The organism is Nocardioides sp. CF8 (genome assembly GCF_000389985.1).
In the GTDB taxonomy this organism is placed as follows: domain Bacteria; phylum Actinomycetota; class Actinomycetes; order Propionibacteriales; family Nocardioidaceae; genus Nocardioides; species Nocardioides allogilvus.
Window position 1 is genome coordinate 372,516 of the sequence record NZ_CM001852.1, and the last position, 113,517, is coordinate 486,032.

Sequence of the window (113,517 nt, forward strand, 5' to 3'; positions counted from 1 at the left end):
CTGCCTAACCTCCGTGGACAGAACACCTAGTAGGCTCCCCGCCGTGACTGCTCAGGCGCGTGCGATCGACGAGATGAACCCCGACGGTGTCCCGCGGAAGGTGCTCTTCGTCGCGGGTGCAGGCCGCAGTGGCACCTCCACGATGGCGGGGATCGCCAGCAAGCTCGGCATGCACGTGCCGCTGCCCGAGGTGCCGGCCGATGCGTCCAACCCGCGTGGCTTCTCCGAGCCGCAGTGGGCCGTCGACCTGCACGACCGCCTGCTCAAGGAGGCCGGCGTCCAGGTGAGCGACTCGCGCCCGAGCGCGTGGTTCGAGACGGGTCGCATCTCCACCCGCGAGCCCGCCAGGATCCGGGTCGCGGACTGGCTGGAGCCACACTTCGCCGTACACCCCGAGCTGGTGGTGAAGGACCCGCGGCTGAGCTGGTTCCTCGGCCTGTGGCGGGTGGCCGCCATCCGCACCGGCGCCACGCCGGTCTTCGTGACGATGCTGCGTCCGCCGGCCGAGGTCGTCGGCAGCAAGCAGAAGTACTACGCCAACAAGCTCGGCTCCGCCCACCTCGCGGCGAGCTGGCTCAACATGCTGCTCCACACCGAGCGGGCGACCCGCGAGGAGGCCGGCTCGGCGCGGGTGTTCGTGCGCTACGAGGACCTGCTGACCGACTGGGTGAAGACGACGATGCACGTCGGTCAGACCCTGGACCTGCAATCGATCGTGCACACCCGCAGCGACCTGATCCGCGAGGTGCACCGCTTCATCGACCCGACGCTGCGTCGCGTGACCGCGTCCCTCGACGACCTCGCACTGCCGCCCCGCCTGCACGAGCTGACCGGGCAGACGTGGGAGGAGCTGAACAAGCTCGCCAACCCCGACGGTGACGTCGCGTCGGTGCACGCCACGCTCGACGAGCTGCGTGACGCCTACACCGACCTCTACGAGGAGGCCGAGGCGATCAGCAAGTCATCGGTCGTCGCCGCCCGCATCGCCGGGGCCCGCACGGCCGCCGAGGTCGAGGCGCCCGAGCCGAGCGGCCTGGCCGACAAGATCCCCCACGACGTCCGCGCGAAGATCCCGCCGTCCGTACGCCGCGGGGTGCGCAAGGCACTGGGCCGCGAGCGGGCCTCGGAGCCGGCGGCGGGAGACGCGTGAGCGTCCCGGTCGGCGCCGGGCACGGCCTGAGCAACGTCGAGGGCCACACCGACTTCGACATCGTGTGGCCCTGGAACCAGGGCGCGCTGAAGCGTGGGGCGACCGCCGTGCTCCGGGTGAAGAACGAGGCGGAGTCGATGAGGTTCGTGCTGCCGCCGCTGCTGCGGGCCTGCGACCACGTGCTGCTCGTCGACAACAACTCGACCGACGGCACCGGTGAGGCCGCCCTCGCGGTCGCCGCGGAACACGGGGTGAGCGAGAAGTTCACGCTGAAGCACTACCCCTTCGACGTGGCCCGCGCCGGCGCCGAGCACCTCGCCGTGCCCGAGCGCAGCGTCCACTCGCTGGCCTACTTCTACAACTGGTGCTTCTCCCACGTCCGCACCCGCTACTCGTGGAAGTGGGACGGCGACATGGTCCTCACCACCGAGGGCGAGGTGTCGATGGCCGACCTCTCCTGGCAGGTCGGGACCGCCGAGGCCGTGATCCGCTTCCCGCGCCACGGGCTCTACATCGAGTCCGACCGGCGCGCCTTCCTCGACCTCGGGCTGCGCAACATCGAGGAGTGGGGCTTCCCGATGACGCCCGACTTCGTCTACTCCAAGGCGCCGGAGTGGGAGATCCGCACGACCCCGCCCGAGACACGGCAGTTCGCGCTGCCGCAGGGGCTGGTCGTCGAGCTGAAGTATCTCGACGGCGACGAGTTCGCCCACTGGACCAACCCGGAGTCGTTCGCGACCAGCGTCCGCAACCGCCGCAAGCGGCGCGAGTGGCTCGTCTTCAACGCCCTCAACAACGGTGAGGTCCCCGAGGGCGTCACCGAGATCAACGCGCCCGAGGGCGAGCACGTCGTCGACTACGTCACCCACACCTGGCTGCCGCGCGCGCCGCGCCCCTTCGTCGTCGACGACCCGGACCACGCGAAGCTGCACCTGCGCGCCTGAGCGGCGTACGGCGATGTAGGCCAGGTCACGTTCACTTCCTGTTCACAGGGCGGAATGAGGCGGCGTACGCTCCTTGTTCAACAGATCGAGCACCAAGTCTGGTACCCACACCGGCCCCACCAGGGGTGGTCGGCGGGACTGGAACGAAAGGGTTCGTGCAATGACTCAGTTCCGTGTGGGTGTCGTGGGCGCAGGCCGCGTCGGCGCCGTCCTCGCCGCCGCGCTCCGCACCGCGGGCCACGAGATCGTGGCCGCCGCCGGTGAGTCCGACGCATCGCGTGGCCGCATCGAGTCCCTCCTCCCCGGCACCCCGGTCATGAAGCCGAGCGACGCCGCTCGTGCCGCCGACCTGCTGCTCCTCACCGTCCCCGACGACATGCTGCCCAACGTCGTCGCGATGCTGAGTGCGAGCGGCGCGATCCGCGAGGGCCAGCTCGTCGTCCACACCAGCGGTGCCCACGGGCTCGCCGTGCTGGCCGACGCCGCCGCCGTCGGCGCGCGCACCATCGCGCTGCACCCGGCGATGACGTTCACCGGCACCGAGGTCGACCTGCCCCGACTGCGCGACGCGGTCTTCGGCGTCACCGCCGGCGAGGGCGAGCGGGCCGTCACCGAGCAGCTCGTCGCCGACCTCGGCGGGCGCCCGATGTGGGTCGCCGAGGACAAGCGCACGCTCTACCACGCAGGGCTCGCCCACGGCGCCAACCACCTCGTCACCCTGGTCACCCAGGCGATGGAGATGCTCGCCGCGGCCGGTGGGGACAGCCCCGCCGACACGCTGCGCCCGCTCCTCAACGCCGCGCTCGACAACGCGCTCGCGCACGGCGACGCCGCGCTCACGGGCCCGATCGTCCGTGGCGACGTCGAGACGGTCCGCGCCCACCTGGTCGAGATCACCGCCAACGCGCCCGAGACCGTCCCCTCCTACCTCTCGCTCGCCCGCGCCACGCTCGACCGCGTCGTCACCGACGGTCGCCTGCTGCCGATCCGTGCGGCCAAGCTGCGCCAGGTCCTCGCCGCGGCCGAGCAGAAGGTGCCCGCGCGCCGATGACCACGAAACCGTCCCTCGCGAACACCCGCGAGGAGCTCACCGACCTGCTCGCCGACGCGCGCAAGTCGGGCAAGCGCATCGGCTTCGTGCCCACGATGGGCGCTCTGCACGAGGGTCACGCGAGCCTGATGCGCGAGGCGGCCGAGCACGCCGACGTCGTCGTGGTCAGCATCTTCGTCAACCCGATGCAGTTCGCGCCGACCGAGGACCTCGACCGCTACCCGCGCACCCTGCCCGAGGACCTCGGGCTCTGCGCGGCCAACGATGTCGCCGTGGTGTTCGCCCCGGCCGTCGAGGAGATGTATCCCGGCGGCTTCAACCACGACAGCGTCCGTGACGGCGTCACGGTCCATCCCGGCACGCTCGCCACGATCCTCGACGGGGAGTCCCGGCCCGGCCACTTCGACGGTGTCCTCACGGTCGTCGCCAAGCTCTTCGGCCTCGTCCAGCCCGACGTCGCGGTCTTCGGCCAGAAGGACTACCAGCAGCTCGCCCTCATCCGGGCGATGGTGCGCGACCTGTGCCTGCCCGTCGAGATCGTCGGTGCGGAGACGATGCGCGAGGCCGACGGCCTCGCGATGTCCAGCCGCAACCGCTACCTCGACCCCGCGCAGCGCGCCGCGGCGACCGTCCTCAACCGTGCGCTGCGCGCGGCGCAGGAGCGGGCGGCGTACGGCGTCGCGCCGGCGCGGTGGGCGGCGATGAGCGTCCTCAAGTCCGAGCCCTTGGTGGAGCTCGACTACCTCGCGCTCACCGGCGTCGACCTCGGCGAGGCGCCGGACAACGGCGAGGGGCGCATCCTGGTCGCCGCGAAGGTCGGCAGCACGCGCCTGATCGACAACATGAGCATCCACGTCACGACACCGGCGGGCACCGCAGTCGCGGGCTCGACCACTGATGAAAGGAGCAGCTGATGCTGCGCACGATGATGAAGTCCAAGATCCACCGGGCCACCGTGACCCAGGCGGACCTCCACTACGTCGGTTCGGTGACCGTGGACGAGGACCTCCTCGACGCCGCCGACCTGCTCTCCGGCGAGCTCGTCCACATCGTCGACGTCACCAACGGCGCTCGGCTCGAGACCTACACGATCGCCGGCGAGCGCGGCTCGGGCGTCATCGGCATCAACGGTGCCGCCGCCCGCCTCGTGCACCCCGGTGACACGGTCATCCTGATCGCCTACGGCCAGATGGAGACCGCGGAGGCGAAGGACTACAAGCCCGCCGTCGTCTTCGTCGACGCCGACAACAAGGTGATGGCGACCGGCTTCGCCCCCGCCGAGACGTTCGGCGACCCGTCGCTGACTCGCGGCGACTTCCTCGCCCGCTAGCCTGCGCGGATGACTGCATCCTCGGCCGGGGTCCCGCAACGACTGACGGCTCCCGAGCCCGGGTGGACCACCCGCGCAGACGTCGTGGTGATCGGTTCCGGCATCGCCGGGCTGACGGCCGCGCTGCGGATCCACGCGGCCGACCGCAGCCTCAAGCTGCTGGTGGTCACCAAGGACGTCCTCAACGCCGGCTCCACCCAGTGGGCGCAGGGCGGGATCGCCGCGGCGCTCGGCCCGGGCGACACCCCCGAGGAGCACCTCCACGACACCCTCGTCGCCGGCGCCGGGGCGTGTGACGTCGAGGCCGTCCGCGCCCTCGTGACCGAGGGGCCCGACGCCGTGCACGAGCTGATCGCGCTCGGCACCGAGTTCGACCACCACGACGGAGAGCTGTCGCTGACCCGGGAGGGCGGTCACCACCGCGACCGGATCGCGCACGCCGGTGGCGACGCGACGGGCGCCGAGATCCAGCGCGCCCTCATCGCCGCGATCGAGCGGGCCCCCGAGATCGAGGTCATCCAGCACGCGCTGGCCGTCGACCTCCTGCTCGCCGATGACGGTGGTGTGGCCGGGGTGACCCTGCACGTCCTCGGCGAGGGCCAGCGTGACGGTGTCGGCGCGGCTCACTGCCGCGCGATCGTGCTGGCAAGCGGCGGGCTGGGCCAGGTGTTCTCGCAGTCCACCAACCCGAGCGTCTCCACCGGCGACGGCATGGCCATCGCGCTGCGTGCGGGCGCGACCCTGCGCGACCTCGAGTTCGTGCAGTTCCACCCGACGGTGATGTATCTCGGGCCCGACTCCCAGGGCCAGCAGCCGCTGATCTCCGAGGCGGTGCGTGGTGAGGGTGCCTTCCTCGTCGACTTCGAGGGCGATCGCTTCATGCAGGGCCAGCACGAGCTCGCCGACCTGGCGCCTCGTGACGTCGTCGCCAAGGCGATCACCCGCCGGATGCTGGAGACCGACAAGCCCCACATGTGGCTCGATGCGCGCCACCTCGGTCGCGAGTTCTGGGAGAAGCGCTTCCCGACGATCCTCGCGGTCTGCCGCGAGCACGGCGTCGACCCGATCACCGAGCTGATCCCCGTGGCTCCCGCCCAGCACTACGCGTCCGGCGGGGTGGCCACCGACCTCGACGGGCGCTCCAGCGTGCCCGGGCTCTACGCCACCGGCGAGGTCGCGTGCAGCGGCGTACACGGTGCCAACCGGCTTGCCTCCAACTCGCTCTTGGAAGGCCTCGTGTTCTCGCGCCGCATCGCCCAGGTGCTGCCCGGCGAGCTGCGCGAGTGGTCGACCCCGGCCGAGGACAAGCGTGCCGACGGCCTGGTCGACTGGACGCTGCGTCCCGACCTCCAGGCCATGATGACGACCCGTGTCGGCGTCCTGCGCACCGCCGACGGGATCACCGAGGCGATCGACTGGCTAGACGGCCGCGATGCCGGCAGCCAGGCCGTCCCCGGCGTCGACGGCTGGGAGACCACCAACCTCCACGCCATCAGCAGCGCCCTGGCCCAGGCCGCGCTCCGGCGCGAGGAGACCCGCGGCTCCCACTGGCGTGAGGACTTCCCCGACCGCGACGACGTGGCCCAGGCCGGTCACATCGACACCCGCCTCGTCGACGGGCAGCTGGAGCAGGAGTTCCTGCCGGCCCGCTCGACCGACCCTTCCACTGGAGCAGTCGCATGAGTTCAACGTCGTACGCCGCCCTGCCGGCCGAGCTCATCGCCGAGATCGCCGAGGCGGGACTCGACCCGGAGGCGATCTACGCCGACATCGTCCGCGCGCTCGCGGAGGACCTGCCGGACGGCTCGGACGACACCACCAGCGCGGCCACCATCTCCGACGACGCCCGCGGCAGCGCCGACTGGGAGGCCCGCGAGCCCGGCGTCGTGGCCGGGCTGGCGATCGCCGCGATGGTCTTCCACCACGTCATGGGCGACGACGTCCAGATCGACGGCCGGGTCGCCGACGGCACGCGCGTCGCCGAGGGCGACGTCGTCATGCGGGTGGCCGGCCCGACGCGGGGGCTGCTCACCGCCGAGCGGACCGCCCTCAACTTCGCCTGCCACCTCTCCGGTGTCGCGACCGCCACCGCCCACTGGGTCGACGCGCTGGAGGGCACCACCGCCCAGGTGCTCGACACGCGCAAGACCCTGCCCGGGTGGCGCGCGCTGCAGAAGTACGCCGTCCGCTGCGGCGGCGGCGTCAACCACCGCTTCTCCCTCGCCGACATGGCGATGGTCAAGGACAACCACGTCATCGCCGCCGGGGGAGTCGTGCCCGCCCTCGAGGCCGTCCGGGCTGCCTACCCGGGCCTCCCGATCGAGGTCGAGGTGACCGACCTCGACCAGCTGCGCGAGCTCCTCGCTGCCGGCTGCGAGCGCATCCTGCTCGACAACATGTCGACCGCGATGATGGCCGAGGCGGTCGAGATCACCGCCGGGCGTGCGGTCCTGGAGGCCTCCGGGGGTCTGACGATCGAGCGGGCCCGCGAGGTCGGTGAGACCGGCGTCGACTTCATCTCCGTCGGAGCACTGACCCACTCGGTGAAGGTCTTCGACATCGGCATGGACCTCGTGGACGCATGACGCTGCTCGCCGCCGACATCGGCAACGCCGACACCGTCCTGGGACTCCTCGACGGCGCGGACGTCGTCGCGCACTGGCGGGTCTCGACCGACGAGCGACGAACGTCCGACGAGTGGGCCGTGCTCGTGCGCGGGCTGCTGGCCGACACGGGCCGCAGCATCGACGCGATCGCCGTGTGCGCGACGGTGCCCGCGGTCCTGCACGAATGGCGCGACATGCTCGCTCGCCATTTCGAGGGCATCCGCAGTGTCGTCGTGGAGCCCGGTGTGCGCACCGGTGTGCCGGTGTTGATGGACAACCCGCGTGAAGTCGGCGCTGATCGCATCATCAATGCACTGGCCGCAGCAAGTGAATTCGGCGGCCCCGCGATCGTGGTTGATTTCGGTGGTACGGCGACGACTTTCGACGTCGTGAGTGAGTCCGGACAATATGTCGGTGGTGCGATTGCGCCCGGAATCGAGATCTCCCTCGAGGCCCTGGGCCGACGAGGCGCCCAGCTGCGCAAGGTCGAGCTCCAGCGACCTCGTTCGGTGATCGCCAAGAACACCGTCGAGGCGCTGCAGAGCGGGATGCTGTTCGGCGTCGCGGCCCAGGTCGACGGCATGGTGGCGCGGATGATCGCCGAGCTCGGGGTCGACGTGGCCGACGTCAATGTCATTTCAACCGGTCATCTCGCCCCGCTCGTGCGCGAGGAATGCTCGTGTTTCACCGCGCATTCACCCTGGCTGACCCTGCAGGGGCTCCGACTGGTCTTCGAGCGCAATTCCTGATATCCAATTCGGCGCGTATTGCCTCGACAATTCAGGTATGAGTAGTGTGGATCCCGCTTTCTCCTGCCCCTGTATTGAAATGAGGAATCGTGGCGCAAAAGGTCAACATCATTCTTGTCGATGACCTCGACGGCACCGAGGCCGACGAGACCGTGACGTTCGGTCTCGACGGCACGACCTACGAGATCGACCTCACGGACAGCAACGCCGCCGCCCTGCGCGAGGCACTGAGCGGTTATGTCGGCCACGCCCGCAAGGTGAGCGGTGGCGCTCGTCGCGGCCGCAAGGCTGCCGGCTCGTCGTCCAACACCAAGGACGTCCGCGAGTGGGCCCGTGGCCAGGGCATGGAGGTCTCGGAGCGCGGTCGCATCTCCGCCGACATCCAGCAGGCCTACGACGCCGCACACTGATCCACCCTTGTTCGCTCGCCGCGTCCCCCTCCGGGGGCGCGGCGAGCAACATTTCACGCGGAACCCACGTGTTGAACACACGCTCACCGCGCACGCCTGACGGCGGTCTCGTTGTCGCTGGTGGTCGTGCAGTTCCGGTGTGAGGATCGAGCACACGGCCCCGACCAGCGGTGGCGGGAGCGTGTGGTTCCTCGATCCTCGGACGGCGACGGTCGCGACCGCGACGTACGCCGACTGACCGCTCTGTTCGCTGTCAGCGGACGGCTCCGATCCGCCGGCGGGAACACGTAGGGTGGAGTCGGGCGTTGAGCCCACTGTCCGCAGCAATTTCGCGGACCACAGACATTGAGGAGCGCACATGTTCGAGCGGTTCACCGACCGAGCCCGGCGAGTTGTCGTGCTGGCCCAGGAAGAGGCCCGCATGCTCTCCCACAACTACATCGGGACCGAGCACATCCTGCTCGGTCTCATCCACGAGGGCGAGGGCGTCGCAGCCAAGGCCCTCGAGTCCCTCGACATCTCCCTGGAGGCCGTGCGCGCCCAGGTCGAGGAGATCATCGGCCAGGGCCAGCAGGCCCCGTCGGGCCACATCCCGTTCACGCCGCGCGCCAAGAAGGTGCTCGAGCTGTCGCTGCGCGAGGCGCTGCAGCTCGGCCACTCCTACATCGGCACCGAGCACATCCTCCTCGGGCTGATCCGCGAGGGCGAGGGCGTCGCCGCCCAGGTGCTGCAGAAGCTGGGCGCAGACCTCAACCGGGTGCGCCAGCAGGTCATCCAGCTGCTCTCCGGCTTCCAGGGCAAGGAGTCGGCTGCGTCCGGCGCCTCCCAGACCGGCTCCGGCGCCGAGGCACCGTCGAGCTCGCTGGTGCTCGACCAGTTCGGCCGCAACCTGACCCAGGCCGCCCGTGAGGGCAAGCTCGACCCGGTCATCGGGCGCGAGCAGGAGATCGAGCGGGTCATGCAGATCCTCTCGCGGCGCACCAAGAACAACCCGGTGCTGATCGGCGAGCCCGGCGTCGGCAAGACGACCATCGTCGAGGGCCTGGCCCAGGACATCGTCAAGGGCAACGTGCCCGAGACGCTCAAGGACAAGCACATCTACACCCTCGACCTCGGCGCGCTCGTCGCCGGCTCGCGCTACCGCGGTGACTTCGAGGAGCGCCTGAAGAAGGTCCTCAAGGAGATCCGCACCCGCGGCGACATCGTGCTGTTCATCGACGAGATCCACACCCTCGTCGGTGCCGGTGCGGCCGAGGGCGCGATCGACGCGGCCTCGATCCTCAAGCCGATGCTGGCGCGAGGCGAGCTGCAGACGATCGGTGCGACGACCCTCGACGAATACCGCAAGTACCTCGAGAAGGACGCCGCGCTCGAGCGCCGCTTCCAGCCGATCCAGGTCGCCGAGCCGTCGATCGCCCACACGATCGAGATGCTCAAGGGCCTGCGTGACCGCTACGAAGCGCACCACCGCGTGACCATCACCGACGAGGCGCTGGTCTCCGCTGCCACCCTCGCCGACCGCTACATCTCCGACCGGTTCCTGCCGGACAAGGCGATCGACCTCATCGACGAGGCCGGCTCGCGCCTGCGCATCCGCCGGATGACCGCGCCTGCCGACCTGCGTGAGTACGACGACAAGATCGCCGACGTGCGCAAGCGCAAGGAGGCCGCGATCGACGGCCAGGACTTCGAGGCCGCCGCCCGCCTGCGCGACGAGGAGAAGCAGCTCATCGCCCGCAAGGCCGAGCGCGAGACCCAGTGGCGCTCCGGTGACATGGACGAGGTCGCCGAGGTCGACGAGGAGCTGATCGCCGAGGTGCTCGCCGTCGCGACCGGCATCCCGATCGTCAAGCTCTCCGAGGAGGAGTCCTCGCGACTGCTCAACATGGAAGAAGAGCTGCACAAGCGCGTCATCGGCCAGGAGGAGGCCGTCAAGGCTCTCTCACGCGCCATCCGCCGTACTCGTGCCGGCCTCAAGGACCCGAAGCGTCCCGGCGGCTCGTTCATCTTCGCCGGCCCGTCCGGTGTCGGAAAGACGTGGCTGTCCAAGACGCTCGCCGACTTCCTGTTCGGTGACGAGGACTCGCTGATCCAGCTCGACATGAGCGAGTTCAGCGAGAAGCACACCGTCTCGCGGCTCTTCGGCTCGCCTCCCGGCTACGTCGGCTACGAAGAGGGCGGCCAGCTCACCGAGAAGGTGCGCCGCAAGCCGTTCTCCGTCGTGCTCTTCGACGAGGTCGAGAAGGCCCACCCCGACATCTTCAACAGCCTGTTGCAGATCCTCGAGGAAGGTCGCCTGACCGACTCGCAGGGCCGGGTGGTCGACTTCAAGAACACCGTCATCATCATGACCACCAACCTCGGCACGCGCGACATCTCCAAGGGCCAGAACCTCGGCTTCCAGCAGTCGGGCGACGGCAGCACCTACGACCGGATGAAGACCAAGGTGGCCGAGGAGCTCAAGCAGCACTTCAAGCCCGAGTTCCTCAACCGCGTCGACGAGATCATCGTGTTCCCGCCGCTGTCGCAGGACCAGATCGTCTCGATGGTCGACAACATGATCGCGGGCGTCGAGCTCCGGCTCAAGGACCGCGACATGCAGCTCGAGCTGACCCAGCCGGCCAAGAACCTCCTGGCCGAGCGGGGCTTCGACCCGGTGCTGGGTGCGCGTCCGCTGCGTCGGACCATCCAGCGCGAGATCGAGGACGTGATGGCGGAGAAGATGCTCTTCGGCGAGATCGGCCCCGGCCAGATCGTGCTCGTCGACATCGAGGGCGAAGGCCCGAGTGCCACCTTCACGTTCAAGGGTCAGAAGGTCTCGGCGATGCCGGACATGCCGCCCTTCGAGACCGCCGACGTCGTGGGCGACCCCGAGTCCCCGCTCGAGGGTCCCGACGACTCCGCCGGCCCGGTCGACGTGGAGAAGTCCTCCGACTGAGTCATCCCGCACCACCCGGAGCCCCTGGCCGACCTGGCCGGGGGCTCCGGCGCATTTCGGGTCAGCGGCGTGCGCGGTGCCCTGCGTAGTCAAGTGAGAGATTGCACTGTCCGCGCCGAATCACCGCAATCTCTCACTGAACTACCGCGGGATCCGGTCAGGACGGCAGGGCGTACGCCGACGGGCCGACGGCCTCGACCAGCCGGTCGGCGACGAGGCCGGCCAGGCAGCGTTCGCGCTGGGTGTCGTCCGGCCACACGGCGTGGATGCGGGACGTGGGGACGGACCCCTCCGCGTCGCGCAGCAGCGCCATGATCCGACCCCGGCACTGCCGGTCGGTGCCGTCCCAGGCCTGGCCGCGCCGCGGCGGGCCGGCGTGGGCCGGGCGCCCGGCGGCCTGCCAGGCGCACCGGTCCGCGATCGGACAGGTGTCGCAGCGCGGGTCGCGGGCGGTGCAGACGAGCGCGCCCAGCTCCATCACCGCGACGGCCCAGGTGGCGGCCGTCGCGGCGTCCGGCGGCAGCAGGTCGGTGGCGAGGTCGCGTTCCGCGCGGGTCACCGACGCCGGCGGGAACTCCGTGCCGCTGACCGCTCGCGCGAACACCCGACGCACGTTGGTGTCGAGCACGACGTGCCGCTGTCCGAAGGCGAAGCTCGCGATCGCCGCAGCGGTGTAGTCCCCGATCCCGGGCAGGGCCAGCAGGTCGCCGTACGCCGCGGGCACCCCGCCGCCGTGATCGGCGACGATCGCCGTGGCGGCCGCGTGTAGCCGCAGCGCTCGTCGGGGGTAGCCGAGCCGGCCCCACATCCGTACCGCCTCGCCGGTGGACTCGGCGGCGAGCGCCGCGGGGGTGGGCCAGCGGTCCAGCCAGGCGGCGTGCACCGGGAGGACCCGGGCGACCGGGGTCTGCTGGAGCATGAACTCCGAGACCATCACCGACCACGCCGACGCCGACGGGGAGCGCCACGGGAGCTCGCGTGCGTGCTCGTCGTACCACCCGAGCACGGGGTCGTGGAGGTCGCTCATCACCGCAGATCCTAAGCCTGGTGGGGGTCCTCGCGGAGTGGCAGCCGCGTTGAGGCGCGCTCGCTGTCTACCGTGTCGCCATGGCTTCCCCGCCCCTGCAACCCCGTGGTCCGTTGCCCGCGCGCGTCTACTGGACGCGCCGGCTGCTCCTGCTCGGCCTCGCGCTGGTGCTCGTGATCGGGTTCGCGCGGATCCTGGGTGGGTCCAGCGACGGCTCTGACGACGGTGCCAAGGCGACGACGGTCGGCGTGACGACGAGTGAGCCGACCGAGACGCCGACGACCGAGCCGGTGAAGCGCAAACGCAAGAAGAAGCAGCAGACCCCCACCGAGCCGCCGCTCGCCGAGCCCACCGGCCCGTGCGAGAACAGCGACATCGTCGCCACCCCCGTCGTGACGGAAGCCCAGGGCGGGGTCGACGTGCCGATCACCCTCAACCTGCGCACGCTCGAGTCGCCGGCCTGCACCTGGACGGTCTCACCCAACACGCTGACCGTGTCCATCACCTCGGGCAACGACGCGATCTGGGCGAGCCGCGAGTGCCCGGCCAGCATCGTCCCCCAGGAGGTCGTCGTCCGGCAGGCCGTCGACGCACCCATCAGCGTCGTCTGGGAGGACGCTCGCCGCTCGGACGAGGGCTGCACCGCGCAGCGCGGATGGGCCTTTCCCGGGTTCTACCACGTGGAGGCCGCCGCCCTCGGCGGTGAGCCGACCGACGTCCAGTTCGAGCTGGTCCGCCCCGCGAGCGCCGTGATCACCAAGACGATCACCCCCAAGCCCGAACCCACGACCAAGGGCAACGGCAAGAACCAGGGCAAGAAGAACGAGCCGGGCGACACCGACACCGCCCACACGCCCGGCGAGCAGGGCAACGGCAACTCCGAGGGCTGAGGCCAGTCCAGTCCCGGGCGGTGCCTCAGCAACCGTCCGTGGCCATCGAAACAGTTGCTGGCCCACCGCTCGTACGGCGAGTCGCCGGTGACGCACCCGCGGGAGGTGAGTCACCCACATTCGAGCGCGCGGAAATGTGGCTCACTCACCGCTCGGCCCGAAGGCCAGCGCCGCTGCGGCGCCCGGTCAGATGTAGCGCTCGGTGATGCTCGACTCGGCGAGCCGCGAGAGCCCTTCGCGCACGCTGCGAGCACGGAGCTCGCCGACACCCTCGACGGCCTGGAGGTCGTCGATGCCGGCGGACAGGAGCTGCTGGAGGCCGCCGAAGTGCTCGACGAGCCGGTCGACGACCTGCGCGGGCAGGCGCGGCACCTTGGCGAGCAGGCGGTAGCCGCGGGGGGCGACGGCACCGTCGAGGTGCTCGCCGGTGCCGAGCCCGAGGACGCCGGCGACCGAGCCCGGGTCGACCAGGTCGGTGGGGGACAGGGCCGCCAGGTCGGTCAGCATCGTCTCGGGGCTGGTCTTGCGGCGCTTGCCGGTCGGGAGGTAGTCGCGGACCACGAGCTCGCGCTCGGCGTCGACGCCGGTGATGAGCTCCTCGAGCTGCAGGGAGAGCAGACGGCCGTCGGTGCCGAGCTCGAGAACGTAGTCGTCGATCTCGCTCGCGATGCGGGTGACCATCTCGAGGCGCTGGGCCACGACCGCGACGTCGCGGACGGTCACCAGGTCCTCGATCTCCAGCGCCGAGAGGGTCGAGGAGACCTCGTCGAGGCGCATCTTGTAGCGCTCCAGGGTGGCGAGGGCCTGGTTGGCGCGGGAGAGGATCTTGCCGGAGTCCTCGAGCACGTGGCGGATGTCGCCGACGTAGGCCGCGATGATCTGCATCGACTGCGACACCGAGATCACCGGGAAGCCGGTCTGGCGCGCCACCCGGTCGGCGGTGCGGTGCCGGGTGCCGGTCTCCTCGGAGGGAATCGTGTGGTCGGGCATGAGGTGCACGGCCGCACGGTGGATGCGCGAGACGTCCTTGTCGACGATGATCGCGCCGTCCATCTTGGCCAGCTCGCGCAGGCCGGTGGCGGTGAAGGGGACGTCGAGGGTGAAGCCGCCCGTGGCGATCGACTCGACGGTCTTGTCGATGCCGAGCACGATCAGGGCACCGGTGCGACCGCGCAGGATCCGCTCGAGACCGTCACGCAGCGCGGTGCCCGGGGCGATCTCGGCCAGCGTGGCGCGCAGACGCAGCGTGTCGTCGGTTCGCTCTGCCGCCACGGTGTAGTCCTCCCCAGAACTGCGCGCCGGTCGGCGCGGCCGTCAGTCTAGGGGACCACGCCCACGCTCATGGCCGTTCGTGACACGCACGGCAGTCAGTGCGGAGGCCACCGTGCTGACGTCGAGGACCTGCATGCCGTCGACCTGCCGACGTGAGTTGTCAGCAGCGCCGGGCTCGCACGGCACGATGGCCATCCGGAAGCCCTGGCGCGCGGCCTCGGCCAGCCGCTGCGGCAGGTCGCGGACCCGGCGCAGCTCGCCGGCGAGCCCGATCTCGCCCATCGCGACGATGCCCTTGGGCGGCGCCAGCCCGGTCATCGAGCTGGCGATGGCGATCGCGATCGCGAGGTCGGCCGCGGGCTCCGTGATCCGCGCGCCGCCCACCGTCGAGGCGAACACGTCGTGCTGGTGCAGCCGGATCCCGGCGTGCTGCTGGAGCACCGCGAGGATCATCGCGACCCGGGAGCCGTCGATGCCCGAGGTCGTGCGGCGGGGGCGCTCGAGGGGCGACGGCGTCACGAGCGCCTGCACCTCGGCCAGCATCGGGCGGCGACCCTCCATCGAGACGGCCACGCAGGTGCCGGGCACCTGCGAGGAGTGGTGCTCGACGAACAGCCCGGTCGGGTCGGTGACCGCGCGGATGCCCTCGGAGGACAGATCGAAGCACCCGACCTCGTCGATGGGTCCGAACCGGTTCTTCATCGCCCGCACCATGCGGAAGCGGGAGTTGCGATCGCCCTCGAAGTGCAGCACCACGTCGACGAGGTGCTCGAGCACGCGCGGCCCGGCGATCGAGCCGTCCTTGGTGACGTGGCCGACCAGGACGGTGGTGATGTTGCGGGTCTTGGCGACCCGGATCAGCGCGGCCGCCACCTCCTTCACCTGGGTGACGCCACCGGGGACGCCCTCGATGCCGCTCGCGCCGATGGTCTGCACGGAGTCGATGACGAGCAGTGTCGGGCGCACCTGCTCGATGTGGGTGAGCACGGCGCCCAGATCGGTCTCAGCGGCGAGGAAGAGCTCGTCGTGCACCCCGCCGGTGCGGTCGGCACGGAGCCGGACCTGGGAAGCCGACTCCTCACCGGTGACGTAGAGGGTGCGGGTGCGGACCCGCGCGGTCTGGGCGGCGACCTCGAGCAGCAGCGTCGACTTGCCGACGCCGGGCTCGCCGGCGAGCAGGATCGCGGCTCCGGGGACCAGCCCGCCACCGAGCACCCGGTCGAGCTCGGGCACCCCGCTGGTGCGGAACTGCGAGTCCTCGACCGACACCTGACCGATCGGCACGGCAGGGGTCGTGACCGGCGACGCGGTCGCGCGCATGGTCGGCGCGGCTGTCTCGGCGACCGATCCCCACGCCTGGCACTCCCCACAGCGACCGACCCACTTGGTCGTCTCCCAGCCGCACTCCGTGCAGCGATAGGCAGGCCTGACCTTCGCGGATTTGCTCATGCGGTGAACCGTAGGTGACGGCACCGACACTCACCTCGCCAGCAGGCGCGCGATCTCCTCGAAGCCGCGACGGCGCGCGTGCTCCAGCGCCGTCACCCCGTCGCGGTCGGCGAGCTGCGGGTCCGCGCCGGCCGCGAGCAGGGTCCGCACGATGCGCTGCCACGGTGTGGTTCCCTCGCCGAGGAGCACCGCCTCCAGCAACGCCGTCCAGCCGAGGTCGTTGACGTGGTCGACGTCGATGTCGGTCGCTCGCACGGCCCAGCGGACGTAGGCCGCGTGGCCGCGCTCGGCCGCCGGGATGATCGACACCCCGCCGTAGCGGTTGCGCAGCGTCACGTCGGGATCGGCGGTGAGCAGCAGCCGGCCCATCGGGACCGAGCCGGTCACACCGGTCACCAGCCACGGGGTGTCGGACTGCGCGTCGACCGCGTCGGGGTCTGCACCCAGGGCGACGAGCACGCGCGCGACCTGGCCGACGTCGCCGATCACGGCGTGCAGGAGTGGCGTACGGCGATCGCCGTCACGTGCGTCCACCTGTGCTCCGGCCCGCAGGGCGAGCGAGGCGTTGTCGGCGTCGCCCGCCCGGGCCGCTGCGAGCAGCGCCGCCTCAGGCCGGCGCACCGGCCGGTCGGCTCGTGCGAGCAGGCTCGCGATGTCGCCGTACCCACGTTGCTCCGCGTGCTCGCGCGCGGTGAACCCGTCCTCGACCGCCGGGACGGTCGCGTCGACGCCGGCTGCGAGCAGCACGCGCACGGTGTCGAGGTAGCGCTGGGACCCGTCGCCGAGGATCACCGCCTCGTGCAGCGCGGTCCAGCCCAGATTGTTGACATGGTCGAGGTCGATGCCGGCCCGGACGAGTCGCCCGGCGATGTCCCAGTGCCCGCGATCGGCCGCGCGGATCAGCCCGGTGCCGTTGAAGCGGTCCTTGGCGTCGACCCGCGCCCCGGCTGCCAGGGTGAGGTCGAGCAGGTCGCGGTGGCCCTCGCTGGTCGCGATCAGGTAGGCGCTCTGCGTCGTCTCGTCGGTGTGGTTGACGTCGGCGCCGCGCGCGATGAGGCGCCGCGCGGCCGGCAGGTCGTTGGCCCAGGCCGCGTCGATCAGCGCCGCGTTCAGTCGCGCCAGCTCGGCCCCGCTGGGGGACGGGTCGGGGGACGTCGGCCGCACCGAGGTGGCGCTCGAGGAGGGACGCACCCGGGTGGGCTCCGCGGCGGGCTCGGTCGGTGGGGTGCCGGGACGGTTCTCGCCGGCGCTGCACGCGGCGAACACCGCAAGAGTGAGGAGGAGGGAGAGCTTGCGCATGACCTCATCCTCCCCACGCCGTTCCAGCGATTATGCTGCCAAGGGATTGGAACGATCAAGGAGCCAGCGATGTCGAGCACGGAGCCGCGCGGACCCGGGTTCATCCCGGTGTCTCCGCCGACGCTCGCCGACGTCGCGGAGCGCGCCGGTGTCTCGCGCCAGACGGTCTCCAACGCGGTCAACAACCCCGACCTCCTGCGTCCCGACACCCTCGAGCGCGTGCGTGAGGCGATCGACGAGATGGGCTACTCGCCCAACCGTGCGGCCCGCAACCTGCGCACCCGCAGCTCGCAGCTGATCGGCCTGCGCGTCCAGCCCGCCCAGGAGGGCACGGCCAACGCGATGATGGACCGCTTCCTGCACACGCTCGTCGACACGTCGGCCGAGGCCGGCTACCACGTCCTGCTCTTCGCCGGCGACAACGACGACCCGGTCGGCGGCTACGACCACCTGCTCCGCGCCACCGCTGTCGACGCGTTCGTCGTCACCGACACCTACCTCGGCAACCCGCAGGCCGCGTGGCTGAGCGAGCAGCGGGCGCCGTTCGTCGCGTTCGGGCGTCCCTGGGACCAGCCGCACGCCACCCACCCGTGGGTCGACGTCGACGGCGCCGCCGGCACCCGCCTGGCCACCGACCACCTCATCGAGAAGGGGCACAGCCGGATCGCGTGGATCGGCTGGCGCAAGGACTCACCCATCGGGGAGGACAGGCGCGCGGGCTGGCTCGCCGCGATGCACGAGGCGGGCCACCCGACCACCGGTCTCGCGTCCCGGGTGGAGGACACCGTCCAGAGCGGCGCAGAGGCCGCCGCCGTACTCCTCGACGAGTCGGCTCCGACCGCGTTCGTCTGCGCCTCCGACACGCTCGCCATGGGCGTGCTGCACACGTTGTGGATCCGCCAGCTCGCGCCCGGTCGCGACATCGCGGTCGTCGGCTTCGACGACTCCCAGGTGGCGCAGGTGTTCCCCGTCGGGCTGACGTCGGTGCGCCAGCCGCTGGAGGACGTCGCGGTCCAGATCGTGCGCGCCCTCGAGTCGCTGCTCGGCCACCTCCCGCCGCCCGCGCAGGGCGTGCTGCTCACCCCGACCCTGGCCGTCCGCGGATCCAGCTGACTCCGGCGTCAACCCAGCGCGGCTGCACGTCGTCCCTAGTCACAGAGATCCACGAACCGAGGAGACCCTGTGGCCAGACGCGATGACGACTTCGTCGCCTTCGTCGATGCGCGTTCCGCTGCCCTGCTGCGGACCCCGCGACTGCTGTCGGCGGGAGATCGGCATGCCGCCGAGGACCTCGTGCAGACCGCCCTGGAGAGGGCGTACGTCGCCTGGCCCCGCATCAAGCGACGCGAGGCCCAGGAGTCCTACGTCCGTTCGATCATGACCCGCGCGGCGATCGACCGCACCCGTCGCCGCCAGCGTCGCGGCGAGGTGCTCACCGGTGAGGTGCCCGAGACGGTCACCGTCCCCGCCGGACCCGAGGACCGCGACGCGGTCTGGGGCCTGCTCGCCGCCCTGTCGCCGCGCCAGCGCGCGGTGCTGGTGCTGCGCTACTACGAGGACCAGTCCGAGGTGCAGATCGCCGAGACCCTCGGCTGCAGCACCGGCACGGTCAAGGCCCATGCCTCACGCGGCGTCGCCCTGATGCGCGAGCTCTGCGCCGACCCCGCCACCTTCCACGCGACAGGACTGAACCGATGAGCATCGACTCCCAGATCCGTGACCGCCTCCACTCGGCCGTCGACGACACGACCGCCCCGCCCGCCTTCGCCCGGACCGTGATGAGGCGAGGACGTGCGCGGCGCCGTCGTCGGAACGCCGCGGGCGTGCTTGCTGCTGCCGGGGTCATCGCCGTCGGGAGCACGTTCGTGATCCCCGACTCGCCCACGGCTCGCGAGGGTCAGGTGGCCAATGGTGGACAGCGCTTCGACGCCGCGATGGCGTGGGCACAGAGGTTGCCGAAGGGCGCCAACGCCAAGCTCCCCTACTACGGCGAGGGTGGCCTTCGCGACGGCGACACCGTGGTGCCGCTGCCCGAGGGAATCGCCACGGTCGTCGCGCCGCAGCGAGCCCGCGGCGGCTGGGTTGTCGCCCTCGCCCCGATGGAGAACGCTCTCGCGCCCGCGGTGCTGGCATCCGACGGATCGATTCGGACGCTCCCGGCCGCGCCGTTCGGCGACGGCTCGGCCGACGCCACCATTGCCGTCTCGCCTGACGGATCCCAGGTCGCCTACGGCGATCGCGTGGTGGACCTCGCAACGCTGGACACGACGGAGATCCCGCACAACCCGGCCTACGAGCCGATCGCAGATCCCGGCCACGACCAGTCGATCCGGCTCAACGGTTTCACCGACCAAGGTCTCGTCTACCGGGGCTCGCCCACGACGAAGGGCTGGGGCACCACCTGGCTACTCAAGGGCGACGGCACCACGGTCGAAATCGAACCGCCCACCGACAGCCACATCCCCCAAGGTGGCCCCGCCGACTTTGCGATCTCCTACGACTACACCGAGAAGGCCAACACCTGCACCACGTCCTTCTGGCTCATTGGCGCTGCCTGGCAGGAGCAGGGCACCGGGTGCATGGGCAGTTACCTGTCCGAAGCCGTGGACGTGTCTCCCGATCGCCGATGGTTGCTCACCGATCACCTGCCGCGGGTCTGGAACCTGAGCAACGATGGCTTCACCGAGGTCGACATCCCACGCGACCTGGTGTCCAACGGCGAGGGATGGATGGGCAACGCTGGGTGGGAGAGCAACGACAGCTTCCTGCTGGCTCTGGTCGATCAGCGGATGGGTGCCTACACGGTGAGTGAGCCGGTCAAGCAGCAGCTCCAGATCGTGCGCTGCACGATGTCGACCGGCACCTGCGAACGAGCTGGCGACCTGCAGCACCTCATGGTGAGCGGCGAGGTGTGGGGAACGTCAGAGGTGACCTTCACCGGTCAGTAGTCACGCCACCACACGTTGACGGCGTAGTCGACGTCGGTGCCCTCGTGCGACGCGATGATCTCCTCGGCCAGCTCCGGCGTGAACTCGATCCGCACCACGGCCTCGAGGTCTGCTCGCGACGAGAACGACCACCCCATGTCGACCGGGATGCGCGTCCACCCACGCAGAGACCAGAAGGTCTCGACAGCGGAAGGGTCGACCATCGGATAGCCCCGGCGGAACCACGACCCGAAGGTCGAGCGCGAGCCGTCGTTGTCGATGACGAACGCCGTCCCGCCGCGCGCCATCACCCGGTCGAGCTCGACCAGCCCCGGCTCGCACCCGGGGCCGAAGAAGTAGGCCCAGCGCGCGTGCGCGACGTCGACCGACGCGTCCGGGACCGGGAGGGCCTGCGCCGTACCGACCGAGACAGTGACGTTGCCCAGCCGGCGGGTACGGCGCTGCGCCAGCCGCGCGAGGTCAGGGTGCGGTTCCACGCCGATGACGGAGGTGGCGCTCGCAGCCCAGCGGGGGAGGTGGAAACCCGAGCCGCAGCCGATGTCGGCGAAGCGCAGCCCGTCCCAGGGCGCCACCGAGGCCATCGCGGCCTCGATCCGTCCGTGCGGATCGGCCGCGCGGTTCTCGAGCTCGTAGGTCGCCGGGTGGTGCCAGATGTTCGGCGACGGGGTCGCGCCCTCGATCCGCGGAGGGCGCGTCATGCCGGGGGGAGCGTCAGATCCGGACCAGACCCGACGGGGTCTGGAACTGCGCGGCCAGGATGCCGGGGGTGCCGTTGGGGGCGACCCACTCGACCTTGACGTCCTCGAGCGGTGCCTCGACGGTCTCGCCGAGCCACTCGCTGACCCGCTGCGGGTCGCCGGCGATCTCGAGCGTCGCGAGCGCGAAGTCGGTGTCGGCGCCCGTGCTCGGGTGCATCGCGTCGGGCGACTCCCACTGGATGAAGAACGGGAGCTGCGGGTCGGCCATCAGGTCGTTGACGCCGATCTGCTTCCAGAGCAGCTCCTCGCCGGTCGGCAGGTGGCGGTTGCCCTTGACGGCGTCGCGACCGAGGCGCTGCTCGACCGCGGTGATGTCGTTGATCGCCACGACCCAGCCGAGCCAGCCGCCGCCGGCAGCCGAGCGCGCACGCACGGCCTGCCCGAAGGGAGCCTTGTCGCTGGCCGGGTGGTCCAGGACCTCGACGATCTCGAGGTAGGTGCCTCCGTCCAGGGGCAGGATCATGTTGCGGGTGCCGAAGCGTGGGTGCACTCCACCGTCGATGAAGTCCTTGCCGAGCAGGCCCCCGATGCGCTGGGCGGTGCTGGCGAGGCCATCAGGTCCGGCTGCGAAAGAAAGATGGTCCAGGCGCATGCAGGCATTCTGACCCCGCTGGCCGCGAGGGCCGGACAGGGGGGTCGGGTTGTCTTGACGTCGAGAAAACTCGGTCAGCGTGGATCGGCGGGATGCAGCGCCAGCGCGGAGCGCGAACGCACGTGTGCCTCGCAGTGGCGCACGAGCTCGACGTATCCGTCCTTGCCCATCAGCTCGGTGAGCTCCGCCTCGTGGGTGACGAACACGGGCTCGAGCGCGACGTGCGCCTCGGTGTTGCCGGAGCAGTACCAGTCGAGGTCGTGGCCGCCCGGACCCCAGCCGCGGCGGTCGTACTCACCGATCGCGACCTCGGTGTAGGAGGTCCCGTCCTGGCGCTCGACGGTGCGGAACGTGCGCCTGATCGGCAGCTGCCAGCAGACGTCGGGCTTCGTCTCGAGCGGGTTGCGACCCTGCTCCAGCGCCAGGCCGTGCAGCGCACAACCCGCCCCGGTGCTGAAGTCTGCGCGGTTGTGGAAGATGCACGCCGACTGCCCGTCGTGCTCACGGGTGAGGGTCTTGCGCTCCCCGTCGTCATCCTTCTCCACCCAGTCCGCCTTCGTGGCGGTGCGCCCGGGGTGGAACTGCCACTGCTCCGGGGTCAGCTGGGCGACGAAGCCCGCAACCCGCGACTCGTCGTCCTTGTCGGCGAAGTGGGCACCGAGCGTGCAGCACCCGGTGTCGGGGGCGTCGGCATAGATCCCTTGGCAGCCCTGGCCGAAGATGCACATGAAGCTCGACGTCAGCCACGTCAGGTCGCAGCGGAAGACCTGCTCGTCGTCCGCCGGGTCGGCGAACTCGACGTACGCACGGGGAAAGACGAGATCGACTTCGGGCACTGGACGATCCTACGGGCGGGCACCTTGCCTAGTAGTTTGGTCCCATGCGCCTGGGCGTCCTCGACATCGGCTCCAACACCGGTCACCTCCTCGTGGTCGATGCGCACGGTGGCGCCGCGCCGCTCCCGGCCTTCTCGCACAAGGAGCCGCTCCGGCTGGCCGAGCACCTCGACGAGCGCGGCGCCGTCACCCAGCAGGGCATCGACGCGCTGACGGACTTCTGCGCCTCGGCCGTGCGGGTCGCCGAGGACAAGGGCTGCGCCGACATGCTCGGCTTCGCCACCTCCGCGGTCCGCGACTCCGTCAACGCCGACGACGTGCTCGAGCACGTCCGGCGCGTCGCCGGGGTCGACCTCGCGGTGCTCTCCGGAGAGGACGAGGCCCGGCTGACGTTCCTCGCCGTACGCCGCTGGTTCGGCTGGTCTGCCGGCCGGCTGGCCGTCTTCGACATCGGCGGTGGTTCGCTGGAGATCGCCGGCGGCTCCGACGAGGCCCCCGACGTCGCCTGGTCGCTGCCGCTCGGCGCTGCGCGCCTGGCCCGCACCTGGTTCGGCGGCGACCGGCCCGACGAGGAAGCAGTGCGTCGGCTGCGCCGCCAGATCCGCGCCGACATCGCCGACAATGCCGGTCACCTGCTCCGTCCCGGCACCCCCGACCGGGCGGCGGCCACCTCGAAGACGTTCCGCTCGCTGGCGCGGATCTGCGGTGCGGCGCCCAGCGGCGAGGGTGCGCTGGTGCCGCGCGTGCTGGAGCGCGCCACGCTCGCGGAGTGGATCCCCAAGCTCATCGCCCTGACCGGCGACGAGCTCGCGCACCTGCCCGGTGTCTCGCCCAGCCGCACCCACCAGATCGTCCCCGGCGCGCTCGTTGCCGAGGCCTGCATGGACATCTTCGACCTGCCCGCGCTGGAGATCTGCCCGTGGGCGCTGCGTGAGGGCGTCATCCTGGAGCGGATCGACCAGATCTCAGTCTTGAGCCCGACGTGACCTTGATCGGCCTCTCCACCGCCTCGGTCTATCCCGAGTCGACCGCCCACGCCTTCGGCTATGCCGCGCAGCTCGGCTACGACGCCGTCGAGGTGATGGTCGGCATCGACTCGCTGTCCCAGCAGACGTCGGCGATCAAGCAGCTCATCGACCACCACGAGATGCCGGTGTGCGCGATCCACGCTCCCTGCCTGCTGTGGACGCAGCGCGTGTGGGGCACCGAGCCGTGGGGCAAGCTCGAGCGCTCCGCCGACCTCGCCCTCGAGGTCGGTGCCGACGTGGTCGTGGTGCACCCGCCCTTCCGCTGGCAGCGGGAGTACGCCGCCGGCTTCGTCGACGGCATCGCCGCGCTCGAGAGCTCGACCGGCATCGCCTTCGCCGTCGAGAACATGTATCCGTGGCGGGCGTCCTCGCGCCGCGGGATGGAGATGTACCTCCCGAGCTGGGACCCCAGCCAGCACAACTACGCCAACACCACCATCGACCTCTCCCACGCGGCGATCGCCGGCTCCGACGTGATCGAGATGGCCGACCGGCTCGGCGACCGGCTGCGCCACGTCCACCTCACCGACGGCAGTGGCTCGGCCAAGGACGAGCACCTCGTGCCCGGCCGCGGGGTGATGCGTGCCGGCGAGTTCCTCGGCCACCTCGCCGAGCGCGACTTCGCCGGTCACATCATCCTGGAGATCAACACCCGACGCTGCAGCACCCGCGACGAGCGGATCGCCGACCTGGCGGCCTCCCTGGCCTTCGCGCGCGAGCACTTCGCCGTACGAACGAACTGATGCGCTGATGGCTCGCGGTCGCCGCCCCGGCGCCTCCGACACCCGCGCGGCCGTCCTGGCCGCTGCCCGGACGTCCTTCGCGGAGCACGGCTTTCGCGGTACGACGATCCGCGCCGTCGCAGCGGCCGCCGGTGTCGACCCCGCGCTGGTGCACCACTTCTTCGGCACCAAGGACGACCTCTTCCTCGCCGCGATGGCGCTGCCCGTCGACCCGCGCGAGGTCATCGCACGCGTGGTCGAGGGCCCCGTCGAGGACGCGGCCGACCGCTTCCTGGCCGCCTTCCTGGGCGTGTGGGAGGACCCAGCGCTGCAGCCGGCCCTGCGGGCCGTGGCGCGCCGGATGCTCGAGCCCGGCGGTGACCGGCTGCTGGCGGAGGGCTTCTTGCCGGTGGTGGTCCAGCCGGTGGGGGCGAGGCTCGGCCTCGACCGCCCCGAGCACCGCATGACGCTGGTCGCGAGCCAGATGATCGGCCTGATCCTGCTGCGCTACGTCCTCCGGGTGGAGCCGCTCGCGTCGTTGCCGGCGGACGTCGTCCGGGCGACCTGTGCGCCCACCCTCCAGCGCTATCTCACCGGCGAGCTGCCCGACGCTTGACGGGCGCTCGTCCCGCGAGCACAATTCAACACATGATGAATAACATCGTCATCACCGACCTGAGGGTCGTGCGTGGGGGACGCGAGGTGCTGCCCGGCATCTCGCTCGAGGTCGGCGCGGGCGTCACCGGTCTGCTGGGGCCCAGCGGCTGCGGGAAGTCGACGCTGATGCGTGCGGTCGTCGGCGTCCAGCAGGTCCGCTCCGGCAGCGTCGAGGTCCTCGGCCGGCCCGCCGGCTCCAAGCCGCTGCGCGACCGCGTCGGCTACGTCACCCAGGCCGCGAGCGTGTACGACGACCTCTCGGTCGCGGAGAACCTGCGCTTCTTCGCCCGGGTGCTCGGGGTCGCGGCGATCGACGAGGCCATCGACCGGGCCGTCGCGGCCGTCGACCTCGACAGCCACCGCGACCAGGTCGTCGGCAGCCTCAGCGGCGGCCAGCGGGCGCGAGCCAGCCTGGCCGTCGCGCTCCTCGGCGACCCCGACGTGCTCGTCCTCGACGAGCCCACGGTCGGGCTCGATCCCGTGCTCCGCCGCGACCTGTGGGCGCTCTTCCACCGCCTCGCCGACGCCGGCAGGGTCGTGCTCGTCTCCAGCCACGTCATGGACGAGGCCGAGCGCTGCGACCGGCTGTTGCTCATGCGGGAGGGCCGGATCATCGCCAACGGCACCCCGAGCGAGATCCGCGGCGACGCCCGCGACATCGAGGACGCCTTCCTGCGCATCGTCGAGGGCGAGGCCGTCTCATGAGGACCCTCGCCGTCGCCGGTCGCGTGCTCACCCAGATCCGCCGCGACCACCGCACGCTCGCCATGCTGCTCGTGCTGCCGTGCCTGCTCATCACCCTGCTCTGGTGGATGTTCGCCGACCTGCCCGGCGCGGCCTTCGACCGCTTCGGCCCGGGCCTGCTCGCGCTCTTCCCGTTCATCGTGATGTTCCTGGTCACCAGCGTCACCACCCTGCGCGAGCGCAGCAGCGGCACCCTCGAGCGCCTGCTGTCGATGCCGCTGGGCAAGCTCGACTTCCTGCTCGGCTATGCCGTCGCCTTCGGCGCCATCGCGGCGGTGCAGTCCGCCCTCGCGGTCGCGGTCAGCGTCGGCCTGCTCGGGCTCGACGTCAACGGGCCGGTCTGGTTGCTGGGCGTGGTCGCGATCGTCGATGCCGTGCTCGGTACGGCGCTGGGCCTGTTCGTCAGTGCGTTCGCGGCCACCGAGTTCCAGGCCGTCCAGTTCATGCCGCTCGTCGTGGTCCCGCAGATCCTGCTGTGCGGGCTGTTCGTGGCCCGCGACAGCCTGCCGCGGGTGCTCGAGGTGATCAGCGGGGTCCTGCCGCTGTCCTATGCCGTGGACGCCATGCAGGAGCTGGTCGGGACGGCCGACGAAGCGGTCGTCTGGGGCGATGTCGGGGTGGTCCTGGGGTTCGCCCTCGCGGGGCTGGCGCTCGGTGCCGCGACCCTGCGGCGCCGTACGGAATGAAGCAGGCTGGCTCGGCCCGGCGAGGTCGGTCGGCGTAGCCTGTGCGCCATGTCACTGCTCCGCCAACCGATCCTCCTTCTTGCCAAGAGCGACAAGGTGAAGAAGCTCGTCAGCACCATGCCGGTCTCTTCAGGAATCGTCACCAGCTATGTCCCCGGGGAGTCCACGGAGGCGGCCGTCGACGCCACCTCCGGCCTCATCGACGACGGCCTTCGCGTCACCCTCGACTTCCTCGGCGAGGACACGTTGGACCTCGCGCAGGCCGAGGCCACCGTGGCCGCTTACAAGGAGCTGCTCGCCGAGCTCGCCAACCGCGGGCTGGCCAGCAAGGCCGAGGTGAGCGTCAAGCTCTCCGCCGTCGGCCAGGCGCTCCCCGACAACGGCGAGAAGATCGCGCTGGAGAACGCGCGCGAGATCTGCCGCGCCGCGCGCAACGCCGGCACCACGGTCACCCTCGACATGGAGGACCACACCACCACCGACTCGACGCTGGCGATCCTGCACGAGCTGCGCAAGGACTTCCCCGAGACGGGTGCCGTCCTGCAGGCGATGCTCCACCGCACCGAGGCCGACTGCCGCGCGCTGGCCCACGAGGGCTCGCGGGTGCGTCTGTGCAAGGGCGCCTACATGGAGCCCGAGTCCGTCGCGTTCCAGGAGCGCATCGACATCGACAAGTCCTACGTCCGCTGTCTCAAGGTGCTGCTGGCTGGTCAGGGCTACCCGATGATCGCCAGCCACGACCCGCGGATGATCCAGATAGCGTCGTCGCTCGCGAGCCGCTACGGCCGCCGGGTCGGCACCTACGAGTTCCAGATGCTCTACGGCATCCGTCCCGAGGAGCAGAAGCGCCTGGCCGCCGCCGGCGAGACGGTGCGCGTCTACATCCCCTACGGCCAGGAGTGGTACGGCTACCTCATGCGCCGGATGGCCGAGCGCCCGCAGAACCTCACCTTCTTCCTCCGCTCCCTCGTCTCCAAGAGTTAGGCAGTCATGACTACAGCGATCATCGGTGCCGGCGTGATGGGCGAGATGCTGCTCTCCGGACTCGTCCGGGCGGGCCGCCGTGTCGACGACCTCATGGTCGGTGAGAAGCGCGCCGAGCGGGCCCACGAGCTCGAGGAGCGCTACGGCGTCGCGGTGGTCTCCAACATCGAGGCGGCCAGCAAGGCCGACACGGTCGCGCTGGTCGTCAAGCCGCAGGACATGGCCGCGGTGCTCGAGGAGATCGCGCCGGTGCTGCGTCCTGGCCAGCTGATCGTGAGCCTGGCCGCCGGCATCACCACCGCCTTCATCGAGTCGCGGGTGCCCGAGGGCATCGCGGTCGTGCGGGTCATGCCCAACACCCCCGCGCTGGTCGACGAGGGCATGGCCGCCATCTCGCCCGGCTCGCACTGCGACGACGCCCACCTGGCCGAGGCCGAGTCGCTGCTCGCCTCGACCGGCCGCGTCGTGCGGGTGCCGGAGAGGCAGCAGGACGCGGTCACCGCGATCAGCGGCTCGGGTCCCGCCTACATCTTCTTCGTCGTCGAGTCGATGATCGAGGCCGGTGTCCACCTCGGGCTGCCGCGCGCGACGTCGTCCGAGCTGGTCATCCAGACGCTCTACGGCTCGGCCAAGATGCTCCGCGAGACCGGCACCCACCCCGCGATCCTGCGCGAGCAGGTCACCTCGCCGGGCGGCACGACGGCTTCCGCCCTGCGCGAGCTCGAGATCCACAAGGTCCGTGCTGCCTTCCTGGCTGCCATGGAGGCCGCCCGCAACCGCTCGCGCGAGCTCGCCGAGGGCAGCTGAGCGTTGTGCCGGGGGGCCCAGCCTCGCCCTGAACTTCCACTCGAGCGAGTGGAAGTTCATCGAGGTCCACGCTCAGCCTCGTGCCCGACGGTGTGAAGTTCCGCCCGTGCGAGTGGAAGTTCATCGGAGCGCGACAGCGATGGGCGCCGGGGCTCTGGCCAGCGCGCCGGGCCGCCCCGATCGCAACGTCCGACGATCCGGCTGCCCCGGCGACCGGGGTGTCGGACGTCCCGGGTGACGTCCGACGACCAGGTCGTACGGCGATCAGAACCGCAGCTCCTCCAGCGAGCGGATCCGCGGCGAGTGCGAGGGGTGCTCGTCCCGCCGATCCAGCAGCAGGGCCTGCAGGCCGGCACCGACGGCGCCCTGGACGTCCGCCACCAGCGAGTCGCCGACCATCAGCGCCTCGGCCGGGTCGACGCCCAGTCGCGCGCAGGTGCCGATGAAGGGCGCTGGGTCCGGCTTGCCGAACGGGAACTCGTCGGAGGTGAACACCTGGTCGACCTCGTCGATGAGCCCGACCCGCGCGAGCTTGAGTCGCTGGTGGGCGTGGTCGCCGTTGGTCAGGACCGCGGCGAGAAGCCCCGCTCCGCGCACCCGGCGCAGGGCGGGGACGGCGTCCGCGAAGCAGGCCCAGCTGGCGTGGTAGGCCTCGGCGTAGCCCTGGAAGGCCTCGTCCGCGGCCTCGTCGATCGCGAGGTCCAGGTGGGGGAGAAACTCCCGCACCCTCGCCCGGCGCTGCTCGGCGAAGGTGATCTCCCGCTGCTGGTAGCGCTCGTAATGAGGAGTCGCGATCGCCGCCCACCGCACCGCGAGCTCGTCGTCCGTGCCGGCCAGGCCTTGCCCGCGGGCCCACTGGACGCATGCCGTCCGGGCCGCGGAGGTGTGGTCGACCAGGGTGTCGTCGAGGTCGAAGATCACCGCGCGCATCGGCTCAGGCCCGCAGCGAGTCGAGCAGTGCGACGAGGTCGTTGACGACCCCCCGCACGACGGGGACGCGGGAGAGCCGGCCGAGCTTGTCGACCAGTGGGACGAGGCCGGCGATCAGCGCGAGCGTGCGCTGCTGGCCGGCGCTGCGGTCGTGCACCCAGAACAGCACGACGCCCATGTGCAGCAGCCACAGCAGCTCGGGCAGGCGAGGCTTGAGCGAGGATGCGACCTTGAGGTCCGAGCCCGCGAGCAGCTCGGCGAAGATCGCGATGCTGGCCTCCCGGGCCTCGGCAGACTCGGGGGAGAACGGCGACAACGGGCTGGTCGGCTCGGCGGCGTTCTTGAAGAAGGTGCCGGCAAATTCGTGGTACGGCGCCGCGACCCGCACCCACGCGGTGAGCACCCCGCGCAGGCGCGCCGCGAAGTCGGTCTCGGTGTCGAGCACGGTGCGCGTGGCCTCGAGGTGCTCGACCTGCATCTGGGCGTAGAATGCCTGGATCAGGTGCTCCTTGCCAGCGAAGTAGTAGTAGGCGCTGCCCAGCGAGACGCCCGCGGCATCGGCGATGCCGCGCATCGTCGTGCCCTCGAAGCCCGAGGTCTGGAACAGGTCCATCGCCGACGCGACGATCTTCGCGCGGGTCTGCTCGGCCTTGGCGGATCGGGTCACGCCGCCACCCTAGAGACACTCTTGAACATGTTCACCTCTGGTCGTCTGTCGAGCCGTCCCGGCGACGATCTCCTGCGGGGGATAGGTTCGGCTGCATGGTGGAGTGCTCCGGACCGGCGTCGGTCGTCTTCGACTCGTCGCTGACGGAATACAACTTCGGGCCCTCGCACCCGATGTCACCGATCCGCGTCGACCTCACGATGCGCCTGGCCGAGGAGCTCGGTGTCCTGGCCGGGCTGACGGTGGTGCCCCCGCCGATGGCCGACAACGACCTGATCGCCACGGTCCACACGCGCGAGCTGATCGCCGCCGTCACCCGCATGGGCATCGACGGTGGCGAGGACCCGTTGCACGGGCTCGGCAGCGACGACAACCCGGTCTTCGAGGGCATGCACACCGCCGCGGCGCACGTCGTCGGCGCCACGGTCGAGGCCTGCCGCCAGGTGCTCAGCGGTGAGTCGCTGCACAGCGCCAGCATCGTCGGCGGCCTGCACCACGCGATGGTCGACCGCTCGAGCGGCTTCTGCATCTACAACGACATCGCGGTCGGGATCCAGCACCTCCTCGACAGCGGCGTCGAGCGCGTCGCCTATGTCGACGTCGACGTGCACCACGGCGACGGCGTGGAGAAGATCTTCTACGACGACCCGCGCGTGCTCACCATCTCCTTGCACGAGACCGGCCAGATGCTCTTCCCGGGCACCGGGTTCCCGCAGGACTCTGGCGGCGAGGGCGCCGAGGGCACCGCGGTCAACGTCGCGCTCCCGCCCGGCACGGCCGACGGCGGCTGGCTGCGCGCCTTCCACGCGATCGTCCCGCCGGTGCTGCGCGAGTTCGCGCCGCAGGTCCTCGTGACCCAGCACGGCTGTGACTCCCACATGGAGGACCCGCTCGCCCACCTGATGCTCAGCGTCGACGGCCAGCGCGCCGCCTACCTCGCGCTGCACGAGCTCGCGCACGAGATCTGCGACGGCAAGTGGGTCGTCACCGGTGGGGGCGGCTACGCCCTCGTCGAGGTCGTGCCGCGTGCCTGGACCCACCTGTTGGCGATCGTCGCCGGAGCGCCGCTCGACCCGGCGACCGAGACCCCGCAGGCCTGGCGTGACCACGTCCTCGACGTCCTGGGTCGTACGGCGCCGCACCGCCTCACCGACGGTCGCAACCCGGCCTACCGGGACTGGTCGGGGGGCTACGACCCCGAGACGTGGCTCGACCGGGCGATCATGGCGACCCGCAGCGAGGTGTTCCCGCTGCACGGGCTCGACCCCTATCCGTGAGCCGGTCGGCGTACTCGAGATGCCCCGGATCAACCCGACACGCCGAGCGCCCCACAAGTTTCTCTAGTCACACCCTTCCCCACAGGTCACATTGGCCCTATCTTTGCGAAAAGAGCGCCACGAACTTGTGACACCGGTGGGGAAGCCGGTGCCGTTGCGCAGAAGGAATGGTGCACAGATGGCTCCCAACAAGCCTGGAGACATGTCCGACGTCGTCTTCTTGACGATTGCTGAGGTCGCATCCAAGATGCGCGTCTCGAAGATGACGGTCTACCGACTCGTCCACAACGCAGAGCTGCCGGCCGTTCGCGTCGGCCGCTCGTTCCGCGTGACCGAGGACGACGTCAACGAGTACCTCCGCAAGAGCTTCTACAACGCCGGATAGTTCCGGCGCGCAGGCTGGGCGGACACCGATTCTTGCCCTCCCAGCCTGCCCAGTAGGCTGTGCGGGTCGTGCGGGCACCTGCCTGTGCGCCGCGCGCGCATCCGTTTGCGTGTGCGCAGGTTCGTGAAAGGTCTTTCCGTGGGTTCTGTCATCAAGAAGCGGCGCAAGCGCATGGCCAAGAAGAAGCACCGCAAGCTGCTCAAGAAGACGCGCGTGCAGCGTCGCAAGCTCGGCAAGTAACACCTGTCGTCATGGGACGGGTCGTGCTGGTCACCGGGATATCCCGTGACATCGGCCGTCGCTTCGCGCGCGCTGCCGCCAGCGACCCGTCCATCGACCGCGTCATCGGCGTCGACGTGGTGCCGCCACGCGGCGACATCGGCGACGTCTCCTTCGTGCGCGCCGACATCCGCAGCCCCGTCATCGCGAAGGTGCTCGCGAAGGACGACATCGACACCGTCGTCCACATGAGCGTCATCGCGACCCCCGGCTCGGCCGGCGGTCGCAACACGATGAAGGAGCTCAACGTCATGGGCACGATGCAGCTGCTCGCTGCGTGCCAGAAGTCGCCGACGATCAAGAGCCTGGTCGTGAAGTCGACGACCACGATGTACGGCGCCAGCTCGCGTGATCCCGCGATGTTCACCGAGGACATGGGACCCAAGCGGGTGCCCAGCACGGGCTATGCCAAGGACACCTACGAGGTCGAGGGCTATGTCCGCGGCTTTGCGCGCCGGCGTCCGGACGTCAACGTCACGACCATCCGCGCGGCCAACGTCATCGGCCCTCACGTCGTCAGCCCGATGACGAGCTACTTCCGCCTGCCGGTCATACCGCGGGTGCTCGGCTTCGATCCGCGGCTGCAGTTCCTGCACGAGGACGACCTGCTCGACGTGCTGCGGCACGCTGCGGTCTCCGACATCTCCGGCACCTTCAACGTCGCCGGTGACGGCATGCTCATGCTCACCCAGGCGATCCGCCGGCTGAACAAGCCGACTGTGTCGATGCCGACGTTCGCCCTCGGTCGCGTCGGGTCTGCGCTGCGACAGGCCCGCGTCGTCGACTTCTCGCCGGAGCAGCTCACCTTCTTGACCTACGGCCGCGGCGTCGACACGACGCGCATGCGCGAGGAGCTCGGTTTCGAGCCGCGCTACTCCACCGCAGCCGCGTTCGCCGACTTCGCCGTCTCCATGGGGGTCCCGCTGCGCGGCGACCTGCTCGCTCCGCCTCCGAAGGGGGAAGTCCGTGTCTGATCGCGACCCGTCCGACGCCGACATCATCCCGATCGGCACCAGCGGCCGTCCCGGTCGCGGGACCGGACGTGCACGACCCTCCGCGGCGGCGCGCAGCCTGGCCGGCCCGGCGCCGAAGCCCGCCGCCAAGAAGGCTGCCTCGAAGCCTGTGCCCCAGGTTGGGTCGAAGGTGGAGCCCACGCCGGCAGCGACGACGCCCGCCGCGACCGAGCCCGTGACTCCGCGACCGACCCGGGAGTCCGGGCCGTCGAGGACCGCGTCGCGCCCCGCCGTCACCACCGAGGAGCGCCACCCGCTCGCGGGCGTCCCGATCGGGGACTGGCTCTCGGCCTTCCAGGGCGCCGCCGTCGAGCTCTTCGGCGACCAGTGGGAGCGCCGGCTGGCCGAGATGATGGCGTTCCTGCGCCGTCGACTCTCGGGCGAGTACGTCGTGGACGAGTACGGCTTCGACACCGAGATCACCGAGCGCTTCTTCATGGCCGCGCTGCGCCCGATCGCGCAGAAGTGGTTCCGCGTCGAGGTCCGTGGTGTCGACAACATCCCGACCACCGGTGGCGCGCTCGTCGTGTCCAACCACTCCGGCACCGTGCCCATCGACGGCCTGATGACCATGTTGTCGATCCACGACGAGACGGGTCGTTTCCTGCGACCCCTCGGCGCCGACCTGGTCTTCAAGCTGCCCGTCGTCAGCGCCTTGGCCCGCAAGGGCGGGGCGACGCTCGCGTGCAGCGAGGACGCCGAGCGGATGCTGTCCGGTGGCGAGCTGGTGGGCGTGTGGCCCGAGGGCTTCAAGGGCATCGGAAAGCCATTCAGCGAGCGCTACAAGCTGCAGCGCTTCGGCCGTGGCGGCTTCGTGTCCGCGGCGCTGCGCACCGGCGTGCCGATCATCCCGCTGTCGGTGGTGGGCGCCGAGGAGATCTATCCCCTCGTCGGCAACATCCCGTCGCTGGCCCGCCTGCTGGGCGTCCCCTACATCCCGATCACGCCGTTCTTCCCGCTGCTCGGACCGCTCGGGCTGGTGCCGCTGCCGTCCAAGTGGCTGCTCGAGTTCGGCGAGCCGATCCGCACCGACTCCTACGACGCGGTCGAGGCCGACGACCCGATGCTGGTCTTCAACGTCACCGACCAGGTGCGCGAGACCATCCAGCAGACCCTTTACACCCTGTTGCGCGAACGCCAGAGCGTCTTTCGCTGAGCTGCGACGCTGACGGGCGTCGCGTCAGGGGAGCAGCGGGTCGGTCGCGCTGTCGACGGTGCCCTGCAACCCGTCGACCGTGCCGTCGAGGGTCGTGCCGACACCGGTGAGCGCCTCGTCGGCGACCGGCAGGCCGTCCGTCGCGGTCGACAGGTCGCCGGTCAACAGCTTGGTGACGTCGTTGACCTGCTTCTTCACGTCGACCTTGGGCGTGCTGGGCTTCGGGGTGGGGTTCGACGTCGGGGCCGGGTCCGGCACCTCGAGGTCGGGCACCTCGACGCCGGCGACGTCCGTGCCCGACAGCGGGTCGGGAGCTGCGGGGGACGTGGGCCTGGGGGGCGCCGCCGCCGTGACCGGCGTGAGCAGGTCGGGATCCTGGCTCGCGGTGACGATCACCGTCGAGACGCCGGAGGGCGGAGCGCTGGCCGTGAGCAGGTTGGGCGGGATCGACGCGACGCCGCCATCGCAGGTCGGGCAGGCGCGGCTGGCGCGCTGGTCGATCTCGGCCAGGCGCTGGCTGGCAGCGACGAGGCTGTCGTCGGCCGAGTCGGGCAGGTCGGACTCGAGCGCGGACAGGCGCTGCATGCTCGCGCCGGTGAAGGTGCGCAGCTCGGTGATCGATGCCTCGTCACCCGTCGTGGCGTAGGCCGACAGCAGCACGTCGGAGGCCTCGCTGGCCTGCTCGGTGAAGGTGTCGAGGGTGGGCTCGAGAGCGCTGATGCTGCGCGGGCTGCCGTCGGCGGCGAGGTCGCGGACCTCGTCGAGCCGCCCACGGGCACTGGCGAGGAGCGCCTCACCCCGGGCGGTGTCGTCACGGGCGAAGTCGGTCTGGGCGTTCTCGAGGGCGCGCTTGACGGGATAGAGCGACTCGCCGGGCAGGGCGCTCTGGGCGGCGACGGCCATGGAGGTGGTCGCCCCGAGCATGGCGGCGAATCCCAGGACGGTGGCGAGTCGACGGTCGCGGCGGTAGGACCGGACGGGCAGGACGAGGCGCTGCTCCTCGGCCGTGAGCGGACGGGAGGCCTGCGGGAGCAGGGCGGTGTCGGCCTCTGCCATCAGGCGCAGGCGCAGGTCGGAGACGAAGTCGGCCCGCGGGGCCGGCTCCGGAATGGCTCGCAGGTCGCGGACGACTGAGAGCAGGTCGGCGAAGGCCGTGGCGTCCTGCTCAGTGAAGGGACGCGAGAGTGCCGCGTCGAACTCCTCTGCACGCCTTCGTGCCGAGAAAGGCCCAGTCATCGCATTCTTCCTTGGGTTCGCAGGCTGTACGTGGCAGCCGATCGGTGCCCCTCCACCGGGCCAAACGACCCGGTGAGGACGGAAGTTACGCGCGCGGGCGCAGCACTTGAGAGACGTCGGTTACGTTTGTTCATCGGTCGTGCGACCCTTCGGGCATCAGCTTGGCCAGATTGCGCACCCCGCGCAGCTGCAGCTGCTTGACCGCTCCGTCGGAGCGGCCCAGCGCCGCGGCCGTCTCGGCGATGCTCAGGCCCTGCAGGAAGCGCATGATCAGGCACTCGCGCTGCTCCGGCGGGAGCTGGGTCAGTGCCTTGAGCAGCACCTCGTTGGTCAGCCCCGCGAGCACCGCTGCCTCCGGGCCCTCGGTCACGTCGTCGTGCAGGCCCATGTCCTCGGTCGTCATCTCGAGGCGGGTGCGACCGGCCTTGAAGTGATCGGTCGTGAGGTTGCGCGCGATCGTCATCAGCCAGGCGCCGAAGTCGCGGCCCTGCCAGCGGAAGTTGTTCATGCTGCGCAGCGCACGGAAGAAGGTGTCGGCCGTCAGGTCCTCGGCCAGGGTCGCCGAACGCGTGCGGTAGTAGAGGAAGCGGTAGACCGACGGCTGGTAGTGGTCGTAGAGAATGCCGAACGCTTCCTTGTCGCCGCCGCGCGCGAGCTCGACGAGCGCGATCAGCCGCGTGCGGTCGGCCTCGCTCTCCTCCGAGGAGGTGGCCTGGTCGGCGTCGCCGTAGTCGCCGTTGGGTGCGCCCGCGGGACCGGTCGCGGGTCGCGGCGACATGGCCGCCTCGGACAGGGCCACGTCGAGGTGGACGCCCATCGCCGTACACAGGGACGGCGACAGGGCCAGCGCCAGGACGCGCCTCAGCGCATCCAGTCCAGCCGACAGTTCGATGTCGCGCGACATACGTAGAACACCCTCCCAGGTGTGACCAGTGTCTCGGTCACTCGGCAAGGGTATGCGGGCGAGCCCACATATGGAACCGAACTCACATGGTGATCAAGACGGGCGAGCGGCGGCAGCGTCAGTGACGCCGGCCGCGCACGGCCGCTCCGGCCGCCACGGCACCGCTCAGGCCGCCCGCCGCGGCGGCCAGCACGAGTCCGGCGCGGGCCGCCTTGCGCCCGGTGCGGTAGTCACGCACACGCCACTTGTGCTCCTTCGCGTGGGCGCGCAGCTTGGCGTCGGGGTTGATCGCGATCGGCTCGCCCACCAGGGAGAGCATGGGCAGGTCGTTGTAGGAGTCGGAGTAGGCCGAGCAACGGCTCAGGTCCAGCCCCTCGCGGATGGCCAGCGCCTTGATCGCCTCGGCCTTCGCAGGGCCGTGCAGCATGTCGCCGACGAGCCGGCCGGTGTAGACGCCGTCCTCGTGCTCGGCGACGGTGCCCATGGCGCCGGTGAGGCCGAGCCGGCGCGCGATGATGGAGGCGATCTCGATCGGCGCCGCGGTCACCAGCCACACCCGTTGTCCCTGGTCGAGGTGCATCTGCGCGAGGGCGCGGGTGCCGGGCCAGATGCGGTGCTGCATCCCCTCGTCGAAGACCTCCTCGCCGATCTCCCGGAGCTCCTCGACGGTGTGCCCGGCAATGAAGCCCAGCGCCGAGTTGCGGGCGTCTGCGACGTGCTCGGGATCCTCGACGCCGACGACCCGGAAGTAGGTCTGCTTCCAGGCGGCACCCAGGATGTCGCGGGTCGAGAAGAACTTGCGGCGGTGCAGCCCGCGGGCGAGGTGGAAGATGCTCGCGCCCTGCATGACGGTGTTGTCCACGTCGAAGAAGGCCGCCGCCGTGAGGTCGGTGGGCATGTTGAGCGCGGTCTCGACCTCGGTCGCTGCCGCGGCCGCCTCACCAGCCAGCGTCGAGCGTTGCTGGAGGTTCAGTCGGCGCGGTCTTTCGGGCGGCGTCACGTCGGTCAGCGTAGACCTGCAAGGCCGCCGCGAGGGGCAGCGCGTGTGGAAGTATCGGCCCATGCTGCAGACGGATCTCGCCGACCTCTTGCTCTTGGCGTCGGAAGAGGCACCGGATCGCCTGGCTGTGGTCGAGTCGGACGGTCGCGGCCGCACCTGGCTCGAGCTCGAGGGTGAGGTTGCGTCGTTCGCGACCGGCCTGGGCGACCTCGGCATCCTGGCCGGCGCCCGGGTCATGCTCGTGGTCGGCAACCGCCTCGAGTTCGTCACGGGCTATCTCGCGATCCTGCGCGCGCAGGTCGTCGCCGTACCAGTCAACCCGCGCTCGACCGCCGACGAGCTCGCGCGGATGATCGCCGACTCCGGCACCCGCCTGGTCATCGCCGACCCCGACTCCCTGGCCGTCGTCCGGGACGCCTGCGCCCAGGTCGTCGCGGCCCTCGACGGCGAGCCGACCGACCTCGAGGCCGACCTCGTCAGCCGCGCCCAGCGTCCTCGTGTCGTCACCATCGACACCGCTCCGCAGGACGGGGAGGTGTCGTACGCCGATGTGCTGGCCACCGAGGCGCGGGCCCTGCCGCCGCTGCCCGACCCGGAGAAGCTCGCGGCCCTGCTCTACACCAGCGGCACCTCCGGGCGACCGCGCGCGGCGATGCTCACCCACCGTGCGCTGCTGGCCAACCTCGAGCAGGTCGGCGACGTCGAGCCACCGATGATCCACGGCGACGACGTCGTGCTCGGTGTGCTGCCGCTCTTCCACGTCTACGGGCTCAACGCCGTCCTCGGGGGCGTCCTGCAGCACCGCGCCAAGCTCTTGCTCGTCGAGCACTGGGACCCCTTCGCCGTGCTCGACCTGATCGAGGACGAAGCGGTCAGCGTGCTTCCGATCGCCCCGCCGGTCTTCGCCCACTGGCGCGGGATCGAGGACCTCGCCGACCGGCTCGGCCCCGTACGCCTCGTGCTCTCCGGCTCCGCACCCCTGCCGCCGGAGGTGATCGAGGAGTTCACCGCGATCACCACCATCCCCGTCCACCAGGGCTACGGCCTCACCGAGGCGTCCCCGGTCGTGACCAGCACGCTGTGCAGCGACGTGCTGCAGACCGGCTCGGTCGGTGCCGCGCTGCCCGGCATCGAGCTGCGCCTGGTCGACGAGACCGACACGCCGGTCACGGGCGAGGACCCGGGCGAGATCCAGGTCAAGGGGGCCAACCTCTTCAGCGGCTACTGGCCCGACGGTGCGAGCGGCCCCTCCGACGAGGGCTGGTGGTCGACCGGCGACGTGGGCTTCCTCGACTCGACGGGCGACCTGTTCCTCGTCGACCGGGTCAAGGAGCTGGTCATCGTCAGCGGCTTCAACGTCTATCCCTCCGAGGTCGAGGAGGTGATCCGCGAGGTGCCCGGCGTCCGCGACGCCGCCGTCATCGGGGTCGCGGACGACGACACCGGTGAGGCCGTGGTGGCCTATGTCGTCGCCGAGGCCGACGCCCCGGAGGACGGCGAGGCGCTGGAAGACGCGGTGCGTGGCCACGCGTCCTCCCGCCTCGCCCGCTTCAAGCAGCCGACCCGCGTCGAGGTGGTCGCCGAGCTCCCGCTCACCGTCACCGGCAAGGTCCAGAAGGGCCGCCTGCGCGGGATGGAGCGCCGGCGCCAGCTGGGGCTGCTCGAATGAGCGCGAGCCCGAACCCGGCACGCGTCACCCTCTACGGCCGCGTGGGCTGCCATCTCTGCGACGAGGCGCGTGCCGTCATCGAGGCCGTGTGCGCCGAGCTGGGGGAGTCGTACGTCGAGGTCGACATCGACACCGACCCGGCTCTGCGCGAGCGTTTCACCGACGAGGTGCCGGTGACCTTCGTCGATGGTCGCCAGCACGACTTCTGGCGGGTCGACCCCGTCCGGCTGCGCACAGCCCTGCGTCGCTGAGGCCCCCAGTGCGGGTGGGTCATCTCACATGTGCTAGCCGGCATCGTCGCTCAGTTTGTTCTCCCGTTCACAAACTCCTACAGTGATCGCGCCGACTCGTTCTCACACGGGTTTTCCCACACCCGGGACCGCGTTGGCTGGAAAGAAGACGCAGTGACTGCACGGACGTCCAACGACCACGCCCGGGACATTCCCGAGGCCACTGTCGCTCGGCTACCCGTCTATCTACGTGCCCTCATCACGCTTGCTGAGCAGGACATCGAGACCTGCTCGTCCGAGGAGCTCGCGACCGCCGCCGGCGTCAACTCCGCCAAGCTCCGCAAGGACCTCTCCTACCTCGGCAGCTACGGCACCCGCGGTGTCGGCTACGACGTGGAATACCTGCGCTACCAGATCGCCCGCGAGATCGGTGTGACCCAGGACTGGCCCGTCGTCATCGTCGGCATCGGAAACCTCGGTCACGCCCTCGCCAACTACTCCGGATTCCGCAGCCGTGGGTTCCGCGTGGTGGCCCTGCTCGACGCCGATCCCGACCGGCACGACGAGGTCGTCGCGGGCGTCGACGTACGCCCCTTCGACGAGCTCGAGGCGATCGTCCTCGAGCACGGCGTCGCGATCGGCGTCATCGCCACGCCCGCCCTGGCCGCCCAGGACGTCGCCGACCGGATGGTCGACGCGGGCATCACCAGCATCTTGAACTTCGCACCGACAGTGCTGTCGGTGCCCGAGGGAGTCGACGTCCGCAAGGTCGACCTCTCGATCGAGCTCCAGATCCTCGCCTATCACGTCCAGCGCAAGGCAGCAGCCGGCATGGTCGAGGCAGAAGCAGTCACGGAGGACTCAGCATGAGTGTTCTCGTCGTGGGGGTCTCCCACAAGTCGGCCCCGGTCGCGCTGCTCGAGCGGCTCGCCCTGGATGCCAACGGCGTCACCAAGCTCGTCGACGACCTGATGGGCAGCGAGCACGTCGGTGAGGCGACCGTCATCGCGACGTGCAACCGCCTCGAGGTCTATGCCGACGTCGACCGCTTCCACGGCAGCGTCGAGGAGGTCTCGCGGCTGCTCGTCGAGCGCGCCGGTGAGTCCACCGAGGCGCTCGTGCCGCACCTCTACGTCCACTACGACGACGGTGCCGTCTCCCACCTCTTCAACGTCGCCTCCGGCCTCGACTCGATGGTGGTCGGCGAGGGCCAGATCCTCGGCCAGACCCGCGAGGCGCTGCGCCTGGGCCAGGAGGTCGGCTCCGTCGGTCCCGCGCTCAACGTGCTCTTCCAGCAGGCGCTGCGCGTCGGCAAGCGCTCGCACGCCGAGACCGACATCGACCGCGCCGCCCCGTCGCTGGTCACCGCCGCCCTCGAGCGGATCCCCGGGACCGTCGCCGGACGCCGTGTCGTCGTCGTCGGGGCCGGTGCGATGGCCTCCCTGGCCATCTCGACCGTCTACCGCCTCGGCGCCAGCGACATCGCCGTCGTCAACCGCACCAGCGACAACGCCGCCCGGCTCGCTCGCGAGTACGACGCCCGCTCGCTGCCGCTGGCCGAGCTCGCGACCGCTCTGGGCGACGCGGACGTGGTCGTCTCCTGCACCGGCGCCGCCGGTGTCCTCGTCACCCGCGCCGGGCTCGCCGAGGCCCGCGGCGACCTCGAGACCCCGCTCGCGATCATCGACCTCGCGCTGCCCCACGACGTGGAGCCCGAGGTCGCGACCCTGCCCGGCGTCACCCTCATCGGCCTCGCGTCCCTGGCCGAGGACCTGCGTGACTCCGACGCCGCCCGCGAGGTCGAGGGCGTGCGCGCGATCGTCGCCCAGGAGATCGCCGCCTTCCTCGCCGCGCGCCACCAGGCCAGCGTCACGCCGACAGTGGTCGCGCTCCGGTCCATGGCGACCTCGGTCGTCGACGCCGAGATGGAGCGGCTCTCGACCCGGCTGCCCGACCTCGACGAAGTCACGCGCGCCGAGGTGCTGCACACCGTGCGTCGCGTCGCCGACAAGCTCCTGCACGAGCCGACCGTCCGGGTGAAGGAGCTCGTCAACGAGACCGGCGCCGTGTCCTACGCCGCCGCGCTGGCCGAGCTGTTCGCGCTCGACCCCGAGGCCGTCGACGCGGTCACCCGCGCCGGTGTGCCCGAGGAGGGACGCCCATGAGCGCCCCCCTGAGCAGCATCCGGCTCGGCACCCGCCGCTCGCTCCTGGCCACCACCCAGTCCGGTCATGTCGCCGACTTGATTCGCCAGCGCCTGGGGCGTGAAGTGGAGCTCGTGGAGATCACCACCGAGGGCGACACCAACACCGCCCCGCTCGCCACGATGGGCGGCACGGGCGTCTTCGTCAGCGCCCTGCGCGACGCGCTGCTGCGCGGCGAGGTCGACGTCGCCGTCCACTCGCTCAAGGACCTCCCGACCTGGCCCGCCGAGGGCATCACCTTGGCCGCCGTACCCACGCGCGAGGACCCGCGCGACGTCGTGGTCGCCCGGGACGGCCTGACCCTCGGCGAGCTGCCCGCGGGCAGCCGCGTCGGCACCGGCTCGCCGCGTCGCGCAGCCCAGCTCGCAGCCCTCGGGCTCGGCGTCGAGATCGTGGAGATCCGCGGCAACGTCGACACCCGCATCGCCAAGGTCGCCAGCGGCGACTACGACGCGGTCGTGCTCGCGCGTGCCGGACTGGCCCGCCTCGGACGCGTCGACGAGGCCACCGAGGTGCTCGACCCGCTCCAGATGCTGCCGGCCCCCGGACAGGGTGCGCTGGCGATCGAGTGCCGCAGCGACGACACCGACCTCCTGGCCGACCTCGCCCGGCTGGACGACCACCCCACCCGGGTGGCCGTCACCGCCGAGCGCAGCCTGCTCGCCGCCCTCGAAGCCGGTTGCTCGGCGCCCCTGGGCGCCCTGGCCGAGGTCGTCGAGGGTGACGACGGCGACGAGCTGTGGATCCGGGCGATCGCGCTGTCACTCGATGGCGGCCTGTCGATCCGCACAAGCACGACCGGCAGCGTCGACGACGCCGCTGCCACGGGGAACCGCCTCGCGAGCGAGATGCTCGCCGAGGGCGCCGCAAGCCTGATGGACAGCACAGGGATGGAAGCACCAGTGAGGAAGCAGTCATGACGCGAGCACAGAGCGCCCAGTCCAACGCCGCCACCACGGCGCCCGCCACCACCACGAGGGGCTGGGTGTCGTTCGTCGGCAGTGGCCCCGGCGACCCCGGCCTGATGACGGTGCGGGCGGTGGAGCTGTTGCGCGACGCCGAGGTGATCATCACCGAGGCGCCCGAGCACGCCGATCTGGTGCACGCCCTGCTCACGGTCACCGAGGACGGCCCGCAGGTCGTCGACGGTGGCTTCGGTGAGGACGGCCAGCCGCTGACCCACGCCGCGCGCGCCAAGGTCGTGGTCAAGCACGGCAAGAAGTCGCGCGTGGTTCGCCTGATGACCGGCGACCCGTTCCTCTACGCCTCCGGTCCCGAGGAGGCGCAGGCGTGCGTCAAGGCCGGCGTCGGCTTCGACATCGTGCCCGGCGTCTCGTCGGTCTCCGCGGTCCCGGCCTACGCCGGCATCCCGCTGACCACCAAGGACCACCGCGAGATGGCCGTCGTCACCTGCGGCCCGAAGGTCGACTGGAGCCAGTACTCCGACGACCGCACCCTCGTGCTGCTCTCGGCCGTCGGCACCATCGGTGAGATCGCCGCCGCGCTGATCGCCGCCGGTCGCTCGGCCGAGACGCCCGTCGCCATGACCCGCGTCGGCACCACCACCGAGCAGGCGACGGTCACCTCGACGCTCGCCGACATCGCCGCCGACGCCCGCGCGGCGCGCATCTCGCCGCCGGCCATCACGGTCATCGGCAAGGTCGTCAACCTGCGCGAGACGCTGTCGTGGTTCGAGACCAAGCCGCTCTTCGGCTGGCGCGTCCTGGTGCCGCGCACCAAGGAGCAGGCCGGCTCGCTGTCGCGTCGCGTGCGCGAGTACGGCGCTGTGCCGGAGGAGGTCCCGACCATCTCGGTCGAGCCGCCGCGCAACCCGCTGCAGATGGACAAGGCCGTCCGCGGCCTCGTCGAGGGCCGCTACGAGTGGATCGCCTTCACGTCGGTCAACGCGGTCAAGGCCGTGCGCGAGAAGTTCGAGGAGTACGGCCTGGACGCCCGCGCGTTCTCCGGCCTCAAGATCGCCGCTGTCGGTGACAAGACCGCCGAGGCCATCGCTGCCTGGGGCCTGCGCGCCGACCTCGTGCCGACGGGCGAGCAGTCCGCTGCCGGCCTGCTGGCCGACTGGCCGCCGTACGACGACGTGCTCGACCCGATCAACCGGGTCTTCCTGCCGCGCGCCGACATCGCCACGGAGAACCTCGTCGCCGGCCTGATCGACCTGGGCTGGGAGTGCGACGACGTCACCGCCTACCGCACCGTGCGCGCCACGCCGCCGCCGGCGGAGACCCGCGACGCGATCAAGACCGGCAAGTTCGACGCCGTCGTGTTCACCTCGTCCTCGACCGTGCGCAACCTCGTCGGCATCGCCGGCAAGCCGCACCCCTCGACGATCATCGCGGTCATCGGCCCGGCCACGGCGAAGACCGCCGAGGAGCACGGCCTGCGCGTCGACGTACTCGCCTCGAAGCCCGACGTGGAGGTCCTCGTGGACGCCCTCGCCGACTTCGGTGCCAGCCGTCGCCTCGACCTGCTGGAGGCCGGCGAGCCGGTCACCAAGCCGAGCGAGCGCAAGCCCACCGCCCGCCGCAAGGCCCGCGCGAAGTGAGCTGAGCCGGACACGGCACGAAGGGCGGCGACGGAGGAGACTCCGTCGCCGCCCTTCGTCGTCCGTGGCGCAGCGGAGGGTCGCGGCTCGGCGACCCGTAGGCTTCAGGCGTGATCGCGAACGAGGAGCAACCCGACATCACCGGGCCGGTCATCCGGCCGCGCCGCCTGCGGCGCACCCCTGCGCTGCGCCGACTGGTCGGCGAGACGTCGGTGCAGGCGAGCCAGCTGATCCTTCCGGTGTTCGTCCGCGAGGACATCTCCGAGCCAGTGCCGATCTCCTCGATGCCCGGGGTCGTCCAGCACACCCGTGACTCGCTGAAGGCCGCCGCAGCCGAGGCCGCCGAGCTGGGGCTGGGCGGGGTGATGCTCTTCGGCATCCCGTCGACCAAGGACGCCGTCGGCAGCGGTGCCATCGACCCGAGCGGCATCCTCAACCTCGCGATCAACGACGTCGTCGCGGAGGTGGGCGACACGCTCACCGTGATGAGCGACCTGTGCCTCGACGAGTTCACCGACCACGGCCACTGTGGCCTGCTCACCCCCGATGGCGAGATCGACAACGACAAGACGCTGGCGGCGTACGCCGAGATGGCCATCGCGCAGGCCGAGGCCGGCGTCGACATGGTCGGCCCCAGCGGGATGATGGACGGCCAGGTCGCGGTCGTCCGGCGCGCGCTCGACGCCGCCGAGCACTCCGGGGTGTCGATCCTGGCCTACTCCGCGAAGTACGCCTCCGCCTTCTTCGGGCCGTTCCGCGAGGCGGTCAACTCCTCCCTCGAGGGCGACCGGCGCACCTACCAGCAGGACCCGGGCAACGTCCGCGAAGGCGTGCGCGAGGCGCTGCTCGACGTGGCCGAGGGTGCCGACATCGTCATGGTGAAGCCGGCGCTGCCCTATCTCGACGTCGTGCGCCGGGTCCGCGACGCCGTGGACGTGCCCGTGGCGGCGTACAACGTCTCGGGCGAGTTCGCCATGGTCGAGGCCGCCGCCGCGAACGGCTGGCTCGACCGCGACGCCGCGGTGCTCGAGACCCTCACCTCCATCCGCCGCGCGGGTGCCGACGTGATCCTGACCTACTGGGCGGCCGACGCCGCCCGCCTGCTCGGTCGCTGACCCCCGCCCGGTGGGGGTGTGTTGACGCCGACTCGGCAAATCACGAAGGCCCGCCGGGGAACCGGCGGGCCTTCGTCGTGGAGCGAGTGGCTACGGCGTCATCAGGTCCTCGACACACGCGTTCAGCGCGGCCAGGTCGAGGGCCGAGATGCCGCTGGTCAGGCACTGGGCCTGGGCCTGGGCGACGGTGAGCGTCTGGTCGAGCGGGGTGACGCTGGTCGTCGGCAGGCTGGGCAGCTTCGTCGGGATCGGCAGCTTGACCGGGTCCTTGGTCGGCGACGGAGTCGGGTTGGGGGTCGGGGTCGCTGTCGACGTGGTCGGCTTCGTCGGCGTCGGCTTGACCGTCGGGGCCGCGGTGCTCGTGCTGCCCCGCACCACGGCCTCGTCGCGACCCTTGGCGGCCTTGGTCTTGGCGCTGCGCACCGGCGAGGTGGTCGGCCCGGTGGTGTTGGGCAGGAAGACCCCGGCGGAAGTGGTGCCGTTGGGCACCGACGTGAAGTCGCCGTCCATGTAGGCCTGCATGATCGAGATCACCAGGTCGACGTAGTCGTTGGAGTGGTTGTAGCGGTAGACGCTGGCGCGCTGGCCCTTGTCGGTGGACAGGTCGTCGTCACCGGAGCAGAGGTAGACGGCCGTCGCGAGCGCGGCGTCGTCGATGTCCTGGGGGTTGCGCTTGCCGTCGTTGTCGCCGTCGACACCGACGACCGACCAGGTCGACGGGATGAACTGCATGGGGCCGACGGCGCGGTCGAACTTGGTGTCGGAGTCGTACTGGCCGGCATCGGTGTCGGTGATGTTCTGGGTGTTGTTCTTGCCGTTGAGCGCGATGCCGTAGATGCCGGGCTCGGCGACGCCCTCCTCGCTGAGGGTGTTGCCACCGAAGCGACCGTGGTCGGACTCGACGCGACCGATGGCCGCGATCAGCTGCCACGAGACCTCGCACGCCTTGTCGGCGGAGTTGATGACAGCCTCGGCGCGCTGGTAGGCGGCGAGCGCGGCCGACGGGATGCCGCTGGTGGAGGCGGTCGCGATGATGTCGCCGGTGTCGCCGCTCGCGGCGGCGGGAGCAACGGAGGTGGGGGAGGAGACGCTCGCCGGGGCCTCGATCGCCTGCGTCGGCACGGCGCTGCCGTCGGGCAGCGTCGTGGTCACGTCGCCGGCCAGGGCGGCGCTCGCGCCGATCCCGGTCAGGCTGGCGGTCCACGCGACGGAGAGCACGGCGAGCGGCACGACGGCCGTCGCCTTCTGCAACCGGTTGAAAGTGGGCATTGCTTGTCTCCCCTGAGGGTGCTGCGGTCAGAGCACGGCACTCCCTCAAGTGCGTGCAAGGCTCTCAACGAATGGTGTCACAGTGAGTTACGTCGCAACACCCTGGTGTGATGCCCAACACGTCGCGAGGTCCGAATCGTCCCTTGCTTGGGGACTACGCGACAATAACCCGGTGACTGCCCGTCCCGCCCCCGTTTCCAGCACGCTCTTCGAGCGGGCCCAGGCAGTGACGCCGGGCGGGGTGAACTCCCCGGTCCGGGCGTTCAACGCCGTCGGCGGCACGCCCAGGTTCATCCGCAGCGCCAAGGGTGCCTGGCTGACCGACGTCGACGGCAACGACTACGTCGACCTCATCTGCTCCTGGGGGCCCATGCTGCTCGGCCACGCCCACCCGGAGGTGCAGGCGGCGATCGCGCAGGCCGTCACCCGCGGCACCTCCTACGGCACGCCCACCGAGCCCGAGGTCGAGCTGGCCGAGGAGATCGTCTCGCGCACCCCGGTCGAGAAGGTCCGCTTCGTCTCCAGCGGCACCGAGGCCACGATGTCGGCGCTGCGCCTGGCCCGCGGCTTCACCGGTCGCGACATCGTCATCAAGTTCGCCGGCTGCTACCACGGCCACGTCGACGCGCTCCTGGCCAGCGCCGGGTCCGGCCTCGCCACCCTCGCGGTCCCCGGCACGCCGGGCGTCCCCGCCAGCGCTGCCGGCGAGACGATCGTCCTGCCCTACAACGACCGCGCCGCCGTCAGCGCGGCGTTCGCCGAGCACGGTGACCGGATCGCCTGCCTGATCACCGAGGCGACGCCGGGCAACATGGGCGTCGTACCCCCCGCTCCCGGCTTCAACGGCTTCCTCGCCCAGACCTGCCGCGACCACGGCGCACTGTTCATCAGCGACGAGGTGATGACCGGCTTCCGCGCCACCCGCGAGGGCGGCTGGGGCCTCGACGGTGCCGTCGAGGGCTGGACCCCCGACCTGATGACCTTCGGCAAGGTCATGGGCGGCGGCTTCCCGGCCGCGGCCTTCGGTGGTCGCGCCGACGTGATGAGCCGCCTGGCGCCCGAGGGCCCCGTCTACCAAGCAGGCACGCTGTCCGGCAACCCGATCGCCACCACCGCCGGCCTTGCCACGCTCCGCCTGGCGACGCCCGAGGTGTACGCCGACCTGTCGGCCACCGCCGACACCATCAAGTCCGCCGTGGTCGACGCGCTCACGGCCGCCGGTGTGCCCCACGGCGTACAGAGCGCCGGCACGATGTTCTCGGTGTTCTTCCGCGACGGCGAGGTCACCGACTTCGCGGGTGCCTCGACGCAGGACACCCAGGCCTTCGCCGCCTTCTTCCACGCGATGCTCGACGCCGGGGTCTATCTCCCGCCGTCGGCGTTCGAGTCGTGGTTCGTCTCCTCGGCCCACGACGAGCGGGCCGTCTCCACCGTCCTCGCGGCGCTCCCCGGCGCCGCCCGTGCCGCTGCTGCGATTGGATCCGCATGAGTGACAAGACGATCGTCCACCTGCTCCGCCACGGCGAGGTGCACAACCCCGAGGGCGTCCTCTACGGGCGCCGCGACGGGTTCCACCTCTCGGAGCTCGGTCGCACGATGGCCGAGCGCATCGGACAGGCCCTCGGCGAGCGCGACATCGTGCACATGCGTACGTCGCCGCTGGAGCGCGCGCAGGAGACGGCCGCGCCGCTCGCCGCCGCTCGCGGGCTGACGCCGGTCCTCGAGCCGCGCGTGATCGAGTCGGCCAACCGGTTCGAGGGGGTCAACTTCGGCGGGGGCGCGAAGACGTTCCTGAAGAACCCCGCACTGCTGCGCCACCTCTACAACCCGCTCAAGCCGTCGTGGGGCGAGCCCTACGACGAGATCGCGGCCCGGATGATGGCGGCCGTCGACGACGCCCGCGACGCGGCCCGTGGCCACGAGGCGGTCATCGTGTCGCACCAGCTGCCGATCTGGACGACGCGGCTGTTCGTGGAGAAGCGCTCCTACCTCCACCACCCCAAGACGCGTCAGTGCACGCTGTGCTCGGTGACCTCGCTGCACTTCGACGGCGACGCGCTGCACCAGGTCGTCTACTCCGAGCCGGCCGGCGACCTCATCCCCGTCGGCGACCGCTCGGCGCCGTTCTCCGCCGGTGGCGCCAAGGCGGAAGACCGACCGTGAGGAACCTCGTCGCGCTGCTCGCCCTGCTCACCGTCGTCACGACCGGCTGCTCGTCCCTCGACGGCACCGGCGACAAGGGCTTCATCTCCCAGGACGGTGCCGTCACCCAGATCCCCGCGGCTGATCGCGGCGAGGCGATCGACGTGACGGGCGAGGACCTCGACGGCAAGCAGATCTCCTTCGCCGACCTCCGCGGCGGTGTCGTGGTCGTCAACGTCTGGGGTGCGTGGTGCACGCCGTGCCGGGTCGAGCAGCCCGACCTCAACGAGGCTGCGGAGCAGACCGCCGGCGCCGCCGAGTTCGTCGGCCTCAACATCCGCGACGCGTCGGTCGACAACGCGCGGGCCTTCGTCCGTACCAACGAGGTGCCCTACCCGTCCATCTACGACCCGGACAGCAAGGCACTGCTCGACTTCTCGGCCGTCCACCCGGTCCGCTCGCCTCCGACCACGTTCGTGCTCGACCGCGAGGGCCGCGTCGCGGCGGTCGTCTCGGGCCGACTGCCGTCGGTGGGCACGCTCGTCACGCTGGTCGAGGACGTCGACAACGAGAGCCGGGGCACCACAGGTGGGTGACTGGTTCCGCGAGACCGCGGGCTCCGGCTCGCTGGTCCTGGCCCTCCCGGTGGCCCTGATCGCCGGCCTGGTCTCGTTCTTCTCGCCGTGCGTGATCCCGATGCTGCCGGGCTACCTCTCCTACGCCACCGGCATCTCCGGCTCCGACCTCGCCGAGGGTCGCCACGGCCGCGGCCGGCTGCTGGCCGGCTCGAGCCTGTTCGTGCTGGGCTTCGCCGTCGTCTTCGTCGCGCTGGGCGCCATCACCGGTCAGTTCGGGCTCTGGCTGGCCGCCCACGTGCAGCAGCTCAACGTCGTCCTCGGCGTCTTCGTGATCGTGATGGGGCTCGCGTTCATCGGCCTGGTCCCGCTGCTCCAGCGGGAGATGCGCTTCCACAAGGTGCCCGCCGTCGGCTTGGTGGCGGCGCCGTTCCTCGGGTTCCTCTTCGGGCTCGGCTGGACCCCGTGCGTCGGCCCGACCCTCGGCGTCATCTTCACCCTGTCGGCCAACGAGGCGACCGCCGCTCGCGGCGCGCTCCTCTCGGCCGTCTACGCCCTCGGCCTCGGGCTGCCGTTCATCTTCGCCGCGCTCGCCTACCGCCGCGCGCTCTCGGCCTTCGCCGTCGTCCGCCGCCACCAGCAGTGGGTGACCCGGATCGGCGGGCTGATGCTGATCCTGGTCGGCGTCCTGCTCGTCACCGGTGCCTGGGACTGGGCCGTGCAGTGGCTGCAGGTGCGGCTGGTCAGCAACTTCGAGGTCGCGGTGTGAGCGACGTGAGCGACACGGTCGAGAAGGACACCGGGGGCCGCGATCGGCAGGCCACCCCGATGCCCACCGACATGACGGCGCGCGAGCTCGGTCGCTGGGCCTGGCGCCAGGTCACGTCGATGCGTACGGCGCTGGTGCTGCTGCTGCTCCTGGCGCTGGCCGCCATCCCCGGCTCGATCGTGCCGCAGGAGGACGTCGACTCCCTCGCCGCCTCGCGCTGGCGCGAGGCCCACCCGAAGCTCACCCCGGTCTACGAGAAGCTCGACCTGTTCTCGGTCTACGACTCCCCGTGGTTCTCGGCGATCTACATCCTGCTGATGATCTCCCTCGTCGGTTGCATCGTGCCCCGCACGGCCGTCTACTGGCGCGCGCTGCGGGCCCAGCCGCCCAGGGCGCCGAGGAACCTGTCGAGGCTGCCCGAGCACGCGGCGTACACGACGGACGATGCGCCGGACGACGTGCTAGAGCGGGCCGCGGCAGCGCTGAGGAAGCGCCGCTACCGGGTGGTCTCGACAGGCTCGACCGCCGAGGGCTCCGGCTCGGTGTCGGCCGAGAAGGGCTACCTGCGCGAGGCGGGCAACCTGGTCTTCCACCTCTCGGTGCTGGTGGTGCTGGTCGGCTTCGCGCTGGGCGGGCTGTTCGGCTACAAGGGCGGCGTGATCGTCGGCGTCGGTCAGGGCTTCTCCAACGACCTCACGCAGTACGACGACTTCGTGCCCGGCTCCCTGTTCGACGGCGACGACCTCGAGCAGTTCACCTTCACGATCAAGGACTTCGAGGCCGAGTGGCTGACCGAGGGACCGCGCGCGGGCATGGCGCGCAAGTTCGTCAGCGAGCTGGAATACCGCGAGACGCCCGACGCGGAGCCCGAGAGCTATGACCTCAAGGTCAACCACCCGTTGACGATCGGCAAGACCGAGGTGTTCCTGATCGGCCACGGCTATGCGCCGGTCATCACGATCCGCGACGGCAACGGCGACATCGCCGCCACCGGCCCGACGGTCTTCCTGCCCACCGACCAGACCTTCGCGTCCTTCGGGGTCGTCAAGGCCGCCGACGCCCGCCCCGGCCAGATCGGGCTGGAGGGCGACTTCTACCCGACCTTCGCGCTCGGCGACGGGATGCCGCGCTCCAGCTTCGGCGACCTGCTCAACCCGCTGCTGTCGATGTTCGTCTACACCGGCGACCTGGGCCTCGACGCGGGCACCGGCGACTCCGTCTACGTCCTCGACAAGGCCGACGCCGAGCAGGTGATGAAGGCCGACGGGCAGCCGTTGCGCCTCGACCTGCGCCCGGGCGACACGGTGAAGCTGCCCGACGGGCTCGGCTCGGTCACCTTCGAGGGCATCGAGCGCTGGAACAAGGTGCAGATCAGTCGCACCCCCGGCAAGCTCGTCGCCCTCACCGGCGTCGTGATGGCGCTGATCGGGCTGCTCGGCTCGCTGTTCATCCGGCCCCGCCGGGTCTGGGTGCGCACCCGGCGCTCCGAGGACGGACAGACCGTCGTCGACCTGGGTGCCCTCGATCGAAGCAACGGCGGCGACCCCGAGCGCGGCGAGCTCGAGCTCGCGGCGATCATGGACTCACTCCAAGAACCGAAAGAGGACAAGTCGTGACCGACGCATCGTGGGAAGCGCTCAGCAACCAGGCGGTCGCGGCCAGTGGCGTCGTCTACTTCCTGGCGCTGCTCGCCCACCTCGTCCAGTGGGCTGCGCTGCGCAAGCTCCCCGCCGACGTCGTCGTGACCACGGGTCGTACGGCGATGGCCGGGCGCCTCGCCGTACTCCTCACCGTCCTCGGGGTCGGCGTGCACTTCGTCGCGCTCCTCGCGCGCGGGATGGCCGCGGACCCCAACCGGGTGCCGTGGGGCAACATGTACGAGTTCACGCTGTCGGGCACGTTCTTCGTCGGCCTGCTCTACCTCCTCTTCCTGCGCCGCTTCGCGCTGGAGTGGATGGGACCGCTCGTGGTCGCGTTCGTGCTGTCGATGATGATGCTCGGCGTCATCTGGCTCTACGACCCGGTCGCGCCGCTGACCGAGGCGCTCTACTCGCCGTGGCTGGTGATCCACGTCGTCTCCGCCGTGATCGCGACGGGCGCCTTCACCCTGGGCGGCATCGCGTCGGTGCTCTACCTCCTCAAGGAGCGTTCCAGGGCAGAGCGCGGCTATGTCGCGCGCCTGCCGGCCCTGGCGTCCCTCGACCGGATCTCCTACCGGATGCACGCCTTCGGCTTCCCGGTGTGGACCTTCGCGGTGCTCATCACCGGGCCGATCTGGGCCCACCAGGCCTGGTCGTCCTACTGGAACTGGGACCCCAAGGAGGTGTGGGCGTTCATCACCTGGGTCGTCTACGCCGCCTACCTCCACGCCCGCGCCACCGCCGGCTGGAAGGGTCGCAACGCTGCGATCGTCGCTCTCGTCGGCCTGGCGACCCTGTGGTTCAACTTCATCGGCATCAACTTCTTCAGCTCGGCCAGCCAGCATTCCTACGCGGCTGACACCACCACCATCACGTCCCAGGAGACCTCCCTGTGAAGGAATTCGTCGTCTACACCGGCCTGCGCATCGCGCTCTTCGTGGCCTGCCTGATCACCGTCCTGCTCGTCTGGTCCCTGTTCACCGATGGCAAGGTCCCCGCCCTGTGGCCGGTCGTGATCGCCTTCATCGCCTCCGGCGTGCTGTCCTACTTCCTGCTCAACCGCCAGCGCGACGCCTTCGCCCGCCGGGTCGAGGAGCGCGCCTCGCGTGCCGCCTCGAAGTTCGAGGAGCGCAAGGCGCGCGAGGACAACGACTGACGGGTCGGGCTAGAAGCTCGTCAGGCTGTACGGCGCCGCGCCGCCGTCCATCAACGCCGCGAGCCGTGACACCGCGTCGGCCGAGCCGGTGATCCGCCCGGCGCGCGCCATGGTGCGCACGGAGACGCCGCCGAGGTAGAGCGATGCGAGGGTCTCGGCCGTCAGCAGCACGTCGGCGGAGTCGCTGGTCGACGAGACCTTCGCCCGACCATCCCGGACGGTGATCGTGAACGCGCCCTGGGCGTGCCCCAGCGGGTCGTCGACGCCGAGCACGAGGGAGTCGTCGGCGAACCACGGCCGTGCCTCGAGGGCGACCGGCACGTCGAGGACGCGCAGCCAGATGTGGTCGATCACCGACTTCACGTGCACCACGTCGGAGTTGGTCACGCTCCAGTCGAGGGTGTCGTCGGGCCGGCTCCCGTTGTCGGTGACGCGGTCGGTCAGGTCGATCCCGGCCAGGAACTGCCACAGCCCGAGGTGCGCCTCGTTGGTGAGGGTCAGGAGGTTGGCGTTGACCGGCTTGGGCTTGGCGTTCTCGCCCTCGCCGACCTTCCACTGGGCGTAACCGTCCGGGTTGCCGTCGGCGTCGAGGTGGACCGCGCCGCGGAGCTTGGTGTCGGCGCTGCCGGTGGCGAAGTCGATCTCCCCGGTCAGCATCGGTCGGTAGAACGTCGGGCGCTCGAGCGAGCCCCGCGTGCTGGCGTGGAAGCGGTCGAAGAGGTCGCTGATGACCGGCCACATGTCGGCGGGCTCCATCAGCTCGCAGCGGCCCGGGTCGGCGTACGCACGCAAGGAGAACCGGGCGTCGGTGTCGACCTCGATGCGCCGGCGGAAGGTGGCGGCGCCGAAGCCGAAGCGGCCGTAGATCGAGCCCTCGGAGACGGTCAGGGCCGCGACGGGGAGGTCGGTGGCCGCGAGGTCCTCGACCATCATCCGGCTGAGCAGGCCGCGGCGCCGGTGGGCGGGGCTGACGGTGATGTCGGTGATCATGTGCACCGGGATGACGTCGAGGCCGGCGTTGAGCGTCTTGTCGAAGCTCGAGAACGTGCCGACCGGGCGCGGCCCTGCGCCGAACTCGCCCTCGGGCAGCCAGGCGCCGACCACGCGCTGCTCGTCGGTGCGCATGGTCTCGAGCCAGAGCCGAGTGTTGAGCTCGCCCGGCGTCCCGTCGTGGAAGCCCTGGCTGACTGCTTGCAGCCACGCGGTCAGCGCGGCCGTGGTCGCCTCGGACTCGTCTCGGGGATCGAGCGTTCGGAAGTCGTAGTCCACGCTCACCACGCTAGTGAACGGGGCAACCGGGTTTCGGGACAGGCCTTCGCCTTCCTCAACCACCGACACCGAGGACGATGAGAGGCGCGGTGACGAGGACGGCCCAGACGAGCTGCCCGACCCCGGTCTGCTGGAGCACGGGGACCAGGCCAGGTCCGGTGGCCCCGCCCAGCACCGTGCGCAGCGGGGGGAGCATCCGGACGAGGAAGACCAGCCCGAGCAGGCTCCACCAGGTCGACGCGGCAGCGACCGCGACGACGGCGACCGCGGCGAGACCGACGAGGAAGGCGTAGAGGTAGCGGGTGCGCTCGTCGCCGAGCACCACGGCCAGGGTGCGCTTGCCGGCCACCGTGTCGGTGGGGATGTCGCGCAGGTTGTTGACCACGAGGATGGCGCAGGCGAGGGCGCCGATGCCGACGGCGGCGGGGAGCGCCAGCAGCTCGAAGGTGTCGGTCTGGACGTAGGTCGTGCCGATCACCGCGACCAGGCCGAAGAAGACGAACACCATCACCTCACCGAGGCCGAGGTAGCCGTAGGGCTTCGAGCCGCCGGTGTAGAACCATGCGGCCAGCACGCACACGGCGCCGACGGCGACCAGCCACCAGGCCGTCGTCGCGGCGAGCACGAGGCCGGCGACGCCCGCGACGGCGAAGGCGAGGAAGGCGGCCGTCTTGACCGCCTTCGGTGACGCGGCACCCGAGCCGACGAGGCGCATCGGGCCGACCCGGTCCTCGTCGGTGCCGCGGATGCCGTCGGAGTAGTCGTTGGCGTAGTTGACCGCGACCTGCAGCGCGAGGCTGACCACGAGCGCGAGGGCGGCCTTCCACCACACCGGCTCGTCGACGTACGCCGCGACGCCGGTGCCCGTCAGGACGGGAGCGACGGCAGCGGGCAGGGTGCGGGGGCGGGCTCCGGCGAGCCAGTCAGTCGGGGTTGCCACCGACGGATTGTGTCAGGGCGCTGACGCCACCGGGCTCGCCGGGCTGCTCCACGGTGGGCGGCCCGAGCGGCGCGACGTCCTCGGGGTCCTCGGAGGCCGACGCATCGGCCAGCACGTGGGCCGGGACGTGCTCCTCCAGGAAGCGCCTGGCCATCTTCACCGACGGGTGCAGGCCGGCGGCGGCGACGGTGATGATCGCGGCGATCAGCAGCCAGCCGGCCGAGCCCCAGTTCATCGCCAGGAAGGTGTAGAGCGCGGGCGCCCAGACGCGTCCGAGCGTGCTGCTCAGCTCGGCGGCGCCCTGGTACTCGCCCCGTCGCCTCGGGTCCATCAGCTCGGCCTCGAAGGTCCAGCTCGCGGCCGAGAGATAGAGCTCGGCGCCGGTGAGCGTGACGTGGCCGAGGAAGAACAGCAGCACGGTCCACAGGCCCACGGAGTGGTGGGTGGACAGCGTGACGACGCAGGAGACGATGAAGAACACCGTGGAGACCCGGATCGCGCGCAGGGCGGTGCTGTTGTCCTTGATCCCGCGGGCCGCGGCGAGGGGCAGGAAGATGCACATCACCGTGTTGGTGCCGAAGAGGAACGCGAGCACGACCCAGGGGGCGTCGGTCTTCTCGACCAGCCACAGCGGGATGACGAGGTTGAGGATGACCTGGTTGGACCACAGCGTGCCGGAGAAGAACATCGACAGCATCCAGCCGAGGTTCTTCAGCGGGCCCGGGCCGGCGACCTTGACCTTGCGCTCCTCGGTGGTGCGCATGTCGTGGGGCGCGTCGGGCAGCCGGGTGACGTTGAACGCGTTGGTCATGAAGACGGCGGCGGTGAAGTAGGGGACCAGGGACAGCAGCGTGAGCGACTCGAAGGCCAGCGCGATGCCGCCGACCAGCGAGCCGAGCGTGAAGCCGACGTTGAGCGCGGAGTACATGTAGGCGCGCGAGGTCACGCGTTCCTTGGGCGGCAGGACGTCGATCGTGTAGGCGCCGTGGGCGGTGCCGCCCAGGGCGCCGATCACCTCCATGACCACGGCCATCGCGATGTAGCCCTGGAAGCTGTCGATGAACGGCCACACGGCGAACATCGCGGCCTGCCCGGCGCTGCTGATCGACCAGCAGCGCTTGGCGCCGATGCGGTCGACGATGCGGCCCATGGGATAGGCGGCGACGAACCCGAAGAGGCCGGCGATGGTCAGACCGACCCCGACCTGCACGACGCTCAGCCCGACGATCTGGGTGAAGAAGACGGCGGAGCCGGCCATGAAGGTGCCCTCACCGAGGGCGAACAGGAGCGACTGGGTCGCCAACCGACCCGCGAGGGGGGACGGCGGCTTGGCCTTGTCGATCCATCGCGAGCGTGGGGCGGTGTCGGTGGTGGTCATCGCGGCTCATTGTTGCCTGTCGCACCGACATCCGTCGCGGGAGTTTTGCAGATACCGGGAATTGCCGAAGATCCTCCTGTGGCAACACTGCTGGACGCCTCTAGGGTGGTGATCATGGCGGCGGTCAAGCAGTTCCAGGTCACCTTCGACTGTGCCGAGCCCGAGCGCGTGGCTCGCTTCTGGTGCGACGTGCTGGGCTACGTCGTGCCCCCGCCCCCGGAGGGCTTCGCCGGCTGGGACGAGTTCGACCGCTCCCTGCCGGCCGAGGACCAGGGGTCGGCCTTCGCTTGCGTCGACCCGACCGGTGTCGGCCCGCGCCTGTTCTTCCAGCGCGTGCCCGAGGGCAAGACCGTCAAGAACCGGCTGCACCTCGACGTCCGCGTCGGCACCGGGCTCGTGGGCGCCGAGCGCCTGGCTGCCCTCGAGGCGGAGTGCGCGCGGCTGCTCCCGCTCGGCGCGCGCCGGGTGCGGCTGCTGGAGGCCGACGAGGTCAACGAGTCCTGCCTGGTGATGCAGGACGTCGAGGGCAACGAGTTCTGCCTCGACTGACGGGGCTCCGGCCGTCGACGGGTCGGGGGATAGCGTTCCCACGTGAGCACCCTGCGCCCCTCCGACGACGCAACCGAGGCGATCGCGCAGCTCCGGGCATGGCTCGAGGTGGATGATCCCGATCAGCTCCTGATCGAGACCTCCGGCTCGACCGGCCGGCCCAAGCGGGTGCTGCTCTCCAGGACCGCGGTCATCGCGTCGGTCGAGGCGAGCGCCCGCCGCCTCGGCGCCCGCGGGCAGTGGCTGCTCGCGCTGCCGTCGTCCTACGTCGCCGGCGTCCAGGTCGTCTGCCGCTCACTGCTCGCCGGCCACGAGCCGGTCGTGGTGGCCGGTCTCGATCTCACGATCGCCCAGGACGGGCAGTTCACCTCCCTCGTCCCCACCCAGCTGCACCGCCTCCTCCAGGACGAGGCGCAGGTCGACGCGCTGCGCCGGCTGCACACGATCCTGCTCGGCGGCGGTCCGATCGACCCGGCACTCCGGAGCCGCGCCGAGGACCTCGGGCTACGGCTCGTGTCGACGTACGGCGCCAGCGAGACCGCCGGAGGCTGCGTCTACGACGGCCTGCCGCTCGACGGTGTCGCGCTCGCCGTCGGCACCGACGGGCGGCTGCGGATCGGGGGACCGACCGTCTTCGACGGCTATGAGGGGGACCCCGAGCTGACCGACGAGACGCTGGTCGACGGCTGGTTCCTCACCTCCGACGCGGGGACGCTCGACGAGGACGGCCGGCTGCGGGTGCTCGGGCGGATCGACGACGTCGTGGTCAGCGGTGGCGTCAACGTCCCGCTCCCGGCCGTGGCGAAGCGGATCCGCGAGCACCCCGACGTCGACGCCGTCGAGGTGCTGGGCGTCCCGGACGAGGAGTGGGGGACGCGGGTCGTGGCCTTCCTGACCTTGGTGTCGACACGCTCCTCGCAGGGCTCGTCGTTGCTCAACCAGCGGAGTGTGCGCGACTGGGTCGCCGCGGTGCACCCGCGCGCCTGGGCGCCGCGCCAGGTCGTCGTCCTGGACGCGCTGCCGCTGCTGATCAACGGCAAGGTCGACCGCCAGGCCCTCCGGGGGCAGGCGTGATCCACGTCTTCTCGATCCCGCTGCGCACCACCTTCCGCGGCATCACCGTGCGCGAGGGCGTGCTGATCCGCGGCGAGGGCGGCTGGGGCGAGTGGTCGCCCTTCCTGGAGTACGGCGACGACGTGGCCCGGCCCTGGCTGCGGTGCGCGGAGGAGGCGGCCGCAGGGGACTGGCCGCAACCCCTGCGCGACCTCGTCCCGGTCAACGTCACCGTCCCCGCGTGCAGCCCCGAGCGCGCCCACCAGATCGTCAGCGCCGGCGGCTGCACGACCGCGAAGGTGAAGGTCGCCGAACGCGGGCAGACGCTGGCCGACGACGTCGCGCGCCTCGAAGCAGTCCGCGACGCGCTCGGCCCCGGCGGGCTGGTCCGCGTCGACGCCAACGGCGGCTGGGACCTGGACGAGGCGGTGCGGGCGATCGGACTCCTCGAGCGGGCGGCCGGCGGCCTGGAGTACGTCGAGCAGCCCTGCGCCACGGTCGAGGAGCTCGCCGCCGTGCGCCGACGCGTCGACGTGCCGATCGCCGCGGACGAGTCGATCCGGCGGGCCGAGGACCCCTATCGCGTGCGCGACCTGGAGGCCGCCGACATCGCGGTGCTCAAGGTGCAGCCGCTCGGCGGGGTGCGCGCCTGCCTGCGGATCGCCGAGGACATCGGGCTGCCGGTCGTCGTGTCCAGCGCCGTCGAGTCGAGCGTCGGCATCGCTGCCGGGGTCGCGCTCGCGGCCGCGCTGCCGAGCCTGGAGCACGCCTGCGGGCTGGCCACGGTCCAGCTGCTCACCGACGACGTCGCGGTCTCACCGCTCCTCCCGGTCGACGGCTTCTTGCCGGTGACGACTCCCGAGCTCGACGATGCCGCACTCGCCCGGCTCGCCGCCCCGGCGGACCGGGTGGCCCACTGGGAGCGCCGGCTCAGCGCCGTACGGCAGGATCAGCGTCCATGACCGACGCCACCGAGCTCGCACGCGGAGTCGTCTCGCTCCTGCTGCGCCACGGCGTGACCGAGATCGTGCTCGCGCCGGGCTCGCGCAACGCGCCGCTGGCCTTCGCTGCCTTCGACGCGGCCGAGGCCGGCGTGCTCCGGCTGCACACGCGCATCGACGAGCGGTCGGCCGGCTTCCTGGCCCTCGGTCTGACCAAGGTCGGGCGCACCGCCGCGGTCGTCTGCACCTCCGGCACCGCGGTCGCCAACCTCCACCCGGCGGCCCTCGAGGCGAGCCACTCCGGGCTGCCGGTCGTCTTCGTGACCGCCGACCGGCCGGTGCCGCTGCGCGACACCAGCGCCAGCCAGACGACCGACCAGGTCGGACTCCTGCCCCGCCTGCCGTTCGCCGACCTCGCTGAGATCGACGACCTCGACCTGTCGATGGACCCCGGGCGGCCCTGGCACCTCAACGTCCAGCTCGACGACCCGCTCGTGCCGGACGGTCGCTGGGACGTCCCGGCGGTCCCGGTCGACGAGCGGCCGCGCGTGCGGCCCGACGAGGTCGAGATCCCGCACGGCCCCCGCACCGTCGTGATCGCCGGTGACGATGCCGGGCCGCCCGCGCGCGTGCTCGCGCAGCGCGGACAGTGGCCGCTCCTCGCCGAGCCGACGAGCGGTTCGCGCACCGGCACGCACGCGCTGCGCACCTACCGCCTGCTTCTCGACTCCGAGCTCGGGCAGCCGATCGAGCGGGTCGTCGTCGCCGGGCACCCGACGCTCTCGCGACCGGTCAACCGCCTGCTCACGCGCGACGACGTCGAGGTCTGGGACGTCGAGGACGCGGGGCTCTGGCGTCGGCGTCCCTTCAAGGTCGACCACGCAGTCGCCCGGGCGACGACCGCGGAGTCGAGCGACACTGCGTGGTTCGACGCGTGGGCGGCCGCTGACCGCTCGGTCGGCCGGCAGCTCGACGGGCTGTTGCGTGCGGAGGCCGACCTCACGCCGTACGAAGTGGCCGGTGCCGTCAGCCGGGCGCTGCCCGACGGCGGGCTGCTGTTCGTCGGCGCCTCCAGCCCGATCCGCGACCTCGACCTGATGGTGCCGCGCTACGGCGTCGGCGGCCGGCGCAAGGTCATCGCCAACCGCGGCCTGGCCGGGATCGACGGCACCGTGTCCAGCGCCGTCGGCGCCACGCTCGGCCGGCCGCGGTCCACGCGCGCGCTCGCGCTGATGGGCGACGTCACCTTCCTGCACGATGCGACCGGTCTCGTCCTCGGCCCGGCCGAGCCGCGGCCCGACCTGACGATCGTGGTCGTCAACGACGACGGCGGGTCGATCTTCTCCATGCTCGAGCAGGGCGCGCCGGAGTTCGCCGACCGCTACGACGCGCTGTTCGGCACCCCGCACGGCGTTGACATCGCCAGCCTCTGCGCGGCCACCCGCACCCCCCACCTGCGCGTCGACTCGCTCGGGGCGCTCGAGCAGGCGCTCGCCTCACCCAACGGCGGGATCGAGGTCCTCGAGGTCGTCGTCCGACGCGACAACCGCCGCGAGCTCGACGAGCGGATCAGGGCGCTGCGACCTCACTGAAGGTCGCACCCAGCACCGTCGGCTTCCCCTTCGACGGCAGGTGGATCACTCCCACGGCGAGGTCCGCGAAGGAGAGGACGCCGTCCTTGCTCTGGCGATACCTCCCGTACGGCGGCGCCCACCGCACCATCAGGTCGGACCGTCCGTCGAGGCGGGTCGTCACGCGCAGCGCCACGATCGCGAGCGCTCCGTCCGCGACCTCGACCACCCGGGACAGCCCCTCGGGCCGAGCCGTGACGGTGTAGCCGGTGAACATCGCGCGACTGCCGAGATCGGCGACGTTGTCGCGCCACTTCCGCGAAGCCCGGTCGACCTCCAGGCGGTCGTCCTCGGTGCCCGACCGGACGTAGTCGCGCCAAGCAGCGGTGGCGGCCGCCGCGTCCTTGACGCCCGGCAGCCTGGCTGGACGACCGGCCTCCGGCAGGTCACCGGTGATCGTGCTGCCCGCCTGGCGGAACCACGGGGCCTCCACGGAGGCCTTGGTGAACAGGTCGACCCGGGTCTCGCGGTCGACCTCCGAGGCGACCAGCGACCACATCGGGTAGGAGTCGAAGCGCCCGGAGTAGGCCTCGATGCCGTCGTGGACCGGCACCGAACGCCGACCCAGGCCGGTCAGCCGGCCGACGCGGGTCCCGAAGAGGTCGCTCTCCAGGGCGGGCCCGCGATCTGCGAGGCGCCACTTGTCCTCGCGGTAGCGCGGCGGCCGGGCGGCCTCGACCGCGGTGCGCAACCGGTCGCCGTACGACTCGAGGAGGGCGGGGACCTGGGACCGGGTGAGCGCGACCTTGGTCGTCGCGGTCTCGGGCGACTGCCGCTTCGCGGGCAGCAGGTCCTCGATGGTGCAGCCGGCCAGCGACAGCGTGAGCACGACGACGAGCGCGGACCGCCTGGCCTTGCGCCGCCCGCCCGGCCTGCTGGCGGCGACCCGCTCGGAGGAGGGGACGTAGGCGGCCACGCGCTCGGCAGCCGACGGCAACCGCGGTCCCCGGCGGCGCCGGGTGCGGGTGCGCAGCAACAGCTCGACGCAGGCCAGCAGCACGAGTGCACCGGTGGCGAACGCCACGAGCGCCCAGGTGAAGACTCCCGGCACGGTGATCGCGAACGACACCGTCGTCGGTCCGACCCCGGTCAGCGGCGCGATCACCCACTGGGCCGCGGACGTGTCGCGATCGAGGGTCAGCTCCTCGACCCCGGAGCCGCTCATCGAGTGGGTCCAGAAGCCGGCCTCCGCGGGCTGCACGCGCTTCCCGGAGCCGACGTCCTCGGCGACGACGCCGGTGCGGGTCACGCTGGTCAACCGGATCCGCGGGGAGTCGCCGACGAAGTCGGCCACGTCGACCGGGTGGGCGGTGCCGATGAAGACACCGTCCGGTGCCGAGGCGCGCAACGTGACGGTGACGCCCTCGTAGGCGAGCAGGTCGGGGGCGGTGAGGAGCGGGCGACCGTCGTCGCCGAGCGCGGTCGGCCGGTTGACGATCGTGTCGTCGGAGCCGACGACCCCGGCCACGACGGCACCCGCCGTCATCACCAGGAGTGCCAGCAGCGCAACGATCGCCACGGCGATCCTGCCCACCCTCCCGAGTCCCCGCACGCGGGGGATTATCCATGGCGCGGTCGGGGAGGCGGGCATCCATGCGACTGAGGGCGCCACCGACCGCATGAGTCGCATCGGGTGCTCACCGCCTGACAGACTCAGCGGGTGGAGATCGCCCTGTTCCTCGTCGCCCTGGTCGTTGTGGTCCTGGCCGGGGCCGCGCTGGCCGGCCGCCTCGAGGTGCCTGCCCCGCTGCTGCTGATCGCCGTCGGGGTCGGGGGCACCTACCTGCCGTTCGTGCCCGAGATCCACCTCGAACCCGAGATCGTGCTGCTGGGGCTGCTGCCCCCGCTGCTCTACGCCGCCGCGATCCAGACCTCGCTCGTCGACTTCAACGCCAACCGGCGCGCGATCCTGCTGCTGTCGATCGGCCTGGTCGTCTTCACGACGTTCGGTGTCGGCGCCGTCGTCCACCTCATCGTGCCGAGCATCTCGTGGCCGGTCGCGATCGCCGTCGGGGCCGTCGTGGCCCCGCCCGATGCCGTCGCGGCCACCGCGATCGCCCGCCGCATCGGGTTGCCGCGCCGGGTGGTCACGATCCTCGAGGGGGAGTCGCTGCTCAACGACGCGACCGCCCTCGTCTCGTTGCGTACGGCGATCGCCGCCGCGTCACTCGGCGTCAACGCCCTCGACGTCGGCGTGGACTTCCTGCGCGCCTCGGTCGGCGGGGCCGCGCTGGGCTTCCTCGTCTTCGTCGTCGTGGCCAAGCTGCGCAAGCTCGTCACCGACCCGCTCATGGACACCGCCATCTCGCTGGTGACGCCGTTCGCTGCCTACCTCCTGGCAGAGGAGCTCCACTCCTCGGGCGTCATCTCGGTGGTCGTCGCCGGCCTGCTGCTCGGGCACAAGGCGCCGATCATCCAGACCGCCCAGTCGCGGATCGCCGAGCGGATCAACTGGCGCACCATCGCCTTCCTGCTGGAGAACACGGTCTTCCTGCTGATCGGCCTGCAGGCTCGCTGGATCCTCGAGGGCGTCGCCGACAGCGCGATCGCACCCGCGCGCATCGCCGCGGTGTGCGCCGCCGCGCTGCTGGCCACCATCGTGCTGCGGCTCGTGTGGGTGTTCGCCGCGCGCTATGCGCTGGTCCGGCCCGGCCTGGATCCCGCCACGGGACACGCCCCGCCGTGGCAGTACACCTTCGTCCTCGGCTGGGCGGGCATGCGCGGGGTCGTGACCCTGGCGGCCGCGTTCGTCATCCCCGAGACCACCGAGCACCGCGAGGTGTTGCTGCTCATCGCGTTCACCGTCGTCGCCGGCACGCTGTTCATCCAGGGCCTCTCGCTGCCCTGGGTGGCGCGGAGGCTGCGGGTGCCATCGCCCGACCCCCTGGACGACGCGCTGGCGCGTGCAGCACTGCTGCAGCAGGCGTCCAAGGCCGGGTTCGCCGCCCTCGAGGAGCTGGACCACGACGACCCGCACGGCGTGGCCGACCTGATCCGCCAGCGCGTCGACCAGCGCAACTTCGCCGCGTGGGAGCAGCTGTCGACCACCCCGGGCCAGGAGTCGCCGAGCGATCTCTACGCCCGGGCCCGGCTGGCGATGATCGAGGCCGAGCGCGCGAAGGTGCTGGAGATCCGCAGCACCGGCACCGTCGCCAGCGAAGTGGTGCGCGACGTGCTCAGCATCCTCGACGTGGAGGAGTCGATGCTCGACATCGCCGCCACCGCCGACGACGAGGAGGCGCCGCGCGCCCGTCGCGTGCCGACCGGCAGCTCCTGCGAGCACCTCGACGCCGCCGGTCACGCCCCCGTCGCCCCCGTCGCCTCCGTGGACGACGGGCTCGTGTGCCAGCAGTGCGTGGAGCTCGGCTCCCACTGGGTCTCGCTGCGTCGCTGCCTGGCCTGCGGCAACGTCGCGTGCTGCGACTCCTCACCGCACCAGCACGCCACCGAGCACTTCCACGACACCACCCACCCGGTGATGCAGTCGGCCCAGCCCGGCGAGGCCTGGCGCTGGTGCTTCGTGCACCACCTCACCGGCTGACCCGCCCGGCGAAATGCGAGACGCGCCGCCCCACCGAAGTGGAGCGGCGCGTCGCCGTACGAGGTGAAGCGGGTCAGACCTGGAAGATCAGGCCTGCCACAGGCGGACCCAGTCGACGCTCATCGTCTGCGGGAGCTTGCGGTCGCCGCCCGGCATCTGCGCGATCTCGTAGTCAGAGGCGAGAACGCTCAGGATCGGGAACTGCTCCTGGCCGGAGACGCCGACCTTGGTGCGCCACGACTCCTTGCCGTCGATCCGGAAGATGTAGGACTTCGGGGTCCACTCGACCGAGAAGACGTGGTAGCTCTTCGACCAGCCGTCGCGCTTGTTCTTGAGGAACGAGGTGGGGCTCTTGATCCAGGAACCGGTCTTGACGTCCTTGCCGGAGCTGTTCTTGGAGTAGATGAACGACGTCAGGCCGCCCTGGGGGTGCTTGTCACCGAAGTACTCGATGACGTCGATCTCGGCGCCGGTCTCCTTCGGGCTGTTCGAGCCCGCGGCCCCCTGCGTCGCCGGCTGCATCCAGAAGCCGCCGTGCTGGCCGCGGAGCTTGTGCATCTTGATGCGCGCGGCCGCGAAGCCGTACTTCAGCGAGACGGCGCCCTGGGTGCCGATGTGGCCGTTGAGGCGGTAGGCGAACGCGCCGGTGGACTTGCCGTCCTTCTTCGCAACGCACTTCTCGCCGGCGCGGGCCGGGTCCTTCATCACGCTGATGCGGGCGGTGCCGCCGCGGACGGCGACGGCGCTCGGGGAACCCTTCGAGCACTCGCGCAGGCTGGAGGGCTCGTAGTTCGGGCCACGGTGGTTCCAGCTGGGCGACAGGGCCGAGCCGGAGAACTCGTCGGTGAACGAGGCGGTCAGCCAGCGCTCGGTGCTCGTGGGCTTGCTGGTGACGGCCGACGCACCCTTGAAGGCGGGAGCGGTGACGCGGTACTTCAGCGCCTTGCCACGCTTGGAGATCGGCGCACCGAACTCAGCGGTGCCCTTGCGCGTGGTCTTGGTCTTGGAGACCGTCTTCCAACCGCCGCCCTTCTTCACCTGCAGCGCGACCGGGCGGTTGACCTTGCGCGGCTTGATGTTGGCAGTCAGCGCAGCCTTGGCCTTCTTGGCAGCGGCAGGCTTCTTGCCCTGCTGGACGATCTGCGGCAGAGCGACCAGCTTGGCCTTGCTCTTCGCCTTGCGGGCGGAAGTGTTGGTGAGCGGGGCTTCAGCCGCGTCAGCCGAGGTGGTCGCGGAGACCATCAACAGCGAAGCAGGCATGAGCAGGGCGACGAGGCTTCCCGCCAGTGCGCGTCCAGACATGAATTCTCTCTTTGTTCGGGTGCATGTGGTTCCCCCTGGCATCCGTCGAGGGCGTCCACACCATAACTGCCGCACAAAGCGGCGTGGCACAGAACCGACGAACGGCCGGCGAACGCGTCATCTCCTACAGTGGACAGATGCGCGTCACCAAGTTCGGGCATGCCTGCGTGCGGATCTCGTACGCCGATGCGGTGGTCGTCCTCGATCCGGGAGTCTTCACCGAGGCCGCCGCAGTGGACGGCGCGACGGCGATCCTCATCACCCACGAGCACCCCGACCACTACGACCCGGACCACCTCCGGGCCAGCGATGCGCGCATCTTCACGATCGAGTCCGTCGCCGCCCAGATCCGCCGACAGGCGCCCGACCTGGTCGAACGGGTGAGCGTCGTGGAGCCCGGTTCGTCCTTCGACGTGGGGGTGACGGTCGACGTGGTGGGCTTCCAGCACGCCGTCATCCATCGCGACCTGCCGCGCATCGACAACAGCGGCTACCTCCTGACCGCCGGCGACCGACGCGTCTACCACCCGGGCGACTCGCTCACGCTGCCCGAGGCCGACGTCGACCTGCTGCTCGCGCCCATCAGCGCCCCGTGGCTCAAGGTCAGCGAGGCGATCGACTTCGTGCGGGCCGTCGGGGCGCCGCGCACCCTCGGCATTCACGACAAGATCTACACCGACGCCGCGCTCGGGATCGTCGACACCCACATGGGCAACCTGCTGCCGGACGGACAGGAGTTCCTGCGCCTGCGCGACGGCGAGGACGTCCCGGGCACGTCCTAGCCGGAGAGGGCGTCGCGCACCGGCACGAACTTCGCCTGCGACTCGGCCAGCTCGGCCTCGGGGTCGGAGCTGCCGACGATGCCGCAGCCCGCGAAGAGGCGCACGGTGTTGCCCTGGACGAGGGCGGAGCGCAGGGCGATCCCCCACTCGCCGTCGCCGTTGGCGTCCATCCAGCCGACGGGGCCGGCGTAGCGGTCGCGCGCCATGCCCTCGATCTCGGCGATCAGCGCGACGGCCGAGGTGGTGGGGGTGCCACCGACGGCCGCGGAGGGGTGCAGCGCCTCGGCCAGCTGCAGCGACGAGACGGTGGCAGCGTCGTGGACCACCCCGGCGACGTCGGTCGCGAGGTGCATGACGTTGGGCAGGTGCAGGACGAACGGCACCTCCGGCACGTTCATCGACGAGCAGTGCGGTTCGAGTGCGTCGGCGACCGACCGGACGGCGTACTCGTGCTCCTCGAGGTCCTTCGACGAGCGCGCGAGGGTGCCCGCCAGCGCGGCGTCGCGCTCGACGTCGCCCGTACGGCGGATGGTGCCCGCCAGCACCCGCGACGTGACGAGGCCGCGCTCGCGGCGCACGAGCATCTCCGGCGTCGCGCCGAAGATGCCGTCGACGTGGAACGTCCAGCACATGGAGTAGTCGCTGACCAGCTTGCGCAGGGCCCAGCGCACGTCGAGCGGCTCGTCGCAGGTGGCGACGAGGTCGCGGGCCAGCACGACCTTCTCGAGGTCGCCGGCGTTGATCCGGCCCACGGCGTCGGCGACGACCGACATCCAGGCCTCACCGTTGAGGGAGCCGTCGGCGAAGCTGAGCCCGGCGGGTGGGGCGGGGAGCGGAGCAGGCGCCAGGTCGGGGACCGGCACGCCGACCGTCGTCACCCAGGCCCGGTCCCCGCGCCGACCGACGACGACCTGCGGCACGACCAGCACCGACTCACCCGGGTCGTCGGCGAACCCGAAGGAGCCGAAGGCGACCAGGCCGGTGCCCGGCTCGTTGACGGAGTCGTGGACCTCGGCGTGGGAGGTGAGCTCGGACCACCACTTGTCGGCGTCGCTGAAGCGAGCGGTCCCGCGGGTGCGGATGACAGCGGCCACGCCCCAGCCGACCAGGCCCTCGTCGCGGCGCAGCCAGCTGACCGGGCTGTCGGCCGGCACGAGGTCGAGCAGCTCGCCGACCTCGTCGAGCCCGACGGCAGCCGTGTGCACGACCAACGGGTCGCTGGCAGCGGCGGTCGAGTGCGGCGTCACGAAAGCGGAGCCTACGCCGCGGCTACGGAGGGCCTCACGACCGGTAGACGATGACCTTGTCGCCGAGTCGGACCTGGTCGAAGAGCCAGCGGATGCCGTTGTAGTCACGGACGTTGACGCAGCCGTGCGAGGCGCCGTTGTAGCCGGTCGCGGCGAAGTCGGGGGAGTAGTGCACGGCCTGGCCGCCGGAGAAGAACATCGCGAACGGCATCGAGGTGTCGTAGAGCGACGAGACGTGGTCGCGCGACTTCTTGAAGACCGCGAAGGCGCCCTCGCGGGTCGGCAGCTCGTCGGAGCCGAAGCGGACGTCGTAGCGCGACTGCACGACACCGTTGACCACCCAGCGCAGCGAGCGGGAGGTCTTGTCCACGCACATGGCCCGGCCGGTCATGCACCTCGAGTCGAGCTTCGGCCCGGTGGGCACGATGTTGAACAGCTCGGCCTTGGTGGGCTTGCGGGTCATCTGCGCGAGGCGGTCGAGGGTGCGCCGGTCGACCTCGCCGGTGACGGGGATCCTGCGCTTGGCCTGGAAGCCGGAGACCGCATCGACCGTCCGCTGGTCGAAGGCGCCGGTGACGTCGCCGCTCCACCAGTTGATCTGCTCGAGGCGGGCCTGCAGCCGACGCACCGGCAGGCCCTGGTCGCCCGCCTTCAGGATCGCCGGGCCGGGCGTGTAGATGTTGTGCAGCGCCTCGTGGGTCGGCTCGCTCGTCTTCGCGCGCAGCTTGGCCCACAGGACCGCGTCGACGACGCCGGTCGTCGCGCGCTTGCGACGGGCCTGGAAGGTGCGCACGCCGTCGCGGGTCTGGGCATCGAAGCGCCGGGTGATGACCTCGGAGTGCAGGCCGAGCTGGTGCAGCCGGCTCTGCAGCTCGCGCACCCGCCAGCCCGTGTCGCCGAACTTCAGCCGGGTGAACGAGCTGCGTTCGGCGGCCGACCCCTCCGACTGGGCCGGTCCTGCCACCGAGACCATGCCCAGCGCCAGCACCAGTGCGATCAGCAGCGAGAAGAAGCGAGTCGTTCGCATATGAGTCTCCGAGGTAGGCAGTGGCGTCAATCGTAAGGACGCCCACCGACATCGCGAAGTTGCGTCCCGACTACCCTCGCCTGCGTGGCCCGCGCGGAACTCGACAAGCAACCGACCGACGTCCGACGCATGTTCGACGCGGTCGCCAAGCGCTATGACGTCACCAACGACGTGCTGTCCCTCGGTCAGGACCGTCGTTGGCGCCGCGACGTGATCGATGCGGTCGACCCGTCGTACGGCGACAAGGTGCTCGACCTCGCTGCCGGCACCGGCACCTCGAGCCAGCCGTTCGCGGACCGTGGCGCGATGGTCGTCCCGTGCGACTTCTCGCTCGGCATGCTGCAGGTGGGCAAGAAGGCGCGCCCGGCGCTGCCGTTCACCGCCGGCGACGGCACGAAGCTGCCCTTCGCCGACGACACCTTCGACGCCGTGACGATCTCCTTCGGCCTGCGCAACATCGTCGACCCCGAGCAGGGGCTGCGCGAGATGCGCCGCGTGACCCGTCCCGGTGGCCGCCTCGTCGTGTGCGAGTTCAGCCACCCGACGTGGGCGCCGTTCCGCACCGTCTACATGGAATACCTGATGAAGGCGCTGCCCGCGATCTCGCGCACCGTCTCGTCGTCCCCGGACGCCTACGTCTACCTGGCCGAGTCGATCCGCGCCTGGCCCGACCAGCGTGGCCTCGCCGACCTGATCGTGACCGCCGGGTGGACCGCTCCCCAGTGGCGCAACCTCTCGGGCGGCGTCGTCGCGCTGCACCGCGCCACTGCCTGAGCGGCCCTCGCCGTACGACCGGATCGTCGGACCTCCTGCGGGACGTCCGACGTCGTGGCTGCCCCGGCGACCGGGTCGTCGGACGTCCCGATCGACGTCCGACGGGGCCGTTGTCGTACGGCGAATTAGCCAAGCCGACAGTGCCCAAAATCGGCCTCCGCGGGACCGTCCGGAGCACTCCCACCCCCGACGTGACGCACGCCATGTCGGCCCCTAGACTGTGGTGCGCGCCACTAGTGAAGTAGTTCACAAGGTCACACGTGGGGTGCCGAGTCGTCGGCGACGAGAGGGAAGGAACTCAGGATGGAGCTCTACACGCCAGTGCTGGCGCTGGCCCTCCTGGCGGCCGGATTCGCGGTGATGTCCGTGGTCATGAGCACCGCCGTGGGACCCAAGCGCTACAACCGGGCCAAGCTCGATTCCTACGAGTGCGGCATCGAGCCGACCCCGCAGCCGATCGGCGGCGGCCGCGTGCCGGTGAAGTACTACATCACCGCGATGATGTTCATCATCTTCGACATCGAGATCATCTTCCTCTATCCGTGGGCCGTGCACTTCGACGCGATGAAGTTCTTCGGCCTCGTCGAGATGGTCATTTTCATCGCCACTGTCTTCGTCGCCTACGCCTATGTGTGGCGTCGCGGCGGACTGGACTGGGACTGAGGATCACGATGCACGCACCCTGCCCGCGTTGTCGTCGGTCGACGACCGCTCCGCTGCGCTCCGCTGAAGGTCGCCTTCCCTCCTCCGCCTTGGCATGGCACGCGCCTCGCGACCCTCAGAGAGGTAACTGAGTAATGGGTATCGAAGAAAAGCTTCCGTCCGGGGTCCTGCTGACCACCGTTGAGGGCGTCGCCGGCTACATGCGCAAGGCCTCCTTCTGGCCGGCCACGTTCGGCCTGGCCTGCTGCGCGATCGAGATGATGACGACGGGCGGTCCGAAGTACGACCTCGCCCGCTTCGGCATGGAGGTCTTCCGCGCCAGCCCGCGCCAGGCCGACCTGATGATCGTCGCCGGCCGCGTGAGCAACAAGATGGCTCCGGTCCTGCGCCAGATCTACGACCAGATGGCCGAGCCGAAGTACGTCCTCGCGATGGGCGTCTGCGCGAGCAGCGGCGGCATGTTCAACAACTACGCCATCGTCCAGGGCGTCGACCACATTGTCCCCGTCGACATGTACCTCCCCGGCTGCCCGCCCCGCCCCGAGATGCTGATCGACGCGATCCTCAAGCTGCACGACCAGGTCCAGGCGACCAAGCTCGGCGTCAACCGGCTGGCCGAGATCGAGCTGCAGGAGTCCAACGCCCTCAAGGCGCTGCCGACCTCCCAGATGCGGGGGCTGCTGCGATGACGGACAACACTCCGACCCACAACACCCAGGACCCGTCGACCGACCTGGTCGCTGGCGACCAGGAGGTCAAGCGCGCGGTCGGTTCACGCCGCGGCATGTTCGGTGTCCAGGGCACCGGCGACACGTCCGGCTACGGCGGACTGGTCACCCCGACGGTCTACCCCGGTGACAGCCAGCGCCCCTTCGGTGGCTGGTTCGACGAGGTCGTCGACGCCCTCGAGGCGCGGCTGCGGTCCACCGAGCTCGACACCGCGGTCGAGCGCATCGTCGTGCACCGCGGTGAGATCACCTTCCACGTGCGCCGTGAGGACCTTCCCTTCGTCGCCCAGATGCTGCGCGACGACGAGGCGCTCCGCTTCGAGTTCTGCTCGGGCGTCAGCGGCGTTCACTACCCCGACGACACCGGGCGCGAGCTGCACGCCGTCTACCACCTGCTCTCCATGACCCACAACCGACGGATCCGGCTCGAGGTCACCTGCCCCGACGCCGACCCGCACATCCCCAGCCTGGTCAGCATCTACCCGACCAGCGACTGGCACGAGCGCGAGACCTGGGACATGTTCGGCATCCAGTTCGACGGCCACCCGGCCATGGCCCGGATCCTGATGCCCGACGACTGGCCCGGTCACCCGCAGCGCAAGGACTACCCCTTGGGCGGCATTCCCGTGGAGTACAAGGGCGGCTCGATCCCGCCCCCCGACCAGCGGAGGTCGTACAACTAATGACTCAGGACATGTACGCCGACCCCAGCGAGACCAGCCAGGGCAAGGTCTTCACGGTCACCGGCCAGGACTGGGACTCCATCAGCCAAGGCCTCGGCGACGCCGCCGACGAGCGGGTCGTGGTCAACATGGGTCCCCAGCACCCCTCGACCCACGGGGTGCTGCGCCTCATCCTCGAGCTGGAGGGGGAGACGGTCACCGAGGCCCGCTGCGGCATCGGCTATCTCCACACCGGCATCGAGAAGAACATGGAATACCGCACCTGGGTCCAGGGCGTCACGTTCTGCACCCGGATGGACTACCTCTCGCCCTTCTTCAACGAGGCGACCTACTCCCTCGGCGTGGAGCGCCTCCTCGACATCGAGGACGACATCCCGGAGAAGGCGCAGGTCATGCGCGTCCTCCTCATGGAGCTCAACCGCATCTCCTCCCACCTCGTCGCGATCGCGACCGGCGGCATGGAGATCGGCGCGTTGACCGTGATGACGATCGGCTTCCGCGAGCGCGAGCTGGTGCTCGACCTGTTCGAGCTGATCACCGGCCTGCGGATGAACCACGCCTTCATCCGTCCCGGCGGCGTCGCTCAGGACCTGCCGCCCGGCGCCCTCGACGAGATCCGCGACTTCATCGCGCTGATGCGCAAGCGGCTGCCCGAGTACGCCGCCCTGTGCAACGCCAACCCGATCTTCAAGGCCCGCCTCGAGGACGTCGGCCACCTCGACCTCGCCGGCTGCCTGGCGCTGGGCCTGTCCGGTCCCCCGCTGCGCGCGACCGGCTACGCCTGGGACCTGCGCAAGACCGAGCCCTACTGCGGCTACGAGGACTACGACTTCGAGGTCCAGACCTGGGACACGGCCGACGCCTACGGCCGCTTCCGTGTCCGGCTCAACGAGATGAGCGAGTCGCTCAAGATCGTCGAGCAGGCCGCCGACCGCCTCGCCGCCCTCGAGGGCGCACCGGTCATGGTCGCGGACAAGAAGATCGCCTGGCCCAGCCAGCTGTCGATCGGCAGCGACGGCATGGGCAACAGCGCCGACCACATCAAGCACATCATGGGCGAGTCCATGGAAGCGCTGATCCACCACTTCAAGCTCGTCACCGAGGGCTTCCGCGTGCCGCCCGGCCAGGCCTACGTCCCGGTCGAGTCGCCCCGCGGCGAGCTCGGCGCGCACGTCGTCTCCGACGGCGGGACCCGCCCCTTCCGGGCACACTTCCGTGACCCGTCCTTCACCAACCTCCAGGCCACCAGCGTGATGAGCGAGGGCGGCATGATCGCCGACGTCATCGTCGCCATCGCCTCGATCGACCCCGTGATGGGAGGTGTCGACCGATGACCCAGCCTTCCGAGGTCCCCGCTGTCGACCCCGGCATGACCGTCAGCACCGCCGCCTACTCCGCGCCGGCGCCTGACCGGTTCGACGACGACCGGACACCGCTGACGCCGGAGACGTACGCCGAGCTGCGAGCCATCGCCGCCCGCTACCCCGAGGCACGCTCGGGCCTGCTCCCGATGCTGCACCTCGTCCAGTCGGTCGAGGGCCGGGTGACCCCCGAGGGCATCGAGGCCTGCGCCGAGGTGCTCGGCATCTCGGCCGCCGAGGTCAGCGGTGTCGCGACGTTCTACACGATGTACAAGCGCAAGCCCGTCGGTGACTACCTCGTCGGTGTCTGCACCAACACGCTGTGCGCGGTCATGGGCGGCGACCTGATCTTCGAGCGGCTCAAGGACCACCTCGACGTCGGCAACGACGAGACGAGCGAGGACGGCAAGATCACCCTCGAGCACATCGAGTGCAACGCCGCCTGCGACTACGCCCCCGTGATGATGGTCAACTGGGAGTTCATGGACAACCAGACGCCCGACTCGGCCGTCCAGGTCGTCGACGACCTCCGCGCCGGCAAGGACGTCCAGTCCACGCGCGGCCCCCGGCTCTGCACCTGGAAGCAGGCCGAGCGGGTGCTCGCCGGCTTCCCCGACGACCTCGCCGACGAGGGCCCGGCCGCTGGCCCGGCCTCCCTGGTCGGGCTCGCGATCGCCCGGGACCGGGGCTGGACCGCACCGTCGGCCGATGCCGCGGGCACGACCGCCGCCACCGGCACCAAGACCGACGCCGTCGAGCAGGCCGACACCTCGCGCGCGGAGTCCGAGACGAAGGCCGAGGAAGGCAAGTGAGCACCGACATGTTGACCCCGGTCCTCACGGACAACTGGGACCAGGAGCGGGCCTGGACGCTGGCCTCCTACGAGGCCCGTGGCGGTTACGCCGCCATGCAGAAGGCGCTCACCATGCCGCCCGACGACATCATCACCGCGGTCAAGGACTCCGGTCTGCGCGGTCGCGGTGGCGCCGGATTCCCCACCGGCATGAAGTGGGGCTTCATCCCGCAGGACCCTGGGACACCAGCCGGCAGCAAGCCGAAGTACCTCGTCGTCAACGCCGACGAGTCGGAGCCGGGCACCTGCAAGGACATCCCGCTGATGATGGCCAGCCCGCACACCCTGCTCGAGGGCGTCATCATCAGCTCCTTCGCGATCCGTGCCAACCACGCCTTCATCTACGTCCGTGGTGAGGTCCTCCACGTCATCCGCCGGCTCCAGCGCGCCGTGCAGGAGGCCTACCTCGCCGGTCACCTCGGCAAGAACATCAACGGCTCGGGCTACGACCTCGACGTCGTCGTGCACGCCGGTGCCGGTGCCTACATCTGTGGCGAGGAGACCGCGCTGCTCGAGGGCCTGGAGGGTCGTCGCGGCCAGCCGCGCCTGCGTCCGCCGTTCCCCGCGGTGGCCGGCCTCTACGCCAGCCCGACCGTCATCAACAACGTCGAGTCCATCGCCTCCGTGCCGAGCATCATCGCCAACGGTGCCGACTGGTTCGCTTCGATGGGCACCGAGAAGTCGAAGGGCTACGGCATCTTCAGCCTGTCGGGCCACGTCACCAACCCCGGCCAGTACGAAGCTCCGCTCGGCATCACCCTGCGCCAGCTGATCGACCTGGCCGGTGGCATGCGCGAGGGACACGAGCTCAAGTTCTGGACCCCCGGTGGCTCGAGCACGCCCCTGCTGACGCCGGAGCACCTCGACGTACCCCTCGACTTCGAAGGCGTCGGTGCAGCCGGGTCGATGCTCGGCACGCGTGCCCTGCAGCTCTTCGACGAGACCACCTGCGTCCTGCGTGCAGTGCTGCGCTGGACCGAGTTCTACAAGCACGAGTCCTGCGGCAAGTGCACCCCGTGCCGTGAGGGCACGTGGTGGCTGGTGCAGACGTTGGCCCGCCTGGAGAAGGGGCAGGGCAGCGAGGACGACCTCGACCTGCTCCTCGACCAGTGCGACAACATCCTGGGCCGTTCCTTCTGCGCCCTCGGCGACGGTGCGACCAGCCCGATCTCGAGCTCGATCAAGTACTTCCGCGAGGAGTACCTCGCCCACCTGAGCCACGGCGGCTGCCCGTTCGACCCGAACGCCTCGACCACCTTCGCCACCACCGGAGCAACGGCATGACGACGACCCCGGAGAAGACCGACCTGGTCACCGTCACCATCGACGGCGTCCAGGTCAGCGTCCCGCCCAACACCCTGGTCATCCGCGCCGCCGAGCAGGTCGGCGTGCAGGTGCCGCGCTTCTGCGACCACCCGCTGCTCGCCCCGGTGGGTGCGTGCCGCCAGTGCCTCGTCGACATCCCCGACGCCGGCAACGGCAAGCCGATCCCCAAGCCGCAGGCCTCCTGCACGCTGCCGGTCGCCGAGGGCATGGTCGTCGAGACCCAAGTGACCAGCAAGGTCGCCGACAAGGCGCAGCAGGGCGTCATGGAGTTCCTGCTCATCAACCACCCGCTCGACTGCCCGGTCTGCGACAAGGGTGGCGAGTGCCCCCTGCAGAACCAGGCCATGTCGCACGGCCGTGGCGAGACCCGGTTCGAGGGCGTCAAGCGCACCTTCCCCAAGCCGATCAACCTCTCCGCACAGATCCTGCTCGACCGGGAGCGCTGCATCGTCTGCCAGCGCTGCACCCGCTTCACCGACGAGATCGCCGGCGACCCCTTCATCGAGATGGTCGAGCGCGGTGCCCAGCAGCAGGTCGGCATTGCCGACGACGCGCCGTTCCTGTCCTACTTCTCCGGCAACACCATCCAGATCTGCCCGGTGGGTGCCCTCACCAGCGCCGAGTACCGCTTCCGCTCGCGCCCCTTCGACCTCGTCTCCACGCCGGGTGTCGCCGAGCACGACGCCTGCGGCGCCGCGATCCGCATCGACCACCGTCGTGGCAAGGTCATGCGCCGCCTGGCCGGCAACGACCCCGAGGTCAACGAGGAGTGGATCAGCGACAAGGACCGCTTCGCGTTCCACTACGCGCGCCAGGACGACCGCCTCACGCACCCGATGGTGCGCGACGAGGACGGCCAGCTGCGCCCGGCGTCGTGGCCCGAGGCCTTCGCCGTCGCTGCACGCGGCCTGCGTGCGGCCGGCGCGAGCGCGGTGCTCACCGGTGGTCGCGTGACCGCCGAGGACGCCTACGCCTACGCCAAGTTCGCCCGGGTCGCGCTCGGCACCAACGACATCGACTTCCGCGCCCGCCCGCACAGCGCCGAGGAGGCTGACTTCCTCGCGTCGTTCGTCGCCCTCAGCAGCGAGGTGTCGTACGCCGACCTGGAGTCCGCCTCCGTCGTCGTGCTCGCCGGCCTGGAGCCCGAGGATGAGGCGGCCACGATCTTCCTGCGGCTGCGCAAGGCGTCGAAGGGCAGGACCAAGGTGGTCGCGCTGGCGCCGTACACCACGCGCGGCCTCGCCAAGATGAACGGCCGCCTGGTCGCGACGGTCCCCGGCACCGAGGCCGAGGCGCTCAGCGCGCTCGCCAACGACGGTGAGACCGCCCTCGACGCCGGCGGCGTGATCCTCGTCGGTGAGCGACTGGCCCAGAGCCACGGTGCGCTCACTGCCGCACTCGAGCTCGCCAGGACCACCGGAGCCCGCCTGGCCTGGGTGCCGCGCCGGGCCGGCGACCGCGGTGCGGTCGAGGCCGGCTGCCTGCCGACCCTGCTGCCCGGTGGTCGTCCCGCATCGGAGGCCTCGGCGCGCGTCGATGCCGCCGCCGCCTGGGGCGTCGAGTCGCTGCCCGACACGGCCGGTCGTGACGGCAACGCGATCGTCGCCGCCCTGGTCAAGGGCGACCTCGGTGGCCTCGTGATCGGCGGCGTCGACCCCGATGACACCGCCGACCCGGCCGCCACGCGTACGGCGATCGAGTCCGCGCAGTTCGTTGTCAGCCTGGAGCAGCGGATGACCGACGTCGCCGCGCTCGCCGACGTCGTGCTGCCGGTTGCCCCGGTCGCCGACAAGGCCGGCACCTTCCTCACCTGGGAGGGGCGACCGCGCCCCTTCGAGGCGGTCTTCACCAACCCTGCGTCGCTGCCCGACCTGCGCATCCTCGCCGGCATCGCCGACGAACTGGGCACGCCGCTCGGCTTCCGCACCGTGCACGAGGTCCGCACCGAGATGGCGGTGATGGGAGCCTGGGACGGCCCTCGCCCGACCCTGACGCTCGGCAAGGAACCCCGCAGGCCCAAGGCCAGGGCCGGCGCGCTCGCGCTGTCGACCTGGAAGCAGCTGCTCGACCTCGGGTCCATGCAGCACGGCGACGTCAACCTCGCCGCCACGGCCCGCCCGGCCGTCGCCCGGATCAACCAGGCCGCCCACGACGCGCTCTTCGGCCTGCACCAGGGACCGGCGCTGGTGACCCTCTCCGGTGACCGGGGCTCGGTCACGCTGCCCGTCGAGGTCGCCGACCTGCCCGACGGTGCGGTGTGGGTGCCGGCCAGCTCGTTCGGTCGCGGGGTGCTGGCCGACCTGGCCTCGCCCGGCAGCTCCGTCACGGTGAAGGGAGCCAAGTGATGATCCCCCAGATGCTCAGCCAGGTGACGGCGTTCGTGGCGGACGACCTGTCCGCCTTCGGCCAGGACCCGTGGTGGCTGATCCTGGGCAAGGCCGTCGCGATCTTCATCGTGCTGGTCCTGCTCACGCTGTTCAACATCTGGCTGGAGCGCCGGGTCGTGGCCCGCATGCAGCACCGCATCGGTCCCAACGTGCACGGGCCCTTCGGCCTGCTGCAGTCGCTGGCCGACGGTGTGAAGCTCGCGCTCAAGGAGGACATCATCCCCAAGGCGGCCGACAAGGTCGTCTTCTTCATCGCTCCGGTGATCGCGGTGATCCCCGCCTTCGTGACGTTCGCGGTGATCCCGTTCGGGCCCGAGGTCGGGCTCCCGTTCACCGACCGCACCACCCCGCTGCAGCTGACCGACATGCCGGTGGCCGTGCTGTTCGTGATGGCCATCGCGTCGATCGGCATCTACGGCATCGTGCTCGGCGGCTGGTCCAGCGGGTCGACGTACAGCCTGCTCGGCGGCCTGCGCTCGAGCGCCCAGATGATCTCCTACGAGGTCGCCATGGGGCTCGCGCTCGTCGCGGTCTTCCTGTACGCCGGCTCGATGTCGACCTCGGAGATCGTGGCCGCGCAGAACCCTGGCCAGGAGTACTGGCTCGGCGTCATCCCGGTGCCGACGTGGTACGCCCTGATCCTGCTGCCGTCGTTCATCATCTACGTCATCTCGATGGTCGGTGAGACCAACCGGGCGCCCTTCGACCTCCCCGAGGCCGAGGGCGAGCTGGTCGGCGGCTTCCACACCGAGTACTCCAGCTTGAAGTTCGCGCTGTTCTTCCTCGCCGAGTACATCAACATGGCGACGGTGTCGGCACTCGCGACCACCCTGTTCCTCGGTGGCTGGCACGCGCCCTGGCCGATCATCCAGCTGTGGGAGGGCGCCGACTCCGGCTACTGGCCGCTGCTGTGGTTCTTCTCCAAGATGTTCCTGTTCATCTTCATGTTCATCTGGCTGCGCGGCTCGCTGCCCCGCCTGCGCTACGACCAGTTCATGGCGTTCGGCTGGAAGCGGCTCATCCCCGCGTCGCTGGTCTGGATCGTGCTCGTCGCGACGATCCGCGTCCTCACCCTCGAGGGCGGCATCGACCGCTCCTACATCCTCGCCGGCGCCGGGGTCCTCCTGGCGCTCTGCATCGTCCTGTTCTTCGTCGGGGACAGTGCCGAGGAGGAGGAGACCACGCCGGCCGGGACCGACGCCGAGGTGGACGCCTTCGCGGGCGGCTTCCCGACCCCGCCCATGCCGACCGGTGGAGCCGTGCGCGGCGCCGCCCGACCGCTGACGTTCGCCGATCGGCGTACCACCGTGACAGGCAGCGCTGCTGACAGTGCGACCGCCTCGGACCAGGAGAAGTGATGGCTGACGCCAAGACCCTCAAGGAGCAGTACTGGGACCCGGTCGCCGGGTTCGGGGTCACGTTCCGCACGATGTTCAAGAAGGTCGTGACCGAGCAGTACCCCTTCGAGAAGATGCCGACCGCGCCGCGTTTCCACGGTCGCCACCAGCTCAACCGGTGGCCCGACGGGCTGGAGAAGTGCATCGGCTGCGAGCTGTGCGCGTGGGCCTGCCCGGCCGACGCGATCTACGTCGAGGGCGGCTCCAACACCGACGACGAACGCTTCAGCCCCGGTGAGCGCTACGGCCGCGTCTACCAGATCAACTACCTGCGCTGCATCCTCTGCGGGCTGTGCATCGAGGCGTGCCCGACGCGGGCGCTGACGATGACGAACGAGTACGAGCTCGCCGACACCACGCGGGCCGACCTGATCTACGAGAAGTCCGACCTGCTCGCCCCGCTCCTGCCCGGCATGGAGCAGCCGCCGCACCCGATGCGGCTCGGCGACGACGAGGGCGCCTACTACCGCGGTGCGTACGGCGCCTCGGAGACTCCGAACGGAGGCCCCGCATGACGTTCTGGATCCTCGCCCCGATCATGGTGGCGGCCGCCCTCGGCATCCTGTTCGTCCGCAAGGCCGTGCACGCCGCGATGCTGCTGGCCATCGTGATGCTCAGCCTGGCCGTGCTCTACGCCGTCCTGGACGCGCCGTTCCTCTTCGCGGTCCAGATCATCGTCTACACCGGCGCGATCTTGATGCTGTTCCTGTTCGTGCTGATGCTCGTGGGCGTTGATGCGTCCGACTCGGTCGTCGAGACGATCAAGGGCCAGTGCGCGCTGGCCACGATCCTCGGGCTGGCCCTCGGCGCCGTCCTCGTGACCGCCCTCTCGCAGGTCACGCTCGGCACCGCCGTGGGCCTCGACGAGGCCAATGCCGGCGGCAACATCGAGCAGCTGGCCAACATCTTGTTCTCCCGCTACGTCTTCGCCTTCGAGGCCACCAGCGCCCTGCTGATCACGGCCGCGATCGGCGCGATGGTGCTGGCCCACCGCGAGCGCCTCACGCCGAAGGAGACGCAGGCCTCGCTGGCTGCGCAGCGGATGCGCGACTACGCGGAGACCGGCAAGCACCCCGGCCCGTTGCCGGCGCCCGGTGTCTACGCGCGTCACAACGCCGTCGACACCCCGGCCCTGCTGCCCGACGGTTCCGCGGCGGAGTCCTCGGTGTCGCGGGTGCTGGTCGCTCGCGGCGTCATCCGTTCCGGACCGGCCATGGCCGACGACATCGACGAGGTCCGCCGCCAGCTCGGCCAGGACCCCTCGGAGATGCCTGAGACCTCCGGCAAGTCCGGCGCTCCGGCCAGCACGGAAGAGGACGTCAAGTGACCGAGTACATCGTCCTGTCCGCGATCCTCTTCACGATCGGCTGCGTCGGCGTGCTCACCCGCCGCAACGCCATCGTGGTCTTCATGTGCATCGAGCTGATGCTCAACGCCTGCAACCTCGCGCTGGTCACCTTCGCCAAGCAGCACGGCAACCTCGACGGCCAGATCGCGGCCTTCTTCGTGATGGTGGTGGCGGCCGCGGAGGTCGTGATCGGCCTCGCGATCATCATGACCATCTTCCGCACCCGACGTTCGGCCTCCGTCGACGACGCCAGTCTGCTGAAGTACTGAGGGACCTGACGTGACTCTTGACGCAATCCTGCTTGCCTCCTCCGAGGCTGCCTCCGAGATCCCGGTCGTGCACCCTGTGGCCGCCGAGGGTGTGTTCACCTGGCTGTGGCTGATCATCGCGCTGCCCCTCGCGGGCGCTGCGGTGCTGCTGCTCGGTGGTGCCGTCGCGAAGGGCGCCCTGGACAAGGTCGGCCACTGGATCGGTACGGCGAGTGCCGCCGGCTCCTTCGTGCTGAGCCTCATCCTGTTCATCGCCCTGCTGGGGCGCGGCGAGGAGGAGCGGCAGATCGGCCAGCACCTCTTCACCTGGTTCCAGGTCGGCGGCCTCGACGTCGGCATGGACCTGCTCTACGACCCGCTCTCCGCGCTGTTCCTGCTGCTGATCACCGGCGTCGGCTCCCTGATCCACGTCTACTCCATCGGCTACATGGAGCACGACGACCGGCGCCGCCGCTTCTTCGGCTACCTCAACCTCTTCGTCGCCGCGATGCTGGTGCTGGTCCTCGGCGCCAACTACCTCGTCGTCTTCCTCGGCTGGGAGGGCGTCGGCCTGGCGTCCTACCTCCTGATCGGCTTCTGGCAGCACAAGCACTCCGCCGCCGCCGCCGCGAAGAAGGCCTTCGTCATCAACCGCGTCGGCGACATCGGTCTCTCGCTCGCGATCGCGCTGATGTTCACGACCTTCGGCACCACCGACTTCGCGGCCATCAGCGAGCAGGCCTCCGGTGCCTCGCAGGCCACCCTCAACGCGCTCGGCCTGCTGCTCCTGCTCGGTGCGTGTGGCAAGTCCGCCCAGGTGCCGCTGCAGGCGTGGCTGCTCGACGCGATGGAGGGCCCGACCCCGGTCTCGGCCCTGATCCACGCGGCGACCATGGTCACCGCCGGTGTCTACCTCGTCGTGCGCTCCAACTTCATCTACGAGCTGACGCCGGTCGCGCAGACCGTCGTGGTCATCGTCGCCACGGTCACGCTGCTGTGGGGTGCGATCCTCGGCTGTGCCAAGGACGACATCAAGAAGGCGCTGGCCGGCTCGACGATGAGCCAGATCGGCTACATGATGCTCGCCGCCGGTCTCGGTGTCGCCGGCTACCCGTTCGCCATCTTCCACCTGCTCACCCACGGCTTCTTCAAGGCCAACATGTTCCTCGGCGCCGGCTCGGTGATGCACGGGATGAACGACGACGTCGACATGCGTCACTACGGCGGGCTGCGCAACTACATGCCGGTCACGTTCTTGACCTTCGCCATGGGCTACCTCGCGATCATCGGGTTCCCCGGCTTCTCCGGCTTCTTCTCCAAGGACAAGATCATCGAGACCGCGCTCGCGGAGAACTGGATCATCGGTCTCTGCGCGCTGCTCGGTGCCGGCATCACCGGCTTCTACATGACCCGCCTGATGCTGATGACCTTCTTCGGCGACACCTCCCGCTGGGACAAGGACGCCCACCCCCACGAGTCGCCCCACGTGATGACGGTGCCGCTGATCGTGCTGGCTGCGCTCTCGGTCCTGGGTGGCGTGCTGCTCCTCGGTGACTTCGTCGTGGAGTTCCTCGCCCCGGTCACCGGCGTCGCCGAGCACCACGAGCCGCCGCTGCCGGCGATCGTGATCACGCTCATGGTCGTGGCCGTCGTCGCCATCGGCGTCGCTGCCGCCTGGTTCCTGGTCGGCAAGCGCGAGATCCCCCGCGTGGCTCCCACCGAGGTCTCCTTCGCCACCCGCGCCGCTCGTGCCGACCTGTACGGCGATGCGATCAACGAGGGCGTCGTCGTGGCCCCGGGCAGGGCCCTGGTCTCCGGTCTCACCTCGTTCGACCGCGTCGGTGTCGACGGGGTCGTCGAGGGCGGCTCGCTCGGTGTCGGTGCCGTGTCCGGTGCCCTGCGCCGCGTCCAGAACGGCTTCGTGCGCTCCTATGCCCTCTCCCTGCTCGGCGGCGCACTGCTCGTCGTCCTGGCCCTCCTGGCGGTGAACCTCGCATGAGTGATCTCCCTGTTCTCTCCGTGCTGATCGCGATCCCCCTCGTGGGCGCGATCGTGACGGCCTTCCTCCCGGCCGCGACAGCCCGGCTCGCCGGCGTCGCCTTCGCCGGAGCCGCGCTGCTGTGGGCTGCGATCGCCGCGCTGTCGGCGTACGACCTCGACGGCGGCATGCAGCTGACCGAGACGCACGCGTGGATCGAGGCGCTGGGCGTGCACTACGCGCTCGGCGTCGACGGCCTGGGCCTGGTGATGGTGCTGCTGACGGTCGCCCTCGTGCCGATCGTCCTGGTCGCCTCGTGGCACGAGGCCGACGAGGAGGGCAACGGCGGCAGCCGGAACTTCGTGGCCTGGGTGCTCGCGCTCGAGGCGATGTCGCTGGCGGTCTTCACGGCCACCGACGTGTTCCTCTTCTACGTCGTCTTCGAGGCCACCCTCATCCCGGCCTACTTCCTCATCGGCGGCTTCGGCCGCTCGGGTCGTGGCCGCGCGGCGATGAAGTTCCTCATCTACCAGCTCGCCGGCGGCCTGGTCATGCTCGCCTCGGTGATCGGGCTCTACGTCGTGTCGGCCAACAGCGGCAACCCGTCGTTCCTGATCTCCGACCTCGCGGCCCTCGACATCGACCCGATCACCCAGCGCTGGCTGTTCGTCGGCTTCTTCGTCGCCTTCGCGATCAAGGCGCCGCTGTTCCCGGTGCACACCTGGCTGGCCGACACCACCGAGAAGGCCACCACCGGCACGTCCGTGCTGCTGATCTGCGTGCTCGACAAGATCGGCACCTTCGGGATGCTGCGCTTCTGCCTCGGGCTGCTGCCCGACGCCTCGCAGTGGGCCACCCCGCTCGTGGTCGCGCTCGCGCTGATCTCGATCGTGTACGGCGCCCTGGTGGCCATCGGCCAGGACGACCTGCTGCGCCTGATCGGCCTGACGTCGCTGTCGCACTTCGGCTTCATCGTGCTCGGCATCTTCGTCTTCAACAGCCAGGGCATCTCCGGCTCGATCCTCTACATGGTCAACCACGGCGTCGGCACCGCCGCGCTGTTCCTGGTCGCCGGCTACCTCATCCGTCGCCGCGGCACCGCCTCGATCAAGGCGATGGGTGGTGGCGTCGAGAAGGTCGCCCCGGTCCTCGCCGGCACCTTCCTGATCGCGGGCCTCGCGACCTGCGGGCTGCCCGGCCTCTCGCCGTTCGTCTCCGAGATGCTGGTCATCATCGCGGCCTTCGAGCACGCCTGGTGGGCGGGCGCGATCGCGGTGACCGCGATCGTGCTGGCCGCGATCTACGTGCTCTGGGCCTACCAGCGCACCATGACCGGCCCGTCCGGTTTCGACCGCGTGGAGGTCATGCCCGACCTCGACGCCCGCGAGGTCGGCACGCTCACCCCGCTGGTGCTCGCACTCGTCCTGTTCGGCTTCTTCCCGATGCCGCTCCTCGACGTCATCAATCCACATGTCACCGACATCATGAGCAACGTCGGTGTCACTGACGCCCCGCCGAGCGTGACCGGAGGCCACCCGTGACCGACTTCGTCAAGCCCACGATCGACTACTTCGAGCTGTTCCCGCTCCTGGTCGTCTTCGGGGCCGCCTGCCTGGGTGTGGTCGTGGAGGCGTTCGCCCCCCGCGCTGCCCGCTACGGCGCGCAGGTCCTGCTCTCTCTGGGCGGCCTCGCCGCCGCCACCGTCAGCGTCGTGCTGATCGCGCGTGACAGCGAGGTCTATGCCGACGGCGCCGCCCGCGGCATCCTCGCCGTCGGCGGCACCATCGCGGTCGACGGACCCACGCTGTTCCTGTGGGGCCTGATCCTCGTGCTCTCCGTCGCAGGCGTGATGCTCTTCGCCGAGCGGCACCTCGACGGGGGAGTGTCCGCCTTCTCCGGCCAGGCCGCGGCCCTGCCCGGCTCCGAGGCCGAGCGCGAGGCCTCCACCCGGGGGCTGGACCACACCGAGGTCTACCCGCTGCTGATGTTCGCCGTCTTCGGCATGCTGCTGTTCCCGGCTGCCAACGACCTGCTGACGATGTTCGTGGCCCTCGAGATCCTCTCGCTGCCGCTCTACCTCCTCTGCGGCCTCGCACGTCGCCGTCGCCTGCTCAGCCAGGAGGCCGCCCTCAAGTACTTCCTGCTGGGTGCCTTCTCCTCCGGCTTCTTCCTGTACGGCGCCGCGCTGGTCTACGGCTACGCCGGCTCGATGGACTTCGCCGACATCAACGAGTCGGTCCGCAACGACGCGGGCAACTCCGCGCTGCTGCTGATCGGCATGGGACTGCTGACGGTCGGCCTGCTGTTCAAGGTGGGCGCCGCTCCGTTCCAGGCGTGGACGCCCGACGTCTACCAGGGAGCCCCGACCCCGGTCACGGCCTTCATGTCCGCCGGCACCAAGGTGGCCGCCTTCGGTGCGCTGATGCGCCTGTTCTACGTCGCCTTCGGCGCCGACCGCTGGTCGTGGCAGCCGATGCTGTGGGTGATCGCGATCTTGAGCATGCTGCTCGGAGCCATCGTCGCCATCACGCAGAGCGACGTGAAGCGGATGCTGGCCTACTCCTCGGTGGCCCACACCGGCTTCATCCTGACCGGCGTCCTCGGCGTCCAGGCCACCGGTGACCTGGCTGTCGGCGAGGTGAGCTCGCTGCAGTCGGTGCTGTTCTACCTCGCGACCTACGGCCTGGTCGTCCTCGGTGCCTTCGCGGTGGTCAGCCTGGTGCGCGACTCCGGCGGCGAGGTGACGTCCCTGGACCGCTGGGCCGGCCTGGGCAAGGAGTCGCCGGTCGTGGCCGGCGTGTTCGCGTTCTTCCTGCTCGCCATGGCGGGCATCCCGCTCACCTCCGGCTTCGTCGGCAAGATCGCGGTCTTCTCGGTGGCCCTCGCAGCGGGGGCCTGGCCGGTCGTGGTGGTCGGCATCCTGGCCAGCATCATCGCCGCGTTCTTCTACATCCGGGTGATCAAGGCGATGTACTTCGACGAGCCCGTCGGGGACGGTCCCAGCGTCGTCTACCCGTCCGTGCTGACCGCCACGGCCATCGCCTTCGCGGTCGCTGCGACGCTGATGCTGGGTGTCTTGCCGGGGCCGTTGCTCGACCTCGCGGGCCTTGCGGGACAATTCCTCAGGTGACCACCTCGTCAAGCTCGTCTCTGGCGCTCCCCGTCGACGACGCGGAGCTCGCGCAGCGCCTTGCCGAGCGCCTGGTCAAGGTCGAGGAGATGCTCGCCGGCCATTGCCAGGGCCGCACGGCCTATGTCTCCCAGGCGGCCGCGCACCTGATGGCAGCCGGTGGCAAGCGCTTCCGGCCGTTGCTGGTGCTGCTCGCCGCCGAGACCGGACCGACGCCGGATGCCGAGGAGGTCCTGACCGCCGCGTGCGTCGTGGAGCTGACGCACGTCGCCTCGCTCTACCACGACGACGTGATGGACGAGGCCGACCTGCGACGCGGTGCCGACACGGCCAACGCCCGGTGGGACAACCACGTCGCGATCCTGACCGGGGACTTCCTCTTCGGCCGGTCCTCGGAGCTCACTGCCGACCTCGGCCCCGACGCGGTCCGCATCCAGGCCAAGACCTTCACCCGCCTCGTCGAGGGCCAGATCCTCGAGACCGTCCAGCCGGAGCCCGACGAGGACCCGCTGGCCCACTACCTCGAGGTCGTGGCCGGGAAGACCGGCTCGCTGATCGCCACCTCCGCCCACTACGGCGCGATGTTCGGTGGCTCGACGCCCGAGGTGGTCGAGGCGCTGCGGGCGTACGGCGAGATCGTCGGCTCCGCCTTCCAGCTCTCCGACGACATCCTCGACATCGCCTCCGAGTCCGACGAGTCCGGCAAGACCCCCGGCACCGACCTGCGCGAGGGCGTGCCCACGCTGCCGGTGCTGATGGCGCGAGCCTCGACCGACCCGGCCGATGCGCGGCTGCTCGAGCTCCTCGACGCCGACCTCACCGACGACCAGCTGCACGCCGAGACGCTCGACCTGCTGCGCAAGCACCCCGCCATGGGCGAGGCCCGCGCCTACGTCGTGGCCCAGGCCGAGACGGCCAAGGCGCTGCTCGGCGTCCTGGAGCCCGGGTCGGTCCGCACCGCCCTCGAGTCCTTCGCCGACATCGTCGCCACGCGCTCCGCCTGATCGACCGGCCCCGGACCGGCCCACGACCGGCCCACGACCGGCTCGGAACGCGCACCCGTGATCCCCCTCCTAGGGGTGATGAGGGCTGTCTTGATGTGTGGTTGCGTCGGGGGGTACAGCCAGTCTGACTGGCGATCTCGGTATGCAGAGGAAGGACGAGACGCATGCGACAAAATCTCGAGGACAGCCTCCGGGACGGATTGAGCACGATCGCGGAGTTCTTGCCCAAGCTGGTTCTGTTCCTGGTCATCCTGATCATCGGGATGATCATCGCCAAGGCCATCGGCAAGGCGATCAACGCACTTCTCGAGCGGATCGGCTTCGACCGGGCCGTGGAGCGTGGAGGCGTCCAGAAGGCGCTGGCCAACTCCAAGATGGACGCCAGTGACATCCTCGCCAAGCTCGTCTACTACACGCTGATGCTCTTCGTCCTGCAGCTGGCGTTCGGCGTCTTCGGGCCCAACCCCATCAGTGACCTGATCACCCAGGTCATCACCTTCCTGCCCAGCCTGATCGTCGCCATCGTCATCGTCGTGGTCGCCTCGGCCATCGCGGCGGCGGTCAAGAGCATGGTCGAGGGCACGCTCGGCTCCTTGTCCTACGGCAAGGCGCTGGCCAATGCGGCCTCGATCTTCATCCTGTTCCTCGGTGTCGTGGCCGCGCTCAACCAGGTCGGTGTCGCGACCACGGTGACCACCCCGGTGCTCATCGCCATCCTCGCCACGGTGGCCGGCGTGATCGTCGTCGGCGTCGGCGGCGGCCTGATCAAGCCCATGCAGCAGCGCTGGGAGGGCTACCTCAACAAGGCCGAGCAGGAGGCGCCGCGGCTCAAGCAGGAGATCGCCAACGCCCCCAGCGCCAAGACGCAGGCACGCCAGATGGCGTCCAGCGCCTCGCCGAGCGGCACGACCGGCACGAGGACGACCGGCACGACCGGCGCCACCTCGAGCTTCGACCCGGCGTACGGCGCTCGGCGCGACGACGGGACCCAGCAGCTCTGACCCAGCAGCACTGACCTACCCCCGGGTGGCTGGGGCCTCAGACCGCGGAGGCCTCAGCCACCATCCGGAGCTGGCGCCGGCGGTGGTTGAGGGTCTCGACGGTGAAGATCACCAGCGCGACCCACACCAGCCCGAAGCCGATCCAGCGGCCGGTGGGCATGGCCTCGTGGAAGAGCAGGACGCCCAGCGCGAACTGGATGACCGGAGCGAGATATTGCAGCAGCCCCAGCGCGACCAGCGGCACCCGGATCGCCGCGGCCCCGAAGAGCATGAGCGGGATGGCCGTCACGATCCCGGTCGTGGTGAAGAGCAGGGCGTGCCCGCTTCCGTGGCCGCCGAAGGTCGAGGTGCCGGTGAGGACCAACCACGCGACGTACGACATCGCGATCGGCGCCAGGAGCAGGGTCTCGACGGTGAGGCTCTCGACAGGACCGACGCCGGCCTGCTTCTTCGCGAGCCCGTAGGTGCCGAAGGAGAACGCCAGCACGAGTGCGACCCAGGGCGGGCGGCCGTAGTCGATCGCCAGCACGACGACCGCGAACGCGGCGATGCCCAGGGCGATCCACTGCAGCCGGCGCAGTCCCTCGCCCAGCACGAGGACGCCCATCATCACGGTCACCAGCGGGTTGATGAAGTAGCCGAGAGCGGCCTCGACGACCCGGCCGTTGTTCACGCCGTAGATGTAGGTGGCCCAGTTGACCGAGATCACCACGGCGGCGACCGCCAGCAGCGCCAGCGACCGGCGGTCGCGGACGGCGGCGAGGACGGTGGGGGTGCGTCGCAGGACCAGCACGAGCACGGTCATCGTCAGCGAGGACCACACGATGCGGTGGGCGAGGATCTCCACGGCGCCCGCGGGCTCCAGCAGCGGCCAGTACAGCGGGAACAGGCCCCACAGGGCATAGGCGGCGGTGCCGAACAGCAATCCTTGGCGAGTGTCCGGCACTCCGCGAGTCTAGGTCGCGGGATCGACAACAGAATCTCGCCGGGCGGCGTCTACCATGCAGAAGTCTTCACCCACCGGCGTGCTCGTCACGCCGCGCGTCCGATCCACACGTCCCAAGGGGGAACCATGCGGATGATCCGCACCGTCATCGTCGGCCTGCTGACCGCACTCCTCGGCCTGAGCGCCGTCGTCGTCGCCCCGGCCCAGGCCGACCAGGCCCTGCCGAAGCGCACGATCGTCGAGCAGCCGCCGGGCGAGCACCAGCTCAACTTCGACACCTTCCTGCTCAAGGGCAAGGTCCTCGAGCCCCAGGCGGACGGCACCGAGCTGCCCTACGCCGAGCGGAAGGTGCACCTGCAGAAGAAGGCGTGCGCCAAGGGCTGCAACTGGAGGACCGTCAAGAAGGTCAAGACCAACGACGACGGCAAGTTCCGGACCAAGATCTACGCTCCCCAGGACGGCCGCTGGAAGTGGCGTGTCAAGGTGAAGGCCTCCGACGGCTACGGCACCACCAAGGGCGAGGTCTGGACCCTGTTCTTCAACTGATGCACTGAACAACGCGGGGCAAGCCCCCGGAGGCACGCTGACCCGCCCGACGACTCGTCGGGCGGGTCAGCTGCTTCGTCGGGTCAGACGACGGTCCAGGTGTCGCCGGCGCTGATCAGCTCGGCCAGGCGCGACGTCGGGTCGCCGGTCGCGGCGGCTTGGGCGGTGGTGATCTGCGCGCGAGCCTGGTCGTCGTAGGTCGGGCGCTCGACTTGGCGGAAGATGCCGATCGGCGACTGGTTGAGGTAGCCGGAGTCGGTGAGCCGCGAGATTGCGAAGGCCGTCGAGGGGTCGGCGTTGTGCGCGTCGTGCACGAGGATGTCGGCGTCGTCGACCTCGCTCACCTCCACGACCTTCACGCCACCCGAGGAGCGGTCGCGGGTGAGCGCCTTGGTGCCGCGGCCGTCGGCGTCCAGTGCGCCGAAGCGGACCTGCTCGCCGTGGACCAGCGGGATGATGGCGTCTGCCTTGGTGTCGGGGTTCTTGATGGCGTCGAAGGCGCCGTCGTTGAAGATCGGGCAGTTCTGGTAGATCTCGACGAAGGACGTGCCGCGGTGGGCAGCGGCCGCCGACAGCACCGCGGTGAGATGCTTGCGGTCGGAGTCGATCGTGCGGGCGACGAAGGAGGCCTCGGCCCCCAGCGCCAGCGAGACCGGGTTGAAGGGGTGGTCGACCGAACCCATCGGGGTCGACTTGGTGACCTTGCCCGGCTCGGAGGTGGGGGAGTACTGACCCTTCGTCAGGCCGTAGATCCGGTTGTTGAACAGCAGGATCGTCATGTTGACGTTGCGCCGCAGGGCGTGGATGAGGTGGTTGCCGCCGATCGACAGCGCGTCACCGTCGCCGGTGACGACCCACACCGAGAGGTCCTCGCGGGCCGTGGCGATGCCGGTGGCGATCGACGGCGCGCGGCCGTGGATCGAGTGCATGCCGTAGGTGTCGAGGTAGTAGGGGAACCGCGAGGAGCAGCCGATGCCGGAGACGAACACGATGTTCTCGCGGCGCAGGCCCAGGTCGGGCAGGAAGCCCTGGACGGCCTTGAGCACGGCGTAGTCACCGCACCCGGGGCACCAGCGCACCTCCTGGTCGGAGGTGAAGTCCTTGCCGGTCTGCGGCTGGTCGCCCTCGAGCACGGTCGGGACACCCTCGGTCCCGGAGCGCAGGCCGGGCAGGCCCAGGTCAGTGGTGCTGTCGGCGGTCATGCCAGCTCCTCCTTGTCGGCGGGCTTGTCGGCGGGCGTCGCGGCGGGCGTCGGGGCAGGGGTCAGGTCGACCTCGATGCCTTCGGCCTCGGCCACGAGTCCACCAATGACGTCGGCGAGCACCGCGGCCTTCAGCGGCAGCCCGCGGACCTCGTTGTAGCCGATGACGTCGACGAGGAACTTCGCGCGCAGCAGCAGCGAGAGCTGGCCGAGGTTCATCTCGGGCACGAGCACCTTGTCGTAGCTCTTGAGGATGTCGCCGAGGTCGTTGGGGAACGGGTTGAGGTGGCGCAGGTGGGCTTGCGCGACCTTGTAGCCCGCCTTGCGCACGCGACGCACGCCCGCACCGATGGGTCCGTACGTCGATCCCCACCCGAGCACCAGGACCTTGGCGTCGCCTGTGGGGTCGTCGACCGCGAGCGGCGGGAGCGAGTCGGCGATCCGGTCGACCTTCGCCTGGCGGGTGCGGACCATGAAGTCGTGGTTGCCGGGGTCGTAGGAGATGTTGCCGTGCCCGTCGCCCTTCTCCAGACCGCCGATGCGGTGCTCGAGGCCGGGCGTGCCGGGGATCGCCCACGGGCGTGCGAGCGTCTCGGCGTCGCGCTCGTAGGGCCAGAACTCCGCGTCCTCGCCGTCACCGTGGTTGAGCTCGGTGGCGAAGTCAGGGTCGATCGCGGGCAGGTCGGCGATGTCGGGGATCCGCCACGGCTCGGAGCCGTTGGCGAGGTAGCCGTCGGAGAGCAGCATCACCGGGGTGCGGTAGGTGATGGCGATCCGGACGGCCTCGACGGCTGCGTCGAAGCAGTCGCCGGGTGACTGCGGGGCGACGATCGGCACCGGGGCCTCGCCGTTGCGCCCGAACATCGCCTGCAGCAGGTCTGCCTGCTCGGTCTTGGTCGGCAGGCCGGTCGAGGGACCGCCGCGCTGGACGTCGACGACCAGGAGCGGCAGCTCGGTCATCACGGCCAGACCGATGGCCTCCGACTTCAGCGCGACGCCCGGACCCGAGGTCGTGGTGACACCCAGGCTGCCGGCGAAGGAGGCGCCGATGGCGGCACCCACACCGGCGATCTCGTCCTCGGCCTGGAACGTGGTGACGCCGAAGGACTTGTGCTTGCTCAGCTCGTGGAGGATGTCGGAGGCCGGGGTGATCGGGTAGGACCCGAGGAAGACCGGCAGGCCCGACTGCACGCCGCCGGCGATCAGACCGTAGGCGAGGGCGAGGTTGCCGGTGATGTTGCGGTAGGTGCCGGCGGACATCGGCGCGGGCTTGATCTCGTAGCGGACGATGAACGTCTCGGTCGTCTCGCCGAAGTTCCAGCCGGACTTGAAGGCCGTGATGTTGGCATCGCGGATGTCGGGGACCTTCGCGAACCGCTTGGTCAAGAAGGCGGTCGTCGACTCGGTCGGGCGGCCGTACATCCACGACAGCAGGCCGAGGGCGAACATGTTCTTCGCGCGGGCGGCGTCCTTGCGGGAGAGCCCGAACTCCTTGACCGCCGCGACCGTCATCCCGGTCAGGTCGACGGGGTGGACGGCGAACTCCGAGAGGTCGTCGCCCTCGAGTGGGTTGGCGGTGTAGCCCGCCTTCGCCAGGTTGCGCGCCGTGAAGTCGTGGGTGTCGACGATGATCGTCGCGCCCTTGGGCAGGTCGCCGAGGTTGGCACGCAGGCCGGCCGGGTTCATCGCGACGAGCACGTCGGGGGCGTCGCCCGCGGTGAGGATGTCGTGGTCGGCGAAGTGCACCTGGAAGGACGAGACGCCGGGGAGCGTGCCCTGGGGTGCCCGGATCTCGGCCGGGAAGTTGGGCAGCGTCATCAGGTCGTTGCCGAAGACGGCCGACTCCTGGGTGAACCGGTCACCGGTCAGCTGCATGCCGTCACCCGAGTCGCCGGCGAACCGGATGATGACGCGGTCGAGCTGCTTGACCTGCTTGGTCGGCTGGGTCACCTTCGGCCTGCTTCCTTCTCAGTAGAACGCGTTTCAGAAACACCTTCTTGCCCGGTCATCCACTCTAGTCCGGCCTTATCAGGCATCGGGGTGGGAGTCGCTCATTGGACGCGGACTTTCGGCGTGACGGGGGACACGCGCAAGGAGGGTGACAGTGCATACTTTAAGTCGTGTAGTCTTCTCGACATTAGTTAGTAACTGCCCTTATCAGACCCGCTCGGGTGCAAGCCGCGACCGAAAGAGACACCCATGTTGCTCACCTCCCACCAGGCACGTCGCTTGGCTGCCGCGTCCCTCGTCCCGCTGGTGGCGTTGACCGCGTGCTCGACCAGCTCCGACGGAGCCACTGCGGAGGGCGGCGTGTCGCTCGACCTCGTCGCCTACTCGACCCCCGAGTCGGCCTACGAGCAGATCACCGCCGACTTCGCCGAGACCCCCGAGGGCGAGGGAGTCGAGTTCAGCACCTCCTACGGCCCGTCGGGCGACCAGAGCCGCGCCGTCGAGGGCGGCCAGGCCGCCGACTACGTCAACTTCTCGCTCGAGGGCGACGTCACCCGCCTGGTCGACGCCGGCCTGGTGGGCGAGGACTGGAACGCCGGGGAGCATCGGGGCATCGTGGCCGACTCGGTCGTGGTGATCGTGACCCGTCCGGGCAACCCGCTCGGCATCACCGGCTGGGAGGACATCGTCGAGCCGGGTGTCGAGATCGTCTCGCCCAACCCGGGCTCGTCCGGCGGCGCGCGGTGGAACATCCTGGCGGCGTACGGCCACGCGCTCGAGGCCAACGGCGGTGACGAGGAGGCGGCCCGCGAGTATCTCGTCGACTTCTTCAACAACGCCGTGGCGCTGCCCGGCTCGGCGCGCGACGCGCTGACCAGCTTCACCAGTGGTGTCGGCGACGTGCTCATCTCCTACGAGAACGAGGCCATCCTGGCCCGCCAGAACGACCAGGAGCTCGACTACCTCGTGCCCGACGAGACGCTGCTCATCGAGACCCCGGCCGCCGTCACCGAGGGTGCCGAGCCGGAGGCGCAGTCCTTCCTCGACTACCTCTACACCGACGAGGCGCAGGCCAGCTTCCTCGAGCACGGCTACCGCCCCGTCACCGAGGGCGTCACGGGCGAGGTGGAGGGCGCCAACGACCCGGCCGACCCCTTCCCGACGCCCCAGGTGCTGTTCACCGTGGCTGACGACTTCGGTGGCTGGCCGGCGGCGGCGGAGAAGTTCTTCGCCGACGGCGAGGACGGCGAGCCGCTCGGCCTGGTGGCCGAGGTCCAGCAGGAGACCGGAAAGCTGGGCGAGTAGCAGCGATGACGAGCGCCCTCCTGGGCCCGCCTGCCGACACCGTCGGGGAGACGTCCACCGGACGTCGTCCCCGGCGGGGTCGCAGCGCCGGCCAGCGCAGCACCCTCACACCCGGAGCCGGGCTCGGTCTCGGCGTGGCCATGATCTGGTTCAGCCTGCTGGTCCTCATCCCCCTGGTCGCAATCATCGTGACCGCGGCCGAGGGCGGGTGGGGCGCCTACTTCCAGGTGCTCCGCAGCGACCAGACGTGGGCGGCGGTCATCCTGACCGTCAGCCAGGCCGCCATCGTGACCGCGATCAACATCGTGGTCGGCACGATCATCGCCTGGGTCCTGGTCCGCGACCGGTTCGTCGGCAAGTCGCTGCTCAACGTCATCATCGACGTGCCGTTCGCACTGCCGACCATCGTCGCCGGGCTGGTGCTGCTGTCGCTCTACGGGCCGGAGAGCCCGCTGGGCCTCGAGTGGGCCAACACCGAGCACGCCGTCATGCTGGCGCTCGCCTTCGTGACGCTGCCGTTCATCGTGCGCACGGTCCAGCCGGTGCTCGAGGAGCTCGACGCCGACGTCGAGGAGGCCGCGGCCTCCCTGGGCGCAGGACGCGGCACCATCGTGCGGCGCATCATCCTGCCCAGCCTCGCCCCGGCGATCTCCGCCGGGGCCGCCCTGTCCTTCGCGCGCGCCATCAGCGAGTACGGCTCGCTGGTGCTGCTCTCCGGCAACCTGCCCTTCCGCACCGAGGTCGTCTCGGTCCGGGTGCTGACCTTCATCGAGAACGGCAACACGCAGTCGGCCGCCGCACTCGCCTCGGTGATGCTGGTCGTCGCCCTGGTCGTGATCGTCGGGCTCGACATCGTCCAGCGGAGGGTGGCCAATCGTGGTTAGGGTCTCCGCTCCCGTCCGTTGGCTGCTCCGCCTGGTCGCCGTCGGCTACGTCTTCCTCCTCGTGGCCTGGCCGGTCTCGCTCGTCGCCGTACGCACCTTCGAGCACGGCACGGCCGACTTCCTCGCCATCTTCACCGACCCGCACACCGTGGCGGCGCTGAAGCTGACCGTGATGGTCGCCGCGTGGGCCGTGGTCATCAACCTCGTCTTCGGGGTGACGATCTCCCTGCTGCTCGTGCGCTACGAGTTCCCGGGCAAGCGCGTGCTGTCGGCGCTCATCGACCTGCCGCTGTCGGTCTCGCCCGTCGTGGTGGGACTGGCGCTGCTGCTCGTCTTCAGCGGCCGGACCGGCTGGCTCGGGCCGAGCATCGAGGAGGCCGGCTGGCAGGTCATCTACGACTCGCCCGGCATGATCATGGCGACCTGCTTCGTGGCGCTGCCGCTGATCATCCGCGAGGTCGTGCCGGTGCTCAGCGAGATCGGCGACGACCAGGAACAGGCCGCCCGCAGCCTCGGCGCCAACGGCCGCCAGACCTTCTGGCGGATCACGCTGCCCTCGATCAAGTGGGCCGTGATCTATGGCGTCGTCCTCTCGCTGGCCCGCTCGCTCGGCGAGTTCGGGGCGGTCAAGATCGTCTCGGGAAACATCACCGGCCGCACGCAGACCGCGACGCTGATCGTCGAGGCGAAGTACCAGAACTTCGAGCAGACCACGGCCTACTCCGTGGCGTTCCTGCTCGCGTTCATCTCCATCGCCTGCCTGGTCGTCGTCGCCTTCCTCCGCCCCTCCCACCAAGAAGCCTGAGGTTCACCCATGAGCATCGACGTCACCGGACTCACCAAGACGTATGGCGACTTCGTCGCGCTCGACGACGTCAACGTCTCCCTGCCCACCGGCCAGCTGACCGCCCTCCTCGGCCCGTCCGGGGGCGGCAAGTCGACGCTGCTGCGGATCATCGCCGGCCTCGACACCGCCGACACCGGCACGGTGTCGATCGAGGGCATGGACGCGACCAGGCTGCCGCCGCAGAAGCGCAACGTCGGCTTCGTGTTCCAGCACTACGCCGTCTTCAAGCACATGACGGTCGCCAAGAACGTCGCCTTCGGGCTCGAGATCCGCAAGCGGCCGAAGGGCGAGGTCGCGGCGCGGGTCGACGAGCTGCTCAAGCTGGTGCACCTCTCGCAGTTCGCGCACCGCCTGCCCTCCCAGCTCTCCGGCGGCCAGCGCCAGCGGATGGCGCTCGCGCGGGCGCTCGCGGTGGAGCCGACCGTGCTGCTGCTCGACGAGCCCTTCGGTGCGCTGGATGCGAAGGTCCGCAAGGAGCTGCGCGACTGGCTGCGCCGGCTGCACGACGAGGTCGCGGTCACCACGGTCTTCGTCACCCACGACCAGGAGGAGGCCCTCGAGGTCGCCGACGAGATCGTCGTCATCAACGAGGGCCGCGTCGAGCAGGTCGGCTCACCCGACCAGCTCTACGACGAGCCGGCCAACGACTTCGTGATGGGCTTCCTCGGCGAGGTCACCACCCTCGGCGGCCTGACGCTGCGCCCGCACGACATCGAGGTCGCGACGGCGCCGTACACCGCAGGCGCGATCGAGGGCTCGGTGCACCGCATGCTGCGCATCGGCTTCGAGGTGCGCCTCAGCGTGCTCACGGTCGACGGCGAGGACGCGTCCGTCGTGCTCACCCGCACCCACGCGCGCAGCCTGGGGCTCGTCGAGGGCGCCACCGTCTGGCTCACCCCGGCCACGGGTGCAGCGATGGTCCCGTCGATGCAGTCCTCGCTCGCCGGCTGAGCGACCAACTGGTGTGACCCTTGACACATCGGGCCCGTCTCTTTAGCGTGATCAGACATCAGATGTCTGATCAACAAGGAGACCCCCATGCACGCGCCTCCCCGCCGCCTCCTCGGAGCCTGGTGTGCCGCGCTCCTCGTCACCGTGCCCCTCATCCCGGCGCACGCGGACGACCCGGCACCCGCGCCCCTGTTCACCACCGACCTCGACCACACCGGCGTCGGCTACCCCGTCTACCGCATCCCGGCCCTGACCCAGTCCAACGCCGGCACCCTGATCGCCTCCTACGACGGTCGCCCGACGTACGGCGACGTCCCCAACAACATCGCGCTCGTCGTGCGCCGCAGCACCGACGGCGGCACGACCTGGCAGGAGCGGCAGGTCGTTCGCTACGAGCCCGGCAAGCCCGGGTACGGCGATCCCAGCCTGGTCACCGACCGGAAGACGGGCCGCATCTGGCTCTTCCACGCGGCCTCGATCAACCAGGGCTACTTCGGTTCCACCACCGGCAACGACAACGACGACCCCGACGTCCTGCACGCCGACGTCAGCTGGTCCGACGACGACGGTGTGACCTGGCAGCACCGCCGGCTCACCGAGGAGGCGAAGAACCCCGCCTGGGCGGGACTGTTCGCCGCGTCCGGTGAGGGCATCCAGATCCGTCGGGGCCCGTACGCCGGTCGCCTCGTCCAGCAGTACGCCGTGCGCCACCAGGGCGGCAACTGGGCCGCCAGCCTGATCAGCGACGACCACGGCGAGACGTGGCGCTTCGGCCAGCTCCTCGGCCCCGGGATGGACGAGAACAAGGTGGTCGAGCTCTCCGACGGCCGGCTGATGCTCAACTCCCGCGCGCAGGGCGGCTACCGCAAGGTCGCCTTCTCCGACGACGGCGGCGAGAGCTGGTCGGGCCTGCACACCGACGACGAGCTGATCGACCCGGCCAACAACGGCTCGATCATCCGCTACGACGCGGACGCCGCGCCGCAGTCGGCCGACGCCCGCAAGCTGCTGTTCAGCAACACCGCCACCCTGAGCGGGCGGTCCAACCTGACGATCCGGCAGTCCTGCGACAACGGCGAGACCTGGCCGATCCGGCGGGTGCTTGAGCCCGGCGCCGCCGAGTACTCCACGCTGACGCCGCTCGCGGACGGCCGGTTCGGCCTGCTCTACGAACGCGGTGGCTACCAGCACATCTCCTATGCGCGCTTCGGGGAGGACTGGCTCGACGGCGTCTGCGCGCCGGTCTCCGCCCGCACGACCGACCCCGGCCCCGCCGGCGGCACTGCCGAGGTCGAGGTCTCGATCACCAGCCAGGAGACGGGGGCCATCGACGGCGGCGTCGTTTCGCTGGACCTGCCGGAGGGCTTCACGGCCCCGGACGTGCGGATCGCGAAGCTCGCCCCCGGGGCGACCGCGAGCGTGCGGGTGCCCGTCCAGGTCCCCGAGGGAGTGGCGACCAACGCCTACCCCTACACGGTGGAGCTCACCAGCGACAAGGGCTCTTCGCAGGGCTCCGGGAGCATCATCGTCAAGGGCGGCAACACCGTCCTGAGCGACCTGGTCGAGCGTGACTACGACGGCTCGACGATGACCGACCTGACCGACCGGGTCGCCTCGGTGAAGGACCTGACGGGCGGAGCGGTGACCGTGCGGTTCAGCACCACCGCGCGGCCCACCGTGGGCACGCTGCTGTCGCTCGCGGACCCGATCAGCGCCGTACGCGACGTGGTCGTCTCGCTGAACGGTGGCAAGCCCTACGTCGAGGTGCGCACCGCGTCCGGCACCTATCCGGTGCGGTTGCAGAGCAACGTCGACGTGGCCGACGGCAAGCAGCACGAGCTGGTCGCAGCGAGCAGCTCGGGCGTGACATCGCTGATCCTGGACGGCGAGCTCATCGCCCAGGTGAACCGTCAGGCCTTCTTCGCCGACGTCACCGCGCTCACCAAGCCGCACGCCCTCAATCCCAGTGGGCTGCCGAACCTGACCGTGGGCATGAACCGGGCGCACCTCCCCGTCGCCGGCGGGGCGGCAGCCCCGGGCAACCGGTGGGGCTTCGTGGGCACGATCCACAGCGTGGAGGTCTCCGACGACCTCCGGCCCGGCGAGGAGCTCGTGCCGTCGTCCGACCTGGCGATCGCCTCGGTCTCCAGCGAGGAGACCGCGGGCGAGGACGGCCGCGCCGTGAACGCGATCGACGGCAGCTCGGCGACCATCTGGCACTCCAGGTGGACCAGCCCCGCGGCCGGCCACCCGCACCAGATCACGCTGGACCTCGGCAGCTCCCAGGCACTGACCGGGCTGCGCTACCAGCGCCGGGCCACGGGGACCAACGGCGACATTGCCGACTACAACGTCCTCGTCAGCTCGGACAACACGACGTGGACGAAGGTCGCCTCGGGCACCTTCCCGGCGGGCAAGGGCCTGGCGGAGGCGCGCTTCGCCCGGCAGGACGCCCGCTACGTCCGGCTCGAGGCGCTCAGCGCCACGGACGGGAAGGTCTTCGCCTCGGCGGCCGAGGTCCGGCCGTTGAGGCTGAGATGACGACGACGCGACGTGGCGCCCTGACCGGACTCGGAGCGGCCGGGCTGGGCCTGGCAGGACTGGCTGCCACGGCCCAGCCGGCAGTGGCGGACTCCTCCGGGCGCTCCGGGCTCCCGGTCCTGGCGCCCGTGGACGGCAACGACTGGACGGCCCTGCTGGCCGAGACGCCCCGGGTCCAGCTCGTGCCCGGTGCGACCTACGTCCTGGACCGGACCGCCGACCTGCCCGACGAGTGCCTGATCGAGGGAAACGGCGCGATCGTCACGGTCGCGGGTGGCGCCATCGGCGCCCTCGCGGCGACGTCGCGTCGCAACGTCACGATCCGCGGCGTGCGCTTCCTCGGGCAGGACGGGGAGGTCGTCAACGCGCCCGCCGAGTTCGGCCACGTCGGACTCCGGCTCACCCGGTGCACCAATGTCCGCGTCCTCGACTGCGACTTCCAGCGTTGGCGCGGCGCCGGGGTGGTGGTGACCGGCGCGGCCGCCGACAACTACTTCGACTACCGCGTGAAGCTGCAGGGGAACTCGTTCGAGCGTTGCTACATCGGGGTGTCACTGGCGGATCGCAGCGAGTACTCCCTGCTCAGCGACAACCACTTCTCCTACTGCCGGCTCGGCATCTGGAGCTCGTCGGGCAACTGGACCGTGACCGGCAACGTGCTGCAGAACTGCCACGGCGCCTACTACGCGATCGCCGCGACCAGCCCGTACGGCGCGCTCGCGGCCGACAACTGGAACCACGGGTCCGTCGTGGGGAACACGTTCAACCACTCCAACGGCAGTGGTGGCTCTGTGCGGTGGACGACCAACCTCGCGTTCCCGGTCGGAGGGGTCGATCGCGATCCCGGGAGGGGCGTCACCATCGAGGGCCTGCTGCCGCCGACCTTCACCGGCAACACGCTCTGGTACACCGACGTCCGGGCCAGTCGGCTCGTCGGCACCCGGTGGCTGTTGTCCGGGTGCACCTTCTCCAACCTCACGATCACCGGTGACGGAGCTGTCCCGGTGCACCTCGTCGGCACCCAGGCCAACGGTGCCGCGAACCTGCCCCGTCTGGTGGGCAACGTCGTGGACCTGCTGCCCTGGCCCTGAGGTGTGGCGGCGTCGTCAGGTCGTGGCGAACCGTTCGCGTAGCCACGCGATGGTGAGCTCGTCCTGGGCGACGCCGCCACCCTCGTGCTCGTTGTAGGTGTAGACCTCGAGCTCCTTGGTGCCGGCGTAGTGGTTGTAGGCCGCGTAGACGGTGGAGGGCGGGCACACGTCGTCCATCAGGGCCACCGAGAACAGCGCCGGCACGTCGCTGCGCGCGGCCATGTTGACGCCGTCGAAGTAGTCGAGGGTCGCGAGGGCGCGATCGGCGGCGGCGCGGTGGGTGCGGACGAACGCGAGCAGCTCGGCGTACGGCGCCCGCGCGGTGATCTCGACGGCGCGCTGCATGTGGCACAGGAACGGCACGTTGACGACCGCTGCCGCGACGCCGTCGGCGAGGGCTGCCGCGGCGAGGGCGATGCCGCCGCCCTGGCTGGCGCCCGCGACGGCGATCCGGCTCGGGTCCACGAAGTCGAGGCTGGCGGCCGCCTCGACCGCTCGCACTGCGTCGGTGAAGACACGCCGGTAGTAGTAGTCGGCCGGGTCGAGGATGCCGCGGGTCAGGAACCCCTCGACGTGGGGTGACGCGCTGCCGGCGGCGTCCCCGGTCGCGCCCGCCCGGCGAGCCCGCGCGCCCTGCCCGCGGGTGTCGACGACGAGGGTGGCGAAGCCGGCGGCCGGGAGCGCGAGCCAGTCGAGGGGACTGCCGGTGCCGTCGCCGTAGCCCAGGAACTGCACGACCATCGGCACGGGGCCGGGGACCACGGCAGGGGACGGGGCGATGAGCAGGGCGTGGATGCGGTCGCCGTCGAAGCCCGAGAACCACAGGTGGCGGCTGTCGACGAGCGGCAGGACTGTCGCGTGCGGCGCCGTCTCGACGTCGAGCGGCGCGGCGCGCGCGGCGGTGAGGGTGTCGGCCCAGAAGCGGTCGAAGTCGGCAGGTTCGCGGCGTGCGGGGAGGTACGTCGCCAGGTCGGCGAGCGGCAGGTCGAAGTGCGGCACTGGCGGATCAGACCTCGCTGGACGCGGTGCCGCGCTGGGCGCGGGCGCCGGCGATCGAGGCCCGGATCGGCTCGTAGTGGTTGGCGATGGCGGTGCGCAGCGCGTCGGCGTCGCCGGCCACGGCGGCCGCGGCGATGTCGCAGTGGTGCTCCGCGGTGACCCGGAGGCTCTCGCTGGTCGTCTCCAGGGAGGGGGCGACGATCGTGTGCACGTCCCAGAAGGCACCCGTCAGCTGCAGGATCAGGTTGTTGCCCAGCGGCTCCATCAGCATGAGGTGGAACTCGCGGTCGAGCTCGATGAACTCCTTGCCGTCGGCCGCCTTCTGGCGCATGCCGTCGGCGAGCAGCGAGAGCTCGGAGCGGTGGTCGTCGTCGAGGCCGGCGATGATCTGGTCGGCCAGGCCCTGCTCGAGGGTCTGGCGCACCTCGACCAGCTCGGAGAGCACGAGGTGGTCGTCGGCTTGGCTCAGCAGCCCGCGGAACGCGAGGCTCTCGACGAGGGCGGCCAGCGACATCCCGCCGACATAGGTGCCGTGGCCGTGGCGCACCTCCACGATGTCGAGCGCGGCGAGCGTCTTGACGGCCTCGCGGACGCTGGAGCGGCTCGCGCCGACGGCGTCGCACAGCTCCGCCTCGGTCGGCAACGGGTCGCCGGGACGCAGCCGCTGCTGGAGGATGAGCTGCTTGATGTCGTCGGCAACCGTCTCCCGCAGGTGGCGCGTGCGACGCCTCGCCGGGATGCCGTTGTCCGGCTGGGGAGACAGATTCGTTCCGCTCATGGCCTTGCCCTCCGTCGTGATCCGTGTCACGCTCAGCATACCGGCATCAGACATCAGACGTCATAGGTCCGGTGAAGTAATTCCGAATCGCATCATCTCGACACAGAGCGCTGGCGGTCTCCGCGGCCAGGTTCTGACCCCCGATGGAGGCAACAGTGAGCATCACCGACACGACACGGTCGGACCGATCGGCGGGCGTGCGACGCCGGCTGACGACGGGCGCGAAGGCGGTGGCCGTGGCCCTCAGCCTCGCGGTCGCCACGGCCGCGTGCAGCGGACCATCCTCGACCAACTCCGGCGCCAGCTCCTCGAACAGCATCGAGGCCACGCTGGCCTTCGCGCTGTCGAGCGGCTTCGACCCGGACAACGCGTCCAGCGCGGTGGCCACGGCGGCCAACCAGCACATCTTCGAGGGCCTCGTCGACCTCGACCCGGTGACGCGTGAGCCCTACCTCGCGCTCGCCAAGTCCGACCCCGTCGCCAGCGAGGACGGCCTGACCTGGACCGTCGAGGTGCGCGACGACGCCAAGTTCTCCGACGGCAGCGCCGTGACCGCCGAGGACGTGGCCCACTCCTTCACGCGCGTCCTCGAGCCGGCGGACCCCGCGGTCGTGCCCCTGATGAACGGCTTCATCAGCTTCATCGAGAGCGTCACCGCGACCGACGACGCGACGGTCGAGTTCAAGCTCAAGACGCCCTTCCCGCTCTTCGCCCAGCGCATCGCCGTCATCAAGATCGTGCCCAAGGCGCTCACTGCCGACGAGGCCGCGTCCGAGGCCTTCGACACCGCTCCGGTCGGCTCGGGCCCCTACAAGCTCGACAGCGCCTCGGCCGAGTCGGGCCTGAAGCTCTCGAAGAACGAGAACTACAACGGTCCTCTTCCTGCGAAGGCGGAGACCATGACGTGGAACACCAACACTGACGCCGCCGCGCGGATCGCCGACCTCGAGGGTGGTCGCGTCCAGGCCATCGAGGCCGTGCCCTACCTCAACGTCGACTCCCTGAAGGGCTCCTACGAGGTCGAGGCCAAGCAGGCCTTCAACCAGGCGTTCTTGATGTTCAACAACTCCGCAGCTCCCTTCGACGACAAGCGGGTGCGGCAGGCGCTGCACTACGCGCTCGACAAGGACAAGATCATCCAGACCGCACTGAGCGGCTTCGGCACCCCCGCCAGCAGCTATCTCGACGAGGGCAACCCGGACTACCAGGAGGCTTCGACGGTCTACGACTACGACGCCGCCAAGGCCGAGCAGCTGCTCGCGGACGCGGGCGTCAAGGACCTGTCCTTCGAGCTGGTCACGACCGATGCGTCCTTCATCAAGGACATCGCCCCGCTCGTGATCGAGGCGTGGAAGGCGATCGGCGTCAAGGCGACGCTCAACACCGTCCCGTCCGCCGCGGTGTACGGCGAGCTCGTCCCCTCGGACAAGTTCCGCGTGCTGCTCGCCTCGGGTGACCCGAGTGTCTTCGGTCCCGACGCCGACCTGCTGCTGCGCTGGTTCTACTACGGCTCGACCTGGCCGTCGGACCGCTACCGCTGGGATGCTCCCGAGCGCCAGCAGGTCGCGGACCTCATCGACGCGGCTTCGCAGGCCGACGACGAGACCGAGCGGGCCGACCTGTGGAAGCAGGCGCTCGACATCATCGCCGAGGAAGCGCCTCTCTACCCGATCCTGCACACGCAGGTCGTGACGGCCTACGACGCCGACGCGCTCGAGGGCTTCGAGGGCGCCGCCACCACCGGCATGTACTTCCTCGATGCCGAGCGCAAGGACTGACCGGACCTGATCCGGCCGCACCGCGTCCTGCCCGGCTTCCCCCCGAGCCGGGCAGGACGCATTCCCCCGATTCATCGAGAGTGAACCCATGCTGACTGTCCTGAGCATGATCGCCAGGCGACTGCTGACCCTGGTCCCGCTGGTCCTGGGGATCACGTTGTTCGTCTTCGTGGTCATGCAGTTCTCACCGGTCGACCCGGCACTGTCCGTCCTCGGCGACCAGGCCTCGGCGGCCCAGGTCGCCGCGTTCAAGGAGGCCAACGGCCTCGATCGTCCGCTGCCGGTGCGCTACCTCTTCTTCCTCGGCGACCTCGTGCGCGGCGACCTCGGGATGACGTTCCCGCCCTCAGTGCCGGTCGCGAGCAAGATCGCCACGGCCCTCCCGCTCACCATCCAGCTCACGGTCCTCGGTGTCCTCGGCGCCATGGTGATCGGCCTGGCCCTCGGCATCACCGCGGCGCTCTACCGCGACCGCTGGCCCGACCAGGTCATGCGCTTCGCCTCGATGGCCGGCATCGCGATGCCGTCCTTCTGGTTGGCCCTCCTGCTCATCCAGGAGTTCGCCGTACGCCGCCCGTTCTTCCCGACCGGTGGCTACGTCAACCCGGCCGACTCGCTGAGCGGGTTCCTCGAGACCCTCGCCCTGCCGGCCCTCGCGCTGGCGGTGCCGGTCGGCTGCTCGCTGGCCCGGATCGTGCGGACGTCGATGGTCGAGGAGCTCGACCGCGACTACGTCCGCACCGCCATCGGCGCCGGCCTGCCGCCCCACGTCGTCGTCGGGCGCAACGTGCTGCGCAACGCGCTCGTCAACCCGCTCACGGTCCTCGGCCTGCGGATCGGCTACCTCATCGGCGGCACCGTGATCATCGAGGCGATCTTCTCGCTGCCCGGCATGGGCACGCTGATCATGACCGCCGTCCGCCAGAACGACACCGCGCTCGCGCAGGGCACGATCTTGACCATCGCCCTCGGCTTCGTCGTCGTGAACCTGGTCGTCGACATCCTCTATCTCTTCGCGAACCCTCGGCTGAGGGGAGGCCACTGATGCACCACCTCCGCCGTCTCAACCTGACCTCGCAGTTCGCCCTCGGCTTCGTGCTGCTCATCGTGCTCGTCGGAGTGCTCGCGCCGCTGCTGCTCAAGCACGACCCGACCCAGACCGGGCTCGACTCGCCACTGACAGGTCCGGGTTCGGACTACTGGTTCGGCCTCGACAAGCTCGGCCGCGACGTCTACTCCCGTCTGGTCGCCGGCACCCGCCGCTCGCTGATGGTCGGCTTCGGTGCCGCCGGGATCGCCCTGGTGTTCGGGGCGCTGCTCGGTGCGCTCGCCGGAACCTCGCGCAACGCCGTGGACGAGCTCGTCATGCGCGTCCTCGACGTCGTGATGGCCTTCCCGGCCATCGTGCTCTCCGCCCTGCTCATCATCTCGTTCGGCAAGAACAGCCTGTTCGTGCTGATCGTCGCGATCGGCTTCGTCTTCATCCCGCCGGTCGCCCGCATCGTGCGCGCCAACGTGCTCTCGCAGTACCGCGAGGACTACGTCGCCGCCGAGCGCATCATCGGCGCGCGCCGCCCGCACATCCTGTGGCGCCACGTCCTGCGCAACTGCGCGGCGCCGATCATGGTGTTCGTGACCGTGATGGTCGCCGACGCGATCGTCTTCGAGGCGTCGCTGTCGTTCATCGGCGGCGGTCTCTCGCCGCAGGACGCCGCCTCCTCGTGGGGCTCGGTCATCGCCTTCGGCAAGGAGATGGTCCAGGTCGGGGGCTGGTGGGCCACCTTCTTCCCGGGCCTGCTGATCCTGCTCACGGTGCTCGCGCTCAACGTGCTCTCCGAGGGCATCTCCGACGCCTGGGCCGCCCCGGCCGCCCGGCGCTCCCTGGTGCGTCGCGACGTCGTCGTCGGCGACCGGCTCGAGCAGGCTCGCCCCGGCAACGGCAAGGTGATCGAGCTGCCCGGCCTCGCCGAGGCGGCCCAGCGCCTGCGGGAGCGGGCCCGGCCGCGGCCGACCGGTGAGCCGATCCTCTCGGTGGAGGACCTCTCGATCGGGTTCGCCGGCGTGCACAACGGCGTCGACATCGTCGACGGCATCTCCTTCGCCGTACGCCCCGGCGAGGTGCTGGGACTGGTCGGCGAGTCGGGCTCGGGCAAGTCGCTGACCGCCCTCGCGGTGATGGGGCTGCAGCCCAAGGGCGCCCGCATCCGCGGCACCATGGCCTTCGACGGCACCGACCTGCTGACGCTCAACGCCACGCGGCGTCGTGCCCTGATGGGCCGCGACATCGCGATGATCTACCAGGACGCGCTCTCCGCGCTGAACCCGTCGATCACGATCGGCGGCCAGCTCAGGCAGCTGATCCGCCGCGGCGGCACGCGTACGGCGGTCGAGCTGATGGGCCTCGTCGGGCTGGACCCGAAGCGCACCCTGTCGGCCTACCCCCACGAGCTGTCGGGCGGTCAGCGCCAGCGCGTCGTCATCGCCATGGCGCTGTCGCGCGACCCGCGGCTGGTGATCGCGGACGAGCCCACCACGGCGCTCGACGTGACCGTGCAGGCGCAGGTGATGGAGCTGCTGCTGCGGCTGCAGGCCGAGCTGGGCTTCGCGCTGATCCTGGTCAGCCACGACCTCGCGCTGGTCAGTGACGTCTCGCACCGCGTGGTCGTGATGTACGGCGGCCAGATCGTCGAGTCGGGCGTGACCACCGACGTGATCGGCGCCCCGGCACACCACTACGCGCGCGGCCTGCTCGGGTCGGTGCTGTCGCTGGAGACCGGCGCCGAGCGGCTCACGCAGATCCCCGGTGTGGTGCCGTCGCCGGCGGACTTCCCGCTCGGCTGCCGGTTCAGCGACCGCTGCCCGATGGCCAGCGACATCTGTCGCGAGCAGGCGCCACCGCTCGTCGGTGAGCCCGACCACCGCTACGCGTGCCACCACCCCGCGCTCCAGCTCGAGGCCACGGAGGTGACCCGATGACCGCCACCCCCGTCCCCACGCAGGCGATCGCCAGCCTGACCGACGTCCACGTCGTGCACCGCACCCGCGGTGGCGGCATCTTCGACCGCGAGCGCGTCTATGCCCTGACCGGGGCCGACCTGTCCATCGCCGCCGGCGAGACGGTGGGTGTCGTCGGCGAGTCGGGCTGCGGCAAGTCGACGCTGGCCAAGGTGCTGGTCGGCCTGCAGAAACCGACCAGCGGCGAAGTGCAGGTCGCGGGCCAGGACGTCTGGTCGATGAGCGCGGCCGAGCGCCGGCTGCACATCGGCGCGGGCGTCGGCATGATCTTCCAGGACCCCGCCACCTCGCTCAACCGGCGGATGCCGGTGCGCCAGATCCTGCGCGACCCCCTCGACGTGCACCGCCGCGGCACCGTGGCCGAGCGCGACGCGCGGATCGCCGAGCTGATGGAGCTGGTCGGGCTGCCGCAGTCGGTCGCCGACGTGCTGCCCAGCCAGCTGTCCGGCGGCCAGCGCCAGCGCGTGTCGATCGCCCGGGCGCTCGCGCTCGACCCGCACCTGATCATCGCCGACGAGCCGACCAGCGCGCTGGACGTGTCGGTGCGCGCGCAGATCCTCAACCTGCTCCTCGACCTCAAGGAGCGGCTCGGCCTGGCGATGGTCTTCGTCTCGCACGACATCCAGACGGTGAAGCGGGTCAGCGACCGGATCATCACGATGTACCTCGGGCGGATCGTCGAGCAGACACCCGCCTCGCTGGTGCCCGAGGGTGCCCAGCACCCCTACACACGGGCGCTGTTCTCGGCGACCCCCGGCCTGCTCTCCCCGCTCGACCCGATCCCGCTCGTCGGCCCGGTCCCCTCGGCGACCAGGCCACCCAGCGGCTGCCCGTTCCGCACCCGCTGCTGGAAGGCCACCGAGATCTGCGCCGGCGAGATGCCGAGGCCGGAGCCCGGTGCCGCCAACGGCGGCAAGCCCCACGACTTCCGCTGCTACCACCCGATCCCGGCCGGCACCACCGACGGCGAGCTCGTCGAGCTGGCGCGGGCGGCCACCCATACCGACACACCACTGCACGTCAAGGAGAGCTCGTGAACACCCCCAGGCCGCGATTCGGCGGCGTCGTCCCGCCCACCGTCACTCCACTCACCGAGGACGGTGCCGTGGACACGGCGTCCCTCGAGCGGCTCGTGGAGCGCCAGCTCGAGGCCGGGGTGGACGGACTCTTCGCCCTCGGCAGCTCGGGCGAGACGGTCTTCCTGACCGACGCCCAGCGCGACCAGGCCCTCGAGGTGATCGTGAAGACGACCGGCGGGGCCGTCCCGGTCATGGCCGGCTGCATCGAGCCGACGACCCAGCGGGTCATCGACCGCGCGCACGCGTCGCAGGCGCTGGGCGTGGACGCCCTCGTCACCACGGCGCCGTTCTACACGTTGGTCGGCCCCTACGAGGTCGAGCGACACTTCCGCGCGATCCACGCCGCGACCGACCTGCCGATGCTGTCCTACGACATCCCGGTGTGCGTGCACACCAAGATCCCCGTCGACATGCACCTGCGCCTCGCCGCGGACGGAGTGCTGGCCGGGGTCAAGGACTCGAGCGGTGACGACGTGTCGTTCCGCCAGCTGCTGGTGCGGCTCGCCGACGAGCTGCCCGACGCCGAGTTCGTCACCCTCACCGGCCACGAGGTGGTCGTCGACGCGATGATGCTCGCCGGTGCCTCCGGCGCCGTCCCCGGGCTGGGCAACGTCGACCCGGACGGCTACGTGCGTCTCGACCGCGCCTGCCGCGCCGGCGACTGGGCGGCCGCGAAGGCCGAGCAGGACCGGCTCACCCGGCTCTTCCGGATCGTCGACGCCCCCGACGCGACGGCCGCGGGCAGCACGCGCGGCGTCGGCGCCTTCAAGACCGCGCTCACCCTGCTCGGCGTCATCGACTCCAACGCGGTGTCCCTGCCCATGCGCCCGCTCGACGCCGACGAGACCGCCCGCATCCGCGGCGAGCTCGAGCTGGCGGGGCTGCTCTAACCAGATGCCCACCACCGAGACGGTCGCCGTCGTCGACATCGGCGGCACCAAGACCGCGGCGGCCCTCGTCGACCGCGACGGAGGCGTCGTACGCCGCAGTGAGGCCCCGACACCGGCGCGAGCCGGCGCCGGGGCAGTGCTGTCGACGGCGTCCGCGCTGGTGGCGTCGTTGCGCGACGACGCGCACCGCCTGCTGGCCCTGGGTGTCGGCAGCGCCGGCGTGATCGATCCGGTCGGCGGCCACGTGCTCGGCGCCACCGACGCGCTGCCCGGCTGGGCCGGCACCGACCTGCGCGGCGAGCTCGCCGCCCGCACCGGCCTGGCCACCACCGTCGTCAACGACGTGCATGCGCACGCGTTGGGGGAGAGCCGGTACGGCGCCGCCCGCGGCCGTCGCACGGCGCTGTTCGTGGCCGTCGGCACCGGCGTGGGCGGAGCCTTCGTGCTGCCCGGGGGCACGCTGGTCGGGGCCAACGCCGCCGCCGGACACGTCGGCCACGTGCCGTCGGCGCACGCGCGCGACCTGCCGTGCAGCTGCGGCGCCACCGGTCACCTCGAGGCGATCGCCAGTGGACCGGCCCTGGTGCGGGAGCACACGCGGCGGACGGGCGTGGAGGTCGCCGACCTCGAGGCGGTGGTCGCCGCCGCCTCCGCGGGCGACGCGGAGGCAGCCTCGGTCATCCGGCTCGGCGGGCTCGCGGTCGGGGCCACCATCGGCGGGCTGGTCAACGTGCTCGACCCGGACGTGGTCGTCGTCGGCGGCGGCGTGGTCAACGCTGGCGACCCCTGGTGGGCCGCCCTGGTCGAGGGCTCGGCCGCGGAGCTGTTGCCGTCCTTGCGTGACGTGGAGATCGTGGGCTCCGGGCTGGGCGGCGACGCAGCACTGCTCGGTGCCGCCTCGCTCGCCTGGGAACTCGTAGGAGAGGAAGCCTGATGATCGACGTGCTCGAGCGGTTGCGCGGGGGACTGGTGGTGTCCTGCCAGGCCTACGGCGACGAGCCGATGAACACCGCCGACACCATGAGCCGGGTCGCGCAGGCCGTCGTGGCCGGTGGGGCCGTCGCCGTACGCGCCCAGGGGATCGACCACATCGAGGCCATGCGGGCCGGCCTCGGCGTCCCGGTCATCGGCCTCTGGAAGGACGGCAAGGAGGGGGTGTTCATCACCCCGACCCTGGCCCACGCCGTCGCCGTCGCCGCTGCCGGCGCGGAGGTGGTCGCCCTCGACGGCACCAGCCGCCCCCGACCCGACGGGTTGAGCCTCGCCGAGACCGTCGCCGGTCTGCGCGAGCACCACGACGTCCTGGTGATGGCCGACGTGTCGACCTTCGAGGAGGGCATCGCTGCCGCCGAGGCCGGTGCCGACCTCGTCGGCACGACGCTGTCGGGCTACACCGACTACACGCCCAAGCTGGCGGGGCCGGACCTCGACCTGGTCGCCCGTCTTGCCGGTGCCCTCGACGTGCCGGTCGTGGCCGAGGGCCGCATCCACACCCCGGCCCAGGCCGCCGAGGCACTGGCGCGGGGTGCGCACGCCGTCGTCGTCGGCACCGCGATCACGCACCCCACCTCGATCACGCGGTGGTTCGCCGACGCCGTGGCCACGGCGCGCCCCTCGGCCTGACGCCCGTGCGGGCGGTGGCGGCTACGACGTCGGCGCGACGAGCAGGACGTGCAGGGTGCGGGGGCCGTGGACTCCCTCGACCCGCTCGAGCTCGATGTCACTGGTGGCCGAGGGACCGCTGATCCAGGTCAGGGGCCGGCCGGCGTCGACGGCGTCGCGGAGCGGGGCGATGGACTCGGGCACGTCGCCCACCAGCTGCGACTCGTGCACGACGCAGATGTGCAGGTCGGGCACCAGGGACAGGGCACGGCGGCCCTGGTCGGGGCCGTGGTCGAGCACGATGGTGCCGGTCACGGCGATCCCGACCCGCGCCGCGGTGACGACCGCGTCGAACCGGTCCAGCTCGTCGGCGCTCAGGTGCCCGTCGTCGGCCACGACCTCGACGCCGTCGAGGACGGCCAGCCATTCCGTCGGCAGACCGGGGGGTACGACGATGCGCGTGGCCCGCGAGAGCGCCTCGGCCACTGCCGCCGCGATGCCGTCAGGGGTCACCCGCTGGACGACGGCGCGGTAGTCCTCCACGCACTCGACGAAGGTGGCCGCGAGGTCGGCCAGCGGGGTCACGGCGCCGTACGGGTGGTCCGGGGGTGGTGTCCGCTCGGCGCCCTCGAGGGCAGTGGCGATCCGGGCGAGCATGTCTTCTCGGGCGCTCATCACTGGCCTTCCTTCTCGCGCTTCCACCATGTCCTGAAGGACTCTGCGGGCGGCACGGGGGCGTCGCGGGCGTCGCTCCAGGCCGACAGCGGTCCCGGGAGACGTCCGATGGTGTCCTTCTTCCGGAACATGCGGCCGCCCAGCTCGGCGCCCTTCTGGGCCTTCTCCCACCGGCGGTGGTCGGAGAACATCCAGGCGGCGCCCTTCATCGCGATCTCCTCACCGGAGGGCATCCCGCCGCGGTGCTCGTCGACCACGCGCGTGCGCAGGTGCACGAGGAGGTCGGGGATCTCGATCTTGACGGGGCAGACGTCGCCGCATGCACCGCACAGGGACGAGGCGTAGGGCAGGGACTGGTCCACCTCGCTGGTGGTGCCGCGGAGCTGGGGGTTGAGGATCGCGCCGATGGGGCCGGGATAGACCGAGCCGTAGGCGTGGCCGCCGACGCGTTCGTAGACGGGACAGACGTTGAGGCAGGCCGAGCAGCGGATGCAGCGCAGGGCCTGGCGGCCGACGGTGTCGGCCAGCGCGTCGGTGCGACCGTTGTCGAGCAGCACCACGTGCACCTGCTGGGGCCCGTCGCCGGGCGTGATCCCCGTCCACGTGGAGGTGTAGGGGTTCATCCGCTCACCGGTGGAGCTGCGTGGCAGCAGCTGCATGAACACCTCGAGGTCCTCCAGCCGTGGCAGCACCTTCTCGATGCCCACGACGCTGATCAGGGTCTCGGGCAGGGTCAGGCACATCCGGCCGTTGCCCTCGGACTCGACGACCACGAGGGTGCCGGTCTCGGCGATGGCGAAGTTGGCGCCGGAGATGGCCACCTTGGCGCGCAGGAACTTCTCGCGCAGGTGCACGCGGGCGGCCTCGGCCAGCTCGCGTGGCTCGGAGGTGAGCCCGGCGGGCGGCGGGGTGCCCACCTGCCCCATCTCGCGCAGGAAGATCTCGCGGATCTCGGCCCGGTTGCGGTGGATGGCCGGGACCAGGATGTGGCTGGGCCGGTCGTGGCCGAGCTGCACGATCAGCTCGGCGAGGTCGGTCTCCCAGGCGGCGATGCCGGCTTCCTCGAGCGCCTCGTTGAGGCCGATCTCCTGGGTCGCCATGGACTTGACCTTGACCACCTCGTCGGCTCCGGTCGCCCGGACCAGGGAGGTGACGATCTCGTTGGCCTCCGCTGCGTCGCCGGCCCAGTGCACGGTGGCACCGGCCCTGGTGAGCGACTCCTCGAGCTGGACGAGGTAGGTGTCGAGATGGGACAGGACGTTGTCCTTGATGTCCGCGCCCGCCTGGCGCAGCCCCTCCCAGTCGTCGAGCTCCTCGACGACCCGGGCGCGCTTCTCGCGGATGGTGTGGGTGGCGTGCTGCAGGTTGCGACGCTGCTGGGAGTTCCCCAGCGCCTCCTTGGCAGCGGTCTGGAACTTCGGCATGCCGATGAACGTGCCGCTCATGTCGTCGCCTCCGTGTCGGTGTGCTGGGTGGTCGTCGCGGCGGGCGGGTCGCCGAGCTCGTTGTCGACGGCGAAGTCGCGTTCGGTGGAGGCGAGCACCTCGGCCAGGTGCATCACCCGGACCCCGGATCGTTGTCGGGTGAGGAGCCCGCCGACGTGGGCCAGGCAGCTGTTGTCGCCGGCGACCAGGACCTCGGCCCGGGTCTCGCGGACGTGGTGGGCCTTGTCGGAACCCATCGCGACCGACGTGTCGGAGTTCTTCATGGCGAAGGTGCCCCCGAAGCCACAGCACTCCTCGGCCGAGGGCAGGTCGACCAGGTCGATACCGCGGACCTCCCGCAGCAGCCGCAGCGGCTTGTCGGCCACCCGCAGCATCCGCAGCGAGTGACAGGTCGGGTGGTAGGTGACGCGGTGCGGGAAGGTCGCTCCGACATCGGTCACGCCGAGCACGTCGACCAGCAGCTCGCTGAGCTCGAAGACCTTCCCGGCCGTCGTCCTCGCCCGGTCGGCCAGGGCGGGGCGGTCGCACCCACTGGCAACGGTGGCGTGCTGGTGTCGCACGCTCCCGACGCACGATCCGGAGGGCGCCACGACGGCGTCGTACTCACCGAAGACGTCGGCGAAGCGCTCGACCAGCGGCAGGGCCTCGCGGGCGTAGCCGGTGTTGGTGAACATCTGTCCGCAGCACGTCTGCTCGAGCGGGAACTCGACCGTGACGCCGAGGCGCTCGAGGATCGTGACGACCGCCTTCGGCGTCTCGGGCCACATCGAGTCGTTGAAGCACGTGGCGAAGAGCGCCACCCGCATGCCATGGCCGGGAAGTGAGGTCATCGTGATCACACCATCCAGGACAGCACAGTGGACTGGAGTCCCACCAGCAGGCAGAGCGCGAACAGGAGCCCCAGGCTCCAGCCGATGAGCTTGCGGAAGATGTCGGACTCCCGGCCGGCCAGGCCGACCGCCGCAGCGGCGATCGTGAGGTTCTGGGGGCTGATCATCTTGCCGACCACGCCACCGGAGGTGTTGGCCGCGACCAGCAGGTTGGGATCGAGGCCGGCCTTCTCCGCGGCGGTCTGCTGGAGCGTCGCGAAGAGCGCGTTGGCACTGGTGTCGGACCCGGTCACCGCGGTGCCCAACCAGCCCAGGATGGGGGAGAGGAAGGCGAAGGCGGCGCCGGTGCCGGCGATCCAGTGACCCATCGTCTGGGTCTGGCCCGACAGATTCATCACGTAGGCCAGCGCCAGCACGGAGGCGACGGTGAGGAAGGCGAAGCGCAACGTCTTCGCGGTGGTGAGGAACTCGGTGGCGATGCGCTTCGCCGCGACCCCCTGCACCAGCCCGATGATGATCGCGCAGATGACCAGCAAGGTGCCCGGCGAGGAGAGCCACTGCCACTTGTAGATCGTCGATGCCGACTCGACGGCGCCGTGCAGGCCCGGCCACTCGACCAGCCGGTCGGTGCTCGCCAGGAACTCCGTGACGGGCGCGACCAGCTTGGCGATGCAGAAGACCACGATGACCAGCAGGTAGGGGAAGAGCGCCATCGTGATCCGAGCGCGCGTGAGCAGGGAGGCTCGCTGCGCGACCTGGTCGAGCTCTCGCCTCGCCTCGACGGCCACGTTGCCGCCACCGCTGGGAGCGTCGTCGGGCAGGTCCTCGGCGTCGTGGGTGCTCATCAACCGCTCGGCGGCCTCGGTCGATCCCTGCGGCTGCCACACGCGGAGCATCGCCACCGCGGCGCCCATCCCGGCGAGCGACGCGATGATGTCGGTGAGCTCGACGGAGATGAAGTTGGAGCTGACGAACTGGGCGGCGCCGAAGACGGCACCGACGACGAGGGCCAGGGGCCAGATCTCGCGGACGCCGCGACGCCCGTCGGCCACGAAGACCAGGATCAGGGGCACGAACAGCGCCAGGAACGGCGTCTGGCGCCCGACGACGGCGCCGATCTCCTCGTAGGGGATCCCGGTCAGGGTGCCGGCCGTGATGATCGGGATGGCCATGGCACCGAAGGCCACCGGTGCGGTGTTGGCGAGCAGGACCACCATGGCGGCGCGCAGCGCAGGGAAGCCGACCGCGACGAGCATGACGCCCGAGATCGCGGCGGGGGCGCCGAAGCCGGCCAGTGCCTCCAGCAGGCCACCGAAGCAGAAGGCGATGATGATCGCCTGGATCCGTGGGTCGTCGGAGATGAGGTGAAAGGTGGCGCGCAGGTCCTCGAACTTGCCGCTGACCACCGTCAGCTGATGCAGGAACAGGGCGCCGAGCACGATCCACATGATCGGGAAGAGCCCGAAGATCGCCCCCTCGGAGGCCGAGAGCACCGCCAGGTCGGCGGGCATGCCATAGGCCAGCACGGCGACCACGACTGCGACGCCGACGGACGTCAGGGCGGCGA

At 70.7% G+C, this 113,517-nt stretch carries 106 protein-coding genes (1 of these 106 cut by a window edge); 77 read left to right on the top strand and 29 right to left on the bottom strand.

The window, feature by feature from the left end; all coding sequences use genetic code 11:
• Positions 1 to 43 precede the first annotated feature (43 nt).
• From CF8_RS01800 to CF8_RS01845, 10 genes are all read left to right on the top strand, one after another.
• The gene (locus tag CF8_RS01800; protein WP_010831429.1) at positions 44 to 1,150 is read left to right on the top strand and encodes a sulfotransferase family protein; all 1,107 of its coding nucleotides are present in this window, start codon (positions 44 to 46) and stop codon (positions 1,148 to 1,150) included.
• Complete coding sequence (locus tag CF8_RS01805; protein ID WP_010831430.1) at positions 1,147 to 2,094, top strand: glycosyltransferase family 2 protein; 948 nt, start codon at positions 1,147 to 1,149, stop codon at positions 2,092 to 2,094. Before CF8_RS01800 ends, CF8_RS01805 begins: the two co-directional genes overlap by 4 nt.
• A 160-nt stretch (positions 2,095 to 2,254) precedes the next feature.
• A complete protein-coding gene (locus tag CF8_RS01810; protein WP_036489995.1) occupies positions 2,255 to 3,145 on the top strand; it encodes a Rossmann-like and DUF2520 domain-containing protein in 891 nt (296 codons plus the stop codon).
• Complete coding sequence (gene panC, locus CF8_RS01815) at positions 3,142 to 4,059, top strand: pantoate--beta-alanine ligase (RefSeq protein ID WP_010831432.1); 918 nt, start codon at positions 3,142 to 3,144, stop codon at positions 4,057 to 4,059. The genes CF8_RS01810 and panC overlap by 4 nt, the downstream gene beginning before the upstream one ends.
• Complete coding sequence (gene panD / locus CF8_RS01820; RefSeq protein WP_010831433.1) at positions 4,059 to 4,475, top strand: aspartate 1-decarboxylase; 417 nt, start codon at positions 4,059 to 4,061, stop codon at positions 4,473 to 4,475. The genes panC and panD overlap by 1 nt, the downstream gene beginning before the upstream one ends.
• A 9-nt stretch (positions 4,476 to 4,484) precedes the next feature.
• Positions 4,485 to 6,158 carry an L-aspartate oxidase gene (locus CF8_RS01825; RefSeq protein WP_010831434.1) on the top strand — a complete coding sequence of 558 codons (1,674 nt, stop codon included), beginning with the start codon at positions 4,485 to 4,487 and terminating at the stop codon, positions 6,156 to 6,158.
• On the top strand, positions 6,155 to 7,060 hold the full coding sequence (nadC, locus tag CF8_RS01830; RefSeq protein WP_010831435.1) for a carboxylating nicotinate-nucleotide diphosphorylase: 906 nt from the start codon (positions 6,155 to 6,157) through the stop codon (positions 7,058 to 7,060). The genes CF8_RS01825 and nadC overlap by 4 nt, the downstream gene beginning before the upstream one ends.
• A complete protein-coding gene (locus tag CF8_RS01835; protein ID WP_010831436.1) occupies positions 7,057 to 7,830 on the top strand; it encodes a type III pantothenate kinase in 774 nt (257 codons plus the stop codon). The genes nadC and CF8_RS01835 overlap by 4 nt, the downstream gene beginning before the upstream one ends.
• Positions 7,831 to 7,919: 89 nt before the next feature.
• Positions 7,920 to 8,240, top strand: coding sequence for a histone-like nucleoid-structuring protein Lsr2 (locus tag CF8_RS01840; protein ID WP_010831437.1), 321 nt, complete (start codon positions 7,920 to 7,922; stop codon positions 8,238 to 8,240).
• A 358-nt stretch (positions 8,241 to 8,598) separates the two neighbouring features.
• Positions 8,599 to 11,178, top strand: a complete 2,580-nt coding sequence (locus CF8_RS01845) for an ATP-dependent Clp protease ATP-binding subunit (protein WP_010831438.1) — start codon at positions 8,599 to 8,601, stop codon at positions 11,176 to 11,178.
• A 157-nt stretch (positions 11,179 to 11,335) separates the two neighbouring features.
• Here CF8_RS01845 and CF8_RS01850 read toward each other — a convergent pair whose 3' ends face one another.
• A complete protein-coding gene (locus tag CF8_RS01850) occupies positions 11,336 to 12,205 on the bottom strand; it encodes an A/G-specific adenine glycosylase (RefSeq protein ID WP_036489997.1) in 870 nt (289 codons plus the stop codon).
• 80 nt (positions 12,206 to 12,285) lie between these two features.
• Between CF8_RS01850 and CF8_RS01855 the strand changes: the two genes are divergently transcribed.
• On the top strand, positions 12,286 to 13,095 hold the full coding sequence (locus CF8_RS01855) for a hypothetical protein (RefSeq protein WP_156887128.1): 810 nt from the start codon (positions 12,286 to 12,288) through the stop codon (positions 13,093 to 13,095).
• 186 nt (positions 13,096 to 13,281) lie between these two features.
• Here CF8_RS01855 and disA read toward each other — a convergent pair whose 3' ends face one another.
• Genes disA through CF8_RS21310 form a run of 3 tightly spaced genes read right to left on the bottom strand, consistent with a single transcriptional unit; the run spans position 13,282 to position 17,115 of the window.
• The gene (gene disA, locus CF8_RS01860) at positions 13,282 to 14,367 is read right to left on the bottom strand and encodes a DNA integrity scanning diadenylate cyclase DisA (protein WP_010831441.1); all 1,086 of its coding nucleotides are present in this window, start codon (positions 14,365 to 14,367) and stop codon (positions 13,282 to 13,284) included.
• 42 nt (positions 14,368 to 14,409) lie between these two features.
• The gene (radA, locus tag CF8_RS01865; RefSeq protein ID WP_036489999.1) at positions 14,410 to 15,816 is read right to left on the bottom strand and encodes a DNA repair protein RadA; all 1,407 of its coding nucleotides are present in this window, start codon (positions 15,814 to 15,816) and stop codon (positions 14,410 to 14,412) included.
• Positions 15,817 to 15,846: 30 nt separating this feature from the next.
• A complete protein-coding gene (locus CF8_RS21310; RefSeq protein WP_010831443.1) occupies positions 15,847 to 17,115 on the bottom strand; it encodes an ankyrin repeat domain-containing protein in 1,269 nt (422 codons plus the stop codon).
• Between the two features lie 69 nt (positions 17,116 to 17,184).
• On the opposite strand from CF8_RS21310, the gene CF8_RS01875 reads away from it, so the two are divergent.
• The 3 genes from CF8_RS01875 to CF8_RS01885 all read left to right on the top strand — a co-directional run bounded on the left by CF8_RS01875 (position 17,185) and on the right by CF8_RS01885 (position 20,063).
• Positions 17,185 to 18,228 carry a LacI family DNA-binding transcriptional regulator gene (locus CF8_RS01875; RefSeq protein ID WP_010831444.1) on the top strand — a complete coding sequence of 348 codons (1,044 nt, stop codon included), beginning with the start codon at positions 17,185 to 17,187 and terminating at the stop codon, positions 18,226 to 18,228.
• Between the two features lie 69 nt (positions 18,229 to 18,297).
• Positions 18,298 to 18,813 (top strand): SigE family RNA polymerase sigma factor, encoded by a 516-nt coding sequence (locus CF8_RS01880; RefSeq protein WP_010831445.1) that lies wholly within the window; start codon positions 18,298 to 18,300, stop codon positions 18,811 to 18,813.
• Positions 18,810 to 20,063, top strand: coding sequence for a hypothetical protein (locus CF8_RS01885; protein WP_010831446.1), 1,254 nt, complete (start codon positions 18,810 to 18,812; stop codon positions 20,061 to 20,063). The genes CF8_RS01880 and CF8_RS01885 overlap by 4 nt, the downstream gene beginning before the upstream one ends.
• Here CF8_RS01885 and CF8_RS01890 read toward each other — a convergent pair.
• The 3 genes from CF8_RS01890 to CF8_RS01900 form a co-directional block, all read right to left on the bottom strand.
• The gene (locus tag CF8_RS01890; protein ID WP_010831447.1) at positions 20,057 to 20,761 is read right to left on the bottom strand and encodes a class I SAM-dependent methyltransferase; all 705 of its coding nucleotides are present in this window, start codon (positions 20,759 to 20,761) and stop codon (positions 20,057 to 20,059) included. The two genes, CF8_RS01885 and CF8_RS01890, sit on opposite strands and share 7 nt — an antisense overlap.
• Before the next feature lie 13 nt (positions 20,762 to 20,774).
• Entirely contained in the window at positions 20,775 to 21,413 is a 639-nt protein-coding gene (locus CF8_RS01895) for a VOC family protein (RefSeq protein WP_010831448.1), read from the bottom strand.
• Positions 21,414 to 21,487: 74 nt separating this feature from the next.
• A complete protein-coding gene (locus CF8_RS01900; protein WP_010831449.1) occupies positions 21,488 to 22,249 on the bottom strand; it encodes a hypothetical protein in 762 nt (253 codons plus the stop codon).
• 44 nt (positions 22,250 to 22,293) lie between these two features.
• Here CF8_RS01900 and CF8_RS01905 point away from each other — a divergent pair, with 44 nt between their 5' ends.
• From CF8_RS01905 to proC, 7 genes are read left to right on the top strand one after another with little or no spacing between them, the layout of a single operon-like run.
• Complete coding sequence (locus CF8_RS01905; RefSeq protein WP_010831450.1) at positions 22,294 to 23,235, top strand: Ppx/GppA phosphatase family protein; 942 nt, start codon at positions 22,294 to 22,296, stop codon at positions 23,233 to 23,235.
• The gene (locus CF8_RS01910) at positions 23,232 to 24,020 is read left to right on the top strand and encodes a sugar phosphate isomerase/epimerase family protein (protein ID WP_010831451.1); all 789 of its coding nucleotides are present in this window, start codon (positions 23,232 to 23,234) and stop codon (positions 24,018 to 24,020) included. Before CF8_RS01905 ends, CF8_RS01910 begins: the two co-directional genes overlap by 4 nt.
• Before the next feature lie 7 nt (positions 24,021 to 24,027).
• Entirely contained in the window at positions 24,028 to 24,615 is a 588-nt protein-coding gene (locus CF8_RS01915; RefSeq protein WP_010831452.1) for a TetR/AcrR family transcriptional regulator, read from the top strand.
• Between the two features lie 32 nt (positions 24,616 to 24,647).
• Positions 24,648 to 25,361: an ABC transporter ATP-binding protein gene (locus CF8_RS01920; RefSeq protein WP_010831453.1), complete on the top strand. Its 714-nt coding sequence runs from the start codon at positions 24,648 to 24,650 to the stop codon at positions 25,359 to 25,361.
• Complete coding sequence (locus CF8_RS01925; RefSeq protein WP_010831454.1) at positions 25,358 to 26,086, top strand: ABC transporter permease; 729 nt, start codon at positions 25,358 to 25,360, stop codon at positions 26,084 to 26,086. Before CF8_RS01920 ends, CF8_RS01925 begins: the two co-directional genes overlap by 4 nt.
• 48 nt (positions 26,087 to 26,134) lie before the next feature.
• Positions 26,135 to 27,070, top strand: a complete 936-nt coding sequence (locus CF8_RS01930; RefSeq protein WP_010831455.1) for a proline dehydrogenase family protein — start codon at positions 26,135 to 26,137, stop codon at positions 27,068 to 27,070.
• A gap of 6 nt (positions 27,071 to 27,076) precedes the next feature.
• On the top strand, positions 27,077 to 27,877 hold the full coding sequence (gene proC / locus CF8_RS01935; protein WP_010831456.1) for a pyrroline-5-carboxylate reductase: 801 nt from the start codon (positions 27,077 to 27,079) through the stop codon (positions 27,875 to 27,877).
• Between the two features lie 264 nt (positions 27,878 to 28,141).
• Here the strand turns inward: proC and CF8_RS01940 are convergent, their stop codons facing one another.
• Together CF8_RS01940 and CF8_RS01945 are read right to left on the bottom strand one after the other, a co-directional pair.
• A complete protein-coding gene (locus tag CF8_RS01940) occupies positions 28,142 to 28,807 on the bottom strand; it encodes an HAD family hydrolase (protein WP_010831457.1) in 666 nt (221 codons plus the stop codon).
• 4 nt (positions 28,808 to 28,811) lie between these two features.
• A complete protein-coding gene (locus CF8_RS01945; RefSeq protein ID WP_010831458.1) occupies positions 28,812 to 29,474 on the bottom strand; it encodes a TetR family transcriptional regulator in 663 nt (220 codons plus the stop codon).
• A gap of 95 nt (positions 29,475 to 29,569) precedes the next feature.
• Here CF8_RS01945 and CF8_RS01950 point away from each other — a divergent pair, with 95 nt between their 5' ends.
• The 5 genes from CF8_RS01950 to CF8_RS01965 all read left to right on the top strand — a co-directional run bounded on the left by CF8_RS01950 (position 29,570) and on the right by CF8_RS01965 (position 33,584).
• Positions 29,570 to 30,751 (top strand): acetoin utilization protein AcuC, encoded by a 1,182-nt coding sequence (locus CF8_RS01950; RefSeq protein WP_010831459.1) that lies wholly within the window; start codon positions 29,570 to 29,572, stop codon positions 30,749 to 30,751.
• A gap of 202 nt (positions 30,752 to 30,953) precedes the next feature.
• Positions 30,954 to 31,136: a helix-turn-helix domain-containing protein gene (locus CF8_RS01955; RefSeq protein WP_269634805.1), complete on the top strand. Its 183-nt coding sequence runs from the start codon at positions 30,954 to 30,956 to the stop codon at positions 31,134 to 31,136.
• A gap of 138 nt (positions 31,137 to 31,274) precedes the next feature.
• A complete protein-coding gene (locus CF8_RS21315) occupies positions 31,275 to 31,376 on the top strand; it encodes a 30S ribosomal protein bS22 (protein ID WP_008356322.1) in 102 nt (33 codons plus the stop codon).
• A gap of 11 nt (positions 31,377 to 31,387) precedes the next feature.
• The gene (locus tag CF8_RS01960) at positions 31,388 to 32,389 is read left to right on the top strand and encodes an NAD-dependent epimerase/dehydratase family protein (RefSeq protein ID WP_010831460.1); all 1,002 of its coding nucleotides are present in this window, start codon (positions 31,388 to 31,390) and stop codon (positions 32,387 to 32,389) included.
• Positions 32,382 to 33,584 (top strand): lysophospholipid acyltransferase family protein, encoded by a 1,203-nt coding sequence (locus tag CF8_RS01965; protein WP_010831461.1) that lies wholly within the window; start codon positions 32,382 to 32,384, stop codon positions 33,582 to 33,584. The genes CF8_RS01960 and CF8_RS01965 overlap by 8 nt, the downstream gene beginning before the upstream one ends.
• A gap of 24 nt (positions 33,585 to 33,608) precedes the next feature.
• Here the strand turns inward: CF8_RS01965 and CF8_RS01970 are convergent, their stop codons facing one another.
• The 3 genes from CF8_RS01970 to CF8_RS01980 all read right to left on the bottom strand — a co-directional run bounded on the left by CF8_RS01970 (position 33,609) and on the right by CF8_RS01980 (position 36,724).
• On the bottom strand, positions 33,609 to 34,820 hold the full coding sequence (locus CF8_RS01970) for a DUF5667 domain-containing protein (RefSeq protein WP_010831462.1): 1,212 nt from the start codon (positions 34,818 to 34,820) through the stop codon (positions 33,609 to 33,611).
• Between the two features lie 130 nt (positions 34,821 to 34,950).
• The gene (locus tag CF8_RS01975) at positions 34,951 to 35,724 is read right to left on the bottom strand and encodes a sigma-70 family RNA polymerase sigma factor (RefSeq protein ID WP_010831463.1); all 774 of its coding nucleotides are present in this window, start codon (positions 35,722 to 35,724) and stop codon (positions 34,951 to 34,953) included.
• 118 nt (positions 35,725 to 35,842) lie between these two features.
• The gene (locus CF8_RS01980) at positions 35,843 to 36,724 is read right to left on the bottom strand and encodes an HAD family hydrolase (RefSeq protein WP_010831464.1); all 882 of its coding nucleotides are present in this window, start codon (positions 36,722 to 36,724) and stop codon (positions 35,843 to 35,845) included.
• Positions 36,725 to 36,785: 61 nt separating this feature from the next.
• Between CF8_RS01980 and CF8_RS01985 the strand changes: the two genes are divergently transcribed.
• The 7 genes from CF8_RS01985 (at position 36,786) to hemB (ending at position 44,505) form a co-directional block, all read left to right on the top strand.
• Positions 36,786 to 38,393, top strand: coding sequence for a class I adenylate-forming enzyme family protein (locus CF8_RS01985; RefSeq protein WP_010831465.1), 1,608 nt, complete (start codon positions 36,786 to 36,788; stop codon positions 38,391 to 38,393).
• Positions 38,390 to 38,644 carry a glutaredoxin family protein gene (locus CF8_RS01990; protein ID WP_010831466.1) on the top strand — a complete coding sequence of 85 codons (255 nt, stop codon included), beginning with the start codon at positions 38,390 to 38,392 and terminating at the stop codon, positions 38,642 to 38,644. The genes CF8_RS01985 and CF8_RS01990 overlap by 4 nt, the downstream gene beginning before the upstream one ends.
• A 153-nt stretch (positions 38,645 to 38,797) precedes the next feature.
• Positions 38,798 to 39,493: a redox-sensing transcriptional repressor Rex gene (locus CF8_RS01995; RefSeq protein WP_010831467.1), complete on the top strand. Its 696-nt coding sequence runs from the start codon at positions 38,798 to 38,800 to the stop codon at positions 39,491 to 39,493.
• Complete coding sequence (locus CF8_RS02000) at positions 39,490 to 40,788, top strand: glutamyl-tRNA reductase (protein ID WP_010831468.1); 1,299 nt, start codon at positions 39,490 to 39,492, stop codon at positions 40,786 to 40,788. Before CF8_RS01995 ends, CF8_RS02000 begins: the two co-directional genes overlap by 4 nt.
• 8 nt (positions 40,789 to 40,796) lie before the next feature.
• Complete coding sequence (gene hemC / locus CF8_RS02005) at positions 40,797 to 41,747, top strand: hydroxymethylbilane synthase (protein ID WP_198652252.1); 951 nt, start codon at positions 40,797 to 40,799, stop codon at positions 41,745 to 41,747.
• Entirely contained in the window at positions 41,744 to 43,390 is a 1,647-nt protein-coding gene (locus tag CF8_RS02010) for a uroporphyrinogen-III synthase (protein ID WP_010831470.1), read from the top strand. The genes hemC and CF8_RS02010 overlap by 4 nt, the downstream gene beginning before the upstream one ends.
• A 110-nt stretch (positions 43,391 to 43,500) precedes the next feature.
• Positions 43,501 to 44,505 (top strand): porphobilinogen synthase, encoded by a 1,005-nt coding sequence (gene hemB, locus CF8_RS02015; RefSeq protein ID WP_010831471.1) that lies wholly within the window; start codon positions 43,501 to 43,503, stop codon positions 44,503 to 44,505.
• A 90-nt stretch (positions 44,506 to 44,595) separates the two neighbouring features.
• Here hemB and CF8_RS02020 read toward each other — a convergent pair whose 3' ends face one another.
• On the bottom strand, positions 44,596 to 45,774 hold the full coding sequence (locus CF8_RS02020) for a lytic transglycosylase domain-containing protein (RefSeq protein WP_010831472.1): 1,179 nt from the start codon (positions 45,772 to 45,774) through the stop codon (positions 44,596 to 44,598).
• A 172-nt stretch (positions 45,775 to 45,946) separates the two neighbouring features.
• On the opposite strand from CF8_RS02020, the gene hemL reads away from it, so the two are divergent.
• From hemL to CF8_RS02055, 7 genes are read left to right on the top strand one after another with little or no spacing between them, the layout of a single operon-like run.
• The gene (gene hemL, locus CF8_RS02025; protein WP_036490004.1) at positions 45,947 to 47,263 is read left to right on the top strand and encodes a glutamate-1-semialdehyde 2,1-aminomutase; all 1,317 of its coding nucleotides are present in this window, start codon (positions 45,947 to 45,949) and stop codon (positions 47,261 to 47,263) included.
• A complete protein-coding gene (locus CF8_RS02030) occupies positions 47,260 to 47,937 on the top strand; it encodes a histidine phosphatase family protein (protein ID WP_010831474.1) in 678 nt (225 codons plus the stop codon). Before hemL ends, CF8_RS02030 begins: the two co-directional genes overlap by 4 nt.
• The gene (locus tag CF8_RS02035) at positions 47,934 to 48,512 is read left to right on the top strand and encodes a TlpA family protein disulfide reductase (protein ID WP_010831475.1); all 579 of its coding nucleotides are present in this window, start codon (positions 47,934 to 47,936) and stop codon (positions 48,510 to 48,512) included. Before CF8_RS02030 ends, CF8_RS02035 begins: the two co-directional genes overlap by 4 nt.
• Complete coding sequence (locus tag CF8_RS02040) at positions 48,505 to 49,260, top strand: cytochrome c biogenesis CcdA family protein (RefSeq protein ID WP_010831476.1); 756 nt, start codon at positions 48,505 to 48,507, stop codon at positions 49,258 to 49,260. Before CF8_RS02035 ends, CF8_RS02040 begins: the two co-directional genes overlap by 8 nt.
• Entirely contained in the window at positions 49,257 to 50,876 is a 1,620-nt protein-coding gene (gene resB / locus CF8_RS02045; protein WP_010831477.1) for a cytochrome c biogenesis protein ResB, read from the top strand. Before CF8_RS02040 ends, resB begins: the two co-directional genes overlap by 4 nt.
• Positions 50,873 to 51,796, top strand: a complete 924-nt coding sequence (gene ccsB, locus CF8_RS02050) for a c-type cytochrome biogenesis protein CcsB (RefSeq protein WP_010831478.1) — start codon at positions 50,873 to 50,875, stop codon at positions 51,794 to 51,796. The genes resB and ccsB overlap by 4 nt, the downstream gene beginning before the upstream one ends.
• Complete coding sequence (locus CF8_RS02055; RefSeq protein WP_010831479.1) at positions 51,793 to 52,056, top strand: DUF4229 domain-containing protein; 264 nt, start codon at positions 51,793 to 51,795, stop codon at positions 52,054 to 52,056. The genes ccsB and CF8_RS02055 overlap by 4 nt, the downstream gene beginning before the upstream one ends.
• 9 nt (positions 52,057 to 52,065) lie before the next feature.
• On the opposite strand, the gene CF8_RS02060 is transcribed toward CF8_RS02055, so the two are convergent.
• From CF8_RS02060 to CF8_RS02070, 3 genes are read right to left on the bottom strand one after another with little or no spacing between them, the layout of a single operon-like run.
• Positions 52,066 to 53,325 carry a GNAT family N-acetyltransferase gene (locus tag CF8_RS02060; protein WP_051204095.1) on the bottom strand — a complete coding sequence of 420 codons (1,260 nt, stop codon included), beginning with the start codon at positions 53,323 to 53,325 and terminating at the stop codon, positions 52,066 to 52,068.
• Between the two features lie 55 nt (positions 53,326 to 53,380).
• The gene (locus CF8_RS02065) at positions 53,381 to 54,265 is read right to left on the bottom strand and encodes a 1,4-dihydroxy-2-naphthoate polyprenyltransferase (RefSeq protein ID WP_010831481.1); all 885 of its coding nucleotides are present in this window, start codon (positions 54,263 to 54,265) and stop codon (positions 53,381 to 53,383) included.
• Complete coding sequence (locus CF8_RS02070) at positions 54,249 to 55,643, bottom strand: MFS transporter (protein WP_010831482.1); 1,395 nt, start codon at positions 55,641 to 55,643, stop codon at positions 54,249 to 54,251. Before CF8_RS02070 ends, CF8_RS02065 begins: the two co-directional genes overlap by 17 nt.
• 114 nt (positions 55,644 to 55,757) lie before the next feature.
• On the opposite strand from CF8_RS02070, the gene CF8_RS02075 reads away from it, so the two are divergent.
• The 4 genes from CF8_RS02075 to menD are packed head-to-tail and all read left to right on the top strand — an operon-like array spanning position 55,758 to position 59,778.
• Complete coding sequence (locus tag CF8_RS02075; protein WP_036491955.1) at positions 55,758 to 56,192, top strand: VOC family protein; 435 nt, start codon at positions 55,758 to 55,760, stop codon at positions 56,190 to 56,192.
• A 42-nt stretch (positions 56,193 to 56,234) separates the two neighbouring features.
• Positions 56,235 to 57,266: an AMP-binding protein gene (locus tag CF8_RS02080; protein WP_010831484.1), complete on the top strand. Its 1,032-nt coding sequence runs from the start codon at positions 56,235 to 56,237 to the stop codon at positions 57,264 to 57,266.
• Complete coding sequence (locus CF8_RS02085; protein WP_156887305.1) at positions 57,266 to 58,207, top strand: o-succinylbenzoate synthase; 942 nt, start codon at positions 57,266 to 57,268, stop codon at positions 58,205 to 58,207. The genes CF8_RS02080 and CF8_RS02085 overlap by 1 nt, the downstream gene beginning before the upstream one ends.
• Positions 58,204 to 59,778, top strand: a complete 1,575-nt coding sequence (gene menD / locus CF8_RS02090; protein WP_010831486.1) for a 2-succinyl-5-enolpyruvyl-6-hydroxy-3-cyclohexene-1-carboxylic-acid synthase — start codon at positions 58,204 to 58,206, stop codon at positions 59,776 to 59,778. The genes CF8_RS02085 and menD overlap by 4 nt, the downstream gene beginning before the upstream one ends.
• Here the strand turns inward: menD and CF8_RS02095 are convergent.
• Entirely contained in the window at positions 59,756 to 61,336 is a 1,581-nt protein-coding gene (locus tag CF8_RS02095; RefSeq protein WP_156887129.1) for a hypothetical protein, read from the bottom strand. The genes menD and CF8_RS02095 overlap by 23 nt on opposite strands.
• A gap of 141 nt (positions 61,337 to 61,477) precedes the next feature.
• On the opposite strand from CF8_RS02095, the gene CF8_RS02100 reads away from it, so the two are divergent.
• Positions 61,478 to 63,358: a Na+/H+ antiporter gene (locus CF8_RS02100; RefSeq protein ID WP_010831488.1), complete on the top strand. Its 1,881-nt coding sequence runs from the start codon at positions 61,478 to 61,480 to the stop codon at positions 63,356 to 63,358.
• 87 nt (positions 63,359 to 63,445) lie between these two features.
• Here CF8_RS02100 and CF8_RS20600 read toward each other — a convergent pair whose 3' ends face one another.
• A complete protein-coding gene (locus tag CF8_RS20600) occupies positions 63,446 to 64,660 on the bottom strand; it encodes a glycoside hydrolase family 16 protein (RefSeq protein WP_010831489.1) in 1,215 nt (404 codons plus the stop codon).
• Positions 64,661 to 64,797: 137 nt separating this feature from the next.
• Between CF8_RS20600 and CF8_RS02110 the strand changes: the two genes are divergently transcribed.
• A complete protein-coding gene (locus CF8_RS02110; RefSeq protein ID WP_010831490.1) occupies positions 64,798 to 65,442 on the top strand; it encodes an MBL fold metallo-hydrolase in 645 nt (214 codons plus the stop codon).
• Here the strand turns inward: CF8_RS02110 and CF8_RS02115 are convergent.
• Both CF8_RS02115 and CF8_RS20605 read right to left on the bottom strand, forming a co-directional pair.
• Positions 65,439 to 66,689: an isochorismate synthase gene (locus CF8_RS02115; RefSeq protein ID WP_010831491.1), complete on the bottom strand. Its 1,251-nt coding sequence runs from the start codon at positions 66,687 to 66,689 to the stop codon at positions 65,439 to 65,441. The two genes, CF8_RS02110 and CF8_RS02115, sit on opposite strands and share 4 nt — an antisense overlap.
• Before the next feature lie 34 nt (positions 66,690 to 66,723).
• Entirely contained in the window at positions 66,724 to 67,716 is a 993-nt protein-coding gene (locus CF8_RS20605) for a L,D-transpeptidase family protein (RefSeq protein ID WP_010831492.1), read from the bottom strand.
• A gap of 84 nt (positions 67,717 to 67,800) precedes the next feature.
• On the opposite strand from CF8_RS20605, the gene CF8_RS02125 reads away from it, so the two are divergent.
• The 17 genes from CF8_RS02125 (at position 67,801) to CF8_RS02205 (ending at position 86,597) form a co-directional block, all read left to right on the top strand.
• On the top strand, positions 67,801 to 68,490 hold the full coding sequence (locus CF8_RS02125; RefSeq protein ID WP_036490007.1) for a demethylmenaquinone methyltransferase: 690 nt from the start codon (positions 67,801 to 67,803) through the stop codon (positions 68,488 to 68,490).
• Between the two features lie 303 nt (positions 68,491 to 68,793).
• A complete protein-coding gene (locus CF8_RS02130; protein WP_010831494.1) occupies positions 68,794 to 69,153 on the top strand; it encodes an NADH-quinone oxidoreductase subunit A in 360 nt (119 codons plus the stop codon).
• 134 nt (positions 69,154 to 69,287) lie between these two features.
• Positions 69,288 to 69,842, top strand: coding sequence for a NuoB/complex I 20 kDa subunit family protein (locus CF8_RS02135; RefSeq protein WP_010831495.1), 555 nt, complete (start codon positions 69,288 to 69,290; stop codon positions 69,840 to 69,842).
• Entirely contained in the window at positions 69,839 to 70,564 is a 726-nt protein-coding gene (locus tag CF8_RS02140; protein WP_010831496.1) for an NADH-quinone oxidoreductase subunit C, read from the top strand. The genes CF8_RS02135 and CF8_RS02140 overlap by 4 nt, the downstream gene beginning before the upstream one ends.
• Positions 70,564 to 71,898, top strand: coding sequence for an NADH-quinone oxidoreductase subunit D (locus CF8_RS02145; RefSeq protein ID WP_010831497.1), 1,335 nt, complete (start codon positions 70,564 to 70,566; stop codon positions 71,896 to 71,898). Before CF8_RS02140 ends, CF8_RS02145 begins: the two co-directional genes overlap by 1 nt.
• Positions 71,895 to 72,737, top strand: a complete 843-nt coding sequence (gene nuoE / locus CF8_RS02150; protein WP_010831498.1) for an NADH-quinone oxidoreductase subunit NuoE — start codon at positions 71,895 to 71,897, stop codon at positions 72,735 to 72,737. Before CF8_RS02145 ends, nuoE begins: the two co-directional genes overlap by 4 nt.
• A gap of 8 nt (positions 72,738 to 72,745) precedes the next feature.
• The gene (gene nuoF / locus CF8_RS02155; protein ID WP_036491969.1) at positions 72,746 to 74,062 is read left to right on the top strand and encodes an NADH-quinone oxidoreductase subunit NuoF; all 1,317 of its coding nucleotides are present in this window, start codon (positions 72,746 to 72,748) and stop codon (positions 74,060 to 74,062) included.
• Complete coding sequence (locus tag CF8_RS02160; RefSeq protein WP_010831500.1) at positions 74,059 to 76,449, top strand: NADH-quinone oxidoreductase subunit G; 2,391 nt, start codon at positions 74,059 to 74,061, stop codon at positions 76,447 to 76,449. Before nuoF ends, CF8_RS02160 begins: the two co-directional genes overlap by 4 nt.
• The gene (gene nuoH / locus CF8_RS02165; RefSeq protein ID WP_010831501.1) at positions 76,449 to 77,849 is read left to right on the top strand and encodes an NADH-quinone oxidoreductase subunit NuoH; all 1,401 of its coding nucleotides are present in this window, start codon (positions 76,449 to 76,451) and stop codon (positions 77,847 to 77,849) included. The genes CF8_RS02160 and nuoH overlap by 1 nt, the downstream gene beginning before the upstream one ends.
• On the top strand, positions 77,849 to 78,403 hold the full coding sequence (gene nuoI, locus CF8_RS02170) for an NADH-quinone oxidoreductase subunit NuoI (protein WP_010831502.1): 555 nt from the start codon (positions 77,849 to 77,851) through the stop codon (positions 78,401 to 78,403). The genes nuoH and nuoI overlap by 1 nt, the downstream gene beginning before the upstream one ends.
• Positions 78,400 to 79,215, top strand: coding sequence for an NADH-quinone oxidoreductase subunit J (locus tag CF8_RS02175; RefSeq protein ID WP_010831503.1), 816 nt, complete (start codon positions 78,400 to 78,402; stop codon positions 79,213 to 79,215). The genes nuoI and CF8_RS02175 overlap by 4 nt, the downstream gene beginning before the upstream one ends.
• Positions 79,212 to 79,505, top strand: coding sequence for an NADH-quinone oxidoreductase subunit NuoK (gene nuoK / locus CF8_RS02180; protein ID WP_010831504.1), 294 nt, complete (start codon positions 79,212 to 79,214; stop codon positions 79,503 to 79,505). The genes CF8_RS02175 and nuoK overlap by 4 nt, the downstream gene beginning before the upstream one ends.
• Positions 79,506 to 79,572: 67 nt before the next feature.
• Complete coding sequence (gene nuoL / locus CF8_RS02185) at positions 79,573 to 81,483, top strand: NADH-quinone oxidoreductase subunit L (protein ID WP_408635499.1); 1,911 nt, start codon at positions 79,573 to 79,575, stop codon at positions 81,481 to 81,483.
• Positions 81,480 to 83,003, top strand: coding sequence for an NADH-quinone oxidoreductase subunit M (locus CF8_RS02190; RefSeq protein ID WP_010831506.1), 1,524 nt, complete (start codon positions 81,480 to 81,482; stop codon positions 83,001 to 83,003). Before nuoL ends, CF8_RS02190 begins: the two co-directional genes overlap by 4 nt.
• Positions 83,000 to 84,592, top strand: coding sequence for an NADH-quinone oxidoreductase subunit NuoN (nuoN, locus tag CF8_RS02195; RefSeq protein ID WP_010831507.1), 1,593 nt, complete (start codon positions 83,000 to 83,002; stop codon positions 84,590 to 84,592). The genes CF8_RS02190 and nuoN overlap by 4 nt, the downstream gene beginning before the upstream one ends.
• A complete protein-coding gene (locus CF8_RS02200; RefSeq protein WP_010831508.1) occupies positions 84,589 to 85,596 on the top strand; it encodes a polyprenyl synthetase family protein in 1,008 nt (335 codons plus the stop codon). The genes nuoN and CF8_RS02200 overlap by 4 nt, the downstream gene beginning before the upstream one ends.
• Positions 85,597 to 85,760: 164 nt before the next feature.
• The gene (locus tag CF8_RS02205; RefSeq protein ID WP_084622760.1) at positions 85,761 to 86,597 is read left to right on the top strand and encodes a mechanosensitive ion channel family protein; all 837 of its coding nucleotides are present in this window, start codon (positions 85,761 to 85,763) and stop codon (positions 86,595 to 86,597) included.
• 37 nt (positions 86,598 to 86,634) lie between these two features.
• Here CF8_RS02205 and rarD read toward each other — a convergent pair whose 3' ends face one another.
• A complete protein-coding gene (gene rarD / locus CF8_RS02210; protein WP_036490010.1) occupies positions 86,635 to 87,543 on the bottom strand; it encodes an EamA family transporter RarD in 909 nt (302 codons plus the stop codon).
• A 126-nt stretch (positions 87,544 to 87,669) separates the two neighbouring features.
• Between rarD and CF8_RS02215 the strand changes: the two genes are divergently transcribed.
• Positions 87,670 to 88,089: a hypothetical protein gene (locus CF8_RS02215; protein WP_010831511.1), complete on the top strand. Its 420-nt coding sequence runs from the start codon at positions 87,670 to 87,672 to the stop codon at positions 88,087 to 88,089.
• A gap of 83 nt (positions 88,090 to 88,172) precedes the next feature.
• Here the strand turns inward: CF8_RS02215 and CF8_RS02220 are convergent, their stop codons facing one another.
• Together CF8_RS02220 and CF8_RS02225 are read right to left on the bottom strand one after the other, a co-directional pair.
• Complete coding sequence (locus tag CF8_RS02220; RefSeq protein ID WP_010831512.1) at positions 88,173 to 89,291, bottom strand: 2-oxoacid:ferredoxin oxidoreductase subunit beta; 1,119 nt, start codon at positions 89,289 to 89,291, stop codon at positions 88,173 to 88,175.
• Positions 89,288 to 91,240 (bottom strand): 2-oxoacid:acceptor oxidoreductase subunit alpha, encoded by a 1,953-nt coding sequence (locus CF8_RS02225; protein ID WP_010831513.1) that lies wholly within the window; start codon positions 91,238 to 91,240, stop codon positions 89,288 to 89,290. The genes CF8_RS02220 and CF8_RS02225 overlap by 4 nt, the downstream gene beginning before the upstream one ends.
• Before the next feature lie 249 nt (positions 91,241 to 91,489).
• Here CF8_RS02225 and CF8_RS02230 point away from each other — a divergent pair, with 249 nt between their 5' ends.
• From CF8_RS02230 to CF8_RS02255, 6 genes are all read left to right on the top strand, one after another.
• Positions 91,490 to 92,545, top strand: coding sequence for a sulfate ABC transporter substrate-binding protein (locus tag CF8_RS02230; protein ID WP_010831514.1), 1,056 nt, complete (start codon positions 91,490 to 91,492; stop codon positions 92,543 to 92,545).
• A 5-nt stretch (positions 92,546 to 92,550) separates the two neighbouring features.
• Positions 92,551 to 93,429, top strand: coding sequence for a sulfate ABC transporter permease subunit CysT (gene cysT, locus CF8_RS02235; protein ID WP_010831515.1), 879 nt, complete (start codon positions 92,551 to 92,553; stop codon positions 93,427 to 93,429).
• Entirely contained in the window at positions 93,422 to 94,234 is an 813-nt protein-coding gene (locus tag CF8_RS02240) for a sulfate ABC transporter permease (protein WP_010831516.1), read from the top strand. The genes cysT and CF8_RS02240 overlap by 8 nt, the downstream gene beginning before the upstream one ends.
• Positions 94,235 to 94,243: 9 nt before the next feature.
• Entirely contained in the window at positions 94,244 to 95,227 is a 984-nt protein-coding gene (locus tag CF8_RS02245) for a sulfate/molybdate ABC transporter ATP-binding protein (protein WP_010831517.1), read from the top strand.
• Between the two features lie 87 nt (positions 95,228 to 95,314).
• Positions 95,315 to 97,768 (top strand): exo-alpha-sialidase, encoded by a 2,454-nt coding sequence (locus tag CF8_RS21320; protein WP_084622761.1) that lies wholly within the window; start codon positions 95,315 to 95,317, stop codon positions 97,766 to 97,768.
• Positions 97,765 to 98,859 (top strand): right-handed parallel beta-helix repeat-containing protein, encoded by a 1,095-nt coding sequence (locus CF8_RS02255; RefSeq protein WP_010831519.1) that lies wholly within the window; start codon positions 97,765 to 97,767, stop codon positions 98,857 to 98,859. The genes CF8_RS21320 and CF8_RS02255 overlap by 4 nt, the downstream gene beginning before the upstream one ends.
• Positions 98,860 to 98,874: 15 nt before the next feature.
• Here the strand turns inward: CF8_RS02255 and CF8_RS02260 are convergent, their stop codons facing one another.
• Both CF8_RS02260 and CF8_RS02265 read right to left on the bottom strand, forming a co-directional pair.
• On the bottom strand, positions 98,875 to 99,858 hold the full coding sequence (locus CF8_RS02260) for an acetylxylan esterase (RefSeq protein ID WP_010831520.1): 984 nt from the start codon (positions 99,856 to 99,858) through the stop codon (positions 98,875 to 98,877).
• A gap of 7 nt (positions 99,859 to 99,865) precedes the next feature.
• Positions 99,866 to 100,636: a FadR/GntR family transcriptional regulator gene (locus CF8_RS02265; RefSeq protein ID WP_036491982.1), complete on the bottom strand. Its 771-nt coding sequence runs from the start codon at positions 100,634 to 100,636 to the stop codon at positions 99,866 to 99,868.
• A 155-nt stretch (positions 100,637 to 100,791) separates the two neighbouring features.
• Between CF8_RS02265 and CF8_RS02270 the strand changes: the two genes are divergently transcribed.
• From CF8_RS02270 to CF8_RS02300, 7 genes are all read left to right on the top strand, one after another.
• A complete protein-coding gene (locus tag CF8_RS02270) occupies positions 100,792 to 102,414 on the top strand; it encodes an ABC transporter substrate-binding protein (protein WP_010831522.1) in 1,623 nt (540 codons plus the stop codon).
• 88 nt (positions 102,415 to 102,502) lie between these two features.
• On the top strand, positions 102,503 to 103,459 hold the full coding sequence (locus CF8_RS02275) for an ABC transporter permease (protein ID WP_010831523.1): 957 nt from the start codon (positions 102,503 to 102,505) through the stop codon (positions 103,457 to 103,459).
• Positions 103,459 to 105,390 carry a dipeptide/oligopeptide/nickel ABC transporter permease/ATP-binding protein gene (locus CF8_RS02280; RefSeq protein WP_010831524.1) on the top strand — a complete coding sequence of 644 codons (1,932 nt, stop codon included), beginning with the start codon at positions 103,459 to 103,461 and terminating at the stop codon, positions 105,388 to 105,390. The genes CF8_RS02275 and CF8_RS02280 overlap by 1 nt, the downstream gene beginning before the upstream one ends.
• Positions 105,387 to 106,466: an oligopeptide/dipeptide ABC transporter ATP-binding protein gene (locus CF8_RS02285; RefSeq protein ID WP_010831525.1), complete on the top strand. Its 1,080-nt coding sequence runs from the start codon at positions 105,387 to 105,389 to the stop codon at positions 106,464 to 106,466. The genes CF8_RS02280 and CF8_RS02285 overlap by 4 nt, the downstream gene beginning before the upstream one ends.
• Complete coding sequence (locus CF8_RS02290) at positions 106,463 to 107,398, top strand: dihydrodipicolinate synthase family protein (RefSeq protein WP_010831526.1); 936 nt, start codon at positions 106,463 to 106,465, stop codon at positions 107,396 to 107,398. The genes CF8_RS02285 and CF8_RS02290 overlap by 4 nt, the downstream gene beginning before the upstream one ends.
• 4 nt (positions 107,399 to 107,402) lie before the next feature.
• Positions 107,403 to 108,332, top strand: coding sequence for an ROK family protein (locus tag CF8_RS02295; protein ID WP_010831527.1), 930 nt, complete (start codon positions 107,403 to 107,405; stop codon positions 108,330 to 108,332).
• A complete protein-coding gene (locus tag CF8_RS02300) occupies positions 108,332 to 109,021 on the top strand; it encodes an N-acetylmannosamine-6-phosphate 2-epimerase (RefSeq protein WP_010831528.1) in 690 nt (229 codons plus the stop codon). The genes CF8_RS02295 and CF8_RS02300 overlap by 1 nt, the downstream gene beginning before the upstream one ends.
• 21 nt (positions 109,022 to 109,042) lie before the next feature.
• Here CF8_RS02300 and CF8_RS02305 read toward each other — a convergent pair whose 3' ends face one another.
• The 4 genes in view from CF8_RS02305 to CF8_RS02320 are tightly spaced (at most 5 nt apart) and all read right to left on the bottom strand, a layout consistent with a single transcriptional unit that may run on beyond the window.
• Positions 109,043 to 109,675, bottom strand: a complete 633-nt coding sequence (locus CF8_RS02305) for a LutC/YkgG family protein (protein WP_198016934.1) — start codon at positions 109,673 to 109,675, stop codon at positions 109,043 to 109,045.
• The gene (locus CF8_RS02310; protein WP_010831530.1) at positions 109,675 to 111,120 is read right to left on the bottom strand and encodes a LutB/LldF family L-lactate oxidation iron-sulfur protein; all 1,446 of its coding nucleotides are present in this window, start codon (positions 111,118 to 111,120) and stop codon (positions 109,675 to 109,677) included. The genes CF8_RS02305 and CF8_RS02310 overlap by 1 nt, the downstream gene beginning before the upstream one ends.
• Positions 111,117 to 111,950 carry a (Fe-S)-binding protein gene (locus CF8_RS02315; RefSeq protein ID WP_232211562.1) on the bottom strand — a complete coding sequence of 278 codons (834 nt, stop codon included), beginning with the start codon at positions 111,948 to 111,950 and terminating at the stop codon, positions 111,117 to 111,119. The genes CF8_RS02310 and CF8_RS02315 overlap by 4 nt, the downstream gene beginning before the upstream one ends.
• A gap of 5 nt (positions 111,951 to 111,955) precedes the next feature.
• Positions 111,956 to 113,517, bottom strand: the 3' portion of a protein-coding gene (locus tag CF8_RS02320) for an L-lactate permease (protein ID WP_036491990.1). The gene runs 118 nt beyond the window's last position; only the last 1,562 of its 1,680 coding nucleotides appear in the window; its start codon lies beyond the right edge, outside the window — the gene reads right to left on this strand; it ends in the stop codon at positions 111,956 to 111,958.

Bases quoted from the DNA above. Each gene is read 5' to 3' on its own strand.
- nuoI (WP_010831502.1), top strand. From the start codon at position 77,849: ATGGCTGACGCCAAGACCCTCAAGGAGCAGTACTGGGACCCGGTCGCC.
- CF8_RS01825 (WP_010831434.1), top strand. From the start codon at position 4,485: ATGACTGCATCCTCGGCCGGGGTCCCGCAACGACTGACGGCTCCCGAG.
- nuoE (WP_010831498.1), top strand. From the start codon at position 71,895: ATGACCCAGCCTTCCGAGGTCCCCGCTGTCGACCCCGGCATGACCGTC.
- CF8_RS02295 (WP_010831527.1), top strand. From the start codon at position 107,403: ATGCCCACCACCGAGACGGTCGCCGTCGTCGACATCGGCGGCACCAAG.
- CF8_RS21320 (WP_084622761.1), top strand. From the start codon at position 95,315: ATGCACGCGCCTCCCCGCCGCCTCCTCGGAGCCTGGTGTGCCGCGCTC.
- CF8_RS01985 (WP_010831465.1), top strand. From the start codon at position 36,786: ATGCTGCAGACGGATCTCGCCGACCTCTTGCTCTTGGCGTCGGAAGAG.
- CF8_RS02275 (WP_010831523.1), top strand. From the start codon at position 102,503: ATGCTGACTGTCCTGAGCATGATCGCCAGGCGACTGCTGACCCTGGTC.
- CF8_RS02310 (WP_010831530.1), bottom strand. From the start codon at position 111,120: ATGAGCGGCACGTTCATCGGCATGCCGAAGTTCCAGACCGCTGCCAAG.
- CF8_RS01960 (WP_010831460.1), top strand. From the start codon at position 31,388: ATGGGACGGGTCGTGCTGGTCACCGGGATATCCCGTGACATCGGCCGT.
- CF8_RS02070 (WP_010831482.1), bottom strand. From the start codon at position 55,643: ATGACCACCACCGACACCGCCCCACGCTCGCGATGGATCGACAAGGCC.
- CF8_RS01850 (WP_036489997.1), bottom strand. From the start codon at position 12,205: ATGAGCGACCTCCACGACCCCGTGCTCGGGTGGTACGACGAGCACGCA.
- nadC (WP_010831435.1), top strand. From the start codon at position 6,155: ATGAGTTCAACGTCGTACGCCGCCCTGCCGGCCGAGCTCATCGCCGAG.
- CF8_RS02280 (WP_010831524.1), top strand. From the start codon at position 103,459: ATGCACCACCTCCGCCGTCTCAACCTGACCTCGCAGTTCGCCCTCGGC.
- CF8_RS01855 (WP_156887128.1), top strand. From the start codon at position 12,286: ATGGCTTCCCCGCCCCTGCAACCCCGTGGTCCGTTGCCCGCGCGCGTC.
- CF8_RS02190 (WP_010831506.1), top strand. From the start codon at position 81,480: ATGAGTGATCTCCCTGTTCTCTCCGTGCTGATCGCGATCCCCCTCGTG.
- CF8_RS02010 (WP_010831470.1), top strand. From the start codon at position 41,744: ATGACGCGAGCACAGAGCGCCCAGTCCAACGCCGCCACCACGGCGCCC.
- proC (WP_010831456.1), top strand. From the start codon at position 27,077: ATGACTACAGCGATCATCGGTGCCGGCGTGATGGGCGAGATGCTGCTC.
- CF8_RS01950 (WP_010831459.1), top strand. From the start codon at position 29,570: ATGGTGGAGTGCTCCGGACCGGCGTCGGTCGTCTTCGACTCGTCGCTG.
- CF8_RS20605 (WP_010831492.1), bottom strand. From the start codon at position 67,716: ATGCGAACGACTCGCTTCTTCTCGCTGCTGATCGCACTGGTGCTGGCG.
- panC (WP_010831432.1), top strand. From the start codon at position 3,142: ATGACCACGAAACCGTCCCTCGCGAACACCCGCGAGGAGCTCACCGAC.
- CF8_RS02110 (WP_010831490.1), top strand. From the start codon at position 64,798: ATGCGCGTCACCAAGTTCGGGCATGCCTGCGTGCGGATCTCGTACGCC.
- CF8_RS02300 (WP_010831528.1), top strand. From the start codon at position 108,332: ATGATCGACGTGCTCGAGCGGTTGCGCGGGGGACTGGTGGTGTCCTGC.
- CF8_RS02215 (WP_010831511.1), top strand. From the start codon at position 87,670: ATGCGGATGATCCGCACCGTCATCGTCGGCCTGCTGACCGCACTCCTC.
- CF8_RS01970 (WP_010831462.1), bottom strand. From the start codon at position 34,820: ATGACTGGGCCTTTCTCGGCACGAAGGCGTGCAGAGGAGTTCGACGCG.
- radA (WP_036489999.1), bottom strand. From the start codon at position 15,816: ATGAGCAAATCCGCGAAGGTCAGGCCTGCCTATCGCTGCACGGAGTGC.
- CF8_RS02285 (WP_010831525.1), top strand. From the start codon at position 105,387: ATGACCGCCACCCCCGTCCCCACGCAGGCGATCGCCAGCCTGACCGAC.
- CF8_RS01885 (WP_010831446.1), top strand. From the start codon at position 18,810: ATGAGCATCGACTCCCAGATCCGTGACCGCCTCCACTCGGCCGTCGAC.
- CF8_RS01990 (WP_010831466.1), top strand. From the start codon at position 38,390: ATGAGCGCGAGCCCGAACCCGGCACGCGTCACCCTCTACGGCCGCGTG.
- nuoF (WP_036491969.1), top strand. From the start codon at position 72,746: ATGTTGACCCCGGTCCTCACGGACAACTGGGACCAGGAGCGGGCCTGG.
- CF8_RS02265 (WP_036491982.1), bottom strand. From the start codon at position 100,636: ATGAGCGGAACGAATCTGTCTCCCCAGCCGGACAACGGCATCCCGGCG.
- CF8_RS02030 (WP_010831474.1), top strand. From the start codon at position 47,260: ATGAGTGACAAGACGATCGTCCACCTGCTCCGCCACGGCGAGGTGCAC.
- CF8_RS02145 (WP_010831497.1), top strand. From the start codon at position 70,564: ATGACTCAGGACATGTACGCCGACCCCAGCGAGACCAGCCAGGGCAAG.
- CF8_RS01810 (WP_036489995.1), top strand. From the start codon at position 2,255: ATGACTCAGTTCCGTGTGGGTGTCGTGGGCGCAGGCCGCGTCGGCGCC.
- CF8_RS01920 (WP_010831453.1), top strand. From the start codon at position 24,648: ATGATGAATAACATCGTCATCACCGACCTGAGGGTCGTGCGTGGGGGA.
- CF8_RS02230 (WP_010831514.1), top strand. From the start codon at position 91,490: ATGTTGCTCACCTCCCACCAGGCACGTCGCTTGGCTGCCGCGTCCCTC.
- CF8_RS01835 (WP_010831436.1), top strand. From the start codon at position 7,057: ATGACGCTGCTCGCCGCCGACATCGGCAACGCCGACACCGTCCTGGGA.
- CF8_RS02245 (WP_010831517.1), top strand. From the start codon at position 94,244: ATGAGCATCGACGTCACCGGACTCACCAAGACGTATGGCGACTTCGTC.
- CF8_RS02160 (WP_010831500.1), top strand. From the start codon at position 74,059: ATGACGACGACCCCGGAGAAGACCGACCTGGTCACCGTCACCATCGAC.
- CF8_RS20600 (WP_010831489.1), bottom strand. From the start codon at position 64,660: ATGTCTGGACGCGCACTGGCGGGAAGCCTCGTCGCCCTGCTCATGCCT.
- CF8_RS01955 (WP_269634805.1), top strand. From the start codon at position 30,954: ATGTCCGACGTCGTCTTCTTGACGATTGCTGAGGTCGCATCCAAGATG.
- CF8_RS21310 (WP_010831443.1), bottom strand. From the start codon at position 17,115: ATGCGCAAGCTCTCCCTCCTCCTCACTCTTGCGGTGTTCGCCGCGTGC.
- CF8_RS02075 (WP_036491955.1), top strand. From the start codon at position 55,758: ATGGCGGCGGTCAAGCAGTTCCAGGTCACCTTCGACTGTGCCGAGCCC.
- CF8_RS01915 (WP_010831452.1), top strand. From the start codon at position 24,028: ATGGCTCGCGGTCGCCGCCCCGGCGCCTCCGACACCCGCGCGGCCGTC.
- CF8_RS01890 (WP_010831447.1), bottom strand. From the start codon at position 20,761: ATGACGCGCCCTCCGCGGATCGAGGGCGCGACCCCGTCGCCGAACATC.
- CF8_RS01845 (WP_010831438.1), top strand. From the start codon at position 8,599: ATGTTCGAGCGGTTCACCGACCGAGCCCGGCGAGTTGTCGTGCTGGCC.
- CF8_RS01905 (WP_010831450.1), top strand. From the start codon at position 22,294: ATGCGCCTGGGCGTCCTCGACATCGGCTCCAACACCGGTCACCTCCTC.
- panD (WP_010831433.1), top strand. From the start codon at position 4,059: ATGCTGCGCACGATGATGAAGTCCAAGATCCACCGGGCCACCGTGACC.
- CF8_RS01975 (WP_010831463.1), bottom strand. From the start codon at position 35,724: ATGTCGCGCGACATCGAACTGTCGGCTGGACTGGATGCGCTGAGGCGC.
- CF8_RS02135 (WP_010831495.1), top strand. From the start codon at position 69,288: ATGGGTATCGAAGAAAAGCTTCCGTCCGGGGTCCTGCTGACCACCGTT.
- CF8_RS02315 (WP_232211562.1), bottom strand. From the start codon at position 111,950: ATGACCTCACTTCCCGGCCATGGCATGCGGGTGGCGCTCTTCGCCACG.
- CF8_RS02220 (WP_010831512.1), bottom strand. From the start codon at position 89,291: ATGACCGCCGACAGCACCACTGACCTGGGCCTGCCCGGCCTGCGCTCC.
- CF8_RS01895 (WP_010831448.1), bottom strand. From the start codon at position 21,413: ATGCGCCTGGACCATCTTTCTTTCGCAGCCGGACCTGATGGCCTCGCC.
- CF8_RS02020 (WP_010831472.1), bottom strand. From the start codon at position 45,774: ATGCCCACTTTCAACCGGTTGCAGAAGGCGACGGCCGTCGTGCCGCTC.
- nuoH (WP_010831501.1), top strand. From the start codon at position 76,449: ATGATCCCCCAGATGCTCAGCCAGGTGACGGCGTTCGTGGCGGACGAC.
- menD (WP_010831486.1), top strand. From the start codon at position 58,204: ATGACCGACGCCACCGAGCTCGCACGCGGAGTCGTCTCGCTCCTGCTG.
- cysT (WP_010831515.1), top strand. From the start codon at position 92,551: ATGACGAGCGCCCTCCTGGGCCCGCCTGCCGACACCGTCGGGGAGACG.
- CF8_RS02305 (WP_198016934.1), bottom strand. From the start codon at position 109,675: ATGAGCGCCCGAGAAGACATGCTCGCCCGGATCGCCACTGCCCTCGAG.
- CF8_RS02255 (WP_010831519.1), top strand. From the start codon at position 97,765: ATGACGACGACGCGACGTGGCGCCCTGACCGGACTCGGAGCGGCCGGG.
- CF8_RS02140 (WP_010831496.1), top strand. From the start codon at position 69,839: ATGACGGACAACACTCCGACCCACAACACCCAGGACCCGTCGACCGAC.
- CF8_RS02130 (WP_010831494.1), top strand. From the start codon at position 68,794: ATGGAGCTCTACACGCCAGTGCTGGCGCTGGCCCTCCTGGCGGCCGGA.
- CF8_RS02000 (WP_010831468.1), top strand. From the start codon at position 39,490: ATGAGTGTTCTCGTCGTGGGGGTCTCCCACAAGTCGGCCCCGGTCGCG.
- CF8_RS01925 (WP_010831454.1), top strand. From the start codon at position 25,358: ATGAGGACCCTCGCCGTCGCCGGTCGCGTGCTCACCCAGATCCGCCGC.
- CF8_RS01930 (WP_010831455.1), top strand. From the start codon at position 26,135: ATGTCACTGCTCCGCCAACCGATCCTCCTTCTTGCCAAGAGCGACAAG.
- CF8_RS01875 (WP_010831444.1), top strand. From the start codon at position 17,185: ATGTCGAGCACGGAGCCGCGCGGACCCGGGTTCATCCCGGTGTCTCCG.
- CF8_RS02205 (WP_084622760.1), top strand. From the start codon at position 85,761: ATGCGACAAAATCTCGAGGACAGCCTCCGGGACGGATTGAGCACGATC.
- CF8_RS02175 (WP_010831503.1), top strand. From the start codon at position 78,400: ATGACGTTCTGGATCCTCGCCCCGATCATGGTGGCGGCCGCCCTCGGC.
- CF8_RS01940 (WP_010831457.1), bottom strand. From the start codon at position 28,807: ATGCGCGCGGTGATCTTCGACCTCGACGACACCCTGGTCGACCACACC.